Source organism: Arthrobacter sp. 01T425, from assembly GCF_056398725.1.
In genome coordinates this window covers 731,990-812,767 of record NZ_JBFTPY010000001.1, presented here as the reverse complement: position 1 = coordinate 812,767, position 80,778 = coordinate 731,990, and the positions used below count along the sequence as shown (strand labels likewise).

The 80,778-nt window shown below is 67.6% G+C and carries 70 protein-coding genes and 2 pseudogenes; 45 read left to right on the top strand and 27 right to left on the bottom strand.

Going from position 1 to position 80,778, the window contains the following annotated elements; translation table 11 throughout:
- The 4 genes and pseudogenes from AC1DNG_RS03845 to AC1DNG_RS03830 all read left to right on the top strand — a co-directional run.
- Window positions 1-567, top strand: a pseudogene (locus AC1DNG_RS03845) (thiolase family protein); the annotation flags it as partial.
- A 188-nt stretch (window positions 568-755) separates the two neighbouring features.
- The gene (locus AC1DNG_RS03840; protein ID WP_476886656.1) at window positions 756-1,817 is read left to right on the top strand and encodes a hypothetical protein; all 1,062 of its coding nucleotides are present in this window, start codon (window positions 756-758) and stop codon (window positions 1,815-1,817) included.
- 123 nt (window positions 1,818-1,940) lie between these two features.
- Window positions 1,941-3,905 (top strand): aconitate hydratase, encoded by a 1,965-nt coding sequence (locus AC1DNG_RS03835; protein ID WP_476886655.1) that lies wholly within the window; start codon window positions 1,941-1,943, stop codon window positions 3,903-3,905.
- A 37-nt stretch (window positions 3,906-3,942) separates the two neighbouring features.
- Entirely contained in the window at window positions 3,943-5,028 is a 1,086-nt protein-coding gene (locus AC1DNG_RS03830; protein ID WP_476849501.1) for a DUF3616 domain-containing protein, read from the top strand.
- A 34-nt stretch (window positions 5,029-5,062) separates the two neighbouring features.
- On the opposite strand, the gene AC1DNG_RS03825 is transcribed toward AC1DNG_RS03830, so the two are convergent.
- The gene (locus AC1DNG_RS03825) at window positions 5,063-5,200 is read right to left on the bottom strand and encodes a hypothetical protein (RefSeq protein ID WP_476849502.1); all 138 of its coding nucleotides are present in this window, start codon (window positions 5,198-5,200) and stop codon (window positions 5,063-5,065) included.
- Between the two features lie 93 nt (window positions 5,201-5,293).
- Here AC1DNG_RS03825 and AC1DNG_RS03820 point away from each other — a divergent pair, with 93 nt between their 5' ends.
- The 4 genes from AC1DNG_RS03820 (at window position 5,294) to AC1DNG_RS03805 (ending at window position 8,006) form a co-directional block, all read left to right on the top strand.
- On the top strand, window positions 5,294-5,602 hold the full coding sequence (locus AC1DNG_RS03820) for a hypothetical protein (RefSeq protein ID WP_230008448.1): 309 nt from the start codon (window positions 5,294-5,296) through the stop codon (window positions 5,600-5,602).
- Window positions 5,603-5,676: 74 nt separating this feature from the next.
- Window positions 5,677-6,192 (top strand): hypothetical protein, encoded by a 516-nt coding sequence (locus AC1DNG_RS03815; protein WP_476886654.1) that lies wholly within the window; start codon window positions 5,677-5,679, stop codon window positions 6,190-6,192.
- Between the two features lie 128 nt (window positions 6,193-6,320).
- Complete coding sequence (locus AC1DNG_RS03810) at window positions 6,321-7,592, top strand: MFS transporter (RefSeq protein WP_230008446.1); 1,272 nt, start codon at window positions 6,321-6,323, stop codon at window positions 7,590-7,592.
- A gap of 96 nt (window positions 7,593-7,688) precedes the next feature.
- The gene (locus tag AC1DNG_RS03805; RefSeq protein WP_476886653.1) at window positions 7,689-8,006 is read left to right on the top strand and encodes a hypothetical protein; all 318 of its coding nucleotides are present in this window, start codon (window positions 7,689-7,691) and stop codon (window positions 8,004-8,006) included.
- A gap of 51 nt (window positions 8,007-8,057) precedes the next feature.
- Here AC1DNG_RS03805 and AC1DNG_RS03800 read toward each other — a convergent pair whose 3' ends face one another.
- Together AC1DNG_RS03800 and AC1DNG_RS03795 are read right to left on the bottom strand one after the other, a co-directional pair.
- Window positions 8,058-9,761, bottom strand: coding sequence for an alkaline phosphatase D family protein (locus AC1DNG_RS03800; protein ID WP_476886652.1), 1,704 nt, complete (start codon window positions 9,759-9,761; stop codon window positions 8,058-8,060).
- Window positions 9,762-9,832: 71 nt separating this feature from the next.
- Entirely contained in the window at window positions 9,833-10,612 is a 780-nt protein-coding gene (locus AC1DNG_RS03795) for a potassium channel family protein (RefSeq protein ID WP_476856030.1), read from the bottom strand.
- Between the two features lie 198 nt (window positions 10,613-10,810).
- On the opposite strand from AC1DNG_RS03795, the gene AC1DNG_RS03790 reads away from it, so the two are divergent.
- From AC1DNG_RS03790 to AC1DNG_RS03780, 3 genes are all read left to right on the top strand, one after another.
- Window positions 10,811-11,662 carry an MIP/aquaporin family protein gene (locus tag AC1DNG_RS03790; protein ID WP_476849506.1) on the top strand — a complete coding sequence of 284 codons (852 nt, stop codon included), beginning with the start codon at window positions 10,811-10,813 and terminating at the stop codon, window positions 11,660-11,662.
- A 35-nt stretch (window positions 11,663-11,697) separates the two neighbouring features.
- A complete protein-coding gene (locus AC1DNG_RS03785; RefSeq protein WP_476886651.1) occupies window positions 11,698-13,599 on the top strand; it encodes a primary-amine oxidase in 1,902 nt (633 codons plus the stop codon).
- Window positions 13,600-13,712: 113 nt separating this feature from the next.
- Window positions 13,713-14,924, top strand: coding sequence for an alanine racemase (locus AC1DNG_RS03780; protein WP_476886650.1), 1,212 nt, complete (start codon window positions 13,713-13,715; stop codon window positions 14,922-14,924).
- Between the two features lie 3 nt (window positions 14,925-14,927).
- Here AC1DNG_RS03780 and AC1DNG_RS03775 read toward each other — a convergent pair whose 3' ends face one another.
- The 6 genes from AC1DNG_RS03775 to pxpA form a co-directional block, all read right to left on the bottom strand.
- A complete protein-coding gene (locus AC1DNG_RS03775; protein WP_476858689.1) occupies window positions 14,928-15,212 on the bottom strand; it encodes a hypothetical protein in 285 nt (94 codons plus the stop codon).
- 228 nt (window positions 15,213-15,440) lie between these two features.
- Window positions 15,441-16,427: a 5-oxoprolinase subunit C family protein gene (locus AC1DNG_RS03770; protein ID WP_476858688.1), complete on the bottom strand. Its 987-nt coding sequence runs from the start codon at window positions 16,425-16,427 to the stop codon at window positions 15,441-15,443.
- Window positions 16,417-17,322, bottom strand: a complete 906-nt coding sequence (locus AC1DNG_RS03765; RefSeq protein WP_476856024.1) for a 5-oxoprolinase subunit B family protein — start codon at window positions 17,320-17,322, stop codon at window positions 16,417-16,419. Before AC1DNG_RS03765 ends, AC1DNG_RS03770 begins: the two co-directional genes overlap by 11 nt.
- The gene (locus AC1DNG_RS03760) at window positions 17,319-18,671 is read right to left on the bottom strand and encodes an acetyl-CoA carboxylase biotin carboxylase subunit (protein WP_476849514.1); all 1,353 of its coding nucleotides are present in this window, start codon (window positions 18,669-18,671) and stop codon (window positions 17,319-17,321) included. The genes AC1DNG_RS03765 and AC1DNG_RS03760 overlap by 4 nt, the downstream gene beginning before the upstream one ends.
- 2 nt (window positions 18,672-18,673) lie before the next feature.
- Entirely contained in the window at window positions 18,674-18,913 is a 240-nt protein-coding gene (locus AC1DNG_RS03755; RefSeq protein ID WP_028276237.1) for an acetyl-CoA carboxylase, read from the bottom strand.
- 36 nt (window positions 18,914-18,949) lie between these two features.
- Window positions 18,950-19,657 carry a 5-oxoprolinase subunit PxpA gene (pxpA, locus tag AC1DNG_RS03750; RefSeq protein ID WP_308288969.1) on the bottom strand — a complete coding sequence of 236 codons (708 nt, stop codon included), beginning with the start codon at window positions 19,655-19,657 and terminating at the stop codon, window positions 18,950-18,952.
- Window positions 19,658-19,885: 228 nt separating this feature from the next.
- Between pxpA and AC1DNG_RS03745 the strand changes: the two genes are divergently transcribed.
- On the top strand, window positions 19,886-21,331 hold the full coding sequence (locus AC1DNG_RS03745; RefSeq protein WP_476849515.1) for a PucR family transcriptional regulator: 1,446 nt from the start codon (window positions 19,886-19,888) through the stop codon (window positions 21,329-21,331).
- Between the two features lie 214 nt (window positions 21,332-21,545).
- Here the strand turns inward: AC1DNG_RS03745 and AC1DNG_RS03740 are convergent, their stop codons facing one another.
- Window positions 21,546-22,586, bottom strand: coding sequence for a LacI family DNA-binding transcriptional regulator (locus AC1DNG_RS03740; RefSeq protein WP_476849516.1), 1,041 nt, complete (start codon window positions 22,584-22,586; stop codon window positions 21,546-21,548).
- A gap of 287 nt (window positions 22,587-22,873) precedes the next feature.
- Here AC1DNG_RS03740 and AC1DNG_RS03735 point away from each other — a divergent pair, with 287 nt between their 5' ends.
- From AC1DNG_RS03735 to AC1DNG_RS03710, 6 genes are all read left to right on the top strand, one after another.
- Entirely contained in the window at window positions 22,874-23,893 is a 1,020-nt protein-coding gene (locus AC1DNG_RS03735; protein ID WP_476886649.1) for an asparaginase, read from the top strand.
- Window positions 23,894-23,993: 100 nt separating this feature from the next.
- The gene (locus tag AC1DNG_RS03730) at window positions 23,994-24,881 is read left to right on the top strand and encodes a polysaccharide deacetylase family protein (protein WP_476849518.1); all 888 of its coding nucleotides are present in this window, start codon (window positions 23,994-23,996) and stop codon (window positions 24,879-24,881) included.
- Window positions 24,881-26,269 (top strand): MFS transporter, encoded by a 1,389-nt coding sequence (locus AC1DNG_RS03725; protein WP_243177850.1) that lies wholly within the window; start codon window positions 24,881-24,883, stop codon window positions 26,267-26,269. Before AC1DNG_RS03730 ends, AC1DNG_RS03725 begins: the two co-directional genes overlap by 1 nt.
- Complete coding sequence (locus AC1DNG_RS03720) at window positions 26,259-27,026, top strand: SDR family NAD(P)-dependent oxidoreductase (protein ID WP_476849519.1); 768 nt, start codon at window positions 26,259-26,261, stop codon at window positions 27,024-27,026. Before AC1DNG_RS03725 ends, AC1DNG_RS03720 begins: the two co-directional genes overlap by 11 nt.
- Window positions 27,027-27,046: 20 nt before the next feature.
- Window positions 27,047-27,769, top strand: a complete 723-nt coding sequence (locus AC1DNG_RS03715) for an SDR family NAD(P)-dependent oxidoreductase (RefSeq protein ID WP_476849520.1) — start codon at window positions 27,047-27,049, stop codon at window positions 27,767-27,769.
- Between the two features lie 40 nt (window positions 27,770-27,809).
- Window positions 27,810-28,211 (top strand): hypothetical protein, encoded by a 402-nt coding sequence (locus tag AC1DNG_RS03710; protein ID WP_476886648.1) that lies wholly within the window; start codon window positions 27,810-27,812, stop codon window positions 28,209-28,211.
- A gap of 159 nt (window positions 28,212-28,370) precedes the next feature.
- Here AC1DNG_RS03710 and AC1DNG_RS03705 read toward each other — a convergent pair whose 3' ends face one another.
- The gene (locus AC1DNG_RS03705) at window positions 28,371-29,045 is read right to left on the bottom strand and encodes an FMN-binding negative transcriptional regulator (RefSeq protein ID WP_476872638.1); all 675 of its coding nucleotides are present in this window, start codon (window positions 29,043-29,045) and stop codon (window positions 28,371-28,373) included.
- 68 nt (window positions 29,046-29,113) lie between these two features.
- Complete coding sequence (locus AC1DNG_RS03700; protein ID WP_476886647.1) at window positions 29,114-30,118, bottom strand: DMT family transporter; 1,005 nt, start codon at window positions 30,116-30,118, stop codon at window positions 29,114-29,116.
- Here AC1DNG_RS03700 and AC1DNG_RS03695 point away from each other — a divergent pair.
- Window positions 30,117-31,532, top strand: coding sequence for an aminotransferase-like domain-containing protein (locus AC1DNG_RS03695; RefSeq protein ID WP_476886646.1), 1,416 nt, complete (start codon window positions 30,117-30,119; stop codon window positions 31,530-31,532). The two genes, AC1DNG_RS03700 and AC1DNG_RS03695, sit on opposite strands and share 2 nt — an antisense overlap.
- A 15-nt stretch (window positions 31,533-31,547) precedes the next feature.
- On the opposite strand, the gene AC1DNG_RS03690 is transcribed toward AC1DNG_RS03695, so the two are convergent.
- Complete coding sequence (locus AC1DNG_RS03690) at window positions 31,548-31,952, bottom strand: type II toxin-antitoxin system VapC family toxin (protein WP_230011597.1); 405 nt, start codon at window positions 31,950-31,952, stop codon at window positions 31,548-31,550.
- A 33-nt stretch (window positions 31,953-31,985) separates the two neighbouring features.
- Complete coding sequence (locus tag AC1DNG_RS03685) at window positions 31,986-32,324, bottom strand: YnfA family protein (protein ID WP_476886645.1); 339 nt, start codon at window positions 32,322-32,324, stop codon at window positions 31,986-31,988.
- A 224-nt stretch (window positions 32,325-32,548) separates the two neighbouring features.
- Here AC1DNG_RS03685 and ribA point away from each other — a divergent pair, with 224 nt between their 5' ends.
- The 5 genes from ribA to AC1DNG_RS03660 all read left to right on the top strand — a co-directional run bounded on the left by ribA (window position 32,549) and on the right by AC1DNG_RS03660 (window position 38,210).
- Entirely contained in the window at window positions 32,549-34,468 is a 1,920-nt protein-coding gene (ribA, locus tag AC1DNG_RS03680) for a GTP cyclohydrolase II RibA (RefSeq protein WP_476886644.1), read from the top strand.
- Between the two features lie 43 nt (window positions 34,469-34,511).
- Window positions 34,512-35,309 carry a dioxygenase family protein gene (locus tag AC1DNG_RS03675; RefSeq protein ID WP_476886643.1) on the top strand — a complete coding sequence of 266 codons (798 nt, stop codon included), beginning with the start codon at window positions 34,512-34,514 and terminating at the stop codon, window positions 35,307-35,309.
- Between the two features lie 117 nt (window positions 35,310-35,426).
- Window positions 35,427-36,284, top strand: a complete 858-nt coding sequence (locus AC1DNG_RS03670; protein ID WP_476858674.1) for an SDR family oxidoreductase — start codon at window positions 35,427-35,429, stop codon at window positions 36,282-36,284.
- Window positions 36,285-36,400: 116 nt separating this feature from the next.
- The gene (locus AC1DNG_RS03665; RefSeq protein WP_476886642.1) at window positions 36,401-36,907 is read left to right on the top strand and encodes a universal stress protein; all 507 of its coding nucleotides are present in this window, start codon (window positions 36,401-36,403) and stop codon (window positions 36,905-36,907) included.
- Between the two features lie 169 nt (window positions 36,908-37,076).
- Window positions 37,077-38,210, top strand: coding sequence for a hypothetical protein (locus AC1DNG_RS03660; RefSeq protein ID WP_476886641.1), 1,134 nt, complete (start codon window positions 37,077-37,079; stop codon window positions 38,208-38,210).
- A gap of 74 nt (window positions 38,211-38,284) precedes the next feature.
- Here the strand turns inward: AC1DNG_RS03660 and trxB are convergent, their stop codons facing one another.
- Together trxB and AC1DNG_RS03650 are read right to left on the bottom strand one after the other, a co-directional pair.
- Window positions 38,285-39,310: a thioredoxin-disulfide reductase gene (gene trxB / locus AC1DNG_RS03655; protein ID WP_476886640.1), complete on the bottom strand. Its 1,026-nt coding sequence runs from the start codon at window positions 39,308-39,310 to the stop codon at window positions 38,285-38,287.
- A 99-nt stretch (window positions 39,311-39,409) separates the two neighbouring features.
- The gene (locus tag AC1DNG_RS03650; protein WP_476886639.1) at window positions 39,410-40,051 is read right to left on the bottom strand and encodes a LysE family translocator; all 642 of its coding nucleotides are present in this window, start codon (window positions 40,049-40,051) and stop codon (window positions 39,410-39,412) included.
- Between the two features lie 341 nt (window positions 40,052-40,392).
- On the opposite strand from AC1DNG_RS03650, the gene AC1DNG_RS03645 reads away from it, so the two are divergent.
- Window positions 40,393-41,988 (top strand): MFS transporter, encoded by a 1,596-nt coding sequence (locus AC1DNG_RS03645; RefSeq protein ID WP_476886638.1) that lies wholly within the window; start codon window positions 40,393-40,395, stop codon window positions 41,986-41,988.
- Between the two features lie 88 nt (window positions 41,989-42,076).
- Here the strand turns inward: AC1DNG_RS03645 and AC1DNG_RS03640 are convergent, their stop codons facing one another.
- The 4 genes from AC1DNG_RS03640 to AC1DNG_RS03625 all read right to left on the bottom strand — a co-directional run bounded on the left by AC1DNG_RS03640 (window position 42,077) and on the right by AC1DNG_RS03625 (window position 44,960).
- A complete protein-coding gene (locus tag AC1DNG_RS03640) occupies window positions 42,077-42,745 on the bottom strand; it encodes a GAP family protein (protein WP_476886637.1) in 669 nt (222 codons plus the stop codon).
- A 39-nt stretch (window positions 42,746-42,784) separates the two neighbouring features.
- Window positions 42,785-43,939 carry an AI-2E family transporter gene (locus AC1DNG_RS03635; protein WP_476886636.1) on the bottom strand — a complete coding sequence of 385 codons (1,155 nt, stop codon included), beginning with the start codon at window positions 43,937-43,939 and terminating at the stop codon, window positions 42,785-42,787.
- A 96-nt stretch (window positions 43,940-44,035) separates the two neighbouring features.
- A complete protein-coding gene (locus AC1DNG_RS03630) occupies window positions 44,036-44,422 on the bottom strand; it encodes an SHOCT domain-containing protein (protein WP_476886635.1) in 387 nt (128 codons plus the stop codon).
- Window positions 44,423-44,516: 94 nt separating this feature from the next.
- Window positions 44,517-44,960, bottom strand: coding sequence for a hypothetical protein (locus AC1DNG_RS03625; protein ID WP_476872628.1), 444 nt, complete (start codon window positions 44,958-44,960; stop codon window positions 44,517-44,519).
- A 282-nt stretch (window positions 44,961-45,242) separates the two neighbouring features.
- Here AC1DNG_RS03625 and AC1DNG_RS03620 point away from each other — a divergent pair, with 282 nt between their 5' ends.
- Window positions 45,243-46,073, top strand: a complete 831-nt coding sequence (locus AC1DNG_RS03620) for a class II glutamine amidotransferase (RefSeq protein ID WP_476856006.1) — start codon at window positions 45,243-45,245, stop codon at window positions 46,071-46,073.
- Between the two features lie 127 nt (window positions 46,074-46,200).
- On the opposite strand, the gene AC1DNG_RS03615 is transcribed toward AC1DNG_RS03620, so the two are convergent.
- Together AC1DNG_RS03615 and AC1DNG_RS03610 are read right to left on the bottom strand one after the other, a co-directional pair.
- Window positions 46,201-47,718, bottom strand: coding sequence for a hypothetical protein (locus AC1DNG_RS03615; protein ID WP_476886634.1), 1,518 nt, complete (start codon window positions 47,716-47,718; stop codon window positions 46,201-46,203).
- Window positions 47,719-47,972: 254 nt separating this feature from the next.
- Window positions 47,973-48,533 (bottom strand): potassium channel family protein, encoded by a 561-nt coding sequence (locus AC1DNG_RS03610; protein ID WP_243177831.1) that lies wholly within the window; start codon window positions 48,531-48,533, stop codon window positions 47,973-47,975.
- A 227-nt stretch (window positions 48,534-48,760) separates the two neighbouring features.
- On the opposite strand from AC1DNG_RS03610, the gene AC1DNG_RS03605 reads away from it, so the two are divergent.
- From AC1DNG_RS03605 to AC1DNG_RS03595, 3 genes and pseudogenes are all read left to right on the top strand, one after another.
- Window positions 48,761-51,325: a helix-turn-helix transcriptional regulator gene (locus AC1DNG_RS03605; protein ID WP_476886633.1), complete on the top strand. Its 2,565-nt coding sequence runs from the start codon at window positions 48,761-48,763 to the stop codon at window positions 51,323-51,325.
- Window positions 51,326-51,424: 99 nt separating this feature from the next.
- Window positions 51,425-51,877, top strand: coding sequence for a universal stress protein (locus tag AC1DNG_RS03600; protein ID WP_476849536.1), 453 nt, complete (start codon window positions 51,425-51,427; stop codon window positions 51,875-51,877).
- Window positions 51,878-51,976: 99 nt separating this feature from the next.
- Window positions 51,977-53,005: pseudogene (locus AC1DNG_RS03595) on the top strand (hypothetical protein).
- 24 nt (window positions 53,006-53,029) lie between these two features.
- Here AC1DNG_RS03595 and AC1DNG_RS03590 read toward each other — a convergent pair.
- Together AC1DNG_RS03590 and AC1DNG_RS03585 are read right to left on the bottom strand one after the other, a co-directional pair.
- Complete coding sequence (locus AC1DNG_RS03590) at window positions 53,030-53,326, bottom strand: hypothetical protein (protein WP_223916956.1); 297 nt, start codon at window positions 53,324-53,326, stop codon at window positions 53,030-53,032.
- Window positions 53,327-53,522: 196 nt separating this feature from the next.
- Complete coding sequence (locus AC1DNG_RS03585; RefSeq protein WP_476886632.1) at window positions 53,523-54,368, bottom strand: IclR family transcriptional regulator; 846 nt, start codon at window positions 54,366-54,368, stop codon at window positions 53,523-53,525.
- 250 nt (window positions 54,369-54,618) lie between these two features.
- Between AC1DNG_RS03585 and AC1DNG_RS03580 the strand changes: the two genes are divergently transcribed.
- The 14 genes from AC1DNG_RS03580 (at window position 54,619) to AC1DNG_RS03515 (ending at window position 76,924) form a co-directional block, all read left to right on the top strand.
- The gene (locus AC1DNG_RS03580) at window positions 54,619-56,175 is read left to right on the top strand and encodes an ABC transporter substrate-binding protein (RefSeq protein ID WP_476886631.1); all 1,557 of its coding nucleotides are present in this window, start codon (window positions 54,619-54,621) and stop codon (window positions 56,173-56,175) included.
- A 62-nt stretch (window positions 56,176-56,237) separates the two neighbouring features.
- Window positions 56,238-57,191 carry an ABC transporter permease gene (locus AC1DNG_RS03575; RefSeq protein ID WP_476849541.1) on the top strand — a complete coding sequence of 318 codons (954 nt, stop codon included), beginning with the start codon at window positions 56,238-56,240 and terminating at the stop codon, window positions 57,189-57,191.
- A complete protein-coding gene (locus tag AC1DNG_RS03570; protein WP_476886630.1) occupies window positions 57,188-59,326 on the top strand; it encodes a dipeptide/oligopeptide/nickel ABC transporter permease/ATP-binding protein in 2,139 nt (712 codons plus the stop codon). Before AC1DNG_RS03575 ends, AC1DNG_RS03570 begins: the two co-directional genes overlap by 4 nt.
- Window positions 59,323-60,330 (top strand): oligopeptide/dipeptide ABC transporter ATP-binding protein, encoded by a 1,008-nt coding sequence (locus AC1DNG_RS03565; RefSeq protein WP_476886629.1) that lies wholly within the window; start codon window positions 59,323-59,325, stop codon window positions 60,328-60,330. Before AC1DNG_RS03570 ends, AC1DNG_RS03565 begins: the two co-directional genes overlap by 4 nt.
- A 110-nt stretch (window positions 60,331-60,440) precedes the next feature.
- On the top strand, window positions 60,441-62,768 hold the full coding sequence (locus AC1DNG_RS03560) for an alpha-L-rhamnosidase (protein ID WP_476886628.1): 2,328 nt from the start codon (window positions 60,441-60,443) through the stop codon (window positions 62,766-62,768).
- Window positions 62,769-62,872: 104 nt separating this feature from the next.
- Entirely contained in the window at window positions 62,873-65,371 is a 2,499-nt protein-coding gene (locus tag AC1DNG_RS03555) for a glycoside hydrolase family 3 protein (RefSeq protein WP_476886627.1), read from the top strand.
- A 6-nt stretch (window positions 65,372-65,377) separates the two neighbouring features.
- The gene (locus tag AC1DNG_RS03550; protein WP_476886626.1) at window positions 65,378-68,065 is read left to right on the top strand and encodes a family 78 glycoside hydrolase catalytic domain; all 2,688 of its coding nucleotides are present in this window, start codon (window positions 65,378-65,380) and stop codon (window positions 68,063-68,065) included.
- Complete coding sequence (locus AC1DNG_RS03545) at window positions 68,062-69,081, top strand: alpha/beta hydrolase fold domain-containing protein (protein ID WP_476886625.1); 1,020 nt, start codon at window positions 68,062-68,064, stop codon at window positions 69,079-69,081. The genes AC1DNG_RS03550 and AC1DNG_RS03545 overlap by 4 nt, the downstream gene beginning before the upstream one ends.
- Window positions 69,078-70,952: a glycoside hydrolase family 3 protein gene (locus AC1DNG_RS03540; protein ID WP_476886624.1), complete on the top strand. Its 1,875-nt coding sequence runs from the start codon at window positions 69,078-69,080 to the stop codon at window positions 70,950-70,952. The genes AC1DNG_RS03545 and AC1DNG_RS03540 overlap by 4 nt, the downstream gene beginning before the upstream one ends.
- Window positions 70,949-72,016 carry an alpha/beta hydrolase fold domain-containing protein gene (locus AC1DNG_RS03535; RefSeq protein ID WP_476886623.1) on the top strand — a complete coding sequence of 356 codons (1,068 nt, stop codon included), beginning with the start codon at window positions 70,949-70,951 and terminating at the stop codon, window positions 72,014-72,016. The genes AC1DNG_RS03540 and AC1DNG_RS03535 overlap by 4 nt, the downstream gene beginning before the upstream one ends.
- Before the next feature lie 97 nt (window positions 72,017-72,113).
- On the top strand, window positions 72,114-72,986 hold the full coding sequence (locus AC1DNG_RS03530) for an alpha/beta hydrolase fold domain-containing protein (RefSeq protein WP_476886622.1): 873 nt from the start codon (window positions 72,114-72,116) through the stop codon (window positions 72,984-72,986).
- 125 nt (window positions 72,987-73,111) lie between these two features.
- Window positions 73,112-73,957, top strand: a complete 846-nt coding sequence (locus AC1DNG_RS03525; RefSeq protein WP_476872613.1) for a fumarylacetoacetate hydrolase family protein — start codon at window positions 73,112-73,114, stop codon at window positions 73,955-73,957.
- Entirely contained in the window at window positions 73,957-75,705 is a 1,749-nt protein-coding gene (locus AC1DNG_RS03520) for an FAD-dependent monooxygenase (protein WP_476886621.1), read from the top strand. Before AC1DNG_RS03525 ends, AC1DNG_RS03520 begins: the two co-directional genes overlap by 1 nt.
- The gene (locus AC1DNG_RS03515; RefSeq protein WP_476886620.1) at window positions 75,683-76,924 is read left to right on the top strand and encodes a DUF3500 domain-containing protein; all 1,242 of its coding nucleotides are present in this window, start codon (window positions 75,683-75,685) and stop codon (window positions 76,922-76,924) included. Before AC1DNG_RS03520 ends, AC1DNG_RS03515 begins: the two co-directional genes overlap by 23 nt.
- Before the next feature lie 116 nt (window positions 76,925-77,040).
- Here the strand turns inward: AC1DNG_RS03515 and AC1DNG_RS03510 are convergent, their stop codons facing one another.
- On the bottom strand, window positions 77,041-78,108 hold the full coding sequence (locus tag AC1DNG_RS03510) for a quercetin 2,3-dioxygenase (protein WP_476849554.1): 1,068 nt from the start codon (window positions 78,106-78,108) through the stop codon (window positions 77,041-77,043).
- A 319-nt stretch (window positions 78,109-78,427) separates the two neighbouring features.
- Here AC1DNG_RS03510 and AC1DNG_RS03505 point away from each other — a divergent pair, with 319 nt between their 5' ends.
- Window positions 78,428-78,583, top strand: coding sequence for a hypothetical protein (locus AC1DNG_RS03505; protein ID WP_476849555.1), 156 nt, complete (start codon window positions 78,428-78,430; stop codon window positions 78,581-78,583).
- Between the two features lie 263 nt (window positions 78,584-78,846).
- Entirely contained in the window at window positions 78,847-79,179 is a 333-nt protein-coding gene (locus AC1DNG_RS03500; protein ID WP_028276773.1) for a YegP family protein, read from the top strand.
- A gap of 68 nt (window positions 79,180-79,247) precedes the next feature.
- On the opposite strand, the gene AC1DNG_RS03495 is transcribed toward AC1DNG_RS03500, so the two are convergent.
- Both AC1DNG_RS03495 and AC1DNG_RS03490 read right to left on the bottom strand, forming a co-directional pair.
- Complete coding sequence (locus tag AC1DNG_RS03495; protein ID WP_476849557.1) at window positions 79,248-79,514, bottom strand: hypothetical protein; 267 nt, start codon at window positions 79,512-79,514, stop codon at window positions 79,248-79,250.
- A gap of 130 nt (window positions 79,515-79,644) precedes the next feature.
- Window positions 79,645-80,316 (bottom strand): hypothetical protein, encoded by a 672-nt coding sequence (locus AC1DNG_RS03490; RefSeq protein WP_476886619.1) that lies wholly within the window; start codon window positions 80,314-80,316, stop codon window positions 79,645-79,647.
- Window positions 80,317-80,778 lie beyond the last annotated feature (462 nt).

Sequence of the window (80,778 nt, the reverse complement as noted above, 5' to 3'; positions counted from 1 at the left end):
CACGGACCTGGTCCGCGACGAGGGCATCCGTCCCGGGTCCTCGGCGGAGAAGCTCGCCGGGCTCAAGACCGTGTTCCGGACCGGGAACGGCACCGTCACGGCCGGGAACGCGTCCCCGCTCTCCGACGGCGCGTCCGCGGCGTGGCTGGCAGTGAAAAGGCCGCCGGGATCCTGGGTCTGGAGCCGTTGGCCCGGATCGCCGGGCGCGGCGCGCACGCCAACGACCCGCAGTACTTCGGCTACGCCCCGGTCGAGGCCGCGAACAAGGCCCTCGCCAAGGCCGGGATCGGCTGGGACCAGGTCGGCGCGGTCGAACTGAACGAGGCGTTCGCCGCGCAGTCCCTGGCGTGCATCAACGCCTGGGGCATCGACGCGGGAATCGTGAACCGGCACGGCGGCGCGATCGCCATGGGCCACCCGCTCGGCGCCTCCGGCGGGCGCATCCTGGGCACCCTGGCCCGGTCCCTGCAGGCCTCCGGGCAGCGCTGGGGCGTCGCCGCGATCTGCATCGGCGTCGGCCAGGGCCTCGCCGTCGTGCTCGAAAACGTCACCACCGGGCAGGCATAACCCGCAGGCTTAACCCGCAGGCATAACCTGTCGGCACAACCAGCGACGGACTGAGGGAATGCAGCACTGGCGGTCGGACACCGGGAGGTCCAAGCTTTAACCATTCGACGCGGGCCAAGTGTGGGCATCCCGGCCTCCCTGGACTGCGCGGCGAGGGTGATGGCACGGCGGGTGCGAGGAGAGCGACGATGGTTGACACGGCAGCGCAGACTCTTCGGGCCGGGGCGCGCAACGACCTTGTGACGCAACTGCTGGGCATCTGGCTCCTCCTGGCTGTGTTCCTGGACGGCTGGGCCCACCTGCACGTTCCCGGGTTGGAAACCTTCTTCACCCCCTGGCACGCGGCACTCTATTCGGGCCTCGTGGCCACCGCCGCGTGGACGGCAAGCGTGATCTGGAGGAACCGCCAGCCAGGGCGGCCATTGACCCGGTCGGTGCCGGCCGGCTACACGGGCACGGTCATCGGACTGATCCTGTTCGCCGTCGCGGGCGTCCTGGATCTGGCCTGGCACGAGATCCTGGGCATCGAAGTCTCCCTCGATGCGCTGGTGAGCCCCACCCACCTGCTGCTGGGGTTCAGCCTCTTCCTCATCCTCGGCACCGGTATCCGCAGCGCACGGGCCGCCGGCGGCGCAGAGGCCTTCAACTGGACGCCGGCTGCACTGTTGTCCCTCGCGCTGATGACCGGATTGGGAGCCTTCTTCCTCATCTACTGCTCGGCGTTCGTCCGGACCCCGCCGGCCATCCCCTATCTGCAGACGCCGATCGGGAGCCCCGGGCACACCCAGGCGGAGCTGCCCCCGGCCCTCGGACTGGCCAGCTATTTGGTGACCACAGCGCTGATTATCGCCCCCTTCCTCTACACCTTCTCCGGAGCCCGAAGGCCGCCTTTCGGTATTGCCACCATCCTGGTCGCCGTGGTGGCGTGGCTGCCGCTGGCCATGTCGGGGCTGCGCCCGGCCGCAGTCGCCGGTGCTGCCGGAGCCACGATCATCGCGGTAGCGGCGGATCTGCTGCTTGCCCGACGGCCGGGCCCGTGGCTGAGGCGCACGTTGCCGGCGGTCACCGCCGTGCTGGCGGCACTCATCTGGACCGGCCAACTGGCTGGGATCGCCCTGGCGGCATCGATTCAATGGCCAGTGTCGATGTGGCTGGGAGCCGTTGTGCTGAGTGCGGGATTGGCCGCGGCACTGGCCTTCCTCAGCTCGTTGAACACCAGGAGCGCACCGTTTCCGGCAGGGCCACGATGAGCGTCAAATCCCCACTGTTCCCGGCGCCCGGAGTGGGCTAATTTGGGGATAAAGGGGAGTGCCCCGTGCCCGGTTCGTTGACGGCGGAGGCATCCGGCCTCGCCATCGAGTAAGGAACACACCGTGGCCTACAACGTGGCCCAAAAGCTCATCGCATCCCATCTGGTGGCCGGGGAGATGATTCCCGGCCGTGAGATTGGCCTGCGTATCGATCAGACCCTCACCCAGGACGCGACCGGGACGCTGGTCATGCTCGAGCTGGAGGCCATCGGGCTGGACCGGGCACAAACTGAAGTATCCGTGCAGTACGTGGACCACAACTTGTTGCAGGCCGACAGCAGGAACGCTGAGGACCATGATTTTCTCCGCTCGGCCTGCCGCCGGTTTGGTCTGTGGTTCTCGAAGGCCGGAAACGGGGTGTCCCATCCGACCCACATGCAGCGGTTTGGCCGCCCGGGCACGACCATGGTCGGTTCCGACAGTCACACCCCGGCCGCTGGGTCGCTGGGGATGCTGGCAATCGGGGTCGGCGGCACCGAGGTGGCCCTGGCCATCGCAGGCGAGCCGCTCTACCTGAAGATGCCGGAGACCTGGGGCGTGCGGCTTACCGGCAAGCTGCCAGCGTGGACCAGTGCCAAGGACGTCATCCTCGAAATGCTTCGCCGGCACGGCGTGAAGGGCGGCAAGGACCGGATCATCGAGTACTACGGTCCCGGCCTCGCCACGCTGAGCGCGATGGACCGGCACGTGATTGCCAATATGGGCGCCGAACTCGGTGCGACGAGCACGGTCTTCCCGGCCGACGACCAGGTCCGGGCCTTCCTGCGCTCCGAACAGCGCGAGGACGATTTCACCGAACTCCTCGCCGATTCCGGGGCCACCTACGACGTGACCGACGAGATCGACCTGGCCACGATCGAGCCGCTCATCGCCCTGCCCAGCTCGCCCGGGAACGTCGTTCCGGTGCGGGAGGTCACTGGGAGGCCGGTGGCGCAGGTCGTGATTGGGTCCTCAGCGAACCCGGGCCTGCGCGACTTCGCAATTGTCGCCGCCATCACGAAGGGACGGCAGTGCCCCCCTGGACTGTCTTTCGACGTCAACCCGAGTTCCCGGCAGATCCTGCAGGACCTCACCAGGATGGGGGCCACGTTTGATCTGATCAGCGCCGGAGCCCGACTGCATCAGACCGGATGCATGGGCTGTATCGGGATGGGACAGGCCCCCGCGAACGGAAGCAACAGCCTGCGCACGATGCCCCGCAACTTTCCCGGCCGTTCGGGCACGAAGGAGGACTCGGTCTACCTGTGCTCGCCGGAGACGGCTGCGGCTGCTGCGCTCACCGGAATTATCACCGACCCGCGGGACCTGACGGAGCTTTTCGACCTTGAGTATCCCGAGATCGAACTTCCCGCGGTGTCGAGCGTGAACGTGGCAATGCTGGAGGAGCCGTTGGCGCCGGAGGAAGCCGGCAAAGTAGCGCTGGTCAAGGGCGAAAACATCTCCTCGCTTCCGGTCTTCGGCCCACTCGCCGACCGCATCGAGGCACCAGTGGCCTTGGTGGTGGGCAACGATGTCTCGACGGACGAGATTCTGCCAGCCGGTGCGCGCGTTCTGCCCTACCGCAGCAACATCCCCAAACTCGCCGAATTCACCTTCGACCAGCTCGACCCCACCTACGCCGCCCGCGCCGCCCAAACCCGCGACTCCACCGGGCACATCCTGGTCGGCGGCACGAACTACGGCCAGGGATCCTCACGGGAACACGCAGCTATCACCCCGCGCTTCCTCGGGCTGCGCGCAGTGGTGGCCGTCTCGTTCGCGCGGATCCACTGGCAGAACCTGGCCAATTTCGGCGTCCTCGCAGTCGAGTTCACAAATGCGGCCGATCATGACCGCATCGAACAGGACGATGTGCTCGCGCTGACAGGGATACACGACGCCCTGCTCACAGGCAAGGAGATCCTCGTGGAGAACCAGACCCGAGACGAGGTCTACCCTGTGCGGCACAGTCTCTCCAGCCGTCAGGTGGACATGCTCCTGGCAGGTGGCCTCATCCCTTGGCTGCGCGAACGGAGAGCGCGGGAATGAGCTGCCGATCACCGCTGACGAGGATGGGTGTGCCGCGGTGAGCGGATGGCCGCGGCCGGACGAGCCCTCCGGCGAAATCAGCCTCGTACTCGACCAGCGCAGCACCCTGGATCCGAAGGCTGACCTGCGCGACGGGTTGTCCGCGGTCGCCCGGCAGGGTTCCCACCTTTGGGTCGCCAATGACGAGACGACCAGCCTCGAACGGCTCACCCTGGAGGCCGGCGGCCAGGCCCGCACCCACCGCAGCTTCGACCTCACCCACCTCCTTGAGCTGCCCGGGGACAGGGGTGAGATGGACATCGAGGGCCTCGATGTCGAGGATGACACGCTGTGGCTGCTTGGATCGCACAGCTCGGCCCGCAAACAGGTCAAGAACAACGCCACACCCGCAGAAGCGCAGGATTCCCTGGCGACAGTGGAGGTCAGCCAGCGCCGTCGGGTGTTGGCCCGGCTTTCGACTAAGGTCCTCCTCGATCCGGACGGCGGCCGGACGGGGCAGCAGCAGCGCCCCGCCGTGCTGGGCCTCGGCCGGGGCACGGACCTGGTGGATCTGCTGGCTGATGACCCACATCTTGGAAGCTTCATCCAGTCCTCGACGACCGGTCGCCCGATCCCGGGCAAGGACAACGGCATTGACTGCGAGGGCCTCGCCGTAGCGGGCGACCGGGTGTTCATCGGTCTGCGCGGGCCGGTGCTGCGTGGGTGGGCGATGATCATAGAGCTCCAGGTTGGTGGCGGGCCCGGCTTGGAGCCGCAGCCGATCGGTCCCGGGAATCGTCGCTACCGCAAGCACTTCCTTCGCCTGCATGGTTTGGGCGTGCGGGATCTGTGCCGTCACGGACGGGACCTGCTCGTCCTGGCAGGACCCACCATGGAACTCGACGGGCGCGCGGCCGTGTTTCGCTGGCGGGGCGCGCTGACGTCGCAGGCCGAGGCCGTCCTGCCGAAAGACGACTTGCATTGCGAATTTGACGCGCCGTTCGGTGAGGACGAGGACCATGCCGAGGGGATCACCGTTCTCGACGATGACCGGTCGGCCTTGGTGTTGTATGGGACGCCGTCGGGGAAGCGCAAGACCGGACGCCACGCGATCAAAGCCGACGTATTCCGCCTCAGCACATAGGAACCGGCGCCGCGACAGTCCCGGGGAGATGTTCCTATTGCTGCCGGCCCACTTTTCCCAGCCAGGCCTGCAGGAGAGGAACGACGACGTCGCTGTGCATCGCGCCCAGGTGATCGAGTGCGGGGAGTACTTGGGAATAGCCGTAGTTCACTTCGGAACGCCCTGGCGCCATGGCGGCCCGATGTCCCTGCTCTGGCGCACACCGGCGCAGGGGGCGAGAATGGGGTCGTGCTCACCCTGATCGAACCCCACGGGAAGGACTTTCATGACGCTGTATCAGCCTGAACCGGTCGAAATCTCAACGAGGATGCGGCCGGGGGAGTGGACCGAGGAAAGCCTGGAGATGCTCGTCGCGTCATATCGCGAGCAGCTGTCGCGCATGGGGGCGGCCGCCTCCGAGATCGACGTCGTGATCGACCGCGACGACGGAGGCGGAGTCAGCGTGGTGGCGTCCTGGCTCAAGCCTGACGTGGCGCAGGAACTGACAGAGGTGAAGGACGACGCCGGGCTCGTGGCGATGGATCCCGACGCCGGGTCAGTGCGGCCGGCGCACGACGATTCCGCGCCCCGATAGAACTTCTGGGCCCGCCATGCCCTCCGGTAGGGTGATGTTTCCCGAAGCAACCCTTCGATCAGAGTGGAGCATTCATGGCACCGCAGATTTCCGGAAAAATCGATAAGAAATTGTTCGGGCTCTACCTCTCGAACCACCTCGCGGGAGCCACAGCGGGGCAGGGCCGCATAGAGCGCATGGCGCGCGACTTCACGGACACCCCCTTCCACGCCGAACTTGCGGCACTTGCCACCCAAATCAGGCAGGAGCGGGAGTACCTGCGCGGACTAGTGGGGGATTTTGGCCTGCCACGGCGAACTCCGCGGCGGGTGGCGGCGTGGGTTGCGGAGCGTGCCGGCCGACTCAAGCTCAACGGGCGGGTGGTGAGCCGCTCGCCGATGACGCTGGTGCTGGAGTCCGAGGTCATGCGGTCGGCGGTGATGGGAAAACTAGGGCTGTGGCAGACGCTGCAGGATCTCTCCGGCGATCTGGGACTGGACGGTTCCAGGTTCGACGGACTGGCCACCAAGGCACGCGACCAGATCGCCACCCTGGACCGGGTCCATGAGTACGCCCGCCGGCGGTCGTTCTACACGAACCAGGGCAGCTGAGCAGACCGGGCATCGTCGGCTCGACCGTTCGCGTCCTGCCCTGCGCCTGGTGTGCACTGGCGCGTGCCGGCAGCGGAGACGAGAATGGGCTCGTGCTCCCTCCTCGCCCTGGCGGGGACGGCGACGCGATGAACGCCGCCGCCCGAAAGATTCAGCGCATCTATTTGACGTTGACGCTGGGCAATACCCTTGCGGCCTCGTTCATCTGGGGGATCAACACCCTTTTCCTGCTCGACGCCGGTCTCAGCAACTTCGAGGCGTTTGCCGCGAATGCCTTCTTCACGGCCGGCATGGTGCTGTTCGAGGTGCCCACCGGGGTGGTTGCCGACGGTTGGGGCCGGCGCGTCTCGTTCCTGCTCGGAACCGTGACCCTCGCCGTCTCGACCTACTTCTACTACCTGCTCTGGCAGTTCTCCGCCCCGTTCTGGTGGTGGGCGGTGGTGTCGGTCCTGCTCGGCCTGGGCTTCACCTTCTTCTCCGGAGCGGTGGAGGCCTGGCTCGTCGATGCACTGCGCTTCTCTGGGTTCGAGGGCGGGATGGAAGCGGTGCTCGGTCGAGGCCAGATGGTCGCCGGAGTCGCGATGCTCGCCGGCTCTGTTGCCGGCGGCGTGATCGCGCAGGCCACCAATCTGGGCGTGCCGTTCCTGATGCGCGTGGGCGTGTTGCTGGCCATGTTCGCGGTGGCGTTTGGGCTCATGCGCGACGTCGGGTTCACCCCCGAACGCTCGACCCATCCCCTCCAGGCGACCCGTGCTGTACTCGCCGCCTCGATCGAGAACGGCTTGAAGAATCCGCCCGTACGTTACGTGATGCTGGCCGCGCCGTTCACTTTCGGCGTCGGGATCTATGTGTTTTACGCCCTGCAGCCGTACCTGCTCGAGCTCTATGGGGACCCCCACGCGTATTCTGTCGCGGGCCTGGCGGCGGCCATCGTGGCCGCGGCGCAGGTGCTCGGCGGCTGGATGGCTCCGCGCATCCGGCGCCTTGTCCGCCGGCGCACCACCGTGTTGATCCTGAGCAGCGTCGTGGACACGGTGATCTTGGTGGTGCTCGGGTTCACCCACGTGTTCTGGTTGGCCCTGGTGCTGTTGGCGCTCTGGGCAGTGGTGTCATCGGCGGGCATACCGGTGCGGCAGGCGTACCTGAACGACATGATCGCCTCGAAGCAGCGCGCCACAGTGCTCAGCTTCGATTCACTCATGGGCTCAAGCGGTGGCGTGGTGGTCCAGCCGCTGCTCGGACGGGCGGCAGATGTGTACGGCTATGCCGCGTCGCTGGCCATCGGCGGCGTGATCGAGTTGATCGCGGTGCCGTTCCTGCTGGCGAGCCGCCGGCAACGCCACCAGGCCGATCAGTCCAACGCCCCGACCAGCACCAACACCGGATCCCAGCCGGCGTAAGACGCCAGCCGGAATAACACTTCGGCCATGCTCCTTACTTGGCGGGGCCTTCGGGGCCTACAGTGGGCGTGTAGAACCGTCGACAGGAGCGCCCCAGTGATTACCCTGCAGATCGAACACCAGGTCCGGGATTTTGACATGTGGCGGAGGGCTTTCGACAGCGATCCGCTGGACCGCGCTGCGTCGGGCGTGCGGTCATTCCGGATCTCGCGCCCGCTTGACCAGCAGGATTACGTAATGCTGGAGATGGACTTCGATACGCAGGCGGCGGCGGTGGACTTCCTGGGCCGGCTGCAGAACGATACGTGGAAAACGGGTGTGACGGCGCCGGCGCTGGTCGGTGAGCCATCGACCAGAATCATCGAAACGGTCGCCATCGAGAACGTGGCAGCCGCTGACGGCGACCTTCGGTAGAACGTCTGCGCCGACGCGGGGATCAGACGCGGGGATCACTAGAAACTCGCGTCATGCGTTTCGCTGTTGCCCCTGCTGTCCCTGGACGGGGTCGTGCGCGCTCCGCGGAGACACCGTGAGGGTGGCGACGCGTTCCAGCCTCGGATTCAGGTGGTCGCCGTCGTCCACCACCCCGGTCTGCCACCACAATTTCAGCCCTTCCGGTACCACCTCCAGATAGGCCACGTTGTTTTGGAACCAGGGCCCCCGGATGCCGGACCAGTGGAATGGCGGGTCCGGCACCTTGGCGGAGCGCGCGACCAAGGCGCCCACCGGGGTGGCCAGGCCGTAGGACATGATGGCCGCGAAGGACCTCATCAGGCGGGGCAACGGGTTGCGGATGGGGGAGCAGACGGCCTGCAGGATCCGGCTGCCCGAGGCACGCTCCACCTCCGCAACGTAGGAGTAGTGGACGTCCCCGGAGAGGAAGGTGATTGTTTCCGGTGCCGGGCCGCGTTTGCCGTCGGCGACTTCGCTGGCCATGGCCGCCAGTTCCCGGAAGCTGTTTTGGAATGCGCCCCAGTGTTCCAGGTCCAGCGCCTGGCGCAGCTTCTCGCCGGCCCAGGCGGCACGGTTACCCCACGCGCCCTCAGAGACGGCCTCATTCCACGACTCGACGTAGTGCAGGCCCATCGGCAACAGGAAAGGCAGGGACGTCGCCACGAGCAGGTGGCGGAAGCCGCCTTGCATCCGGTCGTCCAGCCACGCCATTTCCACCGCATCGACCAGCGCCCGGTCGTCCGGCGTCAGGTCCCGGGCTGCGCGGGAGTCGACCACGATCAGCCGGGTGTCGCCGAAGTCGCGGCAGTAGCTCCACCGGTAGGATTTGGGGTCCCGATCAGCCCGCTCCGCGAAGCTGTCCAGCTCGGCGCCCACATCGAGCTCATCCCCGCCTGTGTGCCCGATGATCCGCTGCCACACGGCATCCTCAGCCCGTTCCTGCGGTGACAGGTTCCCCAGATGCTGGTAGACCCAGTACGAGGCCAGTCCCGCGACGATCCGCCCACGCCACCACGAGGTCGCCTCCATCTTCTTCTTCCAGCTCAGCGACGTATTCCAGTCGTCGCGGATGTCGTGGTCATCGAAGATCATGGCGCTGGGCAGGGTCGACAGCAGCCATCGGTTCGCCGGGTCTGACCAGGCCAGAAAGTACAGGTGGGCGTATTCCTCGTAGTCCTTGAGCTCTTCGCCGGGGGGTGCCTTGATGTCGCGCCGGCCGCGGATGAACTCCTGCATTTGTTCGCTGGTCAGGTCCGCGTACACCTGATCTCCGAGGAAGGCCAGAAGATCCGGCCACGGCAAGTCTCCGCCGGAGGCCATCTTCAGCGCATAGGCGCGCAGTGAGTCGACGCCATGGGTCCGGTTGCCGGATGCATCGTGCGGGACACTGGTCCTGCAGGAGCCGTATGCCATCCGCAGCGGCTTACCGGTGGCCAGTGTGGCGATCATGGACGGCGGAAACCCGGATGAGGGGTCGGGCCAGGCCTGCGTTCCGTTGATATCGAGCGCGTATGGCGTCACCGTGCCGGGCTCCAGCCCGTCCAATTCCACCAGCGCGTAGTGGTGGCCGTGAACTGCGAATGTGCGGGCCTCCCAGCCCCGGCCGCCGGCACGGATGGAAATCCGGGCAGCGGTTTGGGTCTCCACCCAGACACTCGCCGACGTCTCATCCACGTACCGCACCATAGGGCCAAGCACCAGGGAAGGGGTGGTCATGAAACAGTTGTACCCGCTCCGGCCGGTTGCGGCCATGGCGTCAGGAAAGTCCAAGCGCAACGGAGGCAGCGTCAATGCCCCTGAGGCGGTTCCTTGGGTGCCCCTCCGAGGGCCGGGGTACTGCCGGAATCGCCCGGTCCCTGGGCCAGCTGGTCATGGAGCCTGCTGATCTGGGCCACGAGGCGGGCACGTTCCTCGCTGCCGATGCCTTCGTCCGATCGCCTCCGCAGATTGGTTGCTGCCGTCACACTTTCAACGAGCCAGGAGGACACCACCGCCGTGACCATGCTCAGGACTGCAAACCCGCCGACCATCAGCGTGGCCGCAGCCCACCGGCCCGGAACGGTTACGGGGTAGTAGTCGCCATAGCCGATCGTTGTGATGGTGACAATTGCCCACCACAACGAGTCGCCCATCGAGGTGATATTCGCGTTCGGGGCGCCCTTTTCGAAATTGAAGACGCTCAGGGCGACCGTGTAGAGCAGGAGGACTGCGGAGACAATGACGTAGGCCAGGACGCGGGTCCTGATGGCGGTGCCCGGGGCCCGTTCCATGACCCGGCGCAAGGTGAACGGACGCAGGAGCCGCAACGGCCGCGCAACGGGGAGCACCACCATGAGCAGGTCCAAGGGGTGGCGGACGAACCACCGGCCCCGTTGGGGCGCCAGGAGCAACTTCACAATGTAGTCGGCGCCGAAGGCGACCCACGTTGACCCCACGACGATTCCGAGAAGGTCGGCGTAGGGCTGCGGCGGTTCTGCAATGACGAGGATGGAGTAGGCCGCCAGAAAAACAAAAGCCGCACCGACGAGGGGCCACTCGGAATACTTTTGCCAGGTTTCTTGCCTCATGGCTGAATGCTAGGACTTTGTCCCTCGGATGTCCTTACGAAATTGCCACACTGACCCTAAGCGAGCCACCCGCTGGCAGCGAGCCACCCGCGGAGCGCTGACAACTGTCGCCGTCAGCGGTACATTGGCCTTCTGAGGTGGCAGACCGAGGCTGGGCACGGCAGACCACATGGCCAGAACCTGCGGAGGCGGACAGCCATGGCGGCAAATCAGGACAAAGACGGCGCTCGCCGGGACCACGCGCATCACGACGTCATACCCAACATACTTGAAATAGTGGAGCAAAGCGTCCTGCAGCGGATTGAGGACTTTAATGATCCGCGCCAGGAATGGCGGCGCCTGTTCTCGGAGTTATACGGCACGTTCCTGCTCGTGGTCGTCGCGGCCGGCGGCGGCATGATGGGCCAGGCGTTCCCCGGTGTCATCAGCCGCACGGCGGCAGTGGTGGCTCCGGGCCTGATGGTGATGGGCATCATCTTGTTCATGGGCAAGATCTCGGGCGCGCATCTGAACCCTGCGGTCAGCATTGCGTTCGCGCTCCGCGGTGACTTCCCGTGGCGCCGGGTGCCGGCCTACATCGTCGTTCAGCTCATTGGAGCGACGCTCGCCTGTCTGCTGCTGCAGGGCGTGATCGGGGTCTCCGCCACCTACGGTTCAAACTATCCGGCGGCTGGCTATTCGGCCGGCGCCGCGTTCCTGATGGAGGCACTGCTGACGATGGTGTTGGTCAGCGTCATCCTGGGAACCGCCTCCGGGGCCCAGAACGTCGGGCTGTTTGGGGCGTTCGGTGTCGGCGCATACATTGCCTTGGCAGGCCTGTGGGGCAGCCCCATCTCCGGCACGTCGATGAATCCGGCACGAACGTTCGGGCCGGATCTCGCCAGCGGAAATTTCAGCGACTACTGGGTGTATGTCGCCGGGCCGCTGGTCGGCGCGGCGGCCGCCGTCGGTATCGCATTCATCCTGCGCGGAGCGGGCGGCGGGAGGTCGGGCTCGGGAGCCGCGCAGGGTGCCCTCTTCACCGAGGCCGCCGAGGAAGAGAAGCCGTAGCGGGCCGTGAACGTGACCCGCAGAAGGAGAGCGCCGTGAGAAGGGCCGCACCGTCTCATCCGCTGGATCCGCTGGGCGAGGACGAGTTCCTTGCAGCTGCGTCCTTGCTCGCCAGCGCACAGGGCGTCACGTTTCCGGCGTGGCGGCTGGCAGCCATCGAGCTGATCGAACCGGAAAAGGCTGCCGTCGCCGCCTTCGAAGCCGATGCCGGCGCGCCGGCTCCGGAACGGATCGTCGGCGTGAACTGCTTCGAACGGTCCTCCAACAAGACCTACCAGGCGCGGCTATCGCTGACCCACGGGGTTGTCCTCTCCTTCACCCATTTCCCTGGCGTTCAGGCGAACATGACCGTCGACGAGTGGGAAGAAGCTGACGCAGCGCTGCGCAGCCACCCGCAGGTGATCGCCGCGCTTGCCAAGCGCGGCATCAATGATCTGTCCCTGGTCTTCATGGACGTGTGGACCTATGGCCTGTCAATGATCCCGGAGAAGCACCAGGGGCGCCGGATCGGCTGGTCCGACACGTGGGTCCGTGCCCGTGCGGGCGCCAACCCGTATGCGGGGCCGGTCAACGGGTTCCACTGCGTCATTGACCTGGCGTCCATGGAGCTGCTGGACATCGAGGACACTTTTGCGGTGGACCGTCCCGAGATCATGGGCGAATATGTCCCGGCGCTGATCCCGGACCGGCTCCGCGACGCTAGCACCCGCGAACCGCTCAAGCCGCTGGACATTGTCCAGCCCGAAGGCGTTTCCTTTCAGATGGACGGCAACAGGATCAGCTGGCAGAACTGGTCCCTGCGCGTCGGGTTCAACTACCGCGAAGGGCTGACGCTGCACCGGGTCAGCTATCGCGACGGCGGCCGCGAACGGCCGATCGCGAACCGCCTGTCCTTCGCCGAAATGGCCGTTCCCTACCGGGATCCCAGCGATGACCACTACCGGCGCACCGCGTTCGACGTCGGCGAATGGGGTCTGGGATTCATGACGACGTCGCTGGAACTGGGCTGCGACTGCCTCGGGGAAATCCGGTATTTGGATGCGGTCATGCACAATTCTGCGGGGGAGCCCTACACCATCAGGAACGCCATCTGCATCCACGAAGAGGATGGGGCGGTGTTGTGGAAGCACATCGACCACGACGGCGGCATGGAAGTGCGCCGGATACGTCGACTGGTGATTTCTTTCCATGTCACCGTGGCCAACTACGAATACCTGGTGTACTGGCGCTTCTACCAGGACGGGAACATTGAGTGCGAGGTGAGGGCCACCGGCATCATGGTGGTCAGCCATTTCGGCGAGGGCCAGCAGCATCCGAGCGGAACGCTGGTGGACAACCGGACCTACGCACCCTTCCACCAGCACTTCCTCGTGGCCCGGCTCGACCTGGACATCGACGGCACCGCAAATACCGTTTACCGTTCGGAAACCGCGATGGTCCCGATGGGTCCGGACAATCCGTACGGGCTCGCCCTGCATCAGGACAAGACCCCCATCACGACCGAGGGGCACGACGACTACTCCTGGGAGACCCAGCGGGCCTGGACGGTGACGAACGACAACTCGGTCAACGGGCTCGGGACCCCGGTGTCGTACAAGCTGGTGCCCGGCGCAGCTTTCCCGTCGTTCTTTGACCCGGCATCTCCGGTTTTCCAGCGTGCGGAGGTCATTGGGCACACGGTATGGGTGACGCCCAACGATGCCGCCGAACGCTGGCCGGCCGGCGAGTTCGTGAACCAGGGCACAGGCGGGCTGGGAATGCCCGAATGGGTGCGGCAGGGGCGGTCCGTGGAAAACACCGACGTCGTCCTTTGGTACGTTTTCGGTATTCACCACATCCCACGGCCGGAGGAGTGGCCGGTCATGCCGGTGGACACAGTCGCGTTCTGGCTCAAGCCGGCCGGCTTCTTCGACCGGAACCCGGCGCTGGACGTCTAGGCGGCCCGGGCCAGGGCGTGCCGCCAGAGGCACGTCACTCCAGTAGACACGTCAGTCCAGTAGATTTGTCGGAGTCGAGGCAGCATTTTGGGACCGAAGAACAGGGGATACGTGTGAGCAGGCTGAGCGGAAGATCGGACGGAACCGATGCGGACTTCGCGGCAACGCCCCTCACGGCGCCGGCGTATCCGCAACTGCGGCTCAACAGCGCTGCCCTCGAGAACAACATCCGGGTCATGGCGGCGTGGTGCCGGGAGCGGGGCGTGGATCTCGCGCCGCACGTCAAGACAACGATGTCGGCACCAATCATCGAGCGGCAGTTGGCGGCCGGCGCCGTCGGTGTCACCGTCGCCACCGTGGATCAAGTCGCCTCGGCACTGCGCTGGGGTCATCAGCGCGTCCTCGTCGCCAACGAGATCGTCGACAGGTCCGGGCTAACGCGTGTCCGTGCCTGGCTGGAGGAAGATCCCGCCCGGGAAATCCGCTGCTTCGTCGATTCGGCAGCAGGCGTGAAGGTGGCTGCCGAGATCTTCGATGGCGCGGCGGCCGACCTGGAGGTGCTGATCGACGTCGGAACCCCCGGCGGGCGCACCGGCATCCGCAGCCTGTCCGAGGGTCTGCGCCTGGCCGGGCTGGTCCGTGCCACGCCGGGACTGAGGCTGGTGGGTGTTGCCGGGTATGAAGGCGTCGTGCCCAACAGCCGCGCTGAGGATACGGTCACTGCGGTTGACCGGCACTGCCGGCTGGTGCGGGACGTCTATCTGGAAGCGGCGGAGTTCTTTGAGACCGCCACTCCCATCTACTCTATGGGTGGGTCGGCCTTCCCGGACCGCGTGGTCGAGTTCCTTCCCGACCGCGGCCAGGTGCCCGGAACGCGAATTCTTCTCCGATCGGGCTGCTACGTCACCCACGACCACGGCACCTATGCCGCCGTCAGCCCCGTTCCGGGACTGATTCCGGCGCTGTCGGTTCGCGCGATCGTCCTGTCCACGCCCGAAGACGGGATGGCCGTCGTCGGAGCCGGCAAAAGGGACCTTCCCTACGACGCCGGACTGCCCAGCGTTCTCTCGGTCCGGACCGCGGAGGGAGCCCTTAGGCCCGGCGCAACCGCAGTGGTGCGCAATCTCTTCGACCATCACGCGGTGCTCACCGGGGTGTCCGGAGTGGATGTCACCGATACCGTGGATTTCGGGATATCCCATCCTTGTTCCGCGTTTGACCGCTGGCCCGACTACGTCCTCACCGACGCCGACGGGCAGGACACGGACGTGTGGCAGACCGACTTCCGCCGGTCGTCCCTGGCCCTTGGCTACGCCCCGTCCTGACGCTCAATCCTTGAGCTGCCGGGTCAGCACTTGGAATTCCTCCACGCCCAGGATCTCCATGTGCTGCTCCGCACTGGTCTCGGCGCGGATCTTGGCGGCGGCCTGTTCGCTGCCGGCGAGAGCCGCCTCGTCCTCCCACAGCGTGATTGACAGTGACTTGCTGTCCTTCCCCAGCAGGTAATAGATGCCCAGGCATCCCGGCAGCTGGAGCACCCGGTTGACGGTGTCGTCTGTGGGTGCCCCGGAGCTGTCCGGGCCGGGCTGATACGTGCTGACGCGAGCGAACATGTCCATCCTCCTAGATCCAGGTTCGACGGTTGGAGCGCCTGCCGCCCCAACCGTTGAACCGGGAGCTGGATCCTTGCGATGTCGCGCCCTGGTGGCGGGCGGCCTGGTCTCCTCCCACCAGTAAGGACCCGCGGGCACAGAAGCACAAGGTTCGTGTGCCGGTCCGTTCGCCCTAGTCCGCCGGTCCGCTACTCAGCCGCCGGCCGCTACTCAGCCGCCGGCCGCTACTCAGCCGCCGGCGCCGATGGCCGCACGGGCGTTCCTCTTGAGCTCGGCGAGTTCCTTGCGCGCCACAAGGGCCTCGTCCAGGCTGATTGCCACGAACCTGGTGGATGTGCCGGGGGCGGCCCGGGCCACCAGATCCATGTCGGCGCTGATGACCGTGCCCACCATGGCGTAACCGCCGCCGGAGACGGCATCGCGGTGCAGGATGATCGGTTGGGTGCCGCCGGGAATCTGGATGGAGCCGACAGCGTATCCGGCATCAACAATGTTGGACGGGTCGGAACCGGCGCCGAATGGCTGCTCCCGCTCCTTCCACTGCACCCCGGGACCTGAGTACCTCAGCCCCATCCGGTCAGCCACCGGGGTCACCTTCCACTCGCTGTGGAGGAGATTGTCCAGTCCTTCGTCGGTGAGCCGGTGGTCGTAAAGGCCCAGGACGATCCGGACGGCCTGTTCCTTGGCGAATAGGGGACGGAATTCCTCCGGAACTGTATCGGCGTCGGGCAGGGCTCCGGCGTTGAGCGGGGCGCCCACCGGAATCTGGTCACCGGCCTCCAGCTTGCGGCCCTGGAACCCGCCGATCGCGCCCAGGCTGTAGGTGGACCGGCTGCCGAGCACCTCAGGAACATCGATGCCGCCCTGAACGGCGATGTAGTAGCGCGTGCCTCCCCGGATGACCCCGAAGCTGAGTTCGTCGCCGGCTTTCAGCTGGAGCCGGGTCCACTGGGGCCGGGCGTCGCCGTTGACCTTGACCTCAACCGGTGCCCCGGTGACGGCGACGACGGCATCCTGGTCGGTGGTCAGCACCGGGCCCAGGTACGTGCATTCGAGGACGGCTTCCTTGGCGGTGTTGCCCACCAGGGCATTTCCGAGTTCGGCCGAGTATTGGTCCAGGGAACCGCTCTGCGGGATGCCCACGTTGTAGTGGCCGGTGCGTCCCTGGTCCTGGACTGTGGTGGCCAGGCCGGGGTTCTTGATGTCAAACGCCATTGAGGGCCTCCATGAGTTCCTGGTTGTAGCCCGCGGGATTCGCCAGCGCCCTGGACAGATCAAATGTCACGGGCACCTGCCGGTAGCGGAACGTTCCGGCGGAGATCTCAGACTGGATGGTGTTGTATTCGGCCTCGGTGACGGGCTTGAACTTCACGATGTCGCCCGGCTTGAAGAACACCATGAAGTCCTTGAAATCGGCCAGGGACTGGGCAGGATCGAAGATGGGCGCGGCAGCGACCCCGAACATCTGGTAGCCGCCGGCACCGCGCACGGAGTAAATGCAGCCGAAGCAGCCGCCGTGGCCCACGGTCAGTTTGGGGGTGTCGGTGCGCGGACTCAGATACTTGGGTACTTCGAGTTGCTTTTCCTGCTCCACCAGCTGGAAGAGGAACGGGAGGCCTGCGACGAAGCCAACCATGGAGACAAGCCATGGTTGCTCATGGTGGCGCTGAATGAATTCGGCGGCGTCCTTGAGGTTGTTGACCTTGGCTGCGTAGTCAATGTCGGTGCCGCCGGGCTCCTGATGGAATCCTTCGCGGAATCGCTCGGCCACTTCCGCCGTGAAAGGGTCTTCGTACCAGACCGGGACCTCGACGATCCGGGTTTCCAGCGAATGGTCGTGATGGTGCGCCAGATCCCCTTCAATGGTCCGGACGGTCTCTTCAAGGGTCGACGGCGGCAGGACATCGGGATCGAACCGCACCAGCAGCGAGGCGTTGGCGGGACAGATGTCCACGATGCCGGGCAGCTGCATGGCCGAAAGCTTCGCTGCTATGGACATCACCCGGAAGTTGGCGGCCAGGCTCATGGACTCTGCGACCTCAACGAACAGGAATTCGTCTCCGCCCCAGGTGTAACGGGCCTCCAACACGGCGGGTTCCGGGCTGCTCATTGTGCCTCCATCAGATCGGGGACGGTTTCAAGGAATTTCGAGTGGTGGGTGACGGCCGCAAATTCGGGCCGGCTCAGCAGCTTCTTGTGCACCGGGATGGTGGTTTTGACGCCTTCGATGCGGGTCTCATCCAGGGCCGTCAGCATCGCCTCAATGGCCGCTTCGCGGGTGTCCGCATGCACAATCAGCTTGGCCATCAGGGAGTCGTAGTACGGAGTGACCGTGGAACCGGTCTCCACCCCGGTGTCCACCCTGACGCCTGCGCCGGCGGGCCAGTCCATGGCCGTGATGAGGCCAGGGCTGGGGAAGAAGTGGTGGTCGGGGTCCTCGGCATTTATACGGCATTCGATGGAGTGGCCATTGAATGCGATGTCGTCCTGGCGGAGGGACATCGCCCCGGTGAACGCGATCTGCAGCTGTTCGCGGATCAGATCGACGCCCGTGATTTGCTCGGTGATCGGGTGCTCAACCTGGATACGGGTGTTCATTTCGATGAACGCCGCTTCATGGTTGACCGGGTCATAGAGGAATTCGACCGTTCCGGCGCCGCTGTAGCCGCACTCGCGGGCGAGTTCCACGGAGGAATCCCGGATCCTCTGGCGGACGTGGTCCGGGAGGTCCGGCGCCGGTGCTTCTTCAATGACCTTCTGGGAGCGCCGTTGCATGGAGCAGTCGCGGTCGCCGAGATGGATGAAGTTTGTTCCATCGCCGAGGACCTGTACCTCCACGTGACGGGCATGCTGGACAAAGCGTTCCAGGTAAACGGTGGGATCGCCGAAGACAGCAGCCGCTTCGCCGCGTGTCTGCTCAATGGATTCCAGAAGCTTGCCTTCGCTGTGCACAAAGCGGATGCCCCGGCCGCCGCCACCGGCGGAAGCCTTGATCACGAGCGGGTAGCCGATGCTGCGGGCGATTTCTACGGCGTCGGCCGCCGGATCGAGGGGGCCGTCCGAGCCACGGAGCACGGGGACGCCAGCCTTCCGGGCCGATTCCCTCGCCAAGGACTTATTGCCCATCATGGCGATGGCGTCCGCACGCGGCCCCACCCAGATCAGGCCCGCATCAGCGACCTTCCGGGCGAAGTCCGCATTCTCGGAGAGGAACCCGTAGCCCGGGTGGACGGCATCGCAGCCGTTGTCCACGGCCGCGGCGACGATGGCGTCCTGGTTCAGGTAGCTGGCGGTGGCAGGCGCCGGACCCACCACGACGACGTGGTCAGCGGACCGGGCAGCCAAGGATTCGACGTCGGCTTCGCTGGCCACCACGAATGTTTCGATGCCCATTTCACGGGCGGTCCGGGCGATGCGAACGGCAATCTCGCCGCGGTTGGCGATGAGCAGTTTCTTCATGGCTATCCTTCCCGGACGACGACGATTGCGTCGCCTGGGTTGACCATGTCGCCCTCGTTGACCTCAAACGACTCCAGGGTGCCGGCCACATCGGACTGGATTTCGGTGAACTGCTTCATGATTTCGATAATGCCGAGGGTCTGTCCGACCTCGATGGCGTCGCCTTCATTGGCGAAAGGCGGCTTGCCGGGGCCGGGCTTGCGATAAAAGACGCCGGGGAGCGGGGAAACGATGGTTGCCACGGGATGCTCTCTTTCAGATGGTTTGGATAGATCGGTTCAGCCCAGGACCGCACGCACTGCGGTGGCCACTGCGACAGAATTGGGTGCGTCGGAGTGGACGCAGATGCTTTGGAACCGGATGTCCAGCTCGGTGCCGTCAACGGCGAGGACGGGCTTGCCGGCCAGCGCCCTGCTGACACGCTCGGCGGCGGCGTCGGGATCGGTGGGCGCCGGGCGGCGCTGGATCAGCAGCTCACCGGCCGGGCCGTAGTTGAGGTCAACATAGAGTTCGGGCACGAAATCCACCCCCATGGACCGGCACACGCTTTCGTGGGCGGTCCCCGCGAGCCCGAAAAACGGAACGCCGAACTGCAAGGCTGTGCCGGCGGCAGCCTGCATCAGTTCCTCGTCGCCGGCCAGCATGCCGTAGAGGGAACCGTGGGGTTTGATGTGGTTCAGTTCCAGCCCGTACTTTGCGAGGAACGCCGTCAGGGCTCCGGTCTGATACAAGATGATCGATTCGACCTCGGCCGGGGTGAGAACCATTCGGCGGCGTCCGAACCCCACAATGTCCGGCAGGCCGGGGTGCGCTCCGACCGCCACGCCGTGCTCAGCAGCCAACGCCACGGTCCGTTCCATGACGTCGGGATCGCCGGCGTGATACCCACAGGCCACGTTGGCGACGTCGATGATGCGCATGAGTTCTTCGTCGTTGCCGAACTCGTGGAGGCCAAGGCCTTCGCCCATATCGGAGTTCAAGAGCACCCTCCGTTGTGCGGGGGGAGCGCCGAAAGGAGAGGCGGGGGGAGCGCTGAAGGGAGAGGCGTGGGCTGAGGTGCCTGAAGAAGTGTCGGGAGTCACATTGGGTTGCATGGGTGCAACGCTACTCAGCAATTCACGTGCCCGATATTGTGCAGGTCGCTGAATCTGCGGGCATCAATTATGGTTATTGCACTGTCCGGTGGGGGACGCCCGCCGTAGTGGGAGGGCCCCGTGCGAATTTCTGATTTAGCAGACAACGCCGATCTCAACATCCGGCTTCGGGTTGCGGGCGGCGAGGGCCGACTGGCCCGGCCCATCACCTGGTGCGCTCCCACCGAACACATGGACCCCACGCCCTTCCTCAGCGTGAACGCCCTGGTGCTGACCAACGGCATGGGCTTGAACGTCAAGGACTTCAGGACCTGGGACGCCTACGTGGAACGGCTGGTTTCCGTCCCCGTCTCAGGGCTGGCGTTCGGCTTGGGCGCGGCGCACAGCGAGCTGCCGGCCGGCCTGCTCCGTGCCTGCGAGGTGCACGGCCTGCCGCTGCTGGAGCTCGCGCCGCAGGTGCCCTTTGTGTTGGTCATGCGGCACGTGGAGCGGGTCATCGCTGCCGAGCGCTATGAGGAGTTGCGGAAGGGCTGGGAACTGGCGGACCAATGCACCCGGTTGGCGGCCGACGGGCATTCCCTGGCGGAGGTCCTGGAGAGGGTGGCGGATGCCATCGATGCGAGGGTGGCCGTGATCGACCAGAACGCCTTCGAGCTTGTTTCCGCGGGAGCGGCTCACGGCGGGACCGCGCGGACCGCGTTGCGCCTTCCCAGCGGCGAGTCCGAGCAGTTCAGGCTTGCCATTGAGGGGATCGGGAGCAACATTGTGCTGCAGCCCATTCTGGGCCCCGTGGCCGCCGTCATCGCTATGCAGCTTAGCTATACCCTCGGGTCCCATTCGCCCTTGCATTCCCGGGAAGCCGCACGCTTCATGGAGGCCCTTTATGAGGACCGCGGCGAGCCGTCCACGCCGCTGCGCCGCTACGCCCTCGAGTCCGGCTTCGATCCTGACAGCGACTGGGGTGCGGTGCTGATCGGCAGCTCAGAAGAGGTGGCCCCCGCAAAGCTGCGCGCCATCGCATGGCGCGCCCGGGTGGGTCTACAGGCCGGGTTCGGCACTGTGCGGTTCATGGAAGAGGCCGGACTCACGACTCTCTTGTTGCAGCACCGGCACTCGGCGGCCGACTTACTGGATGCTGCGCGCGGATTCTTTACGGACGCCCCGGAACTGTCCGTCATCGTCTCGGAATCCGCGGGCCTCAGCGAACTGCCGCTGGCGCTTCAGCTTGCCCGCCGTCATGTGGGACGGCCCGGGGTGCACCAGGCGCCGCTGGCAGATCTCGCCGGCATTGTGCAGGGACTGCCCAGTCCGGGTCTGGTTGCGATGTGCCAACGGCTGCTGGCGCCCCTGGCCTCCGACGGCGGCAGCTCGCTGCGGGAGACCTTCGGCGCGTACCTGCGCCACAGCGGGAACTCCGCGAAGATCTGCGATGAACTCTTCATCCACCGGAATACGCTCAGCTACCGGCTGCGGAAAATCGAGGAGCTGCTGAAACTGGACCTGTCCGATGGCGAAGTCCGCGCCACGTGCATGCTCGCCCTCGGCATCGTTGCGGCCGCCCGCTAAAGGGACTGGGCAGTTTGCACTAAAAGTCGCCCCAATCTTGGGCGAACCTCCGATAGGACGCTGTGACCCGGGTCACTACTCTCAAGTCATGGGCTCCTCAACTCATGGGCGTGGAGCCTGCACGGTTGGGCTACGGATTGACGGACGGCGCGTGCCCGCATGGCCTCCCGAGTCCACTCACTGATTCGACTGACTGGAGGATTCTTTTGCAGTGTCACACCGCGATGCCGAAGCCGCTGCTTTCCCGCACGCACAGGACCGGCTCCAGCCTGACCGATTCGACCTCCCGGCCGTCCAGGACGCCCTTGAGGAGCTGCACCGCCGTCCGCCCGATATCAAGCATGGGCGAGCGGACCGAAGAGAGTGGGATGGGCAGTTCCGCGGCCAGCGAGGTGTCATTGAAGCCAACCACCGCCACGTCGCGGCCGACGCCGAGGCCATGGGACCGCAGGGCTCCCATGGCGCCGATGGCCGCGAAGTCGTTGACGGCGAACAGTGCAGTCGGGTGGGAGTTGCCGTGAGCCAGGATGGTCTCGGCCGCTTCCCGTCCTCCGCCGGTGTCGAATCGGGACCACACAACGGCGTCAGGGGGAATCTTCCCGCCCAGCGCGCGCCAGCGGTCCACGAAACCGGCCGTCCGGTCGACGGCCGTGCTGGCATAGGGCTCGCCGGCGATCACGGCGACGTCCCGGTGCCCCATGCCCCACAGGTGGTCGGCCACAAGCTCGCCGCCAAGGACGTCGTCGCAGGTGGCCGACGGGAAGCCCGGGACGCGCCGGTTCATGAGCACGAACGGCACCTTCCGGGAGGCAAGCTCCCGCAACAGGCCGCTGTCCAGGTGTGCGTCGCCGATGATCAGCCCGTCCACGCGTCGGGCCAGCATGGAGTCCGTCTTGCGGCGCTGTTCCTCGGGCTCATCGCGCGAGTTCATAACAAACGTGGAATAGCCGAGCTCCGCCGCGGCTTCGTCGATGCCCTCGTACATAATCGCCAGAACGAGGTCCGAAAGCCGGGGAACTATCACGCCCATGAGATGCGTGCGCCGCGTCCGCAGGCCGGCGGCCTGCGGGTCGGGGGAGTAGCCGCGCTTCCGCGCGAGCTCGCGCACGCGTTCGGCGGTAGCTACAGAGGCTGCCCCGCGCGCCACTTCGGAGCCCGAGTGCAGGATCCTGGATACGGTCGAGGGGTGGATTCCGAGCTCGCTCGCGAGATCCTTCAGCGTGATGGTGCGGCCATCGGCCGTGCTTTCTTCCATTCAGTCCCCTGCCTCAGCTCAAAAGGTCGTCATCACCAAGAGTGCCTGATAATGCCCGGATCTCTGGTCCAGGCACTCTTGACGTGTCCCACCTCACATTCTATAGTCAATCAAACGGCGTACCCAATCGATTGGGTAGACGGAATCCCGGGAGCCGGCGGCGAAGTATTTACCCCCCTGAAACTTCCGGGAGCATCTGCAGGAAACATGGCAGGAATAACTTTTAACCACCAACCCAATCGATTGGGTAAGTGTGCGGAAACAGTTACAGAACAAACGGAGTGGACATGACCGTCACAGATTTAGTTGGCCCCCACGTGGTCCTGCTGGCCACGGGAGGAACGATTTCTTCACGTGCGTCCGAGGCCGGCGGAGCCGCGGTGGCGTCCGACACGGGGGAGCAGGTGTTTGCCAGCATGGGCGTGCCAGCGGCCCATCCGGTCCGCGTGTTCGACGTTTTCCGGAAGGGCTCGTACCTGCTGACAGTCGAGGACATGATCGCCATCTGCGCCACGATTCGGGAGGCCTTGGCCGACCCGCAGGTTCTGGGCGTCGTGGTCACCCACGGGACGGACACGATGGAGGAAACGGCCTATCTCGTTGACCTCACCCACGATGATCCCCGCCCGGTCGTATTCACCGGAGCGCAGCAGGCTGCCGACGCCGACTCCCCGGACGGACCCGGCAATCTCTCCCGCGCCATCGCCGTCGCCGGTTCTCCGCGGGCGCGCGGAACCGGTGTGTTGTTGGCCTTTGCCGGGACCATCTTCCCTGCGGCCGGAGTGCGCAAGCGCCACACAACCAGCCTCGATGCCTTCGCCAACCCGGACTTCGGAACCGTCGGATCGGTGTCCGACTCCGGCGAGGTCGAGATCCAGCCGGTACGACCAGGCCTTCCCCCGTTGCCCCTGCCGGGCGCGGACGCCGGTTCGCCGCGCGTGGACCTCATTGCTGCCTACCCCGGAGCAGACGCCACCCTCCTGCGGGCTGCCCTCCAGGCCGGGGCGGCAGGGATCGTGCTCCAGGGGACGGGAACGGGCAACGCTAACCGCGTGCTGTGCCAGGAAGTCGCGCGCGCCACCGCTGCCGGCGTCGTGGTGGTGACGAGCACCCGGGTGGATGCCGGTGCCGTGGTGCCCCGGTACGGCGACGGCGGCGGCGAGGACCTGCGCGCTGCCGGTGCCATCCCCGCCGGGCTGCTCAAGCCATCCCAATCGCTTGTCCTGCTGAGCCTTCTGCTCAGGCTCGGCACTCCCGCCGCCGGGATCGCGGAGGCCTTCGCCCGGAGGGGCACGCTTCCTGACTAGTTGCCGCCCAACATCCGAGCCTCACCAACAATCCACAGCCCAAAGACAAACCTCAACAAGAAGCCAAACCTCAACAAAAGCGCAGTGAAAGGTTGATCTCATGACTAAGGACATCCAAGTCGCGTTCGGCGTGGACGTGGACGCAGTTGCCGGAATGCTCGGCTCCTACGGGGGCGAGGACTCGCCCTGCGATATCTCCCGCGGCTTGTTCAGCGGCGAGGTCGGCGGCCCTCGGCTCATCCGGCTTTTCGAGAAGTACAGCCTGCCCGCCACCTGGTTCGTGCCGGGCCACTCGATCGAGACCTTCCCGGACCTGACGCGGATGATCGTCGACGCCGGGCACGAAATCGGCGTGCACGGGTACTCGCATGAAAACCCCATCGCCATGACCCGCGAGCAGGAGACGGCCATCCTGGACCGGTCGATCGAACTCATCGAGAAAGTCTCCGGCCGTCGGCCCACGGGCTACGTTGCTCCCTGGTGGGAATTTTCCCCGGTCACCAACGAGATCCTGCTCGAACGCGGGATCAAATACGACCACTCCCTGATGCACAAGGACTTCGAGCCCTACTACGTCCGGGTCGGCGACAGCTGGAAGAAGATCGACTACACCAAGGCCGCGGAAACCTGGATGGAGCCGCTGGTCAGGGGCACCGAAACCGACCTCGTCGAGATCCCGGCCAACTGGTACCTGGACGACCTGCCTCCCATGATGTTCATCAAGGCGGCCCCGAACTCCCACGGATTCGTCAGTCCCCGGGACGTCGAACAAATGTGGCGCGACCAGTTCGACTGGGTGTACCGGGAAATGGATCAGGCCGTCTTCACCATGACCATCCATCCGGATGTCTCGGGCCGCCCCCAAGTGCTGCTCATGCTCGAGCGCCTCATCGAACACATCAATTCCCACGAAGGCGTCAGCTGGCTGAAGTTCGACCAGATCGCGGACTCCTTCCTCGCCCGCAGCCCCCGAAAGGAAAACCAGTAATGACCATCCAGCAGCCCGCCGTCGATCTGACGCAACCCGGACCGGACGAAAAACGCCGCTTCCCGGTATTCTCCAAGCACCACACAACCGTCGCCACCGTCCTGGCGCTCTGTGCCTGGACGGTCGCCGTGTTCGACTTCGGACTTTTCGGCACCCTCCTGCCAGCCATGCAGCAGGAGTTCGGCTGGACCGCGACCGAAGCGTACGCAATCAACACCTGGATCGCCGTCGGCACCGCGATCGTCTGCTTCGGAATCGGCCCGGTCATTGACCGGCTCGGCCGCCGCAAGGGCATGATGACCACTATCGGCGGGACCGCCATTGTCTCGGGCCTGACGGCCCTGATTCCGACCGGGATCCCGTTCCTCAGCAACGGTCTGCTGGTGCTGGTCCGTTCCTTCGGCGGGCTCGGGTTCTCGGAGCAGGCCGTCAACGCCACCTACATGAACGAGGTCTACCAGGTCACCGAAGTCGCGGATAAGCGCAAGCGCCCCGGCTTCCACTACTCCTTCATCCAGGGTGGCTGGCCGCTGGGCTTCCTGCTTGCGAGCGCCCTCGCCCTCGTCTTCCTCCCGTCCCTCGGCTGGCGCGCCCTGTACCTGATGGCGACCGTTCCGGCCGCGATCATCGTGTGGGTCATCGCAAAGAAACTGAAGGAGACGCCGCAGTTCGAACTGCACCACAAGCTGACCCAACTCGAGAAGAGCGGCAAGACCGAGGAAGCCCATTCCCTGGCCCACGCCTTCGGCGTCGAGCACTCCTCCGCGGCCCCGCTCAAGCGCATCTGGGAGCCGCACCTGCGCCGGAATACGATCGTCTTGTCGCTGGCCTGGATCTTCAACTTCTTCGGCATCCTTATTTTCAGCATTCTCGGCAGTTCTGTCCTGAAGAACGCCAAGGGTGTGGAACTTTCTGACGCCTTCTGGATGCTGATCGTCATCAACGGGCTGGCGTACTTCGGCTATGTCTTCCATGGGTGGCTCGGTGACAAGATCGGCCGCAAGCGGACCATCATCGGAGGCTGGATTATCTCCGGCATCTCCTTCGCCATCATGCTCAGCCCCCTTGCCACGGACCCCTTCATGATCATCGTCACCTACGGCGCCGGACTGTTCTTCCTGGTCGGACCGTACGCCGCGATCCAGTACTTCATGGCGGAGTGCTACCCTGTCAGCTGCCGTGCCACCGGCACAGCCTTTATCGGCGCAATGAGCCAGCCCGGCACCATTCTCGGTGGTTTCCTGTTCACGCTAGCGGCCGCCAGCGTAGGAACCGGTGCTGCAGCCTTGTGGGTCGGCGCGGCCGGAACCCTTTTCTCCGGCCTGCTGATGATCGCCGCGAAGCCGCCGGTCGAAGCCCTGCTCGAGGACCACCCCCATGACGCCTGAGAACAGGGTGGCCGTGATCACCGGAGCGGCCAGCGGCATTGGACGGGCCCTCGCGGTCCACTACGCCCACCGCGGCGTGCATTCTGTCATCGGAACCTTTCCCGGCGACCCGCACGACCCGGAGGAAACCCTTCGCCTCGTGAAGGACGCGGGCGGCCAGGGGGTCATCCACGAAGTGGACGTCCGCAGTACCCCGTCAGTCGATGCCTTCGCCGACCGCGCCATACAGGAATACGGCCGCCTGGACTACGCCGTGGCCAACGCCGGAATCCTGCGCAACTCGCCCCTGGCGGAGATGACCGACCAGCGCTGGCACGACATGCTCGACGTCGACCTCACCGGCGTGATGCGGACCCTGCGCGCCGGTTCCGCGAAGATGACCGACGGCGGATCGCTGGTTGCCGTATCCTCCATTGCCGGCGGCGTCTACGGCTGGGAGGAACATGCCCACTACGCGGCCGCCAAGGCCGGCGTGCTCGGCCTGATCCGCAGTGTGGCCGCCGAGTTGGGGCCGCGCGGCATCCGCGCCAACGCCGTTATCCCCGGACTGATCGAAACTCCCCAGTCCCTGGATCCGGTGAATTCCCTCGGGCCCGAGGGCCTGCAGCGCGCCGGTCTGGAAATCCCCTGGGGCCGCGTCGGACGGCCCCAGGAAGTTGCCAGCGTGATCGGCTTCCTGACCTCCGATGACGCTGTCTACGTCACGGGCCAGTCCCTGATTGTTGACGGCGGCCTCACCATCAAGATGCGTGCCTGAAAAGCCTCGGAAGGACAAACATGAACAACCCTGACGCCTCCCGAAACACGGAGGGCCGCGCCGTTGTGGTCACGGGCGGAGCCAGCGGCATCGGCAAGGCCATCGCCGAGGCCTTCACCGCCAACGGCGACAGAGTCGCCATCCTGGACCGGTCGGGCGCGGCGGGAAGCATCGCCGTCGACGTCTCAGACGAGGCGAGCGTGAAGGCGGCCTTTGCCGCAGCACGGTCCCGGCTCGGCAGCATCGACATTCTTGTGAACAGTGCCGGCCTGCTGACGGAATCGCCGCTGGAAGACATGACACTTGCCATGTGGAACGAGACGATTGCCGTTGACCTGACCGGTGTCTTCCTCTGCTGCCGGGAGGTGGTGGGGGAGATGCGGCAGCAGAAGTGGGGCCGGATCATCAACATCGCCTCCCAGCTGGCCATCAAGGGCGGCACCGGGCTCAGCCACTACAGTGCCGCCAAAGCCGGAGTCGTGGGGCTGACCAAGGCCCTGGCCCTGGAAACTGCCGCCGACAACGTGCTGGTCAACAACATTGCCCCGGGACCCATCGAAACGCCCCTGGTTGACGGCATCTCGGAAGAGTGGAAAGCGGCGAAGCGTGCCGGGCTGCCGCTGCTGCGCTTCGGGCTGGCGGCCGAAGTTGCCCCGACGGCGCTGCTTTTGGCCAGCGATCCCGGCGGCAACCTGTACGTGGGGCAGACACTCGGGCCCAATTCCGGCGACGTCATGCCCTAGGAGGGACGCTCACATGTGCGGTGCGTGCGGACGAAATGTGGTGAGCGATCCCGTCCTGGGCCCGGTCAGAACGCTGCGGCAGCACCTGATCGTCGCCCAAACGATCAATGGTGCCAGCAAATCCTGGCCGGGAGCCCCGAAAGTGGCCGCGACCAGCGGCGGCTGGCTGGTCGCGGGACCGACGGGAGCCACAGTGGCCGTATCAACCGTGCAGGCGCTGTGGTCCGCTGTCCTGCTGGGCAGGCCGGGGCTGCAGCGGCAAGACCTGCGTGCCGCCGGGAACCTGGGAGCGGGTGAACTGGGCACGGGTGAACTGGGAGCGGGTGAACTGAGCACGGGGGCGCTGGGCGCCGGGGAACCGGACCCGGGGGAGTTGGCGCGCCGGGTGATGAACCTCGGCCACGAGATGGCACAGGATTCCGCTACGGAAACGGACACGTGACACGCCACAGGTCAGGCGCTACGGGGATCCCCGTAGCGCCTGACCTTTTCCGCGGCGCCGGCCCGAATTCGTAGCGAAAACCTAGCGAAACGGCCGGGCGGGCCCAGGTGCCGGGGTCAGCCTTCGGCCATCAGGATGCAGGCGCAGCCGGTGCCAGGATCAGGAAGCAGGACCGGCCGGGGAGTCGGAGTGCGGGCAGCGAATCTGCTCGCGGCCCTCACGTGCGTTCTCGACGTCCGCGGCGCTTGCCAGGTCACCGCGGGCCCGCAGCCCGGCCACCACACCGTCAACATCGGCGTCGGGCCGGTTCTGGCTGAGTTTGTGCTTCGCCTCGATCCGCGTGATGAGAAGCTCGACGCCGACGATCGCGCGCAGCTGGCCGGCAATGTAGCGCTCCGGGGCATCCTCGACAGTCCAGGGCCGCTCGGAGCCGGCCTCGTTGTGGTTGCTCAGCCGCCTCACATGGCTGGCGAGCCAGGCGGGATCGTCGTGGATGACCAGGGTGCCGTACACGTGGGCCGTGGAGTAGTTCCAGGTGGGAACCACGCGTCCGTGCTCCGCCTTGGACGCGTACCACCGCGGCGAGATGTAGGCGTCCGCGCCCTGGATAATGGCGAGCGATTCGCCGAGGGCGGGTTCAGACCATTGGGGGTTGTTGCGGGCCAGATGCGCGTGCAGGGCGCCGTGCTCACCGGCCGAGGGGTCGAAGACGAAGGGCAACAGCGTGGCAAGCATGCCCTTCGCGGTGGCGGTGACCAGGTTGGCCGCGGACGGGCGCGTGAGCAGATGCCGGACTGCATCGGGGCCGGCGGCGAAATGTGCGGGGATGTACACGGAACTTCCATTCGGATTGCGGATCGGTCTGGGGCTGGGCGGCTTCGGGGGCGGGGCAGGTGATCAGATCAGCCGGATTGTTTCACTGTCACAGCGTCCCTCGCGTTGTCCTTCGGGCTGTCCAGCACGTCCGCTTTGCTTCCCGCCGCCTTCGCCGCACTTGGCCGGGAGCGGACGGCCAGGCCGGCGCAGAGGATGACCGCCGTGCCGCCGATGATGGTCGCCCAGGTCAAGTCTTCGCCCAGTATGAGCCCGGCCCAGCAGATGCTCAAGACCGGCTGGACGAGTTGGATCTGGCTGACCTGCGCCATGGGTCCGATGGCCAGGCCGCGGTACCAGGCGAAGAAGCCGAAAAACATGCTCACGACGCCCAAGTATGCGAAGGCCGCCCACTGCACGGGAGTAGCAGAGGGAGGCTGGCTGGCCATAGAGAACGCCGCGATGCCGGCCATGAGCGGCGAGGACAGAACGAGGGCCCAGGAGACGGTCTGCCACGAGCCGAGTTCGCGGGCCAGCAGTCCGCCTTCGGCGTAGCCGATTGCCGCCGAGAGGACGGCGCCGAACAGCAGCAGGTCGGCCAATTGCAGTTGCCCGATGCCGCCGGACTGCGCAGAGGCGAAACCAATCGCCGCCACTGCGCCCGCGCCGGTGATCACCCAGAAAGACCTGGGCGGCCGTTCATGGCCGCGGATGACCGCCATCGTTGCGGTCGCCGCGGGGAGCAGCGCAATAACAATCGCGCCGTGGCTGGCGGGAACCGAGGTGAGGGCGAAGGAGGTCAGCAGCGGGAATCCGATCACCACCCCGCCGGCGACCACCGCAATACGCGCCCACTGGGCTCCCCGGGGCAGGCGCTGCCGGGTCAAAGTGAGGGCGAACGCGGCGAGAACGGTCGCGACAACAGCCCGGCCCGATCCGATGAACAACGGAGACAACCCCGCAACCGCCACCCGGGTGAACGGCAGAGTGAAGGAGAATGCGGCGACGCCGACGAATCCCCACCACAGTCCGACTGCCGGCCGGGACGATAACGGTTGATCGATTCCCTGAGTAGCGCTACTATTGTCTTCCATGTCTTACGATAGCACCTCGCTAATGGCGGCGCGGCTCCGGGAATGGATTGCGGCCGCCGCGCCGGGCGCCCGGCTGCCTTCCACGCGTTCCCTGGTGGCCGAGTACCAGGCCAGCCCCGTGACCGTGCAAAAGGTCCTGCGGACCCTCTCCGCGCAGGGCCTGATCGAGAGCCGCCCCGGCGTCGGGACGTTCGTGCGGGCCGTGCGGACCGTCCGGCCCGCGGACTACGGCTGGCAGACGACGGCGCTGGGATCACCGCGGGCGCCGCTGCGCCCCGTCTCCACAGCGATGCGCGACGCGCCGAACGATGTCATCGCATTCCATTCAGGCTATCCGGACCGGGAACTCCTGCCCGAGCGGCTGGTGAGGGCGGCCCTGACCCGGGCAGCCCGGGGGGAGGCTGCCTTGTCGCGTCCGCCCGCCGCGGGCCTGCCCGAGCTGCAGTCCTGGTTCGCGCACGAACTCCGGGCCTCCACCCCGGCAGGCGTCACCCCGCCAACACCACGCGACGTGATTGTGCTGCCGGGGAGCCAGAGCGGGCTCAGCTCCGTGTTCCGGGCGCTGGTGGGCAGTGGGCAGCCGCTGCTGGTGGAGTCCCCGACCTACTGGGGGGCGCTTCGGGCTGCGGCGCAGTCCGGTGTCCGTGTTGTTCCGGTCCCCAGCGGTCCCGAAGGTCCGGACCCCGAGGACCTGGCCCGCGCCTTTGAGAAGACCGGCGCGCGGGTGTTCTATGCGCAGCCGAACTTTGCGAATCCCACCGGCGCGCAATGGCCCGCCCGTCTGCGCGAGCAGGTGCTCGACGTGGTGCGCGAACACGGTGCGTTCCTGGTGGAGGATGACTGGGCACATGATTTCGGCATCGCCACCGATTCCGTGCCCGTTGCCAGCCTCGACGATTCCGGCCACGTCGTCTACCTCCGCTCGCTGACCAAGAGCGTGTCCCCGGCCATACGCATTGCCGCGGTGATCGCCCGCGGCCCGGCGCGTGAGCGCATTTTGGCCGACCGGGGAGCCGAATCGATGTATGTCAGCGGTGTTCTCCAGGCGGCCGCCCTCGACGTCGTGACGCAGCCGGGATGGCAGACGCACCTGCGCGGACTGCGGCTGCAGCTCCAGTCCCGCCGTGATCTCATGCTCAGCAGCCTGCGGGAACTTGCCCCGCTGGCCCACGTGGAGCACGTGCCCACGGGCGGACTCAATCTCTGGGCCCGCCTTCCCGACGGGACCGACGTCGACCAGTTCGTCGGGGACTGCGAGGCCGCGGGGGTCATCATCGCGGCCGGTACCGAGTGGTTCCCGGCCGAACCGGCCGGACCGTTCATCCGGCTGAACTTCGCCGGACCCAATCCGGGTGCTTTCAGGGAAGGTGCGCGGATCCTCGGCCAGGTGCTCGAACGCCCCGCCGGGCGGTAGTCGGCCGCCGCCGCCCTATGGCGGAGTGAGCAGCGCCTCAGGTGCCGCGAGCGTCACGAGGCCCTGCACGGAGCGGGCGAGCCCGGCGTCGAGCGTCACAAAGGCGTCTGCCTGAAGCCGGGCCAGGGCCACGTATTCGGCGTCGAGGGTGTCATCCCAGCCAAGTTCCTCGGCGAGGCTCCACGCGGTGCGTTGCAGGACGCGGTCGCCGAGGAGCCGGATGCGAAGGCCCCGGATGTAGTCGAGCTGACGATTGGCATCGGCTCGCGTCACGTCGCCGCGCCGGACTGACTGGTACAGGAGCGAGAGCACCTGCGAGCGGAGGAGCGTCGGGGCCACGAGCTGGTGATCGTCTGAAACCGCCGACCTTTCGAGGGCAAGATGAAGGGCAACGTCCGGGCCAATCACGAATCGGGTCATGGTTACTGGATCCTTTCCTGGGGACAGCAGCGGTCATCCGGCCTCGCGGGGCGCGAACATGATGACGGCGACCCCGAACAGGCAGATCACCGAACCCAGGACGTCCCACCGGTCGGGCCGGAAGCCGTCGAAGATCATGCCCCAGGCCAGTGAGCCGGCCACGAACACGCCGCCGTACGCGGCGAGAATACGCCCGAAGTGTGCGTCCGGCTGCAATGTCGCGGCAAAGCCGTAGATGCCCAGCGCCACGACACCCAGCCCGGCCCACCACCAGGGCCGGCCCTCGCGGACGGACTGCCAGACGAGCCAGGCCCCACCTATTTCGGCAATGGCGGCGAGGACGAACAACAGGATGGTTTTCGGGATAGTCACGCCCTCATGATGGCACCGGCTGGCTGCCTATCCGGGCCGGTGCGCGCCGACGCGCCCGCCCGGCCGTCATGCGGGGTCATCGCTTGCATCACCTGCCACCCGGTCCTATAACTTTAAGGTTCAAGTAAACTTGGCCGGAAAGACCGTGTTGCTCGAAGCCGACTGGCTTGACGGCTCCGCCCCGCCAACGTCAGCACCTGTTGCCCAATACCTGAGGACCCGAGATGACCCTTGCGCCAGAAACCACTGCAACGCCGAAGGCCGCAGCGCCTTCGGCCGCCGTGCGCAGCCGCGTCTTCGTGCCGCTGCGCTTCCCGGACGGGTTCGAAGCCGTTGCCGAAGTGCTGAGCTTCAGCGGGCTCGCCGACGGCAAGGAGCACCTGCTGCTGGCTCTCGGCGAGTGGGAGGACGCGCTGCGGGGCGCGGCGCGAGGCGGTGCCGGACCGCTGGTGCGGCTGCACAGCGAGTGCCTCACCGGCGACGTATTCGGGAGCCAGCGGTGCGATTGTGGCCCGCAGCTGCGGGAGGCCGTGGAGCGGATTGCCGCCGAGGGGGGCTTCCTGCTCTACCTGCGCCAGGAAGGCCGCGGCATCGGCCTGTATTCGAAGCTTGACGCCTACGCACTGCAGGATGGCGGCCTGGACACCTATGCCGCGAATCTGGCCCTGGGCCACGGCGAAGACGAGCGGGACTACACGGCGGCGGCCCAGATGCTGGGGGCAATGGGTACCGGCACGCTGCGGCTGCTCAGCAACAACCCGGACAAGGCAGCCCAGCTGACCGGCCTCGGCCTCGAAGTGTCCGGGCAGGTCGCCACCGGCGTCCATGCCTCGGCGGCCAATCTTCGGTACCTGGCCGCAAAACGTGACCATACCGGCCACACGCTCGTGCTCCCGTCCGACGCCGGACCCGTCGCCGGTGCGCCCGGCGGTGCCCCTGGCGACGTCGGGGCTGCGTCCCGGGCCGGTGCCCGGGCGGCGGCGGCCGTCCCGACCCATGACGACATGCTCGCCCGGGTCCAGGGGCTCGTGCCCGGCCTGCGCGAGCGGGCCGCGGAAACCGAGGAGCTCCGGCGCATTCCGGACGCCACCATGGAGGAGCTGCACGCGGCCGAAATCTTCCACATGCTTTCCCCGAAGGGGGTCGGCGGATTCGGCATGGGCCTGGAAGCCTATGTGGAGGTGGTGCGCCGGCTTGCCCGGGGGTGCGCCTCCACGGCGTGGAGTGCCGGCCATCTGATCGAACATGTCTGGATGCTCGCGCGGTGGCCGCGGGAGGCGCAGGACGAGGTCTTTGCGAACGGACCGGCTCCCTTGGCGGCCGCTACCGGGGCGCCGGCTGGAGTGGCCAGGAAAGTGCCGGGAGGCTATTCCATCTCGGGCCGGTGGACCTTTGCCTCCGGGGTCATGCATGCCCAGTGGGCGCTGCTCGCCGCGCAGCACGGCGACGTGCGCCTCCAGTGCCTGGTGCCGCTGGCCGACGTCGAGCTCCTCGACGTGTGGCAGACGGCCGGCCTGAGGGGTACCGGGAGCAACGACATTCGGGCAGGGAACCTGTTCGTCCCGGAGCATCGAACTCTGGACTGGGAACTCCTGGGCGCGGAAACCAATCCGGGGAGCCTGCTCCACGCGGATCCGCTGATCCATACCCCCATGGGCGCGCTGCTGAACATGGTGGCCCCGGCCGCTGCCCTGGGGTCTGCCGAATACGCGCTCGACCTGTTCCGCGAGCTGGTTCTGGTCCGGAAGGTCAAGCACACCGTGGAGAGCCGCCAGGCGGACTCCCCGCTCGCGCAAGTCCGGTATGCGCACGCCTTCGGGCTGGTGGCCACCGCGCGGCTGCACTGGCAGGAGGCGGTCCGGGTGGTCTGTGCCGCCCATGCGCGCGGGCCTTCGACCATGACGGAGCCGGACCGCGGGCAGTACCGGCTGTCCCTCGCCCTGAGCGGCGAGGCGTCGGCCGAGGCGGTTCGGGTGATCATGCTGGGATCCGGCGGGGGCGTGCACCGGCTGTCGCATCCGCTCCAGCGGATCCAGCGCGACGTCAATGTCCTGATGAACCATGCGGCGCTGACGCGGGATCCGGTTCTCGAGCAGGCGGGCCGGGGCCTTCTGGGTCTGGGGTTCAGTGTGCCCTCGTTCTGACCGAAAGCTTGAAGCTTCAATCAAAATGGATTAGGATGATCCCATGACTCAGACCACTGACCGCCCCCCGGTTCTCTTCCTCAGCCATGGCGCACCGCCGCTGGCCGACGACTCCACGTGGACCCGCGAACTCCACGACTGGTCCGGCACCTTCGGCAAGCCCCGGGACATCCTCATGGTCTCCGCCCACTGGGAAAACGCCCCCGTGACGCTCAGTGCAACCGGGCGGGATCCGGGCCTGGTCTACGACTTCGGCGGTTTCCCGCAAAAGTACTACGAGGTGGCCTATGACGCCCCGCAGGCGCCCGAGCTGGCTGCCGAAGTCGAGAAGCTCGTCGCCGGCCACGGCCATCACGTGGAGCGCGATGAAAGCCGCGGGCTGGACCATGGCGCCTACGTTCCGCTGAAGGAGATGTACCCCGACGCCGACGTGCCGGTCGTGCAGATGTCCATGCCGACGCTTGATCCTCAGGGGTTGTTCGACCTCGGCATGTCGCTGGGGCCCTTGCGGGAGCGGGGCACGCTGATTGTCGGATCGGGATTCACGACGCACAACCTGCGCTGGTTCAATCCCGCCGGGGGACCGGACTCCGCCCCTCCCGCGGCCTCCAGTGAATTCGACCACTGGGCGGAGGAGGCCATGGCCCGCGGCGATGTCGACTCCATCCTCGACTTCCTGAACAAGGCACCCGCCGCCCGGGAAGCGCACCCCCGCAGCGAGCATTGGGCTCCGCTCTATGTTGCCCTCGGGGCTGCGTGCGGCTCGGGAGACATCCAGGCCAGGACAGCAATCGACGGGTTCTGGTTCGGGTTGTCCAAGCGGTCGTGGACCCTGACGTAGCGGTCGCACAACGTAACAAGGGGAATGAACCGGACCGGGGTCCGGTTATGCCTGCCAGCGCCGGATCGCCGGCGCACCAGAACGTGACGTGGCTTGACCACTGATGAGGAGCGCAACATGACGATTGCAGTAACGGGTGCGACAGGACAGCTGGGCAGGCTGGTCCTCGATGAACTGCTCACCAGCCAGGAACCGGATTCGCTGGTGGCCATCGTGCGCGACGCCGCGAAAGCCCGGGAGCTGGTTGCACGTGGCGTCCAGGTGCGCGTCGCGGACTATTCCGATCCCGCGGCTCTCGAGGCTGCGCTTACGGGCGTTGACAGGCTCCTGCTGGTTTCCGGAAGCGAGGTGGGCTCCCGGGTGGCGCAGCACGGCAACGTCATCGACGCTGCCAGGGCCGCCGGCGTCGGGTTCATCGCCTACACATCCGTCCTGGCCGCGGACACCACCGAACTGATCCTGGCGCCCGAGCACAAGGCAACAGAGGAGCTCATCCGCGCGTCGGGACTCGACAACACCATCCTGCGCAACGGCTGGTACACCGAGAACTACGCCCAGACCGTGGCGACGGCCAAGCAGACGGGCGCCGTCGTGGCCGCTGCCGGTGACGGCAGGGTGGCCAGCGCGACGCGGGCTGACTACGCGGCCGCGGCCGCGGCGGTGCTCAGCTCCGCCGGGCACGAGGGCCGCACGTACGAACTCTCCGGCGACTACGCCTGGAACTTCAAGGAACTGGCGACGGCGATCACCCGGATCACGGGCCGGGAAGTTGTCTACCAGCCCGTCTCCGCCCCGGAACTGGTTGAGGTCCTGACCGCTGCCGGCCTCGACGCGGGCACCGCGGGATTCCTCGCAGCCCTGGACGCGGACACCGAGGCGGGCCTGCTGGCGACCGTCACGGGCGAGCTGTCCCGGCTGATCGGGCGGCCGACGACGCCGCTGTTGCAGGCTCTGACGTCCGCCGCCGCGAGCTAATCCGCACTGCCCAGGGAGACCGGGAGGCCGGGAGTGGGCATAATGAAGGCGTGGATTCCCGCTCCGCCCGCAGGGCATAGACATCCTGCGGGTGCGCGCGTCGACTGACAGGACTCATGGAAACTCCCGGTGATTTTCAGCAGGCCGGGGCCGGTGAATGGTCGGACGGCCCGCTGGTTCTCGGTGTGCCGTGGGAATTCGACGGGCGTCTGGTACGGGCCGCCGCCGGGCTCGCCGCGATCATGGGAGTGCACCTGATTTGCGCGTTCGTGGACCCGGCGAGCTACCTCACGGAGTGGGAGCCCGCCGGAGTCCTGGATGGCACCTCACTGGATCCTGCCCCGAATGTCGAAGCCGAATACCCGGCCTCACAGCTGCTCAGCTGCCTTGAGGGCATTCTCGGTCCTCCCGGCGGGGCATGGTCCTTCCGGGTGCTGAACGGCGAAGTTGCCCACGCCCTGGACCGGCTGGCGCAGAGCGCGGACGCGGCTGCGCTGATTGTCGGCGGGCAGCGGCCTGGGCGGATTGCCCAGATGGGCCGGCTCCTGGAGGGCTCGGTCAGCGTTTCCCTGACCCGTCTGCAGGGCAGGCCCGTACTGGTCGTTCCGCACGCGGGTCAGTGACGCACGCGCCGGTTCATCCGTTCCGGGTGACGGCCCCGGGCCGCCGCGGCCATAGCGTTGGAGTACCGCCGGTGTGCGAGCGCCCGGGATGCGAAAGATTGCTGGAGCACGAGGGGCTGACGCTGACGGCGGAACTGCACGAGCAGTCAACGCCAGCGAATCGAAGTGAGTGATGGTAAACCCGAACAAGCCAGCAGCCGTCACGTCAGAGGCGCGGGCGCTCTTCGTCGGCAGCGCCGCCTTCCTCGTCCTGGGCGGCATCGCTTTTCTGCTGATCGGGCGGGAACCGGTCCCGTTGTCCGGACGGGGTTCAGTCGGTGACATTGCCTCGATCGGCACGGCAGTGGTGGGCGCCGGGGCGGTGGTGGCCGGTTGCCTGCAACGTCGTCCGGCTGTGGCACCGGAGGCCCGCGGGGGAGGCCGGATCCGCACGTCCATCGATATCGCCGCACTCGCGCTGGCGCACGCATGCATCTTCCTGCTCGGCTGGCTGGCGCTCTTTTCGCTGTTTCAGCAGGCGTTCATCGGTGCGGTCGTCTACCCGTTCGCGGCCGCTGTCCTGGTCGGGACCACGGGAGCCATCAGCGCCTATATCGCCTACCTGTCCGCGCTCAGCATGACCGCCTACCGGCTCGCCGCCCTCCTCGCCGGCTTCCTGGTCACCGGCCTGCTCACGAGCATGCTCACCGCACAGGATCCACTGTGGTGGCAGGAGAACCTCAGTGCCCTCGGCATGAGCTCCGACGTCTCCGGAGTGGCGTTCAACTTCACCCTGATCGTCGCCGGCGTCGTCATCTCCACGCTGGCGGGATATGCGACGGCGACCCTCGCGGCGACCGCGAAGTCCCCGTCCGCGCTGCATCGGGTGAGGCTGCTCGAAGGCGGGATCGCCCTGATCGGCGTCTTCCTCGCCTGCGTGGGATTGTTCCCCGTCGATGAGCGCTTCGGGCTCCATACCCTGGTCGCGTCCGGCATGGTGGTGGTCTTCGCGTCCCTGATTGTCCGCATCCGCACGCTGGTTCCGTCCGTCTCGGCCACCTTCGCTGCGCTGGGGTGGCTCTTCCTGGCGGTCATCGTCGTCGCCGCGGTGCTGTGGTTCCCGGTCGGCTACTACAACCTGACCGCGGTGGAGCTGATCGCCGCGTCGCTGATCTTCGCCTGGCTCATCATCCTGATCCGTAACCTCGCAGCCGTTGATGCCGACCAGCTTGAGGCAAACCTGCCGGCCCGGCCGCTGCCATCGCCGGCTGAGCCTGCGAACCGGCCAGTTTCCGCAACAGACAGCGCAGTGCCCGACCCGTAAGTGCCGCGGGGCCTGCCGACGACGGAAGTGCCGACGCCGGGAGTGCCGTCGGGAAGGGCCGCTTCAAGGCTCGCCTAGGAGTGCGTCGGTTCTGCGACCAGCGCTGTGGCGATGCTGTCGGCGTCCTCGAGCGCGGACAGGAAGCGTTCGGCGTCCAAGGCCGCGGCGCAGCCGGTGCCAGCGGCGGTGATGGCCTGGCGGTAGCGGTGGTCCACGGCGTCGCCGCAGGCGAAGACGCCAGTCAGGTTGGTGACCGTCGTAGGGGAGTCGACCTGGATGTAGCCGTCGGCATCGAGGTCAATCTGGCCGGCCAAAAGCTCGGTCCGGGGCACGTGCCCGATCGCGACGAAGATGCCCGTGGCGGCCTGCTGCCGGGTGTCGCCGGTGCGGGTGTCGGTCAGGGTCACACCGGTGACCTTGCCGTTGCCGTGGATCGCGGTGACGGCGGAGTTCCAGGCGAACCTGATCTTCGGGTTGTCCTTGGCCCGCTGGGCCATGATCCGGGAGGCGCGCAGTTCGCCCTTGCGGACCACCACGGTCACCGATTTGCCGAAGCGGGTCAGGAACGTGGCCTCCTCCATCGCCGAGTCGCCGCCGCCGACCACGATGATGTCCTGGTCGCGGAAGAAGAAGCCGTCGCAAGTGGCGCACCAGGAGAGCCCGTGGCCGCTGAACTTCTTCTCCTCCGGCAGGCCCAGTTCCTTATACGCCGAGCCCGTGGCGAGGATGACCGCGGGCGCTTCATGTCTCTCCCCGCCGCCGGTGACCACACGCTTCAGGTGCCCGGCGAGCCGGACCTCGGTGACGTCGTCGAACACCACCTGCGCGCCAAACTTTTCGGCCTGCTGCTGCAGGCCGTCCATCAGTTCGGGGCCCTGGATGCCGCCCGGGAAACCGGGGAAGTTTTCCACCTCCGTGGTGTTCATGAGGGCGCCCCCGGCAGTGACCGCACCGGCGATGACGAGAGGCTTGAGCCCGGCCCGGGCGGCGTAGATCGCCGCGGTGTAGCCCGCGGGACCGGACCCGATGATGATCAGCTTCTCGGTTGTCTTGATGGCGGCGCTCACGGTCGGGCTCCTTCGGTGACGGTTGCCGGGCATGTGCTGATCATCCCGCCGTGTGGGGCGCTTATCAACGCCCCCGCGGTTGATCCGGAGTTTAGACACCCGGGAACGCTGCGCGGGAGCGTGCCCGGGCGGCTAGGCGGAGGCCAGCGTCTGAGTCAGGATGGTGCCGCCAACCCCGACCAGGACGGCGCCTGAACTCCCGACGACGATCCGGCTGGTCCGGGGCCGGGCGAGGACTCCGGTCACTTTCTTGAGCGCGCTGAGCAGCAGCACGTACCAGGCCAACGCGATAAGCAGGAAGATGCCCGCCATCAACGCGTGCTGGGCGAGGGGCGGCAACGGGGCGACAGTGAACTGCGGGAACAGCGACAAGTAGAAGACGGCGACTTTAGGGTTGAGCAAGTTGCTTACCATTCCTTGCACGAAAGGTGAGCTGCCGCCGCGTTGGCGTTCTGCTGCCGGTGACGGGGGTTGGCGGGGTTTGGGTTTTCTGGCGAACGCCTCAGCGAAGGCGCGCAGGCCCAGGTAGAGCAGGTAGGCGGCCCCGGCAATTCTGATCCCGGTCCCGACAACTTCCGAGGCCCCCAGCAGCGCCGTGACACCGAGCACCGCCAGTACGGCAAGGATCGTGTTGCCAACCATGATGCCGGCGGCGGCTGTGGTTGCCGCCCGTGTGCCGCGGGGGGCATTCCTGAGGACAAGCGCAAAGTCGGGTCCGGGCACCACCACTACGACCAGGCAGGTCAGCACGAAGGCTGCCAGTTGTTCCAGCATCTGGGATTTCCTCCGGGCGTCAGTCTGTAGCGGTGGGTGGTGAATTTCGCCCGGGAACGAAACCCGGGCAGCCTTCTACGTTAGGCCATCGCGGGCACCACCGGAGCGCAGCCCCGCCTCGTTGCCGGCGGAAGGTGGCAGCAACCTCACCCGCTGGGCATGATTCGGTCAGGAGGCCGGACCGCTAGCTTTGCATCAGCATCGCATTGCGGTGGGCGCTGGTGGGATGTGCCTGCAGGACCATGCTCATGCGTGAACTGCCCGGTCTGCTCCAGAGGAGGCGACATGTCCGGTTGTGTGGTGGACCCGAGCGAGCCATCGAGTGTGGGAGGCGGACCGCGATGAACTCTCCAAAGGACGCCGCGACCCCGCCGGTGCAGTTCAACCAAAGGCTGGCGCTGCTGCTGGCGATGGCGATGTTCGTGCTGGTTGTCGACACATCGATCATGAACGTCTCGATCTCCGCGGTGGTGGACGACATAGGCGCGACCGTCAGCGGACTCCAGTCGACAATCGCCCTCGAGGCGCTGGTATCCGCGGCCTTTATCCTGATCGGCGGCAAGATCGGCGACCTGATCGGGCGCAAGCGCGCCTACGTCATTGGGCTTTCCTGCTACGCCGTCGGCGCCGTGGCGATGACCCTGGCCCAGACTCTCCTCCCGGTGATCATCTGCTGGGCCCTGATCGGCGGCCTTGGCGCCTCGCTGCTCCTTCCCGCCATGCAGTCCCTCATCCACGGAAATTTCGAGGGAGATGCCCAGCACCGGGTCTACGCCCTCGTCGGTGCGTCGGCCGCTATCGCCGCCGCCGTCGGGCCTCTGCTCGGCGGTTTCCTGACCACGTTCCTGTCCTGGCGCGTCGCCTTCCTGCTCGAGGCCCTCATCATCGCGGTCGTCCTGTCCGGAATCAAGCTCGTCAAAGACGTGCCGTACACCGGGCCCCGGGAACTGGATCTCTTCGGATCACTTCTGTCCATCGTCGGCATGGGCGGCGTCGTGCTCGGAATCCTGGTCTGGCAGGAAGGCGGCGAGGCAGTGGGCGCACTCCTGGCTGTGGGCGCCGTCGGACTGGGCGGCCTGGTCTACTGGCTCCTTCAGCGCAAACGCCGCAACAAGCCGACGCTGCTGGATCCGGACCTGTTCCAGGCAAAAGCCTTCCGCTTTGGTGCCACGGGACAAATGCTCCAGCAGATCGCTCTGGGCGGCACCATGATCGTGCTGCCCATCTACCTTCAGATGGTGCTCGGATACAACGCGATGCAGTCAGGCCTGTCCATCGCCCCGCTCTCGCTGACCATGTTCGCCGTCGCCATGATCGTCGGGAAGAGGTCCGGGAGGCGGCGCCCGGCCAGCCTCATACGGTGGGGCTTTCTGTTTCTGATCGCGGGTTTGCTGGTGCTGGTCCCCATCGTGCCGCGAGCTGACTCCGGCTGGTGGCTGCTGATCCCGCTGATCATTTCAGGCTTTGGCCTGGGGCTGCTGGTATCCCAGCTCAACAACTACACCTTGTCCCCGATTTCGGACGAGCGGGTCAGCGAGGCCGCCAGCGTGAACTCGGCCGCGGGATCGTTCGGCTTGTCCTTCGGACTCGCGTTCGCCGGCGGCATCATGCTGGCATCGCTCTCGACCATCTTCATCGGCTTGTCGGATGCCAGCACGGTCCTCCCGCCCGACGACAAGCAGCAGGTCGCGACGGTACTGGAAGACGACGCCCAGGTGATGAGCGACGCGCAACTCCAGGAACAGATCGCCGGCCAGCCGGAGGACATCCAGAACGAAATCATCCGCATCAACACGGAGGCACGGCCCCTGGCCCTCCAGATTGCACTGTTCGTCCCGATCCTTGCCGGCCTCGCCGGGCTCGGCACCTCGTTCCGCATGATTCGGATCCCTGACCCCAAGCCCGCCGGCACCGGCGAGGGGAGCGTCCTGGGCTGAAGTTCACAGCGGCGAGCGTCCAGGCTGCACCCCCTGACAGCGGAGTTCCCCGGGATCCGGCGGGGCGCGTGGTTTCGGGGCAGCCCGATTAGAGCTGGAGAAGGCTGTAGCCGACGAGGAAGATCCCGATCGTCAGCGTCGCGATCGCCGCAATCCTGCGGCCATTGCGCTGCAGCCAGTCGTACAGGGCGGTCAACGGCACTTGGGCCCGTTCGGGGGAGCGCAGCCACACAGCGACCGGAATGATGACGGCTGACTGGACCACGGCGGCGTATGCGAGGACAAGCAGGCTGCTTGGCAGCGGCGGCAGTTCCTGGACACCGATCACGGCACCGGCGGTGACGGCCAGCAGGAGCGCCTTCGGACGAAGGTTAAAGCCCAGGCCCAGTACGACGAATTCCCAGGGCCGGGCGGAGCGGAACCGCGACTTCATCTTGCCAAGCATGGCGTTGTCCCGGCCGCCCTTGCTCACGAGGAGGTACACGGCGTACGCAACCAGAAGCGCACCGATCACAATGGCAATTTGTGCCACCCATTCGTCCCTACGCAGGCGCGGCGGCTTGACGGGCAGGAATTGCAGCCCGACCGCTGCCAGGCCCACGACCACGATCGAACCCGCGAGGCTGCCGATCAGGAAGGGAAGGGCGCCGCGGCGCGGAGTTGGCGAGAGCAGAATCATGATCGTCACGCTGACAGGCACTGTGCTGAGAGCCCCGGCCAGGGCGAAGAGAGCCAGGCTGCTGAGAGTGCTCAGCATGCCCCCCTCACCGTCCCCCGGCAGCACCCCGACGGCATGTCATGCCTTCGGCCCGCTTCCGGTGTCCGGACGGCCCGTCTTCAGTCGTCCGCGGCGGGCCCGGATCGCCTTGTCTTCTTCCTTGATGAGCAGTTCGAGGTCCTTCTTGTCGCCCGTCAACGGCCGCCACCATGCAAGTGTCGGGTCGGAATCGAGCAGGATGGTCCGGAACAAGAGCGTCAGGGGGACGGCGAGGACGGCGCCGACAGGACCCAGGACCACTGCCCAGAAGAGGACGGAGAAGAAGGTCAACGTCTCACTCAGCGACACCGCGTTGCCCACATATTTCGGCTGGATGATCGACTGGATGATGCTGTTGATTCCGCCATAGATGATGATGACTGCCACGACGGTCGGCCAGCCCCCGGTGAGGTAGCCGAAGAACAAGGGCGGGATGATGGCGATGAAATACCCGATGTTGGGGATGAAGCTGCAGATGAAAGACAGCAGCCCCCAGAGCAGGGCGCCGGGGATCTGCAGGATGACCAGAACCAGCCAGTTGAACAACCCCTGCGCGATTCCGAGGACCGTGGTGGCGACCATGTAGCGGCGCACACCGGTTCCGAAGCCGTTGAGCGCTGAAACCAGTGCCGGCCGGTGATAGTTCAGATGAATCAGGAGCGCCGGCACGCGCGAGCCGTCAATCGCCATAAGAATGAGCATCGTCAGGATGATCACGAGGCTGGTCACCAGGCTCGCGACGTTTCCCAGGAGGCCGCCGAGGAACCCGATGATGCGGCCCGGCGTAAACCCGTTCAGGACTGCCTGGGCTTGCTCCGGGCCAAATCCAACAGATTCCAGCAGCGCGGAGATCCTGGCGCCGATCTCGGCCATTTGGGGGGCGTATTGCGGCAGCAGCGCGGAGAACTGCGCGAGCGAGGCAATCAGGACTGCGGCGAAGGCGGTCAGCAACCCGAAGACAGCCGCGATAGTGGTCCCGGTGGCGATGCCCCGGGAAATTCCCCGTGCCTGCATCCAGCGGCGCAGCGGATGGACACAAAGCGTCAGCACGAAGGCAAAAAAGACGGGGGTGACTATTCCCTGGATCGCGCCGAGGCCGAACGCTGAAATCGTCGCGCTGGCCAGGGCGAGCAGGATTATGAGGGTGCGGGGGAGGGCCGAACGTGGATTGGATTCCGATGGTTCCGGCTCCATGAGCCCTCCTTGGTTCAGCCTAGCCATATCTTAGAAGCCTCATGGCCTCATGAATAGCGAGTTGGCCAGGCCTGCTCCTCGCGCCTCAACCCGGAGTCAGACGACGGTTTTGCTCTTGATCTGGGCAAACTCCTCTGCACTGATGGTTCCCGCGTCCATGAGTGCTTTGGCTTTGGCGATCTCCTCGGTGGGGCTGGCCGTGGCGACACTGCGGATGTAGGCATCGGTTTCCTGCTGGGATTTGCGGGCCCGCGCCATTGACCGCTCCGCCATGCCCTTGCCGCGGGCAATCATGTATGCCAGCACGGTCAGGAATGGAATGAAGACCAGAAGAACGATCCAGACGGCTTTCCACCAGCCGCTGAGCTCGTCGTCGCGGAAGAGGTCGCCGATCACCATGAACACTGCATACAGGAAGGCGATAATTGCATAGAAGATAAACAGCCACCAGAGAATATCCCAAAAGTTCTCGAAGAAATTCATTTTGGCTTCCCTACTTTCGCTTGGTGCGGCGTCGCCTACGAACGCAGCCTTGGATGGGAATGGGTTTCACCGCGGGCATTCCAGGAGGCCCGGACTAGCACTTGGCGTCATTTGAGAGATCGCTGATGGCGGCCTGCACGTTCGCTGCTTCGTCCTTGAGCGAGTTGGCCGCCTGCGTCAGGGTGGCGTCGTCGGGAACGGAGTTCACAGCGGAGGTGAACTTCTGTTGGGCAGCTTTGACGGCATCCACCCGATCTTTGGCCGCGTCGCTGGCCGCGTTGACCAGATCGTCGTAGCTCTTCCGAACTTGATCCCGGGCCGCCTGGATCTGGCCGATCGTGGCGCCTGGCTTGAGGGAGTCCTTGAAATTCGTCAGGGCTGTTGAAAAGCCAGTGGCGGCAGCGCAAACCGGTGAAACGCTCGCCGTCGGGCTCGCGCTGGGGCTGCTGCTGGGTCCCGAGGTGGCGCAGCCGGCGAGCAGCGCAACCGCCGCCCCGAGCGCAGACATTCGCGCGAGGACTGGTTTTGGTTTCGACATTGGACTCACCTCTCCATGGGCTTTCGCCTGGCAGCCCAATCACTGGCAGGTACCACCAGTGTTGGGTGAGGGGCCCGCTTGCGCGTCACCCGCCGCGGGTGATCCTTTCGCGCGGCTCTCCGTGCCGGGCGCGCCGCTGACCAGCGGGGACGCGACGCCGGAACTATCGAACACGGGTGGGACCCCATTACCTCCCACCGCGCGGCCCGAATCACCCCGGGGTGATGATGTGCCCGCTCCGTCGCCGTGATGGACTGCTGTCCACAACTGAGGGAGGATGCCATGTGTCGTTGGCTAGCGTATTCGGGTTCGCCGGTGCAACTGGAGGAGCTGTTGTACAAACCGACCAACTCGCTCGTGATGCAGAGCAAGCACGCTCGAATGGGCGTTGAAACCACCAACGGGGACGGCTTCGGCGTGGGCTGGTACGGATCCGCGCCGTATCCCGGGTTGTTCCACAGCACGGAGCCGGCCTGGAATGACCGCAACCTCCGCGAGTTGTCGGCCCAGGCGTCGGCCGGCCGGGTCTTCGCGCACATTCGGGCCTCGACCGGATCGGCAGTCCAACAGACCAACTGCCATCCATTCCGCCACGGCAGCTGGCTATGGATGCACAACGGACTCATCCGGGAGTTCCCGACTGTGAAGCGCGACTTGGCCATAGCCGTTGAGCCATCGCTCTTTCCGCTGATCGAGGGAGCCACGGACTCAGAGCTCTTCTTCTTCCTCGCCCTGACCTTCGGGCTGGAGCAGGACCCGAGGGCGGCCGTAGCTGCCGCGGTTGGACTGATTGAAGACGTCGGCCGGCGCCACGGGATCGAGCAGCCAATCCAGATGACAGTCGCCACGACCGACGGCGACACCACCTGGGCGTTCCGCTACTCGAGTGAACGGCAGTCCCGGTCGCTGTTCCACAGCACCGACGTCGCGACCCTTCGCGTCCAGTACCCGGACAACCCGTTGCTTCATGACCTGGCGGACAACGCGCGCCTGGTCGTCTCCGAACCGCTGGGGGATCTCCGCGGGGCGTGGCGGGAGGTACCTGAGGCTACCTGTGTGGTGGTGCACGGCGCCGGCGAGGACCTGTTCCCGTTCTCGCCGACCGCCCCCTAGCGTCGGCGGCTGCGACCCCCTTAGTGTCTGCGGCTAATGTCTGCGGCGAGTGCCGCTGCCGCGCAGCACCAGCTGGCGCGGCGCTAACTGGTGGTCCGGTCCCGCCGGTCCTTCACGCGCCGGTCCTTCACGCGCCGGTTCCTCCGGCGTCGGGCGCCCGGGGGATGGGAGTCGTGGGATACGTGTCATCGGGAGGGCCGCCCGCCGTGACCGGCTCACGGCCTGGCACGCCGCCGGACTCGACACCGGACTCACCGCTGGGCTCGACGCCCGGCTCGCCTCCGGGTTCGGCGCCGGGTTCGGCGCCCGGCCCGCCGGCTACGGCCGGCCGGCACAGCAGTTCGACCACGAGAATGACCAGCACGGCCAGGACGGCCGTCCAGATGGCGACGGCCGCCGTCGGGTCCTGCCAAAAGATCAGCACCAGCACAGCGATGCCGACGACGGTGGCTTCGATGATCCGCCGGTACCGGGCCAACCAGAGCTGCCATGGCTTGGCCTGGCCACCGCCGATCTTGCCGGTGATGTAGTCGCCCGCCGTCGCCAGGCCGTGCCGGACATACTCCGCGGGACGCGAGTGGCCGCCCAGAAAAGCTGCCAAGGCGATCAGCAGTCCGACGACAAAGACAAGGCGCAGGCTGGTGCGCAGCGGTACCAGGAGTGCCTCGACCAGGCTTTCGGCCGCCGCAGGGGAGACAGCACTCGATGGAATCGAGTTCAGGACGTAGCTTCGCCCGATCACAAGGGACAGCGCCAGCACCGCCATCGACACCGCCACGGCCAACCCCACGCCGCTCGTCGTGCTCCGTCTCCGGCCCCGGGGGGCAACGGCAATGGCGCCCACGGCGCTGAGCACCGTCAGCCACGCCAGTATTGGGCCGAGCCGGTCCAGGGTCCGGATGGTTTCCGTGGCACGGACCAGTTCAGGCGACTGGAACAGGGCGATCTGCGCGTCAACTTCCGGGATTCTCGAGGCGATATCCACCCCTTGCTGGACAAGGAGAGTCTTGACCCGGGCGATGATCTCTTTCGTGGAAATCGACACCGTGCCATTCTCATCAATACTGACCGTGCCTCCCGTGCTTCCCGTGGCAAGGTTGACCAGCCCCTGGTGCGCCACCCGGTTCACCTGGATCCAAAGGTCCTGGAACTGCGGTGTCGCCACGAATCTGGCAACGGCGGTATGGATGAGCGTTTTGGTCTGCTCCGCAAGCATCGGGGCCAGCCCGGTGAGCACTGCCGCCACGCGGGGCGCCGTTTTAGCGAGCTCGTTCAGGGCATCGCGCGTGATGGTCTGGAAATCCACTGCGTCGGTGATCTGTTGGGTGACCTTGTCGGCGATTTCGGCCTGGATCGCAGGGTCCGAGGCCAACGGTGCGACGGTGGCGACGTAGCGATCGGTGTCGATGACTTCGCTGCGCAGGTAAAGGGCCGGAACTGTCGCGAAGGCCAACAGGCCGGTGATAACCACCAGCACGATTGCCACAATGCGCCGGGCCAGCCCCGTATGCCGCACGGCCGGCCTCGGCGGGGCCTTGCGGGCAGTGTCCCGTTCCTGCTGGAGACGGGCGACTTCGGCCCGTAACAGCAGAATTTCTTCCTGTTCCGGGCTAGCGGGGTCAGCGGGCTGATCGTTCAGCGACATGAGGGGATCCGCCTTAGCTTGTGTTCCGCGGCTGGGCATTTCACGGCTATTTTCATTGTTCACTCGGCGTGCCGGTCCAGCCCCACCCACACAGGGTGATCTGTCACGCCGGGGAAGGGCCCGCCGCGGCCTTCCCTACGGGCTGGACGCCGCGCGTCGGACGTGCAGAGTGGCGCACCGCATCCCGGCCCTGCCCGCGAAATTTCAGCCGGCCGGCCTGCTGTCATCCGTTTTGGGTGATGACGGCGGCGGGTTCAGGATTCGCCGCCCAGCCGCCGCCCTGCCGCGAAGAATGCCACTTTTGCGATCAATAGGAGTGCACCTAAATCGGCAATCATTTGGACGGACACGACACCCCTCGCCAGCTGGCTTACCGGCGTAATATCCCCGAACCCGACGGTGGCAAACGTGGAAGTGGTGAAGTAAAGGGCATCGGTTCGGCTCAGGGGCTCGCTAAACGCCGCCGCAGATGTGATCGACATTGATGTGTAAAGCAGCGCGAAGAGACATAAAAACATCAACAGGGTTTCGGCGACAGCCGCGGCCGCCCGAACCCTCGGGATATGCGCCACGAGTATCAGCCGCAATTGAATTGCCAGGACTGCGAAAAAGACCAGCACGACACCCGCCAGGCGGATCCAGGCGGCCGCGGGATCGGCGTCATTGAATCCCCCGACGGGAATAAAGAAATACAGGGCGAGGACCACAACCGAAAATGCGATGAGACGTGCAATCGCGAAAATAATGACCCGCCTGCGGTCGGCCTTGTCGAGGTCATGAAGGAAAATCGGGTCTGTCGGGCTGCCGTGCTTCATAGGCATGACTGATGATACAGCCGGGCACCCAATTCGTGCCGTGCCGCAATCGGGGCGCCCTAATCGCCGTATTTTCGCACTAAGGAGCGGCGCACAAGGGGTCTTTGCGCCCTGTTGGTGCCCTTTTGCCCCCACCTAGCATGTGGAATGTGAGAGATAGGCTAGAAGCCGAATGGGTACCGGGCCCACAGTTCAAGATCCGCCCGCCTGTGCGCGGTCTCGGAGCGTTGGAGCGTCCACGTCTGGAAAGCGCCCTGTCCGCGGCCGCGGATTCGCACCGCCTGACCCTCGTCGCGGCCCCGGCCGGCTACGGCAAGTCAACTTTTCTGGGTGATTGGGTCCGCAAGTGCGCTCTGCCGTGCGCATGGCTGTCGCTGGACAGGTTCGACACGCAGCCCGCGCGGCTGTTTCACGGTGTTGTTGGGGCGATCCAGTCCGCGGCGGGCAAACTGCCGTTACCCGGAACCGACGCCCTCCTCGCCCTGGACCCGAGCCTTGCCCACGACCGGGCGGCCTCCTACGACCTTCTCCTCGGGGCACTCGAGCACCTCACTGAACCGATTGTCCTGGTGATCGATGACGTCCATTTGGCCGGGCCGGGGCTGGCGAACGGAATCGTCGGGGTGCTCGCCGCATCGGCACCCCCCTCACTGCGGCTGGTCCTCTCGGGACGCGGCCATACGTCCATTCAGCTCGAAAGATTCCGGTACGGCGAGGGACTGGGTGAACTTCGCGCCGCCGAACTGGCCTTCACGCGGGAGGAAGTTGCCCAGTTCGCCAGTGCGCTGGGACAAGATCAAACGTTCGACGCCGGGTCGCTCTGGAAGATGACTGCCGGCTGGCCTGTGGCAGTCCACGCCAGCCTGGTCTCCTTGGCGCAGGCCCGCAACGTGCCGCTTGCAACGCCAGGCTCCGCGCCTACGCACGTCCCGCTCGCCGACTACGTCGCGGAAGAGATCCTCGACCAGATCGAACCGTCGCTGGCCGAATTCATTCTCAGGGCCACTACCAGCGACTGGCTCGGACGCCGGCTCGCCGTCGAACTCGAAGGCCGTCCCCGCGGCGGCGTGCTGCTTGAGGATTGCCTCCGTAACGGGCTCTTCATCGAGGAGCACGAATACCGTGCGGGGGAATCGATGTTCCGGTGGCATTCCCTCTTCGCGGCGCAGTGCCGGCGCATCCTGCAGCGGCGCGACCCTTTGCTCGCTGAGCGTCTGCACCGCGTGGCGGCGAGGTACTACCAGGACGTCGACGTCGTCGAGGGCGTCGCCCAAGCGCTGCAAGGAAGCGCACCCCGGCAAGCCGTGATTTCCCTCGGCGCCCATTGGCTCGAATTCCTGCTCGGAAACGACGTGCAGACCCTGGAACGGCTGTGCCTGGACCTCCCGGCACCGTGGGGCGAGGATCCGGAGATCCTGATGATCCGATCGGTCTGCCGTGCCCTTTCCGGCGACGGCACCGCCGCGGCCGAGCTCACCGACCGGGCGCTGTCGCGGACCTTCGCGCTGGACGCAATTCGACGCCGGAGACTGGAGAGTTACCGGGCGCTCTACGAGCCGCTGCCCGCCGACGGCCGGCTGGACCCGCACACCGAGACGGACGACGGCCGGTCGACGACGGACATTTCAGGAGATGGCCGCTCCAGCTCCTTCTCGACAGGACTCTTCCTGCTGGCCCAGGCAGAGTTCCGGCTGCACCGCACCGGCGAACTTGGCACGGCGCTGCTCCAGACAACGGCGGCCACAGGCAACCCGGAACAGCTGGAAGCCGTGGAATTCTGCGCCCAGGCCGAGCTCGCGTTGGCTCACGCCATCGCCGGTGACCTCGTGAGCGCCGACGAACTTGGCACGGCGGCGTTGGAACGGGGAGAGGCGCTGGGTTGGAATTCGCGGCAGCGGATGGCTCCGGCCTGGCTGGCCCGTGGCATCGCGTGCTACTGGAATGATGATCTGAAGGCTGCGCGGACCTGTCTTACCAAAGCGCAGCGATTGGGCAGCGAGCTGTTCCCGACCGGTCCGCTCAGCGCCATCTATCGGGTCCTGGTTGATTGCGCCGCCGGCGACCTGGTCGGCCTGGCCGACTCCGGTGCGGCGCTGGAGTCCTTTCACGGGCGGGGACGGTACGCCGTGTCATGGAATGCCCTGGAGACCATCGCGGTGGCGAAAATTGCCGAAGCCAGGGGCGACCGGGACGGAGCTTTGCGGACCGTCCAACCACTCGGTGCCGGGGGGCACGGCGCATTGGCGGATACGCTGCTGGCGGAGTTGCTGCGCCGCGAAGGTGACACCGCCGCTTCGCAACGCTGTGCCGAGTCACTGGCCGATCGCCGCGGCAGCTCATATATCGACACCTGCCTGAGCCTGACCGAGGCGATCATGGCCCATGGAGCCGGAGATCCCGCGGTGGCACACGAGCGGATTGAACATGCTGTCCTTCGTGCCGAGCCTGAAACCGTCCTGCGTCCTTTCGCCGAACGGAGAGAGGAATTGGCAGATCTGCTCGTGGAGCACGCTGTGTGGGGCACCGCGCACGAGTCGTTCATCGCAGCGCTGATGGCACGCGAGGCACAGGGTGAGACCCGCCTTCGTGCACAGTCCTACTGGAACCTGACCGAGCGCGAACGCGAAGTCCTTTCCTACATGCGCTCGATCATGACCGCTGCTGAAATTGCCGAGGCGTTGTACATTTCCGTGAACACGGTCAAGACCCACGAACGGTCCATTTACCGCAAGCTCGGGGCGGTAAGCAGGCGCGACGCGCTCAAGACGGCCGCCAAGCGTGGCATTGTCTGAACGCTGCGGCGGCCTTGACGGCCTTCGCGGCGAGGCACCGGTCCCGGATGGGGTCAGAGTCCCCTAGGCGCCGCAAACCGGCAGTGAAAGTCTGGAACCATGAAAAAAGTTGATCCCTTTGTGATCGTGATCGGATTTGACGGCTCGAAGCAATCCCACGAGGCCCTGGCGTGGGGTGTTGAAGAGGCCCGGTACCGCAGTGCGGAGCTCCGGGTCCTGACTGTCTGGAACAAGGCGCCAATGGCGTGGTATCCGGCGATGCTGGAAACCGCGGCAGGCGAAATCGTGGCGGAGGACTCCCCGGAGCAGCAGGCTGAAGCGCTGGGCGCCGAGGCGGCGAAATCCGCAGTGGGTGTCAATGTCGTGACGCGGTCCATCAAAAACGACTCAGCGGCGTCGGCAATACTTGAGGCCGCACGGGAAGCCGACCTGGTGATCGTCGGCTCCCGCGGCCACGGCGGTTTCGCCGGGCTGCACATCGGATCGGTCTCCGCCCAGGTGGCCAGCCACTCCCCGTGCCCTGTCCTGGTGATCCGGCCGAAGGCTTCCTGAGCGTCCGGCCCGCTGGCCACGGACGTCCGGGGCGATGCCGCGTGCCCACTCGACGGTGAGCACCCGATGTCAGCGAGCCGGGAGCGCTATCATCGGCGTATGACCGTCCTGGACTGGCTGATGGATTCAGATCCTTCCCTTCGATGGCAGTGTTGCAGGATCTCAGCAACGCCGCGCCCGAGGTCGTTACCGCAGAGCGCGCGCGGGTAGCGACCGAAGGCTGGGGTGCCCGCCTGCTGGCATTGCGGGACGAGGACGGCCAATGGGCGCATGGCGCATATTTCCCCGCCCAGGGCGACCGCCCCGACGGAGGCCGTGTCGAGGGCGACGGGCCCGAGGACGGCGGTCCCGAGGGCAGCGGTGCGGATGATGCCGGCGGCGACACAGGTTGGGACCGCGTCCCCCAGCCCTGGACCGCCACAACGTACAGCTTGCTCCTGCTGCGTGACTTCGGGATCGACCCGCGAAGTGAGCAGATGCGCCAGACCATAGCGCTGGTCAGGGACAACTGCCGCTGGGAGGAGGGCGGCCAGCCGTATTTCCAAGGCGAGGTGGAGCCGTGCATCAACGGAATGACAGTGGCGCTCGGCTCGTACTTCGATCAGAACGTCGACGGCGTCGTCTCCCGGCTTGTCAGCGGGCAACTGGACGACGGCGGGTGGAACTGTTGGGCGGAGTCCGGCGCCGTGGTGTCCTCGGCCGCCACGACGATCAACGTCCTCGAGGGCCTCCTGGCCCACGAACGGGTCACGGGTGGCTCGGCGCAGTCCGTGGACGCGCGGCGCCGGGGCGAGGAGTATCTGCTGGAGCGGGGCCTGTTCCGACGCAAGAGCACCGGCGCGGTCATAGACCCGGCTTGGCTGACGTTCTCCTTTCCGACCCGCTGGCACTACGACGTGCTCCGTGCCCTGGAGTACTTCCGTTCGACCGGAGAGCCCCCCGGACCCGCGCCTGGCCGAAGCCGTGGAGGTGCTCCGGTCAAAGGAGCAGCCGGACGGGACCTGGTTGCTCGAAAACACGCATCCCGGGATCGTCCATTTCCCGGTTGATGCCGGTGACGGCCGGTCCAGCCGGTGGAACACCCTTCGCGCGTTGCGCGTACTCGACTGGTACGGGCGCGCCGTTTGAAGTGGCTGTGTGGGTTACGTGCTGCTAGGGCAGAACCTTGTAGAGGTCGATCACCGTCTCTTCGGGCGGAGCGGCGAAGCCGCCCTCAATACCCGCCTGCATCCGGGGCAGGAGGATCGTGTCCCGGAATTTTTCCCAGCTTTCTTTCGATTCGTGGACTGCCAAGACCGTCCAGCCCCCCTCGGATGCCCCGCCGGCGTGGAAGATCTGCCCCTCGGGCAGGAGCCCAGCGCCTGGATGCACGGCTGCAAGCGACGCCTCGTATTGTTCCTTGGTGCCTCCCGGGAAGAAGTGCACGATTCCGTAGGGCGTGGTGGCCATAACAACTCCTAGGCTGGTGGATTGGACTGGACAAGGCCAGTCCTAGACGCCGCCACCGGGCGTGTCAAGGGCTCGCGGAAGCAGGCGGCGGTCCGGGGAGCCGGGCGCCCCGCAGGTTCAACATTATGACCCTTCATCCCGACGCCGCGCCGGCCTTTCCACTGGTTGGAAGGGCCGGCGGTGGGCAGCTCCGCGGTCAGCCGTCCGACAGGGTCCGGACGTCCTCGGCCAGGGCAGTCCGGTAGCCAAGGTTTCGTGAGACTGCCCTCGCGGTGGCCATCACCGCCGGAGCCAGGACATTGGGCGGGGTGGTCCCATCCGGTACAACGATCGACAGTGCGGCCACCACCGTGCCCTGGGCATCAAAGACGGGCGCCGCCACGGAAACAGTCAGCGACGGCGCGGACCGGCGGATCATGGCAATCCCCGTCCGGTGGACGTCGGACAGGGTGCGCCGCAGCTGGCCTTCCGGCATGGGAGCCACGCCCGGTTCAGTTTCCGCGGGTTCCTTGAGGATCTTTTCCTGGAATGCCGCGTCCGCGCCGGCCATCAGGACCAAGCCGACGGCCGTGGAGCGCAGGGGGAGCCGGCCGCCCACCCGGTAGGCGACTTCCGTGGCCTGCTTGGAGGAAAGCCGTTCGATCAGGACGGCCTGGTCCTTGTCCCGCACGGCCAGCAACACGTGATGGCGCGTCACCTCGAAGAGGTCCTCAAGGTAGGGCAACGCGATTTCGCGGATCCCGTGGCCCCTCGGGGAGAGGGACGCTATTTCCCACAGCCGGACGCCCACAACGTAGCGACCGTCGTCGAGCCGTTCCAGAGCGCCCCAGGCGACCAGCCGGGCAATGAGGCGCAACGCCGTCGGGGCGGGCATCTGCGCATAACGGGCCATCTCTGACAGGGTCAGCGCCCGGCGGCGGTCCGTGAAGACAGCGAGGAGGCTCAGGGCCCGGTCGATCACCGGTTCGCCCTGCTTGGGCCGCTTGCCGCGCGCCGCGGGCGGGTTTTCAGCGGGGGAATGCGTCTCCGCGGGTGCTGTCATTCGTCATCGTTCCTTCTTCGTCGCCAGTGACGTTCACCACAATAGTGTTCCAACCAATGAAATTCTCGTGTGACGTCATTGCGTCCGCCTACGACTCTTGATGGAGCCGGTCCACCCGACCGCATCTGGGGGAAGGGCCCGGAACGCACCGGCGCCGGACGGCCACCGTCCGGCCGCTCCGCTCCAGTCCCGACCACCACCAGATGCCGAAAACCCCCGTTGTTTTGGAACGAATGCGAAGGCGCACTACATGAAACTTCTGAACCCCACCGCCCGACGGAGCGCGGCCGTTCTGGCCGGCGTCCTGATGCTCAGCTCCGTGACCGCCTGCGGCGGCTCCGGCCAGGCGGCATCCACCGTGGATAAGACCACCCTGACAATCGGCGTCGAGAGTGACAGCGCGTCCTTCGGATTCGACCCGCTGCGGGTCTCCGACGCGCAGCGTCAGTTCTTCGAAGGCCTCTACGAGAACCTCATGACCCTGAAGGCGGACGGCTCCGTGGGGCCGGGCCTGGCCACCGGTTTCAGCTACAACGCCGATAGCACGGTGCTGACCCTGACGCTCAAGCAGGGCGTGACGTTCACCGACGGGTCCACGCTGGACGCGGCACTGGTGAAGGCCAACTTTGACCGCCGCACGGATCCCGCCCTTTCGGCGTACTCAGCCATCGCCAAGGGCGGCGCCCAGGAACTGACATCCGTGGACGTCATCAGCCCCACCCAGGTGTCGCTGAAGTTCGCCAAGGCGCAGCCGGGCTTCGAGAAGAACCTGACCTCCACCCTCGGCATGATCGTTGGCAAGGCGGGGGCCGCGGACACGGCAAGCCTGGCCGCCAAGCCGGACGGCTCCGGTCCGTACACGCTGGACTCCGGAACCACCGTCAAGGGCAACAAGTACGTCCTGCAGAAGAACGACAAGAGCACCGACGCCGCGAAATACCCCTACAACAAGATCGTCTTCAGCGTCATCCAGGATCCGCAGGCCCGGGCCAACGCCCTCGTTTCCGGCCAGGTGGACGTCGCCCAGCTGACCTCACCGACCGTTGACTTCGTCAAGGCCAAGGGTGTCGGCGTCTCCCAGATCGGCGGCACGGTCCAGACGATGGTCGCCTTCGACAAGACGGGCAAGACGTCGCCGGCCTTCGCCAGCGAAAAGGTCCGCCAGGCGTTCCAGTACGCCATCAACCGGCAGGCCCTGGTCGATGCCCTGCACAAGGGTGACATCCCGGCGTGGAACGCCCTGCCCAAGGATTCGGCCGGCTTCACGGAGACACTGAACTCACAGTTCGCCTACGACCCCGCGAAGGCCAAGAGCCTGCTGGCGGAAGCCGGCTACGCCAACGGCTTTGAATTCACCATCGTCGCGAGCGCCACCACCCAGACCGACCTCCAGGCGGTCCAGAAGGACCTGGCCGCCGTCGGCATCACCATGCAGGTCAAGATGGCGACGTCGACAGATGAGGCGTTCGCCGCCGTCGCCACCACCCCGCTGGGCTACGCGCCGCTGGGCTGGGACAACCCGGTGGGTCTGATGTACGGCGCGATCCTCAACGGCTTCACCAACGTCCAGAAGGCCACGGACGACCAGCTCAGCGCCGCCACCGGCGAGGTCGCCGCCGCCAAGGACGATGCCGCCCGGAAAGCCGCGCTGACCAAGCTCAACACCCGGCTCGTCGAATCCGGCTGGATGATCCCGCTCTTCGAATCCCTCACCAACCAGGGCTACAACACCAAGAAGGTCAAGCCGGTGGAGTTCGCCGGCAGCAACGTGTACCCGCTGCTCTCGTCCTACGCCCCGGCCAACTGACCCCCCACCCTGCCGGGCGGCCTTCACCCCTGAGGCGAAGGCCGTCCGGCAGGACCTGACCAATGGAGGTCATCATGGCGATTTACGTCGCAAAGCGCCTGCTCATGGCGCTGGCCACCGTACTGGTGGTCGCGGTGCTGGCGTTCCTCTTGGTGCACGCAATGCCGGGCAGCCCCGGCGCCGTGTCCCTCGGCGCCGGCGCCACCCAGCAAGCCATTGACGAGGTCAACAGCCGGCTCGGCTGGTCCGATCCGCTCCCCGTCCAGTTCTTCCGCTGGCTCGGCAGCGCCGCGCAGGGAGACTTCGGGGTGTCCCTGATCGACGGCCGGTCCGTGAGCGCCGACCTGGCCAGCAGGCTGCCGGTGACGGCGGCCCTCGCGGCCGGGGCCACGGTCTTGAGCGCCGTGCTCGGCATCGGTCTTGGCGTCACGGCAGCCGTCCGCGGCGGCGTGGTCGACCGGATCGTCGGAGCCGTCTGCGGCCTCGCCGTGGCGCTGCCGGCCTTCTGGATCGGCATCATCTTTGTGTACCTCTTCGCCGTCCAGTCCTCGGTCTTTCCGGCCACCGGCTACGTCCCCTTCGAGGTCTCACCCCAGGACTGGGCCCTGTCCCTGGCCCTGCCGGTGATCACCCTCGCCGTCGGCGGTGCGGCGTTCATCGCCCGCCAGACCCGGGCATCCATGCTGGAGGCGCTGCAGCAGGAACATATCCGGACCCTGCGCGCAACGGCCACCCCCACCTGGAAGATCCTGTACGTCCACGCCCTGCGCTATGCCAGCCTGCCGATCGTGGCCGGGATCGCCCTGCAGTTCATCGGGCTGTTCGGCGGTTCGGTGATCGCGGAGCAGCTCTTCGCCATGCCGGGCCTTGGCCAGGCAGTCCAGACCTCCGTCAGCACCCACGACGCCCCGTCCGTGCAGGGCGTTGTGGTGGTCGCCACCGTTGTGGTGGTGGCCGTGAACCTCGTGCTGGAGCTCGCCACCAAGTTTCTCGACCCGAAGTTGCGTGCCTCATGATCCCTTCCGTTGCCCCCGCGCCCGTCCCCGCCACCGCGAACGCGGAAGATACAGGCACAGGCGGAGCCCCACCCGCGAACACCGCCACGGGCCGGCCCGGTCCCGGCCCCGGTCCCAAAACTGGCGTCGGCCGGAGGCCTGCCCACCGCCTGTTCGCGGCGCCCGGTGCCGTGGCCGGAGTGCTCTGGCTGGCGGTCCTGGTGGTTGCCTCCCTCACGGCGCCGTGGTGGCTGCCGTACAAGACCGAGGACCAGGACTTCGCCGCCATCCTGTCCGGCCCCACTGCCGCCCACTGGCTGGGCACCGACGAACTGGGGCGGGACCTGCTCAGCCGCATCTTCGCCGCGGCCGCCGGCACCCTGGGGACATCGCTCATCACGGTGATTGTCGGCGTCGGACTCGGCACCGTCCTGGCGATGGTCGCCGCCGCTGGACAACGGACCGAAGGGCCGATCAGCCGCGTCACCGAGGTCATGATGTCCTTGCCCGGTACGGTGATCATCCTGGCGGTCATCGGTGCCGTGGGCACGAACATTCCCGTCGTCATGGCGATTCTGGGCGTCCTCATCTCGGCCGGCATCTACCGCGTGATGCTGGGCCAGGCCACCGCGCTGCAGTCACAGCTCTATGTCGACGCCGCCAAGGTGGACGGCGTGAGCACGCTCGGCATCAGCCTGCGGCACGTGCTGCCCGGGTTGAACACCACGATCGTGGTGCAGTCCGCCCTCATCTTCGCGGTGGGCATGCTGATCCAGGCCGGCCTGGCGTTCATCGGATTCGGGCCGCCCATCCCGCAGCCCAGCTGGGGCGGCATGATCCAGGGCGCATCCCAGCACGTCTACGACGCCCCCTGGCTGATGGTCCCCACCGGTGCGGTCCTGGCGCTGACGGTCCTCGCGGCCAATGCCATCGGCAACGCCCTGGGGAAAAGCCCGAACGCGGCCGCCTCCCACCTGCCCTCCGCCGCTGACCGCCGACGCCGGGCCGCTGCGTCCGCGGCTGCGCCGTCCACCGATGCCCCCGCACCGTCCACCGATGCCGCCGCGCCGGACGCGGCCGGCCGGCTGAGTGTCCGCGGGCTCTCGGTGGGCGTCGACGCCGGCACGCCCCTGGTCACGGAGGTCTCCTTCGACGTCGAACAGGGCACCGTGCTGGGGCTGGTGGGCGAATCCGGCTGCGGCAAAACCATGACGGCGTTGTCCCTGCTGGGCCTGTTGCCCTCGGGCGTATCCGTCACCGGAGGCCAGATCCTGTGGAACGGCCGGAACCTCGCGGCCGCCACGGAAAATGAGCTGGCCGGCGTCAGGGGACGGGAGATCGCGCTGATCTCCCAGGAACCCATGCGTGCCCTCGACCCCATGTTCACGGTTGGCTACCAGCTGGTCTCCGCCATCCGGCGCCTGCGGGGCATGGGCAAAGCCGAAGCACGCACCGAAGCCCTGAGCCTGCTCGAAAAGGTGGGCATCGTGGACGCCGCGCGCATCCTCACCACCTACCCGCACCAGATCTCCGGCGGCATGGCCCAGCGCGTGGCCATCGCCCTGGCCCTGGCCGGCAGTCCCCGGCTGCTGGTCGCCGACGAACCCACAACGGCGCTGGACGTGACAGTGCAGGCCGAGATCCTCTCGCTGCTGCGGGCACTGGTCAAGGACACAGGCATGTCCGTGGTGATGGTGACACACGACCTCGGCGTAGTGGCCGACATCTGCGACACCGTGGCCGTGATGTACGCCGGCCAGGTGGTGGAAAGCGGCTGGACCGCCAACATCCTGGACAACCCCCGCCACCCGTACACCCTGGCGTTGCTGGCCGCCGACCCGCACGCCAACACCGCCGAGGACATGCCCGAGCGGCTCGCCACCATCAACGGCCAGGTGCCGCAGCCCAAGGACTGGCCGGGCGGGTGTCGGTTCATGGCGCGTTGCCAGTTCGCCGGCTCGGCCTGCGTGGCGCCGGTCCCGCTGGTTCCCTCGGGCTCGGACGACGGCGTGGTGCGCTGTGTCAAGGCCGACGAACTGGCCGTGGAAGGCCTGGCCTGGGTGGCCACCGAAGTACCCGCCCACCGTGTCCTCGACATTCTTGAGATGGACAGCACAGTTGAGATGGACAGCACAGTTGAGAAGGACAGGACATGAGCATCGAAACAGCGGTACGCCAGGGCGGAACAGCGCAGGCTCCCGAGCAGCCGCTCCTGGACGTGGTGGACCTCGTGGTCCGTTACGGCCGGGGCCGGAAGGCCGCCGCCAGACCGGCCGCGGTGAACGGCGTGAGCTTCAGCATCCGGCCCGGGGAGACCGTGGGCCTGGTGGGGGAGTCCGGCTCCGGAAAGTCCACGATCGGCAAAGCCATCCTCGGCCTGGAAAAGAGCAGCGGGGGTTCGGTCAGCTACAACGGCACGGACATCACCCACGCCAGCCCCGCACGGCGGCGTGAACTGGGCGGCGAACTCCGGGCCGTGTTCCAGGACCCGAACTCCTCACTCAACCCCCGGCAGAGCATCGGTACCTCACTGGCCGAACCGCTGCGGATCCGTGGCGTGGCCGGCCGGGAAGCCCGGCAGCGCGCCGAGGACATGCTGGCCAGGGTGGGACTCCCGCGCGAGGCCGTGGACCGCTTTCCCGGCCAGTTTTCCGGCGGCCAGCGGCAGCGGATCGCCGTCGCCCGGGCACTGATCTGCGAGCCGAAACTCGTGGTGTGCGACGAAGCGGTCAGCGCCCTTGACCTCTCAACGCAGGCCCAGGTCCTGAACCTCCTGGCCGACCTCCGGGACGAGCGGGGGCTGAGCTACCTGTTCATCGCCCACGATATCTCCGTGGTCCAGTTCCTCGCCCAGCGCGTCGTGGTGCTCTACCGCGGCCAGGTCATGGAAAGCGGCCCGGCGGCAGCCGTCACGGAGTCACCCCAACACCCCTTCACCCAGGCGCTCGTGGCGGCCTCGCCCGTGCCCCGCCCGGCGGAGCAGGCCGAGCGGCGGCAAAAACGCGAAGAGCTGGGCGTGCGGACTGCGGCGGCCGCCGCTGCCGCTCCCGGCGGCTGCCCCTTCAGCCAGCGCTGTCCGCTGGCCACGGACCTGTGCCGGACCGAACGGCCGGCCCTGCGGAAGGTGGGCGCGTCCGACGTCGCCTGCCACTACGCCTGAGCAGCACCGGTCCCGAACCTGATCCCGCGGCACCAGCGGTACCGACCAAATCCCCACAGCATGGCACTCCCCACAGCATGGCAACTCCCCACAAGAATGGACGACACCACATGACCCCCGCACCCTGGTCCGCCACGATGATCGCGCCGGATCGAGACTTCGACGGCGCCCCGCTTCTGCGCAAGGAATTCCGGCTGGACGAAGGCCACGGACCCGTGAAGCGCGCGCTCCTGCGGGCCACGGCGTTCGGGATCTACGAGGCGCAGATCAACGGCGTCCCGGTCGGTGAGGACGTGCTGAGTCCGGGCTGGAGCTCGTACGAATGGCGCCTGCGCTACCGCAGTTACGATGTGACCGCGCTCGTGGGGCCGGCTACGGTGATCGGCGTCGCGCTCGGCAATGGCTGGTACCGCGGACGCCTGGCCTGGCACGGCAAGTCGGGCCTGTACGGCGATGAGCTCGGGTTCTTCGGGCAGCTGGTCATCGAATTCGCCGACGGCCACGTCCAGTCGGTCGCCTCGGACATGTCCTGGCAGTCCGGGCCGTCGGGCACCACGGCCAACGATCTTTACGACGGACAGCGCATCGACGCGCGGCGGGAACCGGCAGGCTGGGCCCGGCCGGGCTTCGCCGCGGACGCAGCCGGTCCGGAGGCCTACGCTGCCGCTGTGGGGGCCGGCGCCTGGACTGGGGTCCATGCCCTGGAGTTCGACGCCGGCCGGCTGGCGGATCCCGTCGGGCCGCCGGTGGTGCGCAACGAGGTCATCAAACCGGTGGAGGTCTTCACCTCACCGGCCGGCAAGACGCTGGTGGATTTTGGCCAGAACCTGGTCGGCTGGCTGCGCTTCACCGTCCAGGGCGACGCCGGCGCCACCATCACCGTGCGCCACGCCGAAGTCCTCGAGGACGGTGAGCTGGGCACCCGGCCGCTGCGCTCGGCCGCCGCCACCGACACGTTCATCCTCTCCGGCGCCAAGGACTTCTTCGAACCCAGCAAGACCTTCCACGGGTTCCGCTACGCGGAAGTATCCGGCTGGCCCGGCGAGCTGACGGCGGAATCCCTCGAAGCCGTGGCGGTGCACTCCCGGCTTGAACGCACCGGCAGCTTCGAGTGCTCCAACCCGCTGGTGAACCAGCTGCACCGCAACATCGTCTGGGGCCTCAAGGGCAATTTCCTGGACCTCCCCACCGACTGCCCGCAGCGCGATGAGCGGCTCGGCTGGACCGGGGACATCGCCGTGTTCGCCCCCACGGCCGCCTTCCTCTACGACGTCAAGGGCTTCCTGCAGGACTGGCTCCTCGACCTCGCCGCGGAACAAAAGGCTGCCGGCGGACTCGTTCCCATCACCGTGCCGGACGCACTGAAGTACTGCCCCCAGCCGCCGGAATTCCCGGCACCGGAATCCTCTGCCATCTGGAGCGAGGCATCCGTGTGGGTTCCGTGGGCGCTGTGGGAGGCCTACGGCGACGACACCGTCTTGAAGGACCAGTACGACTCGATGGCCTCCCACACCCGCCGGGTAGAGGGACTGCTCTCGCCCGCCGGGCTCTGGGATGAAGGCTTCCAGTTCGGCGACTGGCTGGACCCGGACGCCGCGCCGGACCAGCCGTGGGCGGCCAAGGCGGACACCGGCGTCGTCGCCACAGCGTGCCTGTACCGCACGGCGTCCATCACCGCGCGGACGGCTGCGCTCCTGGGACACGACGCCGACGCCGACGCGTTCGGCCGCCTCGCCGAACGGGTCAAAGCGGCCTTCAACACCCACTACGTGGCCGCCGACGGAACCGTGCACAGCGACTGCACCACGGTCTACGCGCTGGCCATCGCCTTCGACATCCTGCAGACCGGCCGGCAGCGGGAGTTTGCCGGCAACCGCCTCGCCGAACTGGTACGGAACAACAACTACCGCGTCTCCACCGGGTTCGCCGGGACCCCCTTCATCACCGGCGCCCTGGCCGATACCGGTCACACTGACGCGGCGTACAGGCTCCTGCTCGAACAGGAATGCCCCTCATGGCTGTACCCGGTGACCATGGGGGCCACCACCGTCTGGGAACGGTGGGACTCCATGCTCCCGGACGGCACCATCAACCCCGGCGAAATGACCAGTTTCAACCACTACGCGCTCGGCGCCATTGCTGATTGGTTGCACAAGTACGTCGGTGGAATCCGGCCGCTCGCCCCGGGCTACTCCAGGGTGCTGATCGCGCCCCTGCCCGGCGAGGGCATCGATTGGGCCAAGACCAGCCTGCGCAGCCCGCACGGCACCATCGCCGTCGAGTGGCGGACCACCGGCGACGGGGTGCTGGAAGTCGAAGCAAAAATCCCCGACGGCGTGGAGGCGGAGATCAGGCTGCCGGGGCAGGACGGCCGAAGCGTGGGGGCGGGCACGCACCGCCTGACCGCCGCCGCCACCTCAGCGGCCGTCGCCTCCTAAATTCCACCCAGCGCCGTGTCAACCAATGAAACTGCGCTGTCCGGGCGCGCCGCCGCAAACCCATGCTGATAGCTGACGAAACCAACGATCAGGAGCACCAACGAATGACCTCCACGAGCTTTGACGCCGACGTCGAAGAAACGATCCGCACCCTGCCGGTGGCAGACAAAGTCCGGCTCCTGAGCGGCTCCGGCCTGTGGCACACCCAGGCCGAGCCGCGCCTGGGACTGCCGAAGATCACGGTTTCCGACGGGCCCGTCGGCGTCCGCGGCCACCGCGACACCGAGGCAGCCGGCTCGGTGAACCTGCCGTCCGCCACGTGCCTGGCCTCTTCTTGGGACCGGCGGCTGATGGCGCGGGTGGGGAAGCTGCTGGCGGCCGAGGCGCGCCGTCAGCAGGTGGACGTGGTGCTCGGCCCCACCATGAACCTGCACCGTTCACCGCTGGCGGGCCGGAACTTCGAGTGCCTGTCCGAGGACCCGCTCCTCACCGGTGAACTGGCGGCCGCGTACGTGGACGGCATCCAGGGCCAGGGCATCGGCGCCTGCCCCAAGCACTTCGTCGCCAACGAGGCCGAGACCGAGCGGACCACCGTCAACAACGTGCTCGACGAACGGACTTTGCATGAGGTGTACCTCGCACCGTTTGAACGCGTCGTCAGGCAGGCCCGGCCCTGGATGATCATGGCGGCCTACAACGGCGTGAACGGCAAGGCCATGACCGAAAATCCCCTCACGGAGAACCCGCTCAAGACCGAATGGGGATTCGAAGGCGCCGTGGTCTCGGACTGGCACGCGGTGTACTCCACCGTGGACTCCGCCCTTTCGGCCACGGACCTCGCCATGCCGGGACCGGAGAAGCTGTGGGGCGACGGGCTCGTCGAAGCCATCTCCGCCGGTCTGGTCCCCGAGGCCGTGATTGACGAGAAAGTGCGCCGGCTCGTCACCCTGGGCCGCCGGGTCGAGGAGGGCCGCCGGAACGAACCCGCGGCACCCGAAGCCGGCGCCGCCGTGGCCCGGGAGGCCGCGGCGGCAGGATTCGTGCTGCTGGAAAATCCGGCCGGCGTCCTTCCCCTCTCGCCCGGGGACCTCACCTCCATCGCCGTGGTGGGACCGGCGGCGCTGGATCCCCGGACCCAGGGCGGCGGCAGCGCCTCGGTGTTCCCGGCCTACACGGTGGCGCCCGCCGCGGGGCTGCGCGCGCGGGCCGGCGACGGCGTCCGGCTCACGACCGTCCAGGGTGCCTGGCTCTCCGGGGGCCTTCGCGAACCCCGGAACGCGGAATGCCACGCCCCGGGCCAGGGGGAGGGAAGCGTCCGGCTGACCTGGCGGGGGCCCGCCGGCACAGTTGCGGAGGAATACGGTCCCCGGACCACGCTCACCCGGGGCGCGGGCGCCATCCCCGCCGGCGCCACCGCCGTCGACATCGAAACGATCTTCACGCCGGACGTCTCCGGCACCTGGAAGCTGGGATTCAAGGGCATCGGCCGCGCCAGCCTGGAGGTCGACGGCGACGCCGTGGCGGCCGCCGACTCGCGGGACCGCTACGCCGACGTTGAAGCCGTGCTGATCGGCGCGCCGGACGAATCAGCCGGCGTCGTCCTGTCCGCCGGAACCCCGGTGCGACTGACCTTGCGCTACACCTGGCATCCGGAGGCCACTTTGTTCCGCGTAGGGCTGGCCATCGACGAACCCCGGGAATCGGCGGACCGCGAGATCGCCAAGGCGGCTGCCGCGGCCGCCGCCGCCGACGTCGCCGTCGTGATGGTCGGGACCTCCGGTGCCGTCGAAAGCGAAGGCTTTGACCGGACCTCCCTGGCGTTGCCGGGCCGGCAGGACGACCTCGTCCGCGCCGTCATCGAGGCGAACCCACGCACCGTGGTGGTGGTCAACGCCGGCGCCCCGGTGGAGATGCCCTGGCGGAACGACGCCGCGGCGGTGCTCCTGGTCTGGTTCCCGGGCATGGAATTCGGAAACGCCCTGGCCGATGTGCTGTTCGGCGACGCCGAGCCCGGCGGCCACCTGCCGACCACCTGGCCGGCCGCCCTGGCCGATGCCCCCGTCCGCGACACGCATTCCCGGAACGGCCAGCTCGAGTACACGGAACGGCTGGATGTCGGCTACCGCGGCTGGGCAAGACAAGCCGCGCAAACCACGCAGGCTGCCGCTCCGGCGTATTGGCTCGGCCACGGACTGGGCTACACCACCTTCGCCGTGGAGGGGTTCGCGCAGCTGGAGGAAGCAGCACCCGGGGAGGACGTGCACACCGTCCTGACGGTCCGCAACACCGGGGCCCGGGCCGGAAAATACCTGGCGCAGATCTACGCCGATGCCCCGGAAACGGACGTGGACCGGCCCGGGTTCTGGCTGGCAGGCTTCGCGACGGCCCTCATCCCCGCCGGGGAACGCCGGGACATCCGGGTCACACTGCCCGGGCGGTCCTTCCAGCACTGGGACGCCGGGCGCGGCTGGTGCGGGGAGGAGACAATCTTCAGGATCGCGCCCGCCGGGCACGCCGGCGACGCGCGCGACGCGCTCGCCGGACCCCTCGCGGCCTCCGTCAGGCCGGCGGCGTCAGTCTCCGCCCTCGACGGGACGAGGTAGGCAGCCGTGAACCAGCCCACACGCCTGCGCGTGGAGCACCTCAGCGAGGCCTTCGGCATCACCACCACCCGTCCCCGGCTCAGCTGGACCCCGCCGGAGGGGACGGTGCGGCAGAGCGCCTTCCAGATCACCGCCAGCAACGGCTGGGACACCGGCCGGGTGGAATCGGGAACCCACCGCCTGGTGCCCTACGGCGGCCCGGCGCTGGGCTCCCGGGACCGCTTTGAATGGACGGTGCGGACCTGGGACCTTGCCGCGGACGGCAGCGAGTCAGCCTCAAGGTGGGCGGACCCGATGCCGGTCGAACTGGGCCTGCTGCACCCCGCCGACTGGGCCGCACAGTGGATCGGCCCGCGCGAGGCCGCCATCCCCGCGGCCGGCGAGCGCCCGGGCTACGCACTGTCCACCACGTTCGAGCTGGACGCGGTCCCGGACTCGGCCCGGGCGTACGCCACCGCCCACGGGATCTACGAGCTCTTCATCAACGGCCACCGGGTAGGCGACCAGGAGCTCACCCCGGGCTCCACGAGCTACCACGGCACCCTGCAAGTCCAGACGTTCGACGTCGGAACGCTGCTGCAGACCGGCAGCAACACCGTCACGGGCGTCCTCACCGACGGCTGGTACCGCGGCACGTTCGGGTACACGCGCGACGCCGACATGTACGGAACCACAACGGCGCTGCTGGTACAGATCGAGCTGGCATCCCCGGCGGGTCGGACGGTGGTCGGGACCGATGACACCTGGCTGGTGGAGCCGTCCGAAATTGTCAGCGCGGACCTCATGGCCGGGCAGAGTGTCGACTTCCGTGCCGCAGGCGTTCGCTCCGGAAGCCGTCGCGGGCAGGCTGTGCTCCGTGGCGGCAGCTTCGAAACCCTGACGGGTCCCGTCGCGCCGCCCACCCGCGCCGTGGAGGACATCGCCCCGGTGTCCGTCACCCGGCTGGCCAGCGGCCACCAGGTGGTGGACCTGGGCCAGAACATCAACGGCTGGGTGCGCCTGACCCGGCTCGGCGCCCCGGGCCACGCCGTGACGCTGGTGTACGGCGAAGCCCTGGACGACGCGGGCGAGGTCACGCAGGAGCACCTGCGGCCGCACGATTTCCGCAACCCGGGCCAGTTCCTGTCCGCCGGGCAGATCGACTCCGTGGTGTCCTCCGGCGCGCCCGGCGAAATTTTCGAGCCGCGCCACACGACGCACGGCTTCCGGTACGTTTCGGTCCGCGGGCTGGCGGACCCGCTGGAACCGGGGGATCTCGTGGGCCGGATGGTCCAGACCGACCTCGAACGCGTGGGCACGTTCAGCTGCAGCGATGACCGGCTCAACACGCTGCACGGGATCGTCGAGTGGAGCTTCCGCGGCAACGCCTGCGAGGTCCCCACGGACTGCCCGCAGCGGGAGAAAGCCGGCTGGACCGGGGACTGGCAGGTGTTCGTGCCCACCGCGGCCTACCTCTTCGACGTTGCCGGCTTCTCCCGAAAGTGGCTCAACGATGTCCGGGCTGATCAGTGGGACAACGGAGTGGTCGTTAACATTTCGCCGTCGGCGGGCCCGGACGCCACCGCGGCCGATCACATGGCCTTTGTCAACGGCTCGGCCGGCTGGGGAGACGCGATCGTCCTGGTGCCGTGGGAGATCTACCGGGCCACGGGTGACACGGCCATCCTGGAACAGAACTGGGAGGCCATGAACCGCTGGCTCGGGTTCATCAGCAGCGCGGCCGGAGGCGCCCGGCACCCGGCCCGGGCCGTCACCCGACCTACGCCGGAACCACACGAGCAGTTCCTCTGGGACACCGGCTTCCACTGGGGTGAATGGCTCGAACCCGACGGGCCGGAACCGGACCTGTTCGCGGCCAGGTCCGCCGACCACGGCATCGTGGCCACCGCCTACTACCGGCACTCCGCCGCCATCATGGCCGGGATCGCCGCCGTCCTGGGCAAGGACACGGAGGCCGCCGCCCTGGCAGAGCTGTCCGCCAATGTCCGCGACGCCTGGGCCCGCGAATACGTCAATGACACCGGGCAACTGTTCGACCCCAGCCAGGCAAACTGTGTCCGGGCACTCGCCTTCGGCCTTGTCGCCGACGAGCACCGGCCGGCGGTCGCGGCGCAACTGGCCGGCCTCATCCGGGACGCCGGCACCCACCTGGGCACCGGGTTCCTCGCCACCGCAGACCTGTTGCCGGTCCTTGCCGACAACGGCCACCTTGACCTGGCCTATGAGCTGCTCATGCAGGACACCGAACCGTCCTGGCTGGTGATGGTGGACCGCGGAGCGACCACCATGTGGGAAGCCTGGAACGGCATCGGCCCGGACGGCACAGCGCAGCAGTCCCTGAACCACTACAGCAAGGGCGCCGTGGTGTCCTTCCTGCACCGCTACACCGCCGGACTCCGGCAGGCGCCGGGGAGCGCGGCCTACGAACAAATCATCATCGAACCGCGCCCGGGCGCCGGCCTCTCATCCGCCAGCACATCCCACCGCGGCCCCCAGGGCCTGGTTTCGGCCAGCTGGCGGATCGACGACGGCGAGCTGACCCTGAACGCCGTCGTCCCTGCCGGCACCAGCGCCGAAGTCCGCCTGCCCGGCCGGGCGGGGGCCGTCGTCGGGCCCGGAACGCACACCTTTTCCGTCCCGTATGGCCCGGCCGTCCCGGCATCCCTGCCCCACCTCACCAGGAGCGCACCATGACCTTTATCGAATCCCCAACGACTGACACCGAGGCGCGCCCCGACGCCGACGCAGGGAAGGACGGCACTCCTTCTGGTCCAGCGTTACCGGCGTTCCCTGCCTTCGATGGCCCGGGCATGGCCGTGCAGGTATCCGAGGTCTCCGCGGTCCACCGCGAAGTCAGCTACGCCCGGACCGTCGGGTTCCGGCCGCTGACCATGGACATCTGGCTTCCGCGGACGGCCGGGGGTCCGGTGCCGCGGCCGGTTCCGCTGGTGCTGTGGGTCCACGGCGGCGCCTTCCAGCTGGGGGACCGCCGTGAGCTGCCGCCCACGTTCCCCGCGGACTCCGTCTTTTCCCGGCTCAACGCGGCAGGGATCGCCTGCGCCACCGTCGACTACCGGCTGGCCCTCGAAGCCGCCTTCCCGGCCCAGCTGCATGACCTGAAAGCTGCGGTCCGCTACCTCCGCGCGCACGCACAGGAGCTGCGGATCGATCCGGAACGCTTTGGCGCCTGGGGCGAATCGGCCGGCGGCCACCTGGCCGCGCTGCTGGGCCTGACCGGCAGCCGGGAAGACCTCGAGGGCGGACTCGGGGCGCAGGGACACTCCAGCGCCGTCAGCGCCGTCGTGGACTTCTACGGCGTGTCCTCGCTGCCCCTCATGCCCCCGATGCAGCTCCCGGCCGGTCTCCTCACCGGACCCATGGTGGCCGCCGTTCCGGCAGGCATGAGCATGGAACCGGGACCCATGCTCGTTGGCGGCTCCAGCGACCCGGACCGGCTGGCGGCCGCGAGTCCGCTCGGCCACGTCAGCGCCGGGGCGCCGCCGTTCCTGCTGATCCACGGCGACAGCGACGCCCTCGTGCCCCTGTCCCAGAGCGAGCTCCTCGCGCAGGCCCTCAGCGCCGCCGGCGTCCGCAACGACGTCGTCGTCATCGAGGGCGCCGACCACTGCTTCTTCGGCGCAGAAGACCGGATCGACAGCATCCTGGATACCGCCATCACCTTCCTCTCCAACGAATTGAGCCAGCCATGACCCCCGCCACCGCCCGCTACCCGTACCAGGACGCCACCTTGCCGGTCGGGCAACGCGTCCAGGACCTGCTCTCCCGGCTCTCGCTCGAGGACAAAGCGGGCCTGATGTTCCACGGCGCGCTGCCGTTCGCGCTCGGCACCGGCCCGGCCGTGGAGCTGATCGGCGGGCGCCGGATGAACCACTTCAACATCATTGGCGCCGCAACCCAGGCCAGGGAACTCGCCGAATGGCACAACAGCATCCAACGCCTCGCCCTGGACACCGGCTGGGGCATCCCCGTCACGCTCTCCACGGACCCGCGCCACGCCTACACCGACAACCCTGGCACCGGGGCCCTGGCCGGGCCGTTCTCGCAGTGGCCCGAGGCGCTCGGCTTCGCCGCCGTCGGAGACCCCGACGCCGTGGAAGAGTTCGCCGATATCGCCCGGCAGGAGTATCTCGCCGTCGGCATCCGGGCCGCCCTGCACCCGCAGGTGGACGTCTTCACCGAACCGCGCTGGTCCCGCGGCGCGGCCACGTTCGGTGAGAGCGCCGAGCTCGCGGCGGAGCTGGTGGGCGCCTACGTCCGCGGCTTCCAGGGCGACGCGTTCGGGACGGCGTCCGTGTCCACCATGACCAAGCATTTCCCCGGCGGCGGCCCCCAGCTCGACGGCGAGGACCCGCACTTCAGCTACGGCCGCGAACAGGTCTATCCCGGCGGCAACTTCGACTATCACCTGCTGCCCTTCCGGTCCGCCGTCGCCGCCGGCACACGGCAGATCATGCCGTACTACGGCATGCCGGTCGGCACGGAATACGAGGAAGTGGGCTTCGCCTTCAACAAGCGCATCCTCACGGAACTCCTGCGCGAAGAACTCGGCTTCGGCGGGATCGTCTGCTCGGACTGGGGCATCCTCACCGACGGCGACATCTTTGGCAGGGTGTTCCCGGCCAGGGCCTGGGGCGTGGAACACCTGACACCGCAGGAACGGCTGCTCAAGGCGCTGGACGCCGGCGTGGACCAGATCGGCGGCGAAAGCTGCGTCGACCTCCTGACCGGCGCCGTCCGGGCGGGCAAGCTCAGCGAAGACCGGCTCGACGTCTCCGTCCGCAAACTGCTGGAGGAGAAGTTCCTCGTCGGGCTCTTCGAGAACCCCCTCGTGGACGCCGCCGCCTCCGACTCCGCAGTGGGGACCCCGCAGTTCCGCGCCGCGGGCCGGGCCATGCAGCGCCGCTCCTACACGCTCCTGGCCAACAAGGACGTCGACGGCGGCCCCGTCCTGCCGCTCGCCGCCGGCGCCAGGGTCTACCTCGAAGGCATTACGGCCGCGGACCTGGGGCCGGGCTTCATCCCGGTTCCGACGCCGGAGGCCGCGGACCTCGCCATCCTCCGGCTGCGGACCCCGTTCGAAGTCCGCGGCGAGGGCTTCGAATCCTTCTTCCACTGCGGCAGCCTGGCCTTCGCGCCGGAGGAGATCGAACGCGTCACCGCCATCTGCCGGGCCGTCCCCACGGTCATCGACATCAACCTGGAACGGCCCGCCGTCCTGCCCGAACTCGCCGACCACGCCGCGGCCCTGCTGGCCAACTACGGATCCGACTCCGATGCCCTGGCGGACATCCTCACCGGGCGTGCCGTGCCGGAGGGCCGTCTGCCGTTCGACCTCCCGCGGTCCATGGCCGCCGTCGAAGCCTCCCGCGAAGACATGCCGTTCGACACCGAGGACCCCATCTTTCGCTTTGGCCATGGACTGTCCTTGCCCCGGTCCGGACGCGCCGGCGCGGCCGGGGCCGCTGCGGGGGCCGCTGCCGGCACTGCCGACTCTGCCGACACGGTTGACTTGGGGGCTCCGCTGCCCTGGGCCCAGACCGCGACCGGGTCCCGGCCATGAGCCTGGACCCGGACCTGGCCGGCGCCCTGCACCACCTGGCCGGAGCGGGCTCGATCACTGACCTCCTGGGCCAGCCCGGCGGCCTGGACCGGCTCGAGGCCTTCAGCGGCGGTGCCGTGCCCTACCAGGCTCCAGCCGTCCGTTTCCGGGAAACCGGGGCGCGCGGTCCGAACGGGACCGTCCCTGTCAGGGTCTACGGCGGCGCCCCGGGCCATGACGGTCCCGCGCTCGTGTGGATGCACGGCGGGGGATTTGCCGGCGGCGGGCCGGAGATGCGCGAAGCGGACCAGCTCGCCCGGGAAGTCGCCGCCCGCAGCGGCGGCGTGGTGGTGTCCGTGGACTACCGGCTGGCCCGCGACGGCGTCCACTTCCCCGTCCCGCACGAGGACGTCCTGGCCGCCTGGCTCTGGACCGTGGAGCACTCCGCGGAGCTGGGCGCCGACCCCGACCGCGTGTGCCTGGGCGGCGCCAGCGCGGGCGGCAATCTCGCCGTCGGGGCCGCGCTCTTCCTCAAGGACGCCGGCCTGCCGCTGCCGGCCAAACTGCTGCTCGCGTACCCGTTCCTGCACGCCGACCTGCCAGCGCCCAGCACCGGATCCAACCCCGGTTCCAGCACCGCTTCCAGTCCGGGATCCGGCGCCGGTTCCAGTTCCAGTTCCGAATCCGGATCCGGCGCCGGGTCCGGTTCCGTCCCGGCGCCGGACGTACCCGGCGTGCTCGAGGGGCTTCCGCGGCTGCTGCGCTTCACTGCCGATGACTGCCGCGCCCTCGTGGAGAACTACATCGGCGGTCCTGTCGCCATGGCGTCCTCCTATGCCATGCCCGGCAACGCGGACCCCTCCGGCCTGCCCCCCGCGGCGATCATCGCGTGCGAATACGACGACCTGCGGCACTCGGCAGAGGCTTTCGCGGCAGGACTCCGGCGTGCCGGAACCGACGTCGACTTCCGCCTCGAAGCCGGTGCCGTCCACGGCTATCTCAACCATTCCGCGGGGCTTAGGATCGTGCAGGACGGCCTCGCCTTCCTGGCCCGGGCCCTGGTGGAGGCAAAGCCGTTCCAATGATTGAAATGCCCGGTGCCGGCACGGCCCGGTATCCGACACCCTTGATTCAGACGCCGGAACACCTCGAGAGGCCGGCCAGCAGCAGATGGAGCCGACGATGACAGCAGAACAGATCCTGGACGGGATCGAGTTCGCCTGCCCCGGGGGCGCCGAACCCCTGCTGCTGGACGTCTACCTCCCCGCCGCCGAAGAACACCCCGCCGAAGGGCCGTCCCCGAAACTGTTCCCCGCCATCGTGCACTTCCACGGCGGCGGCTGGCGGACGGGGGAGCGATCCTCCCTCGGCCCGGTCCTGGACGGCTTCGGCTTCAGCCCGTTCCGGCGGCTCACGGACGCAGGCTTCGTAGTGGTCTCCGCGGACTACCGGCTCAGCACGGCCGCCCGGTTCCCGGCGCAGCTGGAGGACGCGAAGGCCGCCGTGGACTGGCTTCGGAACCATGCGGCGGAGTTCCGCGTGGATCCTGACCGGATCTTCGCGTGGGGCGACTCCGCGGGCGGGCATCTCGCCAGCCTCGTGGGGCTCACCCCTGGCGACACTGGCGACACCGGCGACGCCGCGGTCGCTGCCGTGACAGCCTGGTACGCGCCCGCGGACCTGGCCACGATGGCCGAACAAAGCCTGCCCAACGCCGTCGCCCGCGCCGACGACCCCGCCTCACGCGAAGAACTGCTCATCGGAGCGGTGCTGGCCGAGGCCCCCGGCAAGGCCGCTGCCGCCAGCCCCATGGGCCATGTGACCCCGGCGGCGCCGCCCTTCCTCCTGGTCCACGGGACCGCCGACCGCTTCGTCCCGCCGGCCCAGTCGACGTCCCTCGCGGCGGCGCTGGAAGCCGCCGGTACCGACGTCGAACTGCTCCTGATCGAGGACGCGGACCACATGTGGGTACTGCCCGATCACAGCCAGGCGGCCGCGCAGAAGGCCATGGATGCCACCGTCGACTTCTTCCTCCGCCAGGCCCACCTCCCCTGACAGACCCGTCCCCGCGAAGCCAGTGCAGGCCTCGGCCTGACCAGGGCAGCTTTGCCGTGCCAATTTTCCACGATCACCACTTCCCTCACCGCGCCCGTCCGGGCGGAACCTGAAAGGCCCTTCACATGCAGTACATCGGCATCACCCACGACGGCGCGGCCTGGGTTGCGGCCCTGGCCGACAGCCGGGTCTACCCGCTGGCTCCGGTCCAGGATTTCTGGGCGGATGCCGCCGGCTGGCAGGAAAAGTCCCTGTCCCTGACGGCCGGCGGCGCGTCGCTGAACCGGGCGGACGTCACCGAAGTCCCGCTGGTCCCGCCCACCGCCCGCGTGATCTGCGTGGGATTGAACTACCGCGCCCACGCCGCCGAGGGTTCCTTCTCCGTGCCCGAATACCCCACGCTGTTCGGCCGGTGGACCGCGTCCCTTTCGGTCGGCAATGTCCCCGCGCCCGTGCCCGCCGGCGAGGCCGGGCTGGACTGGGAAGGCGAAGTCGCCGCCTACGTGGGCCGGCGGGTCGAATCCGCGGACGAGGCCACCGCCGCGGAAGCCGTCTTCGGCTACTCCACCTTCAACGACCTCACCGCGCGGCGGGCCCAAAAGCTCACCGCCCAATGGACCCTGGGAAAGAACGGCGACTTCAGCGGCCCCCTCGGCCCGCTGGTCAGCCGCGACGAGGCCGGGGACCTTCGCGAGGGATTGCAGGTCCGGACCCGGGTCAACGGCACCGAGGTCCAGAACGGCAACACCCGGGACATGATCTTCTCCGTCCCGGCCATCATCGCCCTTATCAGCCAGACGATGACCCTGCATCCCGGTGACGTCATTGCCACGGGAACCCCGGAGGGGGTCGGCTACGTCCGGACCCCGCCGTGGCTCCTGCAGCCCGGCGACACGGTCGAAGTGGAAATCGACACCCTGGGAACGCTCACCACGCCCGTGGGCGGCCCGTCACTGCGGGCACGGGCCTGATGACGGCCGTCAACAACGCGGCCCTCGGCGACCTGCCGGAGCGGGTGCCGGTGCTGATCGCCGGCGGAGGACCCAGCGGGCTGTTCCTGGCCCTGGACCTGGCGCACCGCGGCATCCACAGCCTCGTCATCGAGCCGAGGACCACCATTGACCAGGACCGGCCGCGCGCCAAGACCACGAACGCCCGCACCATGACGCACCTGCGCCGCCTCGGGCTTGCCGACAAACTCCGCGACGCCGCGACGCTGCCGGTCTCCTACGCCCAGGACGTCATCTTCTGCTCCGCCCTCACCGGCCACGAAGTCACCCGGTTCCGCCAGGCCTTCCAGCTCGTCCCTGGCCGGTATGGTCCCCAGCCGGAATGCGGGCAGCAGGTCCCGCAGCCCGTCATGGAGGCCGTGCTGCGGGAGGCCGCCGCCGAATCCCCACTCATCACGCTACTGACCGGCCTGAGCGTGGAAGACCTGGACATCAACCAGGGCGGCGGCACGCCGGGCCCGGGCCGGCCGCGCTTCGGCTCGCGCGTGGCGGTGTCCGACGCAACCGGGCGGCGCAAGGCCGTGGACTGCAGCTTCGTCGCCGCGGCCGACGGCGGTTCCTCCACCGTGCGCCGCCGGCTGAACATCCGCCTCGCCGGGGGCTCCGCCGAGCTCTCCAACATCAGTGTCCTGTTCCGTTCCGACACCCTCGCCGCCGCGATCACCCTGGACCCGGCCGTCCAGTACTGGGTCCTGGGACCCGAGGTTTCGGGCATGGTGGGGCGGCTGGACCTCGGCAGCACCTGGTGGGCCATCATCCAGGGCGTGGACGGCAGCGCATCACCCGACGCCGGACGCCTGGTCCGTTCGCTCGTCGGGGCCGACGTCGACGTCGAGGTCATCGCCACCGACCCCTGGACGGCCCGCATGCTGCTCGCCCCGGGATACGGGCACGACGGCGTGTTCCTGGTCGGGGACGCGGCGCACCTGAATCCGCCCTGGGGCGGGCACGGGTTCAACACGTGCATCGGCGACGCCGCCAACCTGGCCTGGAAGATCGCCGCCGCCCTGGCGGGCTGGGCCGGCCCGGCCCTGCCCGGCAGCTACGAGCTGGAGCGCCGGCCCGTCGCGGCCCGGACCATCCGCGACGCCGCCGCCAACGGGAAGTCGCTGGCCTACCACTTCGCGGACCCGGCCCTGGGCCGGGCGGATGTGGACGGCGAGGCAGCCCGGCGGGTCGCCAAGGAGGCGCTGGCCGTCAAACAAAGCGAGTTCGACTCGCTGGGGCTGGTGCTGGGCTACACGTACGGCTCCTCGCCTCTGGTGGTCCCGGACGGACTGCCCGTCCCCGCCGAGGACCCCGTCAGCTACGTCCCCTCCGCCAGCCCCGGATCGCTGCTGCCGCACGCCTGGCTCGACGCGACAACGTCGCTCTATGACCTGCTGGACACCGGCTTCACCCTCCTGGTGGACCGCGACAGCCTGGGCGGCGCGGCCGCCGGACAGGCCTACGCGGCGGTCCTCGCCGCCGCCGCGATCCACAAAATCCCGCTGTCCGTCGTCAACGTCGGACCCGACCAGCACGGAACCCCGATGACCACGCACTGGCAGGCCGCCGCGGTGCTGGTCCGCCCGGACCAGCACGTCGCCTGGCGGGGGACCGACCCCGCGGGGGCCGCCGCGGCCATTGGCGTGGCCGCCGGCTGGCCGCTGGCAACACCATCCGAAGACCCCGACAGGAGAACACGTGTCCGTGCCGTCCTTCCGTGACTATCTCTACCCGCCCGACCACCCGCGGGTGGCGCAGATCCGTGGCCTGGATGCCCGCGGCTATGCCGAGGCGGCAAAGACCGATCCCTTCGCGGGTCCCATGATCCAGGGCTGGGCCGCCCAATACCCCGAGCCTTTCACCGGGGTGACCAGCGACGGTGTCCACCGGGCCGGGTTGTACCCCCTTGAACCGGCGCCGGCGGGGGAGGAGGCGCCGGCGGCCGCCATGACAGCCGCCGCCCGGGACCTGCTGGCACGACTCACGCCGGCCCAGGCCGAACAGCTCCGCTACGGGGTGGACGCGCACGAATGGCAGAGCTGGGCCAACCCGGAATTCCTGCAACATGACACGGGCCTGCGCCTGGACGAGCTGGACCAGGGCGTGCGCGAACAGATCCTGGCCGTCCTGGCGGCGAGCCTGAGTCCGGCCGGCTACGGGCTGGTCCGGAACCTGATGCGGATCAATGGATTCCTGGGCGGCCTGGTGGAGCTGCCGGAGCTGATGAACGAGTTCAGCTACAACTTCGCCCTCTACGGTGACCCGTCGGAGACGGCCCCGTGGGGCTGGCAGCTCTTCGGCCACCACGTGGCGCTCAACGTCCTGGTGGCCGGGACCCAGCTGGTGGTCTCGCCGGTGTTCCTCGGCGCCGAACCGGACGTCATCGACGCCGGCCCGCACCAGGGCGTGGCCGTTTTCAAGGAGCGGATCGCCCTGGCGCGGCGCCTGATGCAATCCCTGCCCGGGCCGCTGCGGGACGAGGCTACGCTTTTCGCGGACATGCAGGACCCGGCCATGCCGGAGGGCAGGCTGCACCCCGGGGACGAACGGCACCTGGCCGGCTGCTTCCAGGACAACCGCGTGATTCCCTACGAGGGCATCCCGGTCAACGCGATGCCCGCCGCGGCACGCGCGATCCTGGACGAGCTCGTGGCAGACTTCATCGCGTTCCTCCCCGACGGGCCGCGGACCGCCCGCCGGCGGGAGATCGCGGCCCACTGGGACGAAACCTGGTTCTGCTGGATCGGCGGATGGGAGGCGCAGGACGCCTTCTACTTCCGGCTGCAAAGCCCCGTGCTGGTCATGGAACTGGACCACCACACAGGCGTCTTCCTCAGCAATGACACCCCGGCCCCGTTCCACATGCACACGGTGCTGCGCACCCCGAACGGCAACGACTACGGGCGCGAGCTGGTGCGCCAGGCTCTGCACGCATCATGAACCGCTGACAAGCCATCCACAGACGCGAATGGCCCGGAACCCTCCGCGGGGGTTCCGGGCCATTCGCGTGGGACCTGCAGCCGGACCGGAAAACCGGGTCAGATGCCCCGGTCCGGCTAGATGTCCAGCGCAGCCCTGCGCTGCGGCGGGGGACCCACCACGGTCAGGTCCATCTCGGCCTGGGCCCGGCCGAAGCCCTCCATGTCCATGTAGGGCTCGCCGCCCTCGGTGTACATGTAGTCCTCCGTGGGCTTGTTGAAGTACTCGAAGAAGCCGTTGAAGACCGACGGCGTCAGGAACCCGACCATCTGGGTGTTGTGGGAATCGAAGGCGAAGGAGTGGATGGTCCCGGCCGGGGCGTGGAGGAAGTCGCCCTTGGTGAGCAGCACTTCGCGGCCGTTGGCGTAGATCCACATCCGGCCCTCGGTGCAGAGGAAGTTTTCCGTGTGCTGTTCGTGGAAGTGCAGCGGAATGTAGGGGGACTTGGCACCCTTGGTGTGGACGGCGAAGTAGTTCGATCCCGTGTTCGCCGGCCGGGACAGGTACGTGAACATGGTCTGGTAGCTGACCATCCGCTCGCCCTCGCCGGCACTGAGGAAGTACGGGCTCTGGGCCGCCGGCAGCCCGGCGTCCTGACGGAAAGACGGTGCCACCCGTTCGACGTCGGGGAACGTCATGCCGAATTCGGCGCCCACCGCCGCGCACTCCTGCAGGCTGGGCTTCCGGCCCGGGGTGACAGGCGGGACGTGCGAATCGATGGGTGTGCCGACGCGTTCGTAGTAGGCCTCGGCGCCGCCCGGGGTCATCCAGTTCAGGAACCGGGTGTAGTGGCTTGCCATCCGGTACGCGTGCGGGGTTCCCGGCGGGATCACCACGGAATCCCCGGGAGTCAGGATGCGGCTTTCGCCCGGCAGCCAGACGTGCAGGATGCCGTCGAAGACATACAGCGTTTTGTGTTCCACCGCGTGGCTCACAAACGGCGATTCGGCCCCCATGCCGCCGGAGATATAGGCGGCGCTGAAAATGCCGCCGGTGTCCGCCGCCCGGGCGATCACCGTGACCAGCTGGCCGTTGATCTCATAGCGGGCGCCTTCGCCCGACGCCATGTAGTACGGGACGGCGTCGCCCGGCAGCACATTCGCCAACGGGAGCTCTTTGTTCATTTCCTCAACGCTGAGGGACATCGCATCCTTCTTTCCTGTCTGTGGAGCGCGGGCTGCCCCCAAGACTGCCCCTGATTCTCCGCCGCGGCGACTTCCATTTCCAATGAATGAAACACTTCTGCCCGTCGCCCCGGGCTGTTGGGCGCCGGGAAGCCGTTGGCGGCGGCCTGCGGGCGGTCACGGGTAGGCGCCCGCCGCCTTTCGCCGATACGGTCCAAAGTCCCTGTTTTGGTGTCAGTGCTCCCGGTTAGTCTTGCGTGAGGCGCATGGCGGTCCGTAATGCGAGCCGGTGCGCCTCCAGCCAAGAACAATGGGGGGTACGTTGTCCAACGATTCAGTCATGACCTGGTTTCCCGGCGACGCAGGCCGCACCGCGGCAGCCGAGCCTTCAGAGCGGAGCGAGGCCGTCGCCCCCTCCTGGGACCGCGTCATCCCTCAAGGGTCTCCCGGCGCCAGCCGCGGTGACTACTGCCGCGACCATTGGCCGCCCCTGTAGGGGTACCGCGGAGGCGCCAGTGTTCCTGCCCGCGGCGGACCCAGACGGCGGTAGCCCGCGCACGGCTGTTGGCTTCTATTTACCTGGGATTTACGTGACTTGCCTTGTGGGCGTTCCACGGCCGCAGCGAGACTTTAATGACGGGCTGACATCATCCGTTCAGCCTCAGGGACAAACCAAACCAGCGGGCAGCAGCGACGCTTTCCCCTTCACCCTGTGGCAATGATGTCCGGACGGGGAGCCCGCGAATCGGGAGGATCGTCATGGCCGGCACATTTGAACTCTTCGTTGACGCCGATGCCTGCTTCAGGTTTCGGCTCAGGGCACCGGACGGGGCCGTACTGGCCGTGTCAAAGGGCTTCGCGGACAAGCCTGCAGCGGTTGCCGGCATCACCGCGGTGCGCGAGTACGCCGGCATGGGGCTGATCAGTGATCTGTGCCCGGAGCCGCCGGCAAGTCCGGCGGCTCCGCGGCCGAGAAGCACTCCGACTCCGGTGCCCGGCGTCGACCGGCGCGTGCACGACAACGACCTCCGGATCCGCGCCCGCGCCCTCCGCCGCCCGGCGCACGGGCCGGGCGCGGTAGGCGTCGGCTGATCCGGCAGGGCCCACGGCGACCCGGCCGCGGCAAACGGCCCAAACGGCCCAGGCGGCCAGGGGCGCCGCTACGGGTCCATTCCGGCGTGCACCGGAACGAATTCGATCTTGTTCGCGGGCTGAACCGTTTTCCTGGGCGCCCGCGAGAACCCCTTGGCATCCAGGTGGTTCTGCGCCCGGTACTCTGCCAGGGCCTCGTCGTAGATGCCGTTGAGCCGGTGCCCGGAATAGACGTGTTCTGAGCCATCGGTGAACGTGATGCTGATGAGCGACTTTTCCGGGAAGTGCCGGTTCATGCGGATGAACCCCTCGGCGTCTTGCTTGAGATTGATCATGTGGTTCCCACTTTCGTGATCGAGTTGATCCAGTCTCCCGCCTTCGCTGTGACTAAACCAACCGGCCAGGACCAGCCGGCTTCCTCCAGCGGGCCAGGCCACCCTGCTCGATGGGGATTAGGCCGTGCCCCTATTCGGGGGCATACGCGTCCACCGCTTGCTGCAGCACGGGGCTGAATCGGTCCCAGGAATCGGCCGGCGTGGCCACAACCAGGACGCTGCTTCCCCGGGTTCCCGCAACGAGGCAGGCTATTTCACGGTATTTGTGGGCACCGATCCGCGTTACATAGGTGTCTTCCACGCAGGAACCGGTGCCTCCCCGGAACCCCATTCCGGCGCGGTACTGCAGCCGGCTCGCGGATGCGGCGTTCTCGCCCGTGAGATGGGCCAGCCGGAATTCGGGCCAATTAGCCAGCGACTCGTCGCCCTGCTGCGGCGTGGCATTGAGATAGATCTGGAGGTCCCCGTCGGGGGCGGTGACGGTCGCGGACACGCTGCCGGGGTCGCCCGGCACGGGAGCGGCATCAGGCGGGATGGCCAGCACGGCTGTGGTGTCCGGAAGCTCCAGCGGCTGCCATCCTGCCGGGGCCGGTCCGGAACGGAACCACGCGAACGGGGTGGGGCCGGAGGCAGGCGCCGCCGTCTGGTTCCCGGCCGGACTGCCGCACGCGCTGAGGGCCAAAGCCGCTAGCGCCGCCGGCACCCCGAACAGGAGCCCCCTGCCGGGGCCCGGCCCAAGCGCCCCGTGGCTGCTACTTGTTGCCGTCACCGTCGTCCGGTCCTCCGTTGTTGTCGGCATCATGATCGTTTCCGGCAGGCACCCGGGCGGGCGGCGGAACCATGGGCCGCGGCGCCGGTGGAACGACGCGCCGCGGGGCGGGCGCCGGCGGCCGGATCATGGGCGCCGGGGCGGGCGGGGCAGCGTACCGTGGCGGAGCCGGCACAACGGGCGGGGCAACGGTCGACGGCGGAGCCGGCACAACGGGCGGGGCAACGGTCGACGGCGGAGCCGCGTTGCCGGCTGGGTCCTTGGGCGACGGCGGGGGGGTCCCCGTCGCAGGAACTGACGGGACTGTGTAGGGGGCCGGTGCCGGCGTCGCTGTGTGCCCGGCGAAGCAGGCCCCCAGCAGCAGGATGGCGCCCAACGCCGCGGCGGCAGTCGCCGGGCGAAGAATCTTCATTGTGCTCTCCTTTGGTATGGCCGGCCAGGGGCGGCCGGACCTGTCCCTACAACGGTTCCGGCAGCCTGCAGGTTCAACGCCGG

Coding starts and splice junctions, on each gene's coding strand:
- AC1DNG_RS03530 (WP_476886622.1), top strand. CDS start 72,114: ATGACAGCAGAACAGATCCTGGACGGGATCGAGTTCGCCTGCCCCGGG.
- AC1DNG_RS03500 (WP_028276773.1), top strand. CDS start 78,847: ATGGCCGGCACATTTGAACTCTTCGTTGACGCCGATGCCTGCTTCAGG.
- AC1DNG_RS03740 (WP_476849516.1), bottom strand. CDS start 22,586: ATGGAAGAAAGCACGGCCGATGGCCGCACCATCACGCTGAAGGATCTC.
- AC1DNG_RS03730 (WP_476849518.1), top strand. CDS start 23,994: ATGACTAAGGACATCCAAGTCGCGTTCGGCGTGGACGTGGACGCAGTT.
- AC1DNG_RS03825 (WP_476849502.1), bottom strand. CDS start 5,200: ATGGCGCCAGGGCGTTCCGAAGTGAACTACGGCTATTCCCAAGTACTC.
- AC1DNG_RS03560 (WP_476886628.1), top strand. CDS start 60,441: ATGACCCCCGCACCCTGGTCCGCCACGATGATCGCGCCGGATCGAGAC.
- AC1DNG_RS03520 (WP_476886621.1), top strand. CDS start 73,957: ATGACGGCCGTCAACAACGCGGCCCTCGGCGACCTGCCGGAGCGGGTG.
- AC1DNG_RS03590 (WP_223916956.1), bottom strand. CDS start 53,326: ATGGCCACCACGCCCTACGGAATCGTGCACTTCTTCCCGGGAGGCACC.
- AC1DNG_RS03725 (WP_243177850.1), top strand. CDS start 24,881: ATGACCATCCAGCAGCCCGCCGTCGATCTGACGCAACCCGGACCGGAC.
- AC1DNG_RS03665 (WP_476886642.1), top strand. CDS start 36,401: ATGGAAACTCCCGGTGATTTTCAGCAGGCCGGGGCCGGTGAATGGTCG.
- AC1DNG_RS03645 (WP_476886638.1), top strand. CDS start 40,393: ATGAACTCTCCAAAGGACGCCGCGACCCCGCCGGTGCAGTTCAACCAA.
- AC1DNG_RS03505 (WP_476849555.1), top strand. CDS start 78,428: ATGACCTGGTTTCCCGGCGACGCAGGCCGCACCGCGGCAGCCGAGCCT.
- AC1DNG_RS03545 (WP_476886625.1), top strand. CDS start 68,062: ATGACCTTTATCGAATCCCCAACGACTGACACCGAGGCGCGCCCCGAC.
- AC1DNG_RS03760 (WP_476849514.1), bottom strand. CDS start 18,671: ATGAAGAAACTGCTCATCGCCAACCGCGGCGAGATTGCCGTTCGCATC.
- AC1DNG_RS03810 (WP_230008446.1), top strand. CDS start 6,321: ATGAACGCCGCCGCCCGAAAGATTCAGCGCATCTATTTGACGTTGACG.
- AC1DNG_RS03675 (WP_476886643.1), top strand. CDS start 34,512: ATGACTCAGACCACTGACCGCCCCCCGGTTCTCTTCCTCAGCCATGGC.
- AC1DNG_RS03580 (WP_476886631.1), top strand. CDS start 54,619: ATGAAACTTCTGAACCCCACCGCCCGACGGAGCGCGGCCGTTCTGGCC.
- AC1DNG_RS03720 (WP_476849519.1), top strand. CDS start 26,259: ATGACGCCTGAGAACAGGGTGGCCGTGATCACCGGAGCGGCCAGCGGC.
- AC1DNG_RS03775 (WP_476858689.1), bottom strand. CDS start 15,212: ATGTTCGCTCGCGTCAGCACGTATCAGCCCGGCCCGGACAGCTCCGGG.
- AC1DNG_RS03800 (WP_476886652.1), bottom strand. CDS start 9,761: ATGACCACCCCTTCCCTGGTGCTTGGCCCTATGGTGCGGTACGTGGAT.
- AC1DNG_RS03585 (WP_476886632.1), bottom strand. CDS start 54,368: ATGACAGCACCCGCGGAGACGCATTCCCCCGCTGAAAACCCGCCCGCG.
- AC1DNG_RS03635 (WP_476886636.1), bottom strand. CDS start 43,939: ATGGAGCCGGAACCATCGGAATCCAATCCACGTTCGGCCCTCCCCCGC.
- AC1DNG_RS03640 (WP_476886637.1), bottom strand. CDS start 42,745: ATGCTGAGCACTCTCAGCAGCCTGGCTCTCTTCGCCCTGGCCGGGGCT.
- AC1DNG_RS03565 (WP_476886629.1), top strand. CDS start 59,323: ATGAGCATCGAAACAGCGGTACGCCAGGGCGGAACAGCGCAGGCTCCC.
- AC1DNG_RS03690 (WP_230011597.1), bottom strand. CDS start 31,952: ATGACCCGATTCGTGATTGGCCCGGACGTTGCCCTTCATCTTGCCCTC.
- AC1DNG_RS03815 (WP_476886654.1), top strand. CDS start 5,677: ATGGCACCGCAGATTTCCGGAAAAATCGATAAGAAATTGTTCGGGCTC.
- AC1DNG_RS03535 (WP_476886623.1), top strand. CDS start 70,949: ATGAGCCTGGACCCGGACCTGGCCGGCGCCCTGCACCACCTGGCCGGA.
- AC1DNG_RS03525 (WP_476872613.1), top strand. CDS start 73,112: ATGCAGTACATCGGCATCACCCACGACGGCGCGGCCTGGGTTGCGGCC.
- AC1DNG_RS03670 (WP_476858674.1), top strand. CDS start 35,427: ATGACGATTGCAGTAACGGGTGCGACAGGACAGCTGGGCAGGCTGGTC.
- trxB (WP_476886640.1), bottom strand. CDS start 39,310: ATGCCCGGCAACCGTCACCGAAGGAGCCCGACCGTGAGCGCCGCCATC.
- ribA (WP_476886644.1), top strand. CDS start 32,549: ATGACCCTTGCGCCAGAAACCACTGCAACGCCGAAGGCCGCAGCGCCT.
- AC1DNG_RS03630 (WP_476886635.1), bottom strand. CDS start 44,422: ATGAATTTCTTCGAGAACTTTTGGGATATTCTCTGGTGGCTGTTTATC.
- AC1DNG_RS03700 (WP_476886647.1), bottom strand. CDS start 30,118: ATGGAAGACAATAGTAGCGCTACTCAGGGAATCGATCAACCGTTATCG.
- AC1DNG_RS03555 (WP_476886627.1), top strand. CDS start 62,873: ATGACCTCCACGAGCTTTGACGCCGACGTCGAAGAAACGATCCGCACC.
- AC1DNG_RS03620 (WP_476856006.1), top strand. CDS start 45,243: ATGTGTCGTTGGCTAGCGTATTCGGGTTCGCCGGTGCAACTGGAGGAG.
- AC1DNG_RS03650 (WP_476886639.1), bottom strand. CDS start 40,051: ATGCTGGAACAACTGGCAGCCTTCGTGCTGACCTGCCTGGTCGTAGTG.
- AC1DNG_RS03715 (WP_476849520.1), top strand. CDS start 27,047: ATGAACAACCCTGACGCCTCCCGAAACACGGAGGGCCGCGCCGTTGTG.
- AC1DNG_RS03575 (WP_476849541.1), top strand. CDS start 56,238: ATGGAGGTCATCATGGCGATTTACGTCGCAAAGCGCCTGCTCATGGCG.
- AC1DNG_RS03735 (WP_476886649.1), top strand. CDS start 22,874: ATGACCGTCACAGATTTAGTTGGCCCCCACGTGGTCCTGCTGGCCACG.
- AC1DNG_RS03615 (WP_476886634.1), bottom strand. CDS start 47,718: ATGTCGCTGAACGATCAGCCCGCTGACCCCGCTAGCCCGGAACAGGAA.
- AC1DNG_RS03540 (WP_476886624.1), top strand. CDS start 69,078: ATGACCCCCGCCACCGCCCGCTACCCGTACCAGGACGCCACCTTGCCG.
- AC1DNG_RS03495 (WP_476849557.1), bottom strand. CDS start 79,514: ATGATCAATCTCAAGCAAGACGCCGAGGGGTTCATCCGCATGAACCGG.
- AC1DNG_RS03610 (WP_243177831.1), bottom strand. CDS start 48,533: ATGAAGCACGGCAGCCCGACAGACCCGATTTTCCTTCATGACCTCGAC.
- AC1DNG_RS03840 (WP_476886656.1), top strand. CDS start 756: ATGGTTGACACGGCAGCGCAGACTCTTCGGGCCGGGGCGCGCAACGAC.
- AC1DNG_RS03790 (WP_476849506.1), top strand. CDS start 10,811: ATGGCGGCAAATCAGGACAAAGACGGCGCTCGCCGGGACCACGCGCAT.
- AC1DNG_RS03770 (WP_476858688.1), bottom strand. CDS start 16,427: ATGGCGTTTGACATCAAGAACCCCGGCCTGGCCACCACAGTCCAGGAC.
- AC1DNG_RS03510 (WP_476849554.1), bottom strand. CDS start 78,108: ATGTCCCTCAGCGTTGAGGAAATGAACAAAGAGCTCCCGTTGGCGAAT.
- AC1DNG_RS03695 (WP_476886646.1), top strand. CDS start 30,117: ATGTCTTACGATAGCACCTCGCTAATGGCGGCGCGGCTCCGGGAATGG.
- AC1DNG_RS03570 (WP_476886630.1), top strand. CDS start 57,188: ATGATCCCTTCCGTTGCCCCCGCGCCCGTCCCCGCCACCGCGAACGCG.
- AC1DNG_RS03625 (WP_476872628.1), bottom strand. CDS start 44,960: ATGTCGAAACCAAAACCAGTCCTCGCGCGAATGTCTGCGCTCGGGGCG.
- AC1DNG_RS03600 (WP_476849536.1), top strand. CDS start 51,425: ATGAAAAAAGTTGATCCCTTTGTGATCGTGATCGGATTTGACGGCTCG.
- AC1DNG_RS03490 (WP_476886619.1), bottom strand. CDS start 80,316: ATGATGCCGACAACAACGGAGGACCGGACGACGGTGACGGCAACAAGT.
- AC1DNG_RS03820 (WP_230008448.1), top strand. CDS start 5,294: ATGACGCTGTATCAGCCTGAACCGGTCGAAATCTCAACGAGGATGCGG.
- AC1DNG_RS03765 (WP_476856024.1), bottom strand. CDS start 17,322: ATGAGCAGCCCGGAACCCGCCGTGTTGGAGGCCCGTTACACCTGGGGC.
- AC1DNG_RS03795 (WP_476856030.1), bottom strand. CDS start 10,612: ATGAGGCAAGAAACCTGGCAAAAGTATTCCGAGTGGCCCCTCGTCGGT.